Here is a 115343-nt window from a genome sequence, read left to right as displayed (position 1 = left end):
GGATCTGCGCCAGGGCCGGGGCGGTACTCCTCGCGGCGTGTACGGTCGTCAGCCTGACGGCCTGCGGATCCCCGGGTGACGATGCCGGGAGCGGCGGTACGCCGAGCGGTGCCGAGGCGGTCGGCGGCGACTTCAAGCGGCAGGACCTGCTCGTCTCCGCCGTCTGCTCGCCGGGCAGCGGAGGTGGCGGCCTGCTCCAGGTCGACGGATGGAATCCGCGGAACTGGAGGCACGAGGCGCACGCCGAGTTCAGCCTGCCGAACACCGTCAAGATCGACCGGGCCGAGGACTCGGGGTCGCAGACCGTGACCGGCCTGGCTGACCTCTGCGCCCCCGATCCCCTGGGGGACGCGCCGATCAGCCCCGACAACACCAGCGCGCTGGTCCGGATCAGGTCGGTCTTCGACCGGGACTTCACCAGGGTGGCGGTGGTCGTCCAGGATCGGGCGACCGGCGCCACCCATGTCGGCTACGTCGACCGATCGGGAAAGCTCACCGACCTGACCGGGCCCGACCAGGGCTTCGGCCTCACCCCACACGAGCGCAACGCGGTCTTCGCCCCCGATGGCGACAGCGTGTGGTTCACCTATTTCGAGGGAGAGGGCACGTCGTTCGGCACCGGGCACATCGCGAGCCGGGCCGTCGCGGGCGACCACAGGCTGACGAACCAGTGGTCCGGCGATTTCTATCCGGACCTGCCGCTCAATGTGCTGGGCTCGCCCGCCCGAGGCGTCCTCGCCGATTCCGTCCACGTCACCCCGGACGGGCGCCGGATGATCGCATGGGCGGAGGGGCTCGACAACAACGTCCTCGACACCCCGACCCAGTCTGGGATGCCCGCCGACGAGACGGCGAAGAACGCGCGGTTCATCCACTGCGACGAGGTCGTCGGGTGGACCGACAACCACACCCTGCTCTGCGGCAATTCGACGAGCAACTTCTACACGGTGGACACCACCGCGCGGGGCGAGGACCTGCCCGACAACCGGCCCGCCGGTGCCAGCGACCCGCTCCTGCCCGAGAACGACCACGAGAACCTGGGCGAGGTCATCTCGCCCGACGGCCAGCGGTTCGTCTTCGTCTCCAGCCAGGGCGAGGCGAAGGACCTCTACGTGGCGGCGACCAAGCCCGGTTCGACGCCGCAGAAGATCGAACGCACCGGTGACCTCGCGGTCCTGGGCCCGGGCGCCGTCATGATCGACTGGCGCTGACCGCCTCGGAAGCTGATCGACGGGACGTCCACACCTGACCGGACGCCACGCCGATGGTCTCGTGATCTTCCGGGTCGGGCGGTCCGTGGCCCGGCGTCAGTCGTCGGTGACTCTCCGCACGCCGGCGTCCCGGGGCGGCGGGGGGTCGATCGGTTCCGAGGTCGCGTCGAGCAGCCGCCGGGCGAAGCGGTGGCACGCCCGGGTGAGTTCGGGTGGCCCGCTGATCGTGAAGTCGGCGTCCAGGAAGGCGAGGTTGAGCACCAGCCATTGCCAGGAGTCGAGCGCGAGGGTGACGCGGACCTGCTGGTCGCCGACGGCATCGATCTCGGCATCCTGGTATCTCAGCGCGTCGAGGACGCGTGGTGCCGGAGCCTCGATGACCAGGGTGACACGCTGTCTGGCCTTGTCGAGGCCGCGACGTAGGTACTCCAGGGCCGACTCGGCCGGAAGCGGTCGCGGGGCGTAGCGGTTCCCGGTCCGGACCGGATCGCTGAGGCGGTCGAGGCGGAACACCCGCCAGTCCGCGCGATCGATGTCCCAGGCCAGGAGGTACCAGCGCAGGAGGTGGTGAACCTGCCGGTACGGCTCGACCCGCCGCCGGCTGGGCTCGCCGCGCGCGTCGGTGTAGCCGAACGTCACGATCTCGCGATCGGCGATCGCGTCGGCGACGAGGCCGAGTCGCTCGGCGGTCACGAGCGGGGTCTCGTGCGGGCTTGTCTCCAGGCTCGCCCGGATGGAGGCGACGCGGGGACGCAGCCTGGCGGGGAGGAACTGGTCGAGCTTGCCGTAGGTCCGGGTCGCGGCCTCGTCGAGTCCGCCGTACCGGGCCGGTCCGGTGGCCGCGAGGAGAGCCAGTCCGAGCAGGGTGGCCACCGCCTCGTCGTCGTCGAGGACGAGTGGGGGCATCGTGCGACCGGCGGCGAGCCGGTAGTAACCGCCGGGTCCCGGCTGGGTGTCGACCGGATATCCGTAGCCACGGAGCCGCTCGACGTCCCGACGCAGGGTCCGCGGGCTGACCGCGAGGCGTCGGGCCAGCTCGTCGCCGCGGAACGAGCGGCCGGTCTGCAGGGTCGACAGCAGGGCCAGCATCCGTTCGGTCACATCCGCCACGACGTCATTCTCACCCCGATTGCGGCCAGGATCCGGCCACATCTGCGCCTAGCGTCGGGATCATGGACAAGCGCAGCATCAGCATTCGAGGCGCCCGAGTGAACAACCTGGCCGGCTTGGACGTCGATGTCCCACGAAACCGACTGGTGGTGTTCGTGGGCGTGTCCGGATCGGGTAAGTCGTCCCTGGTGTTCGACACGATCGCCGCCGAGGCCGGAGCCCAGCTCAACGAAACCTTCCCGCCGTTCGCCAGGAACCGGCTGCCGAAGTGGACCCGGCCGGCCGTCGAGCAGATCGGCGGGCTGTCGCCGGTGATCGTGATCGACCAGCGCCGGATCGGCGGCAACGCCCGCTCGACGGTCGGCACGATCACCGACGCCTGGACCTACCTGCGGTTGATCTTTTCCCGGCTGAGCAGCCCACACGTGGGCGAGTCGAACCACTTCTCCTTCAACGACCCGGCCGGCATGTGCCCGACCTGCTCCGGCCTCGGCGAGGTGCTGGTGACGGCGGTCGACCGATTCCTCGACCTGGACAGGTCCCTGGACCAGGGGGCGATCCGGCTGCCCGGGTTCGGCGTCGGCGGCTACTGGCACTCCCAGTACGCCGACATCGGCGGCTTCGACCGCGACACCCCGCTGCGGGACTGGAGCCAGGTGGAACGGGAGGCCCTGCTGTACGGCGGCGAGGCGGCCCGGAAGATAGGACGCGAACTGCCGAAGGACTACGAGGGCGTCGTCCAGCGGTTCGAGCGGATCTATCTGCACACCTCCGACAACCTGTCCGAGCGCAAGCAGGAGACCATCCGCCAGTTCACCCGCTCGGACGTCTGCCCGGAGTGCCGCGGCGACCGGCTCAAGGAGGCGTCGCGAAGGGCCACCGTGCTCGGCCACACGATAGGCGAGCTGTCCCGCCTGGAGGTCGCGGAGCTGGCCGTACTCGTCCGGGCCATCACCGCCGCCCACGTCGCGCCGGTCGTCGCGGCGCTGAGCGCCCGACTCGACGCGATGACCAGGATCGGGCTCGGCTACCTCTCCCTGTCCCGCGCGACCACCACCCTGTCCGGCGGGGAGTCGCAACGGATCAAGATGGTCAAGCACCTCGGCTCCAGTCTGATCGAGATGACCTACATCGTCGACGAGCCGACCGTCGGGCTCCACCCGGCCGACGTCGAGCCCATGATCCGGCTGCTGGAGCAGCTGCGCGACCGCGGGAACACCCTCCTCGTCGTCGAGCACGACCCCGCTGTCATGGCCCGCGCGGACCAGGTCGTCGAGATCGGGCCCGGTGCCGGCGCCCACGGTGGCCGCCTCGTGTTCCAGGGCACGTTCGCCGCGCTGCGGCACGCCGACAGCCCGACGGGCCGGGCGCTGGCCCGGCACCGTACGGTGAAGCGGGACCCGCGCCCCGGGACGGGCAAGCTCCTCGTCGCCGACGCCACCCGCAACAACCTGCGGCACGTGAGCGTGAACGTCCCCACCGGTGTGATGACCGTCCTCACCGGGGTCGCCGGCTCCGGCAAGTCCAGCCTCGCCGCCGAACTGGTGGCCCAGCACCCCGCGACCGTCATCGACCAGAGCCCGGTCGGCACCAACCGGCGCTCCACCCCGATCACCTACACCGGCATCGCACCCGCGATACGCAGGGTGTTCGCCGAGCGGCACCGCGTTCCGGCCAGCCTGTTCAGCGCGAATTCCGCGGGCGCCTGCCCCGACTGCAAGGGGCTCGGCGTCATCTACACCGACCTGGCGTTCATGGACGGGCAGGAGGTGATCTGCGAAACCTGCCAGGGTAAGCGCTTCACGCCCGAGGTCCTCGGCTACACCGTCAACGGGCTGTCGATCGCCGACGTAGATGATCTTACCGTGGAGCAGGCCGTCGACCGGCTACCCGACCGGCAGATCGCCCGTGCGCTCCGGCACCTCGCCGACGTCGGTCTCGGCTATCTCCGGCTGGGTCAGTCCCTGAGCACGCTCTCCGGCGGGGAGTGCCAGCGGGTCAAGATCGCGAAAGAGCTCCGCGAGGCGGCACAACCCAGTACCTACGTGCTCGACGAGCCCACCACGGGGCTGCACCCGAGCGACATCGACACCCTGCTCCACGTGCTCGACGACCTTGTCGACCAGGGGCACACCGTCGTCGTCATCGAACACAACCTGGACGTCATCCGCCAGGCCGACTGGCTCATCGACCTCGGCCCCGGACCCGGTAGGCACGGGGGCACCGTCCTCTACGAGGGCCACGTCGCCGAGTACCGGAACCAGGACACACCCACCGGTAGGGCGCTCGTCGCCGCCGATCCGGCGGCCGGCCCCCCTCACCTCACCCGCCAGCGCGCCGTCGCGGACTGACGTCACCATCGGCTCGCGGACCGGGACCGGCCCCCCGGTTCGCGGCCTCTCGCATCACCTCGATCATCGTCTCCGCGGCCGGCGCGAGGTGCCCGGTGCGGTGTACGGCGACCACCCGTCGGTGGCGCCGGGGACGCAGCGGCCGGACCGCGACCTCGGAGCCGGGCGAAAGCAGGGCGAGTCGGGGCAGCACGCTGACCCCGAGGCCCGCGGCGGCCATCGCCCGTACCGCGCCGTAGTCGTCGGTGGTGAGGTCCACCGCCGGTCGGGGTTCGAACCCTGCCGCCCGGCAGGCCCGCAGCAGCAGGGCCGCGTCCGGGCAGCCCGGCCCACCGGGTACGAGCCAGGGCTCGTCGGCCAGGTCCGCCAGGTCGACGTGATCCCGTGTGGCGTGCGGGTGGTCGGCCGGCAGGACGGCGAGGAGCGGATCGTCGAACAGGTGCTGGGTCGACAGTCCGGGTCGGTCCCGGGAACGGCGGTCTCCGGGCTGCACGAGCAGGGCCAGGTCGACCTCGCCGGCCGTCACGGCGGCGGTCGCCTCGTCGGGCAACTCGATCAGCTCCAGTCGCAGCTCGACGCCGGGACACCGGGCTCGCAGACGCGCGGCGGCGTCGGGAACGAACGTGGCGGCGGCCGTCGCGAACATGGCCAGCCGCAGCACTCCGGCCTGGCCGGCGGCGAGCGCGCGGAGGTCCGCCTGCGCGGCCGCCAGTTCCGCGAGGATGTTCTCGGTGCGTACGACCAGAGCACGGCCCGCGTCGGTCAGCCCCACCTGGCCCCGTCGCCGGCGTACCAGCGTGGTGGCGGTCTCCCGTTCGAGGGCCGCGATCTGCTGGGAGACCGCGGACTGGCTGTAGCCGAGGGAACGGGCGGCCGCGGTGAAGGAGCCGCACCGCTCGATCTCCCGCAGCACCACCAGCCTACGCACGTCGAGCATCAGTGCTCCTTATCGACGTGGCGTCCAAGTCTGATGATTTTGATCGCGCCGCCGGGAAAGAGTCAACGCCGGTATCTGTTCGCGGAGAAGGGGGACTCGACATGCGAGACACGGACCGATTCCCGGTCGAGGTGGGAATTACCGGCCCGCTGAGCGGCCGCTCCGCCCACCTGGGGCGGGAGATGGTGCAGGCCGCCCGGCTCGCGGTGGACGAAGTCAACGCGCGTGGCCGGGTGCACGGGGCCCCGGTGGGCGCCGTCGTGCTGGACGACGCGGGCCGGCCGGAGACCGGGGTCGAGGTGGCGCGGGCGTTCGCCGGCCGCGGCGGCGTGGTCGCGGTCGTCGGACCGTACAACAGCGACGTGGCGCTGCGGACCGCACCGGTCTACCACGACGCCGGGCTGGCGCTGGTCAATCCCATCGTGTCCAACCCGGCGCTCACCGGGCGCGGCTGGGAAAACGTGTTCCGGCTGACCAACCGGGACGACCGTACCGCCCACGCGCTCGCCGTCGAGTTGCGCGAAGGGCTCGGCAAGAGCCGGGCCGTCGTGGTCCGGACGGCCACCACCTACGGCGAGAGCATGACCGAGCAGTTCGTCCGGGCGTTCGCCGCGACCGGCGGTCGGGTCGTCGCCCGGTACACGGTCACCGAGGGGGAACGCAACGTCGACGCTCTGGTCGAGCGGCTTCCCCGGGACGTCGATGTCGTCTTCTACGGCGGCACCTTCGAGGGCGCGCCGATCGTCACCGCACTGCGCCGCGCCGGCCGCGACCTGCTCTTCGCCACCGGGGACGGCTGCTGGGACCGCCACGCGTTCCTGCAACCCGCCGCCGAGGCGGCGGCGCGGGGCGAGGGCACCCTGGTGCTCGCGGCCTCGCCGGACGTCGGCCAGGTGCCCGGATCGGCCGCGTTCGCCCGCGACTACGAGCGGACGTACGGGCCGATCGGCAACTACGCGGTCAACGCGTACGACGCGACACGGCTGGTGCTCGCGGCGGTGGCCGCGTCGGGCCGTGCCGACCGGGCCGGCACGCTGGCGGCCATCCGCGACATCGAGTACCGAGGGATCGGGTACGCCGAGCCGACCCGGTGGGACACCAACGGTGACAACCTGGCCACCGGTACCTTCCTCAAGGTTGTCGAGGATGGGCGGTTCCGACAGGTGGCCGCGTTCGACCGGGCCGGCGCCCGCACGGCCGGGCGATGAGCACGCGCCACCGGGCGGGGGCGTTCCTGGCCCATCATCCCGCGACCAGCACAGCCGCCGGTGCCCTGTGCGTCTCCGCGTCCGGGGTCTTCATCGGGCTCGCGCACACCACACCGGGCACGGTTTCCTTCTACCGCAGCGTCCTCGCGCTGCCCTTCCTGGCCGCGCTCGCCCGGCTGGAGTCCGGAGAGCGTCGGGCGACCCGCGCCGGCAGCCGGGTGCTCGCCTGGGTGGCGGGCGCACTGCTCGCCGGCGACATGCTCTTCTGGACACCGGCGGTCGCCGAACTCGGCGCCGGACCGTCCACCGTCGTGGTCAACCTGCAGGTCGTGCTGGTCCCGCTGATCGCCTGGCTGGTCGACCGGGAACCGGTTCCCGGCCAGTTCCTGCTGCTGATCCCGCCGCTGCTGCTCGGCGTCGCGCTCACCGGCGGCGTCCTCGGCGGTGCTACCGGCGACGACCCGACGGCCGGTCTCTGGCACGCCGCCGTGGCCGCGCTCTGCTACGCCGGGTTCCTCTACCTGCTCCGCCGTGGCAGCGGCGGGGGCGGGGGCGCACACGCGATGCTGCACGTCACCCTCGCCTCGGCGCTGACCTCACTGCTCGCCGGCTCGGCCTGGCAGGGCATCCGGTTCGGTCCCGATCCGGCCACGCTCGGTTGGCTGCTCGCCCTGTCGGTGAGCGGGCAGGTCATCGGCTGGCTGCTGGTGGCGAGCGCCTCCGCCCGACTACCCAGCCGCACCTCCGCCGTACTCCTGCTGCTGACCCCGGTCGGCGCGCTGGCGCTGGGCGCGCTGGTGCTCGGCGAGAACCCCGACGTGCCGCAACTCGCGGGTTGCGCGCTGGTGCTCGCCACGGTCCCGCTCGCCGCCGCCGGCGCGCCGCGCCGTCGCGCGCCGCAGCCGGATCCGAGCCGACGGGCGACGACCCCGTCGGTGAGCCGCGGGTGACCGGCGACGCCGTCCGGCCGAGGGGGACGTATCACGGTCGCTCCACCTTCGGCCGGCCACGCCGACCGCTGCCGGGTGGTCCTCAGCGGTACGAGGAGCATCCGGCAGCCGATCCGTCAGCCGACCCTCCGCACGAGACGGATCAGGTCCCGGAGTTCTCCGCCGCACGCTGCGGATCATGAGCGCGGGCGCTGAGCTTGCTCTCGAAGCGCTTCCGATCGATGACCGCTCGCTGATGGCTGCCGCGGCACACGACGGCCACGTCGTCGGTCACCCGGGCGGTGAAGGTCAGCCGCCGGCCCTCGACCGCGGTGAGTTCCACCTCGATGGTGAGCACGTCGCCCGCCGGGGTGGGAGCCTCGTGGCTGAGGTCCACGTGGACGCCGAGGGTCTGCTCACCGGCGTCCAGATGGTCGTGTACCGCCCGTATACAGGCCCACTCCACCAGACCGACGAGGTACCCGGTCGCCAGGACCTCTGGTAGCGCGGCGAACTCCGCCGACTCCGGCAGCAGGTGCGGGACGGTGCGCCTGGTCGGCACCTGGTACCGCATTCGCGCGGTCAGCCCCGGCCGTAGTGTTGGTCGCACGTGAACTCCTCTCGATCGCTGCTGGGCCAGGTCGAAGCCCCGTGGCCGAATGGGTGCGGCCGCCACGGCTCTGGCGCGCGAGATGGCGGTGCGATCGCCGGTGACCACGGTACGGGCGCCGGCACTGTCGATCAGTGGTACAAGCGGCCAGCGTCCGGCGAGTCGAACCCGGCTGGCAGCTTCGCTCCGCGGGGCACGCCACGGGTCAGCGCCGTGTTGCGAGCCGGTCGACGGGCGCCTCTAACCGGCCCGGTGCGTGCCGCGCCTCGGCCGCGTCCAGCATCAGGCGGAGTGCGACCAGGCCCAGCCAACCGAGGCCGATGACGAGGCTGACCCGGTTCCACAGGCCGTGGTCGTGGCCGGTCTGGGTCTGGAAGTCGTACTGGGTGGCGCTGATCGAGAAGGTCCCCGGGGCGGCAACCGCGGTGACGAGGGAATACCACATCCAGCCGCGCCGGCTCGGTTCGGCGGCGAAGCGGCGGCCGAGTACGCAGGCGAGCGCCGCGAGCGCCAGGTAGAGAGCGAACGGCATGAAGCCGTGGATCGTGCCGTGCGGCGTCGGCTCGTCCGGGACCGGGCCGTCCGGGTGGTAGCTCGGCGTGGGATCCATGGTGAAGACGCCGGCTGTGATCAGTGCGAGGCCGCAGACGGCCGCCAGGACCGGCGCCGAGCGGGCGCCTCGCCCGCCGGCCAGGGCCCGCCGCAGGCCGACGGCGAAGGTCAGCAGCAGCAGCCCGGTCCCGACGAAGTTCGCCTGCTGGGTCCAGCCCCACGGCCCGAGGCTGAGTTCGCTGATGAAGTGGTCCACGGATCGGTAGTCGGGGCGCAGCGCGTCCTCGACGAAGACCACCGCGACGAACAGCGGCGCGGCCAGGCCGCAGGCGAGCAGGGCCCGGGTCGGGCGCGAGGCGGTTGTCATGCACGCTCCTTAGCAACGCTAAATGGTTGCCTTGAACCATGGCTTAGCGTTGCTAAGCTGTCAAGTGACTCCGGCTGGATGGAGGGGGTACGTGGACCGGGCGGCAATCATCGGCGCGGCGCTGGATCTGCTCGACGAGGTCGGACTCGACGGCCTGACCATGCGCCGGCTGGCCGAGCGCCTCAACGTGAAGAACCCCGCGCTCTACTGGCACTTCCCGAGCAAGGGGGCACTGCTCGAGGAGATGGCGCAACTGCTCCAGGCGCGGCAGGACTTCGGGCCGCCCCGTGCCGGTGAGTCCTGGCAGCGGTGGCTGACCCGGCGGGGCCGCGAACGCCGTCAGGTTCTGCTGTCCCACCGGGATGCCGCCCGGCTCGTGGCCGGCACCCGCACCGGTCCGGAGCTGGTCGAGAAGTTCGAGAGCGAGTTGAACGCGCTCGTGGCGGCCGGGTTCACGCCCGGACAGGCGCTGCTCGCCATCGGTACCCTGACCCGCTTCGTCACCGGTTTCGTGCTGGACGAGCAGGCCCTGGCCGAACACGTGGCCGAGGGGCGGCAGCCGTCGACCGACGCGGGTTTCCTCCGCGCCACCCCCACCCTGGCCGCGGCGGTTCGGGAGGTCGGCGACAACGACGCGGTCTTCGAGGAGGGTCTGCGAGTCCTGGTCGCCGGGATCGCGGCCCGGCGCGGCGCCTATGCCTGACGAAGCGCCGGGTGTTCTCCCGTCGGCACCGGACGCCAACCGCGACGGCCGCCGGTCCGGACTCGGTCCGGCGGCCGTCGCGGTCGGCTTCGCGGCCGCGTCGAGGCCGTCAACGGTGGGCCGTCCCCGGTGGACGGGAAGACCCTGGTTCCACTCTCTCCACCGGTTATCCGACCGCGCTCAGCTGATGCCCCCGCCGAGGTCCTGCCAGGTCCACTCGCCGTTGGCCCAGTAGTCCTGCCACAGCGCGCCGTCGGTGGCGCGGGCGAATACCGGAGCACCGTGCCGCGCATCACCGCGCCCGGCGCGCTGGTGATACCGCCACCCCTTACATGCGAGATTTGAGGACGTCGACCTCGCAGCCCGGGGCGAACGGGTCGAAGCCGTGTTCGGCGAGCCAGCGGACGTTGAGGAGGCTGCGGAGGGACCACCAGGCGCGGATGGCGGCCGGGTCGGCGGCGGGGCCGTAGCCGGCGAGGACGTCGGCGAGGCGGTCCTCGTGGCCCAGCGTCAGCGTGGCGAGGTCGAACATCGGGTCGCCACGGCCGGCCTCGGACCAGTCGAGCACGCCGGTGACCCGATCGCCGTCGGTGAAGACGTGGGTGATCTGGAGGTCGCCGTGGGTGAACGCCGGGGCGAACGGGCGGAAGGCGGCCTCGGCGACCGCACGGTTGCGGGCGACCAGGCCGGCGGGGAGGATGCCGTTCCCGACGAGCAGTTCGCACTCGGCTTCCAGCTCCGCCCGGACCAGCGCGTCGGCGCTGCGGCCGGGGCGCGCGGGCAGCGGCGCGTCGTGCAGGGTACGGGTGGCGGCACCCGCGGCGGCCCAGGCCGCGGGCGAGGCCGGCGACGGTTCGCCGAGGCGGCCGAGGGCCTCGCCGGGGAGGGCGCCGAGCGCTATCACCGACGGTTTGCGCCACAGGATCGGGGCCGTCGGGATCGGCGCCGCCGCCATCGCCTCGGCCTCGGCGTCCAGGCGCGCCGGGTCGGCGTCCACCTTGAGGAAGACGTCGCCGACGCGCAGCGTCACCCGCTCGGAGTGAGCGACCACGACCTGAATTTCGTCCACGCGGGCCAGTATCGCGGAGAGCCCGCGATACCGGCCCGCCCTTTATCGCCCGGACGCCCACCGCCGGCGTACGGGAAATCCGGTTCAGGGGTGGAAAGCTGGCAACGCGGGCTGCCAAACAGGTGGTGACCAGCGCGACGAAATGAAGATCGGTCTCGTTCGGCAGGTCGTGACCAAGGCGATCGGTACGGGGGTGGAACCGACCGGGTCGTCCGACTAGTTCGAACGACTGGTCGAGCGGGTTGGTCCTCCGCCGCGCCGTCTACGTGACCTTCGCCACGGCGCGGCCACCATGGCGGCGGCGTAGGGGCGGGCTCACCTCGGCTCACGCGGGGCCCATTCATCCGCGGAGGTGGCTGAGACAGGTTCGGAAGGGGAGCGGGAAGCAGCAGGCCAGCGCCGCATCCTGAGGGTGCGCCCGGCAGGATTCGAACCTGCGGCCTTGGATTAGAAGTGGCCTTCACGTTCCGACCCCTGGTTTCTCTGCTGTCTCTGCCTGCCGAAACGCCTTCTCGGGTTGCCTCGCCTTTCTTTGGCTCCCTGCGGCTTCGCACCACGCGTAGCACCACGGGCGCACGAAAAGGCGGGCCGGAGGAAGTTCTCCGGACCGCCTTTTGGTTACTCTGGGTAGTGGCTTTCGTCTCGGGTGGCGTCGAGGTAGATGCGCTGGAACAGAAGGGGGCGATCGGCGCCGCCGGCCTGTCTCGGCAGCCGTTCGCGCGGTCGGCCTGACCGGTTCGACTCCCGTTAGGACGGGTGGGCGTGCACTGGTTTGCGGCGTGCGAACCGCCGGTGTCGGCCCGGTGAGGTTGTCGCTTGTAGTACCGATCTATCGAGGGCTCTTTCTGAATGTCTGTTCACATACCTGAGCCAACGCGACCTGGGCGATCATGAGATCGGTACCTGGGCTACCGCTATTGCTTGCCGCAGCAGCAGATGCATCCGCAAGTTTTTGGCCTTTGGCGACGATGTCAGGATTCGTCGATTTCTGCGCAAGTTGACCGACTTCGAGATTTGTGGCCGGATCCGTATTTAGCGCGCGGCCTACCTCGAAGAGGCGGGAGCACGCAGCGCGCCCGTCCTTGTCGGTAGGTGTCGGCGCACCACTGGGCGCGGCCTGCGGGCTGGAACTGCACCCACCGAGCACGGTCAACGCCAGGATGACAGCCGGCAGTCGGCTGGAAGCGGTCGTCATGGGGACAGTCTCTAGGACAACTGCCCTCGCCCAAGAAGGCCCCCGATCATGGGCTGTGGTGGCTGTTGAGCTACATCTCGTGGGTGACTGATTCGATCCAGTTGCTCCAGATGTCACCGACGAGGAGCAGCATTGTTTCCGCTGGTTAGGTGGCGGTGGCGACCGTGGTCATAGATCTTTCTTTGAGTTGCAGGCGGTAGAACTCTTCGTGGGTTGCGGCCGGCTGAGCGGCGTCTTGGGCGCCTTCTGGTCGTTGCTGGTCACTTGTGGAGGAACGGGGGAGGCATTGCCGCAGAGCGGCTTAGAGCGGGCCGCTGGGAGCGGCGTAGAGTCAGCGGCGCTCGTCCACCTGAGCCAGGAATGCGGGTAAGTACCTTCTCGGCCTCACGCTCGGCGCCGCGACCGGCCAGGATCCCCCCGGTGAGGTAGTGCCGCTTGCCGCTGATCGGGTCGACACCGGCGTAGACCCTCACGCGGAGTGACCCGCTGGGGAGCGTCTCGATCTCGCCGCGTTGCCGCTTCCTGGCTGCCATGGATTCGACCCTGGCGCGCTCGCACCACGAATGGCCCCACGGCTGCGGCTCTCTCTGAAGTTTTGCCTGTGCGCCCGGCAGGATTCGAACCTGCGGCCTTGGGATTAGAAGTCCCCTGCTCTATCCGCTGAGCTACGGGCGCCTGGGTGTGGTGCGCCAGAAGGTTACCCGCTGGGGGGTGCCGGGATGATCCTCCGGCTGGACGGGGATGACTGTCCGGCCAGCACATACTAGGTTTCCGTAAGTGCAGGCGACGAGCATCCGGTTTCTCCCGTTGCTGGTGTCGGGCTCCGACGAGCAGCTCGGCGAGGAGCACGTGCTCGACGAGTTCGCCGACGACCTCTGGATCGCGTACTCCTACGGACCCCCGTACGGTGCGGACCTCGTCACCTGGGCGGACCTGGAGCGCGGCGGGCTCGGCCGGCGGACGCTGCGCCGGACCGCGATGGAGAACCTCGACGCGTCCCTGAGCCGCCTTCGGGTCACCGGCCAGCCCCCGGCCCTGCTGCTCTCCTTCGGCGGCCTGGAATCGAGCGTGCTGCTCGTCGACGACTTCTGGGACGCCCTGAGCGACTCCGTCCCGGGCGAGCTGGTGGTCGGGGTGCCCGCCCGCGATGTGGTGATCATCACAGGGTCGCAGTCCCGGCCCGGACGGGAGAAGGTCCGACGGACTGTCGACCGGGTCTTTCTCGCCGGTGATCCGCACCTGCTCAGCCGGGACCTCCTGGTCTGGCGCCAGGGGATGTGGCTCCCGTTCCATCCGGCCGCGCCGGGACGGGGCGCCGACCGCCCGGTCTCGTCCCAGCCGGCGCGCCCGGTCTCGGGTCTGCCGGGTCGTCCGGTGTCGGGCTCTCCGGCGCGTCCGGTCTCGGGGCAGCTGGCCCTGCCGAGCCGGCCGGCCTCGGGTCCGCCGGATCTGCCGGGCCGGCCGATCTCGGGTCCGCGGGATCTGCCGGGCCGGCCGGACCGGATGGATTGGGCGGCCTCCGAGCCGGTGCCGGGCCGGCCGGTGTCGGCTCGGCCGTACCGTTCGGTGTCCGGGCCGCCCGAGCCGGCGTGGGCGGAGCCGGAACCGTCGTACGAGCCGGATCCGGCGGGCGAGCCGCCGTACGAGCCGGAACCGCCGGAGGAGCCGTACCGGCCGTCCCGGGCGCGGCGGGAGGACGAGCCCCGCCCGAAGGTTCGCTGGTCGGAGTCGCCTCAGCCCGAGGAACTGGCACGGCTGAAGGGTGCGGCGCGACGAATGCGGCGACCCAACGGTCCAACTCGGTGAAGAGCTGCCGCCGCACCGCCGGGCCCGAGAGGGTGAGGTCGTGCAGACCGCCGTCGAAGCGGACCACGGTGACGTGCGGGCCGAGCCGGGGTGCCCAGCGGACGATGTGCTCCACGTCCAGCACGGTGTCGGCCAGCGCCGCCGACTCGTGCCAGCCCGACCCCCGGAAGGTACGGGTCGAGCAGGCCACCAGCACCGGCACCGGGATCGCGAGGCCCGCCCGCAGCCGCCGCTGGGCCCGCTGGACCGCGGCCAGCCAGCCCAGTCGTACCGGGAAGCCGGCGAGCGGCTTCCAGCCCAGGTCGTAGCTCCACTCGCCGTGGTGCTCGGCGTGCAGGCTTTGGCCGTACAGCGGTGAGGTGGTGCGGGGGATGGCCCGGTACGGCGCACGGCGGGCGAGCCGGCAGGCCGCGGCCACGATCGGACGACGTACCAGCCAGGGCGCGTTGATGTCGAAGAACGGGCTGTTCAGGAAGAGGCCGTCGACGATGCCGTCCGCGCGGCGCTCGTGCACCCAGAGCGCCGTGATCAGGCCGCCGGTGGAGTGGGCGTCGACCAGCAGGGTCCGGTTGCCGTCGGCGCGGATGATCTCCACCGCCGCGTCCAGCTCCGGGAAGTAGTCGGTCAGGTCCCGGCAGAAGTTCGGAGTCTGGTGCGGCAGCAGGCTCCGGCCGCATTTGCGCAGGTCAAGCGCGTAGAAGTGCCAACCCCGCTCGACGAAGAAGTCGGCCAGGTGGGTCTGGAAGAAGTAGTCGACATAGCCGTGCACGTAGAGCACCGCCCGGCCGGTCGGCCGGTCGGCGCGGCGGCGTACCAGGGTGGCGACCACCGGCCCCTCGTCGTCGTGGCCGAGGTCGATCGTCTGGCGCTCGTACGGCGCTCCGAGCAGATCGGGTTCCACGACGCGACGCTAACGCGCGCGGGTGCGCGGCGCCGCACTCCGGGTGGGAGATCGTGCCGCCGCCCGCCGCCCGCCGCCCGCCGCCCGCCGCCCGCCGCCCGCCGCCCGCCGCCCGCCGCCCGCCGCCCGCCGCCCGCCGCCCGCCGCCCGCCGCCCCGGGTGCCCCGCCAGGCGAGCCCGCCGCGGACGCGTGGCCAGGGCCGGCCGTCGACACCCATAGCAGCTCCCGGCTTGATCAGGTCGATTTCCACAGGAGGGTGGGCTGTCCACAGCGGGGACGGGCCGTGGTCGCGTTCGCCGGGGCCGCTCGGCCAGGCTGTGCCACGAGTCGACTCGGACCGAACGGCCTTCTTCTTCCCCTGGAGGGACGATGTTCGATACCTACGTCACGATCGTCGGTAACGTGCTGACCGCGCCGGAATGGCGGCGTACGACGCAGAGCGGCACCCTGGTCGCCAACTTCAAGGTCGCCTCGACCGCCCGCCGGCTCGACCGGGACAGCGGGCGCTGGGTCGACGGCAACAGCCTGCGGGTACGGGTCAACTGCTGGCGCAAGCTCGCCGAGGGGGTCGCCTCCTCGGTGATGGTGGGAGATCCGGTCGTGGTGGCCGGCCGGATGTACACGCGGGACTGGATCGACGACGCCGGTAACCACCGCACGCTCTACGAGCTGGAGGCGGCGGCCGTCGGGCACGACCTGTCCCGGGGCCGCGCCCGCTTCCTGCGCAACCGGCCGAACATGGCCACCAGCACCGTCGAGGACGCCGAGGCGGAGACGCGGGTACGCGGCGAGGCCACGGAGGCGGTACCGGCCGAGCAGGCGCCGCGCCGCGCCGACGACCGGGTCTTCGACGACGATCGTGATCTGCGGGAGCTGCCGGCTCCGGCGGCGCACCGGTTCCCGCCGTCGGACGAGTTCTCGCCCGCGAGCCAATACCCGCCGTCGGACGAGTTCCCGCCGCTCGGCCCGCCCGGCGTCCCGTCGCTCGAATCGCCCAGCGTCGCGTCGCCCTACTCGCCCGGCGGCTTCGACGAGGGCGCCGGGCCGGCGGGTGGGCCCGACGACGAGCCGGGCGAGCCCGACGACGCGGGTCGCGCCGGATCCGACCCGATGGACGTCCCGCCGTTGCCCACCGAGGCCAGGGAGACCGGTGGCGGGGTGAGGGCCGGCGCCGGTGCCTCCCCGGACCAGGGTCACCACGGCGGTCTCCTCGGCATCGACCCGGCGGAGGCCGGCATCGACCCGGCGGAGGTCGGCGGCGGCCCGGCCGGTCCCGGGTCCGCCGGTGCCGGTACCGCCGAGGCGGAGCCGGCACCGGAGGAGCCCGTACCGGCGGAGGGAGACGCCGCTCCCGGTGTGCGGCGCGCCCGCGGCCGGGGACGCCTGCCCGTGCCGGCGGCCTGATCGCGCGGCGGGGAGGACGGCCCGACAGGTCCCGGCCGCCTCCCCGCCGCGTCCCCGGCCGTCGTACCGGTCGAGAGGCGCCCCGGTGTCGGCGTACTAGGCTGCCGGATGACTTGGCCGAAAGGGGTTGCAACTGCTGGGTTGCTGGTCGTCATGAGCGTTCATTAGTGGAATAGAGTGTCAATGTGAACCTGAAGGAGTGGGCAGCGGCGACCGGTATCTCGTATGCGACCGCACGGCGGCGTTACGAGTCCGGGACGCTGCCCGTTCCCGCGTACCGGCTGGGCCGACTCATCATGGTCGGCGAGCCGTTGACCGGCGCGGCCCCGGATGCTGGGCAGGTCGTGGTGTACGCGCGGGTGTCGTCGGCCGACCAGATGCCGGATCTGGATCGGCAGGTCGCCCGGGTGACCGTGTGGGCAACCGGCCAGCGCCTCGCCGTGGACCGGGTGGTGACCGAGGTCGGATCCGCGTTCGACGGGCACCGCGAGAAGTTCCTCGCTTTGTTGCGCGACCCGTCCGTGTCGACCATTGTGGTTGAGCACCGCGACCGGTTCTCCCGGTTCGGTGCCGAGTACGTCGAGGCCGCGCTGTCCGCCCAGGGCCGCCGCCTGCTGGTGGTCGACCCGTCCGAGGTCGATGGCGATCTGGTGCGGGACGTGACCGAGATCCTGACGTCGCTGTGCGCCCGCCTGTACGGGCGGCGGGCGGCGGGCAACCGTGTTCGCCGCGCGGTCGAGGCTGTCACCGAGGGTGGCCCGGGGTGAAGACGGTCCAGGCGTATCGGTTCGCGCTCGACCTCACCCCGTCGCAGGAACGCGCGGTGCTCGCGCATGCCGGCGCGGCTCGGGTCGCGCACAACTGGGCGCTGGCCCGGGTCAAGGCGATCATGGGCCAGCGTGCCGCCGAACGTTCGTACGGTGTGCCGGAGGAGATGCTGACCCCGGCGATGTCGTGGTCGCTGCCCGCGATGCGCAGGGCGTGGAACGCCGCCAAGCAGGACGTGGCGCCGTGGTGGCGGGAGTGCTCGAAGGAGGCGTTCAACACCGGCCTCGACGCCCTGGCCCGCGGGTTGACCAACTGGGCCGACTCGCGTGCCGGTAAGCGCAAAGGCCGCCCGGTCGGGTTCCCTCGCTTCAAGTCACGGCGCCGGGCTGCGCCGTCGGTGCGGTTCACGACCGGTGCGATCCGGGTTGAGCCCGACCGTATGCATGTGGTCCTGCCTCGGCTCGGACGGCTGAAGCTGCACGAGTCGGCCCGCAAGCTGGCCCGGCGTCTCGACAACGGCACCGCGCGGATCATGTCCGCGACCGTGCGGCGCGACGGTGGCCGCTGGCACGTCGCGTTCTGCGCTGAGGTCGAACGCACCGAGCGGACTCCGGCCCGGCCGGGCAGCGCGGTCGGCGTTGATGTCGGGATCAAACACCTCGCGGTGCTGTCCACCGGCGAACTGGTGGACAGCCCGCGCTACCTGGTCGACGCACAAAACCGGCTGCGATTGCTCGCCCGGTCTGTGTCCCGCAAGGCCGGGCCGGACCGGCGCACCGGCCGGCGAGCGTCCAACCGGTGGCAGAGGGCCGCTGATCGGCTCGGCCGTGCGCACGCCCGGGTCGCTCATCTGCGTCGCGACGGCCTGCATAAGCTCACCACCCGGCTGACCCGCGAGCACGACACCATCGTGGTCGAAGACCTCAACGTCGCCGGCATGCTGGCCAACCGCAAGCTGGCCCGGCGCATCGCCGACGCCGGGTTCGCCGAGATCCGCCGGCAACTTGCGTACAAGACCCAGTGGAACGGCGGCCGGCTGCTCGTGGCCGACCGCTGGTATCCGTCCTCGAAATCCTGCTCAGGCTGTGGCGCGGTGAAAGCCAAGCTCGCCCTGTCCGAGCGTCAGTACAAATGCGAGGCGTGTGGCCTGGTCATGGACCGCGACCGCAACGCCGCGCGCAATCTGGCAGCCTTGGCGGCTGAGTACGACACCGCCGGGAGTGGCCCGGTGGCAGCACGTGGAGCCGACCGGAAGACCCGCGTACGCGGGCAGGTGGCTGTGAAGCGTGAACCCGGCACGGCATCCGCCGGTCAGACCGGGACCGTCCCACCGCAAGGCGGGGCTGCTGATCGTGCGCTCGCTAGAGCGCACTGAGAGGTAACGGTGATCAGGATGTGGCCGGAGGCCAGCGTCACCGGAACGGGGCGGCGTGGAACCGCCCGGCGACTCGTCGCGGCCGGGCTGGCCGACGCCGCCGGACTCGCCGCCGGCTACGCGCTCGACGCGCTGCTCGGCGACCCGCGCCGGCTGCACCCGGTCGCCGGCTTCGGCCGTACCGCGGCCGCCCTGGAACGCCGCCTCTACCGGCCCGAACGCGGCGCGGGCGCGGCCCACGCGGCGCTGGCGGTGGGCGTACCGGTCCTCGCCGGGGTCGCCGCGAACCTGCTGACCCGGCGGCGGCCACTGGCCCGCGCGGTGCTGGTCGCGGCCGGCACCTGGACCGTGCTCGGCGGCCGTACCCTGCGCCGGGAGGCCCGGACCCTGGACCAGGCGCTGCGCCGGGGAGACCTGCCGGCGGCCCGGCGGCGACTGGGCCACCTCTGCGGGCGGGACCCCTCGGCCCTGGACGAGTCCGAGCTGGCCCGCGCCACCGTCGAGTCCGTCGCCGAGAACACCTCGGACGCGGTCGTGGCGCCGCTGTTCTGGGGCGCGGTCGCCGGCCTGCCCGGCCTGCTCGGCTACCGCGCCGCCAACACCCTGGACGCCATGGTCGGGCACCGCTCACCGCGGTACGAGCGCTTCGGCACCCCGGCCGCCCGCCTCGACGACCTGCTGAACCTGGCGCCGTCCCGGCTCACCGCGCTGCTCACCATCGCGGCCGCGCCCGTCGTCGACGGCGACCGACGGCGCGCGTGGCGGATTTGGCGGCGGGACCGCAACGACCACCCGAGCCCCAACGCCGGGCAGTGCGAGTCGGCGATGGCCGGCGCGCTCGGGGTACGCCTGGGCGGGCGCAACCTCTACTTCGGCCGCGCCGAGGTGCGGCCGTTCCTGGGGGACGGTCCGCGACCGGAGGCGCGGCACATCCGGCGCGCGGCCCGGCTCTCCGGGGCCGTCGGGCTGGCCGCGCTCGGCATAGCCGTCGTGCAGACCCTCGTCGCGCGACCCCGGCGGGTCCTGCCCGGCCGGCTCGGACCGGGCGGCGCGCTTCCGGCACACCCGCGCCGTGCCGGCGACGCCGGCGCCCGGCGCGCCCCGTGGCGGCTCGTCCCGACCGGTCGGCGCCGGTGACCGGGGGCCTGCTCGTCGCCGGCACCACCTCGGACGCGGGCAAGAGCATCCTCACCGCCGGCATCTGCCGCTGGCTGCACCGTCGCGGCGTCAAGGTGGCCCCCTTCAAGGCGCAGAACATGTCGAACAACTCCGCCGTGGTCGTCGGCCCCGACGGGCGGGGCGGGGAGATCGGCCGGGCGCAGGCGCTCCAGGCGGCTGCCTGCGGGCTCGCCCCGGACCTGCGGTTCAACCCCGTACTGCTCAAGCCCGGCAGCGACCTCTCCAGCCAGGTGGTGCTCCTCGGTACCGCGGTCGACACCGTCGGCGCGACGAACTTCCGTACGCTGCGCCCACGCCTGGCGCGGGCCGCCTTCGACGCGTTCGCCGAGCTGCGCGAGTCGTACGACGTGGTGGTCTGTGAGGGGGCGGGCAGCCCTGCGGAGATCAATCTGCGGGACACCGACTACGTCAACATGGGGCTCGCCCGGCACGCCGGGCTTCCCACGATCGTGGTCGCCGACATCGACCGGGGCGGCGTCTTCGCCTCGCTCTTCGGCACCGTCGCCCTGCTGGACGCCGCCGACCAGGCGCTGATCGCCGGATTCGTGATCAACAAGTTCCGTGGCGACCTGGGCCTGTTGCGGCCGGGGCTGGAGATGCTCGAACGGGCGACCGGCCGGCCGACGTACGGGGTGCTGCCCTGGCAACTGGACCTCTGGCTGGACGCCGAGGACTCCCTCGCCTACGGCCGGGTGCTCGGCCGTCCGGCCGCGCCGCGCGGCGGCGAGTGGCTGGACGTGGCCGCCGTCCGGCTGCCCCGGATCTCCAACGCCACCGACCTGGAGGCGCTCGCGACCGAGCCCGGCGTGCGGGTGCGGTTGACCGTCGAGCCGAGCGAGATCGCCGCCGCCGACCTGGTCGTGCTCCCGGGCAGCAAGTCCACCGTGGACGACCTGGCCTGGCTGCGCCGTACCGGGCTCGCCGACGCGGTACGCGCACACGCCGCCCGGGGCCGGCCGCTGCTCGGCATCTGCGGCGGGTACCAGATGCTCGCCCGGGCGATCCACGACGAGGTGGAGAGCGGCCGGGGCAGCGTCGACGGGCTCGGGCTGCTACCCATCGAGATCACCTTCGCGGCCGACAAGACGGTGACCCGGTCGCGCGGTACCGCGTACGGCTCGGTCCCGGTGCACGGTTACGAGATCCACCACGGCTACGTCTCCGGTGCCGAGCCGGGGCTCGCGTCGCTGCTCACCTACGCCGACGGCCGGGGGGAGGGTGCGGTTCTCGGCAACGTCTTCGGCACCCACTGGCACGGGGCCTTCGAGTCGGACGAGTTCCGCCGGCGGTTCCTGGTCGAGGCCGCGCGGCTGGCCGGGCGGCGCGAGTTCCGGGTCGCGCCGGACACGTCGTTCGCCGCCGCCCGCGAGCGCACCCTCGACCTGCTCGGCGACCTGGTCGAGGAGCACCTGGACACCGACGCGCTGTGGCGGCTCGTCGAACAGGGGCCGCCCGAGGGGTTGCCGTTCGTGCCGCCGGGCGCCCCGACCGCGACGGCGACGGAGGCCGCGACGGCGACGGAGGCCGCGACGGCGACGGAGGCCCGCCGGGACGTCGCAGCCGGAACAGGGGCCGGGAGCGGCGCGACGGCGGCCGGCGGCCCGAGCGCCGGTACGGTGTGATCGAGGCGTACGACGATCTCGCCCGGCGCGTCCTGGCCGGGCCGGCGCGGCTCGGGCGTACCAGGCTGGTCGCCGTGGACGGCCCGAGCGGCGCCGGAAAGACGATCTTCGCCGAGCGGCTGGCGGCCGCGATCGGTTCCGCCGCCGCGATCGGCGGTTCAGGAAGCGCAGCCGGCTCTGACGGCGCGGTTGGACCGGAGGGCACGGCCGGTTCGGCCGCGGCGACCGGCCCCGGCGGCGCGGCCGGGGTGCCCGGCGCCGGCCGGCCGCCCGTGGTGCACACCGACGACCTGCTCGACGGCTGGGCCGACCAGGTCAGCTTCTGGCCCCGGCTGCGGGAATGGGTGCTCGATCCGCTGCGCGCGGGCGAGCCGGGCCGCTACCGCCGCTACGACTGGACCAAGGGAGAGTTCGGCGCGGACTGGAGCGTGGTCCCGCCCGCGCCGGTGGTGATTCTGGAGGGCGTCACCGCCGCCCGCGCCGAGATCCGCCCCGAGCTGACCTGCGCCATCTTCGTGACCGCCCCGTCCCGGCTGCGGCTGGAGCGGGCGCTCGCGCGCGACGGCGCGGACCTCCTGCCGTACCTGCGGCGGTGGCGGCGCGGCGAGCGGGTCCACTTCGCGGCCGACCGTACCGAGGCCCACGCCGACCTGGTGGTCGACGGCGCCGCGACACCGCCCGGCGCGGCCACGCACTACGTCCGGCGCCTCCGGAGGGTACGGCCCGATCCACCGACGTGACCAGCGGCGACCGACCGGGGCCGCATAGCATCGCGGTCATGACCACCACACCGATCTTGAGTGAACAGGACCTGCGGGCCGCGATCGAGCGCGAGCTGCCGGGCGTCCGCGCCGATCTCGAACGCCTGGTGCGGATCCCGGGCATCGCCTTCGACGGGTTCGACCACTCGCACCTCGAACGCTCCGCCGAGGCGGTCGCCGAGCTGTTGCGGGGTTGCTCGCTGGACGTACGGATCGTGCGCGCGGGTGGCCAGCCGGCGGTGATCGGACGGCGTCCCGCACCGCCCGGCGCGCCGACCGTACTGCTCTACGCCCACCACGACGTGCAGCCGGTGGGCGACCGGTCGCGGTGGGAGAGCGACCCGTTCGAGCCGGTGGAGCGCGACGGCCGGCTCTACGGTCGGGGCGCCGCAGACGACAAGGCCGGGATCATGGCGCACGTCGCCGCGCTGCGTGCGTTCGGCGACGCGCTGCCGGTCGGCGTGATCCTCTTCATCGAGGGCGAGGAGGAGTACGGCTCCGACTCGCTGGAACAGTTGCTCGCGGAGCACCGGGACGATCTCGCCGCCGACGTGATCGTGATCGCCGACTCGGGCAACTGGGACGTCGGCGTACCGGCGCTCACCACCTCGCTGCGCGGCATCGTCAACGGCTTCGTCGAGGTCCGTACGCTCTCGCACGCGGTGCACAGCGGCATGTTCGGCGGCGCCGTGCCGGACGCGCTCACCACGCTGGTACGGCTGCTCGCCACCCTGCACGACGACGCCGGTGACGTGGCGGTCGACGGGCTGATCAGCCGGCCGGCCGCGACGGTCGACTACCCCGAGGACCGGCTGCGCGCCGAGTCCGGCATGCTCGACGGCGTCTCCCTGGTCGGCACCGGCCGGTTGACCGACCGGATCTGGCGCAAGCCCTCGCTCTCGGTGCTCGGCATCGACGCGCCGCCCACCGCCGAGGCCCCGAACGCGCTGGTGCCGACCGCCAAGGCGAAGCTGAGCATCCGGCTCGCCCCGGGCGACGACCCCAAGGCGGCGTACGCGGCGCTGCGGGCACACCTGGAGAAGCACGCTCCCTGGGGTGCCCAGGTGACGGTCTCGCTCGAACACGACGGCGCGCCCTGCGTGATCGACGCGACGGGTCCGGTCTTCGACGCCGCCCGCGCCGCCTTCCGGGCCGCCTGGGACGGCGTGGACCCGATCGACATGGGGGTGGGTGGCTCGATCCCGTTCATCGCCACCTTCCAGGAGCTGTTCCCGAACGCCGCGATCTTGGTGACCGGCGTCGAGGACCCGGACTCGCGGGCGCATGGGCCGAACGAGAGCCTGCACCTGGGCGAGTTCGCTCGGGTCTGCCTCGCCGAGGCGCTGCTGCTCGCCAAGGTGGCCGAGACTGCCGGAGGTTAACCGAAACGGCAGGTACGGGCGGGTCTGGTGCGATAGGATTCGAACATGAGTACGAATGAGACCATCGCGCGGCTCGCCGCCGCAGTCAGTGCTCTGGGGGACGTCAACGTCTCCGCGTGGTCCGAGGACGCGCTTCAGGATCAGCTCGGTGAGCTCTCCGCCGCACTCTGCGCGCTCGACGCGCTCCTGTCCCGGGTCGCCGACGAGGTACGGGCGCGCGGCCTGCGGATCGAGGAGCCCGTCTCGGCGTAGGACGGGGCCATTCGTGTCGGAGGTGGCTGCCAGGATGGGTTGGTGCTCTTCACCGACCTGGCGGCCACCTCCGCCGCCGTCAGCGCCACCTCCGGCCGGCGGGCCAAGGTGGAGCTGCTCGCCGCCGCGCTCCGACGGCTGTCGCCCGACGAGATCCTCGTCGGCGCCGGCTACCTCGCGGGCGAGCTGCGCCAGCGGCAGACCGGGGTGGGCTACGCGAGCCTCCGCGACCTGCCCCCGCCGGCCGAGCGGCCGAGCCTGACGGTCTCCGCCGTCGACGCCGCGATCGGGGAGATCGCCGCCGTCCAGGGCGCCGGCTCCCAGGCCCGCCGCCGGGGCATGCTCGGCGCGCTCTTCGCCGCCGCCACCGCCGACGAGCAGCGGCTGCTGCTCGGGCTCTTCAGCGGCGAGCTGCGCCAGGGCGCCCAGGCCGGCCTGCTGGCCGAGGCGATCGCCCACGCCGCCGAGGTGCCGGCCCCGGCCGTACGCCGGGCGCTGCTGCTCGCCGGTGACCTGAAGGCGGTGGCCGTCGCCGCCCTGACCGGGGGCGCCCCGGCGCTGCGGGAGTTCGCCCTCGTGGTCGGTCGTCCGCTCGCCCCGATGCTCGCCCAGAGCGCCTCCTCGGTCGACGAGGCGCTGGCCGCGACCGGTATGCCCGCGGTGGTCGACGTCAAGCTCGACGGGATCCGCATCCAGGTGCACCGCTCCGGCGACGAGATCGCCGTCTTCACCCGCAGCCTCGACGAGATCACCACCCGGGTGCCCGAGGTGGTGGCGGCCGTGCGCGCCCTGCCCGCGCGCGAACTCGTCCTCGACGGGGAGGCGATCGCGCTGGACGAGACCGGCCGGCCGCTGCCCTTCCAGGAGACGTCCCGCCGGGCGGCGCTGCGGGGCGCCCGGCGGCGGGCCACACCCAGCTCCGTCGGTGCCGAACCGGCCGCACCCGCGGTACGCGCGGCGGCGGGCACGAGCGGCGAGACCGTGCTCACGCCGTACTTCTTCGACCTGCTCCACCTCGACGGCGCGGACCTGCTGGACGCGCCCGGCCGGGACCGCTGGGCCGCGCTCGCCGCCACCGTCGAGCCGTCGCTGCTGGTGGGGCGGATCGAGGCGGAGACGGCCGACCAGGCGTCGGCGGCCTTCGCCGCCGCGCTCGACGCCGGGCAGGAGGGGGTGGTGGTCAAGTCGCCGGAGGCGCCCTACGACGCCGGCCGGCGCGGTGCCGCCTGGATCAAGGTCAAGCCCCGGCACACGCTCGACCTCGTCGTGCTGGCCGTCGAGTGGGGCAGCGGGCGGCGCAAGGGCTGGCTCTCCAACCTGCACCTGGGCGCCCGCGACCCCGCCACCGGTGGTTTCGTGATGCTCGGCAAGACGTTCAAGGGCCTCACCGACGAACTGCTGCGCTGGCAGACCGAACGGTTCCTGCAACTCGCGGTCGAGCGCGGCGACTGGGTGGTGCGGGTCCGCCCCGAGCAGGTCGTCGAGATCGCCTTCGACGGGGTGCAGACCAGCCCGCGCTATCCGGGCGGGCTGGCGCTGCGCTTCGCCCGCGTGCTGCGTTACCGGGACGACAAGAGCGCGGCCGAGGCGGACACCATCGACACCGTACGGGCCATCCACTCCGGCCGTTGGGGGCCGCGCGCCGACTAGACCGGCTGGCTCGGCACAGGCCCCCGGCCCCCTTCCGGTCCGCTCAGATCGCGGCCAGCGAACGTACGTAGTTCACCTGGTTGTTGATCTGGTGCACCTGTCCCGCGTGCGTCACCGGGATGCGGGCGACGTACTGGCGCGGGCCGTTCGCGACGGTGACCTGCACCGTGCCGCGGTGCACGGTCTCCTTGGCCAGCAGGAAGAGCAGGCTGAACACGGTCAGGATGCAGAAGCCCACGATCGCGCAGACGATCGCCCAGGTGGGGATCTTCTGCTCGGTCTGCCAGTAGTCGGCGACGTGCCAGGTCGAGCCGGCCAGCGGGATCTCGCCGGACGGGGTCAGCACCACCGGCGGCGTCACGGTGATCTCGCCGATCTGCGCCACCACCGGGCCGCCCCCCGGCGCGGCCGGCGCGAACGGTCCGGGTGGGTACGACCCGGGCGACCCGGCCGGCGGGAACGGCCCCGGCGGGTACGACTGCGCCGCCGGCCCGGTGATCGCCGGCGGGTACGGCGGCCCCGGCGGGTACGCGGGCGCGGGCGGGGCGCTCGCCGGGCCCGACGGGTAACCGGGTGTCGGGGCGTAACCGGGGGCCGGGGCGTAACCGGGGGCCGGCGGGGCGCTCGCCGGGCCGGCCAACGCCGGCGGGTAGCCCGGCGTGGCGGGTGCCGGCGGGTACGCCGGTGCGGGCGGGGTGCTGACGGGATCCGGCGCGGCCACACCCGGGTAACCCGGCGCGGGTGGTCCGCTGGCCGGGCCGGGCTGCGCGGGCGGCGGGGCGCCGACCGGGCCGGGAGCCGCCGGCGGGTACGCGGGCACGGGCGCCGTCGCGCCGGTCGCGAAGGGATCCTGTGGCGGGGCCGTGGCGGGGTCCCCCGGGTAGCCGGGCGACTGCGGCGCGGGCGGAGACCAGGAGTCGGCCGCCGGGCGGAGCCGCTCGGTGCCGTCCTCCTCCGGTAGCGGCAGGGTCGGATCCACGGTCACCGGTACGGCCTCCTCGTCTCGGACACGACGGGCACTGTATCGGGCCGTTCAAGTCGATGGATAGCCGATGCCCGGTATCCGACCGGGAGTCCGTTCCCCGGGGTGGACGGGTGGGTGGGTCGCTACCGGCGGGCCGGGTCGGACGGGGCCGCCGGCACCGGTTCGGCGGCGAGGTCGTCCGGCAGATCCTGGCCGGGCACGCCGTGCGCCTCCCGGCGGGCCGCCCAGACGAACGCGCCGAGCGCCATCGCGGCGAAGAGCCACCACTGCACGACGTAGCCGGCGTTCTGCCAGTCGTTCTCGTGCGCCACCGGTACGGCCGAGAAGGCCGGGTCGGCGGCGGGAGTCTGCTCGTCGAGCAGCACGTACGCGCCGTAGACCGGGTACGGCAGCGCGGTCGCGAGCCGCGGCACCGTGATCCGCCGCGTCTCGTACCGGCCGTCGTTGCGGACGATCTGGTCGGGTCGGCTCTCCGAGAGGTGCACCCGGCCCACCACCGTGACCTGTCCGGTCGGCGCCGGCGGAATCTTCGGCCGGGCGGTCGCCGAACCCTCGGCCGGCGGGATCCAGCCGCGGTCGACCAGCACCGCCGTACCGTCGGCGAGCACCAGCGGGATGACCACCTCGAACCCGACCCGGCCGTCGACCGTACGGTTGCGGATCAGGAAGAGGTGCGTCTCGTCGTACCGTCCGGTGGCCGTGACCCGGGTCCACGCCGCGGCGGCCGGCGGGGCCTGGCCCGCCGTTCCGGCCGACGCGCCGGGCGCGGGCAGCACCTCGCCGAGCGTCGCGGGCGGCTGGCCGGCGGTGGAGTCGATCCGGTGGTTGATCGACGACCGCTCGTGGTACCGGCTGAGCTGCCAGTTGCCGAGCAGGACCATCGTCGCCGCCGCGGCCAGCGTCAATGCGAGGATGCCCAGCCAGCGCGGCGTGAGCAGGAACCGGTACACGACACGAGGTTACCCCTGTGACCGCAGCCACTATGGTGATGGCCGGATCGGTGTCTGATCGTCCGCCGGGGCTGCGCGGTATCGTCACGCGATGCGCCACGATGGCCGGTACGCACCACCCGCGCGCCGTATCCAGCGCCCGCCCCGGGGCGTCGTCCACCCGAGGAGCCGATCGTGATCGCCGTGCCGCGACTAGTGGTGAGCGCCCCGTCCTCCGGGCACGGCAAGACCGCCGTTGCCGTCGGGCTGTTGGCCGCCGTGGCGTCGCGGGGCCTCGCCGCCGCCGGCTTCAAGGTCGGCCCCGACCACACCGACGCGGCCTACCTGGGACTCGCCGCCGGCCGGCCCGGTCGCAACCTCGACCCGCGCCTGGTCGGCCCGGCCCGCGTCCCGCCGCTCTTCGCCCACGGCGCCGCCGGGGCCGAGATCGCCGTGGTCGAGGGGACGATGGGCCTCTTCGACAGCCTCGCCGACCGCCCGGAGACGGACTCGACCGCCGCCGTGGCGACCGCGCTGCGGGCGCCCGTGGTGCTCGTGGTCGACGTGGCCGCGATGGGCCAGTCGGTGGCGGCCCTGGTGCACGGCTTCCGCGCCTACGACGAGATGCTCTGGCTCGGCGGGGTGATCCTGAACCGGGTCGCCTCGGACCGGCACGAACAGCTGCTGCGCGGCGCGCTCGACGACATCGGCGTACCGGTCTTCGGCGTGTTGCGCCGCCGCGACCTGCCCAACGCGCTGCCCTCCCGGCAGCAGGGCGTGGTACCGGTGCTGCACGGCGCCGGGGAGGCGGTCCGGGGCGTACGCCGGCTCGGCGAGGCGATCGCCGGACGGGTCGACCTCGACCGGCTGCTCGCGCTGGCGCGCTCGGCCCCCCGACTGCCGGCCGAGCCCTGGTCGGCCGCGCCGGACCCGGCCGGGCCGGCGCTGCCCGCCGGCGCGCCACGGCCGGTGGTCGCCTTGGCCGGCGGCCCCGCCGGCGCGTACTCCTACCCGGAGACGGCGGAGCTGCTGGCCGCGGCCGGGGCCGAGGTGGTGACCGTCGACCCGCTGGGCGACGAGAGCCTGCCGGAGGGGACCCGCGCGCTGGTCGTCGGCGGCGGGCTGCCGGAGTCGTACGCCCAGGAGCTCTCCGCGAACCGCCGGCTCTGCATCGCGGTGGCCGAGCTGGCCCGCACCGGGCGGCCGGTCCTCGCCGAGGGGGCGGGCCTGCTCTGGCTGGCCCGGGAGTTCGACGGGCGGCCGATGTGCGGGGTCTTCGACGCCAGCGGCGTGACGATGGACCGGATCGTGGTCGGCTACCGCGAGGCGACGGCCCGCGCCGACACGCCGATCGCCCCGCTCGGCGCCCGCCTCGTCGGCTACAAGCAGCACGCCGGCGTGCTGCGGCCCCGCGCCGGCCAGAACCCGGCCTGGACCTGGAACGGGGGCTCCCCGGAGGGCTACGTCTGGCGCCGGGTGCACGCCTCGCAGCTGATCCTGCACTGGGCCGGTACGCCCGGCATCGCCCAGCGCCTGGTCGCCGGGTCCGCCACCGCCGCGTCCGCCACCACCGCCGGGTCCGCCGCCGCCGCCGGGTCCGCGGCGCCGGTCGTCGCGGCGGGGGTGCCGGCGACGGAGCCCGGTACCGCGGAGATCCGTACGGCCGAGATCCGTACCGCGGAGATCGGCCCGGCGGAGCCCGGTGCGGCGCCGGCCGCACCGACCAGCGGCGGGGTGGCATGAGCGGGCACGTCGCGGTGCGTCGGTTCCCGACCCTGACGGTGTCGACGCCCCGGGCGGAGGTCCGGCCCCTGGCACCGGCCGACGCGAAGGCGGTTGGCGAGATCTTCGCCGACAAGCTCACCCAGCGCTGGTTGCCGCTGCCGGAGGAGTCCGGCCGGATCGACGCCTTCGCCTGGTGCACCGAGATGGCCCAGGAGCGGCGGGACAGCGGCGCGGGCGACCACTACGGCGTGCTCCGGCGGGAGGACGAGCGCCTGGTCGGCTGCCTCTGGACCAAGCGCACCGACTGGGGCAGCCGGGTCACCGAGATCTGCTACGCCATCGCACCCGAGGCCCGGGGTTTCGGGCTCGCCGCCGAGGCGGTCGACGCGGTCGCCATCGCGCTGATCCTGGAGCACGGGTTCCAGCGGGTGGAGCTGCGGGTGGCGCCGGGCAACACCGCCTCGCGCCGGGTGGCGGAGAAGGCCGGCTTCACGTACGAGGGGCTGCTGCGCAACGCGGGATACGTGGACGGCGGACGGGTGGACCTGGAGGTCTGGTCCTTCGTCGCCGCCGACCTGCACTGACGCCGCCCGGCCCCGGTCCGTCGCCGGGCCCTGGCCCGCGCCGAGTCTCCGGTCCGTCACCGGGCCCCGGCCGGCGTCGAGCCTCTGCTCCGTGCCGGCCTCCGACCCGCGCGGGCCCGGTCAGCGGCTGATCGCCTCGGACGGCGGGGTGAACTGCCGTACCGGCTTGTCCTTGAGCGCCTCCTTCAGCGTGCCCGCCACCGCGCCGACCGGCTTGTTGGACTGCGCGTCGCCGACGGCGTTGAACGGGTTGTCCGGGTCCGCGAGGAAGCTCGCGGCGGCCAGTTCGGGCGTGAACCCGACGAACCAGGCCGACCGGGTGCTGTCCGTGGTACCCGTCTTGCCGGCGACCGGACGGCCGACGGTGCCGCGTACCGAGTCGGCGGTGGACCAGCCCCCGCAGGAGCCCCGGGCCGGGGTGTCACCGGTCGGGCAGCGGGCCGCGTCGGCGGCGGCCCGGGCCGCGTCGGCGCTGAACTCCTGGCGGCAGCGCGGGGCGGCCACCTCCACGGTCTGCCCGCTCTTCGAGCGGTACATGGTCGGGGTCCCGTCCGGGTTGTTGATCGAGATCACCGGGATCGCCTCGCAGTACCGCCCCTCGGCGGCGACCGTGGCGTACGCGTTCGCCATCTCCAACGGGGTCACGTCCGAGACGCCCAGCGTGAAGGCGCCCCAGTACTTCGACTTCTCCGGGGCGGCCTGCCGGCGGTCGACGTCGGTACGCCAGCGCAGCCCGAGCCGCTCCGCCATGCGTACCGCCTTGTCCGCCCCGACGTTCTGCTCCAGCTGCACGAAGTACGTGTTGACGGACTTGCCGAAGGCCGACCACATGGTCTGGCGGCCGCTCATCGCCCCGCTGGCGTTCGACGGGCACCAGAGCCCGCCGCAGTTGCTGGTCTCGCCACCGCCCGGATAGATCGAGACGATGCGGTGCGGCGAGTCGTACTCGGTGCCCAGCGGGAGCCCGGCGTCGAGCGCGGCGAGCATGGTGAACATCTTGAACGTCGATCCGGCCTGGTAGCCGGGCAGGTCACCGCCGCCGAGCAGGGGATTGACGGTGTTCGGGTAGTTGCCCTTCATCTTGCCCCGCAGGGCGGGGTTGGAGTTGGGGTAGTTCTCGCTGAGGTCCAGGGAGTAGACCCGGTTGACCGCCATCGACTTCACCCGGCCGGTGCCGGGTTCCACCACCACCAGGCCGTGCGCGAACGGGCTGCCGCTGCCCTCGTTGCCCATGACGTTCGACACCGAGATCTCCTGGATCTTCGGGTCGATGGTGGTGACGATCTTGTAGCCGCCCCGGCGCAGCTTGTCGATCCGCTCCAGCGGGTTGTCCCCGAACGCCGGCTGTGCGCTCCACCAGTTCTTGAGGTAGTCGCAGAAGAAGCCCCAGTTGTTGTACTTCTTCGGCAGCGAGACGCAGTCGTTCGGCGGGTCGGTGAGCTTGAGCTTGATCGGCTCCGACTGGGCCGCCTGGGCGTCGTCCGGCGAGATGTAGCCCATCTGCCGCATCCGGTCGATCACGTAGTTGCGCCGGTCGGTGGCGGCCTGCTGGTCCGAGCTGGCCGGGTCGTACTCGGACGGCGACTTGACCAGGCCGGCGAGGGTGGCCGCCTCGACGGGGGTGAGGTCCTTGGGGGTCTTGGAGAAGAAGATCTCGGAGGCGGCGTAGATCCCGTACGCCCGGTGCCCGAAGTAGGCCGAGTTCAGGTACCGCTCCAGGATGTCGGGCTTGCTCATCCGCTTCTCGAGGTCGATCGCCAGCCGCATCTCGCGGATCTTGCGAAGGCTGGTCTGCTCGGTGGCCTGCTGCACCTCGATCGGGGTCTGCGCGCTGTCCCGCAGCGACATCCGGACGTACTGCATGGTCAGCGTCGAGGCACCCTGGGAGACGCCGCCAGCCTGCTGGTTCGCCACGAACGCGCGGGCCACGCCCTTCGCGTCCACGCCGTGGTGCTTGTAGAAGCGGGTGTCCTCGGCGGCGACGATGGCCTGCTGGATGTTCGGGGACATGTCCGCGAGCTTCGTGTAGCGGCGATGCTCCTCGTAGAACATCGTCAACAGGGTGGTGCCGTCCGAGGCGTAGACGTACGTGGTCTGCGCCGGCATGGCGGCCTGTAGTCGCAGGCTGCGGCCGGAGACGGCGTCGGCCCCGGCCTTCGTGGTGAGGCCGACGATGGCGGCCAGCGGGTACGCCGCCGCGGCGACCACCACGCCGGCGATGAGTCCGGCACGAAGGAGGGGAGCGAGCCGACCGGCGGCGGAGAGGGGTTTGCGCGTCACGTCCTCAAGTTATGGGAAATCACTCTTTAACATGATAAAAATTCGCGATCCGAGTGGCCGGATCGAGTGACCCGGCGACCGCATGCCGATCCGCCGGACCCCTGCCGACGCCCGCCGGTCGGCCGCCCGGCAGGATCGCGTCCATGCAGGGGGAGGAAGGCGCGACGCGGCCGGTGCCGGAGCTGAGCGATCCGGCGCCGCACGGCCCCGGCGACGCGACACCAAACGGCTCGCGCGGCCCGGCACCGGACGGCTCGTTAGACCTGGCGCCCGGCGGCTCGCGCGGCCCGGCACCGGACGGCTCGTTCGACCCGCCGTCGCCCGACGGCTCGCGGGCGGCGTCGCCCGACGGTCCGTTCGACCTGGCCCACCACGGAGACGCCGAGGTCGGGCCCGGCCTGGTCGACCTCGCGGTCAACGTACGCCGCGCGCCGATGCCCGCGTGGCTGCGCGAGCCGGTCGCCGCGGCCCTCGACGACCTGACCGGCTACCCCGACCCGGAGCCCGCCCGGGCCGCCGTCGCCGCCCGGCACGGCCGCCCCGGCGAGGAGGTGCTGCTCACCGCGGGCGCGGCGGAGGGGTTCGTGCTGCTCGCGCAGGCGTTGCGCGGGGCGCGCCGGCCGGTGGTGGTGCACCCGCAGTTCACCGAGCCCGAGGCCGCGCTGCGGGCCGCCGGCCACCGGGTCGAGCGGGTGCTGCTGCCCGAGTCGACCGGCTTCCGGCTGGACCCGGCCCTGGTACCGGCCGACGCGGACCTCGTCCTGCTCGGCAATCCGACCAACCCGACCTCCGTGCTGCACCCGGCCGAGACCATCGCCCGCCTCGCCCGCCCGGGTCGGGTGCTCGTCGTGGACGAGGCGTTCGCCGACACGAGCAGCCGGCCGGGGGACCAGGAGCGGGCGGCGGCCGGCGGACCCGCGCGGTTCGCGGGCGAGCCGACCCGGGGCCCGGGGCCGGCGGACGGGGAGCCCGAGTCGCTGGCCGCCCGCCGGGACCTGCCGGGGCTGGTCGTGGTCCGCAGCCTCACCAAGACCTGGGGGCTGGCCGGGCTGCGCGTCGGCTACCTGCTCGGCCCGGCCGACCTGCTCCGCCGGCTGGCGGCGGTACAGCCGCTCTGGGCGGTCTCCACCCCGGCCCTGGCCGCGGCCACCGCCTGCGCCACCCCCACCGCGGTCGCGGCCGAGCGGGAGATCGCCGTCCGGCTCGCCGCGGAGCGCGCCCACCTGGTCGCGCGCCTGCGCGAGCTGCCCGGCGTACGGGTGGCGGGCGCCCCGGCCAGCGCGTTCGTGCTGGTACGGATCGCCGGTGCGGCACGGGTCCGGCTCGCGTTGCGCGACCGCGGGTACGCGGTGCGGCGCGGTGACACGTTCCCCGGGCTGGACGGCGACTGGCTGCGGATCGCGGTACGCGACACCGCCACCACCGACGCGTTCGTGACCGTCCTCGCGGAGATCCTGGAGGCATGATGCGGGGTTCGACAGGGGTCGCGGAGACCCCGACAGGAGCGACGGAGCAAGCGGCGGGGGTGACGCGGCGGTGAGCGCCACGGCGGGTGGGAACGCGGGCGAGAACCTCTACCCGGTGGCGCTGCGGCTGGCGGGCCGGCGGGTGCTGGTGGTCGGCGGCGGGGCGGTGGCGACCCGGCGGGTGCCGGCCCTGCTGGACGCCGGTGCCCGGGTCGACGTGGTCGCGCCGGAGCTGACCCCGGCGTTGCGGGCCCAGGCGGACGCGGGGCGGGTGCGCTGGCTGGCGCGTCGGTTCCGCCCCACCGACCTCGACGGTGCCTGGTTCGTGCAGGTGGCGGTCGACGACCCGGAGGCGGCCGAGGCGGTGAGCGCGGCGGCGCTGGAGCGGCGGATCTTCTGCGTCCGCGCCGACGACCGGCACGCCGCCACCGCCTGGACCCCGGCGGTCACCCGGCACGGACCGGTGACCGTGGCGGCGCTCGGCGGCGGCGACCCGCACCTGGCGGTGGCCGTACGGGACGCGATCCGCGACCTGCTCGCCGCCGGTGCCCTGCCCGTGGCCGCCCCGGAACCGGCCTCCCGGGCCGGGGACCCGGCGGCCGGCGCGGGCGCGGTCGGCCGGGTGGCGCTGGTCGGCTCCGGCCCCGGCGACCCGGAACTGATCACGGTGAAGGGCCGGCGGCTGCTCGCCGAGGCGGACGTGGTGGTCGCCGACCGGCTGGTGCCCGGACTGCTCCTGGACGAGCTGCGCCCGGACGTCGAACTGGTCGACGCCTCGAAGATCCCGTACGGGCCCTCGCGGGCCCAGGAGGAGATCAACGAGATCCTGGTGGACCGGGCCCGGGCCGGCGCCTTCGTGGTGCGGCTCAAGGGCGGCGACCCGTACGTCTTCGGCCGGGGCGGCGAGGAGCTGCTGGCCTGCGCGGCGGCCGGCGTACCGGTGACCGTGGTCCCCGGCGTCACCAGCTCGATCGCCGCCCCGGCGGTCGCGGGCATCCCGGTGACCCACCGGGGGGTGGCGCACGAGTTCACGGTCGTCTCCGGCCACCTGCCGCCCGAGCACGCCGCCTCGCTGGTCGACTGGCCGGCGCTGGCCCGGCTGCGGGGCACGCTGGTGGTGTTGATGGGCCTGAAGAACCTGCCCGCGATCGCGGCGGCGCTGCTGCGGCACGGCCGGGCGCCGGAGACGCCGGCCGCGGTGGTGCAGGAGGGGACCACGGGCGGCCAGCGGGTGGTGCGTGCGGCGCTGGCCGGGATCGCCGAGGCCGCCCGGGAGGCCGGGCTGCGCCCGCCGGCGGTGCTGGTGGTCGGCGACGTGGTCTCGGTGCTGACGGGCGGGGAGGACGCCGCCCCCGGGGCGCGGCACGCCGGCTGACCGCGCCGCCGGCCGCACGGGCACGCGGGCCGCGCCAGCGCGTCAGCGGACGCACCGGGTGAGCGCGCCGACGGAACAGGGGTGGGGACGCCGGGTTTCCGGCGTCCCCACCCCTGTTGCGCGGGTCAGCCCTTGACCATGTTGTCCAGCAGCAGCGCGCAGCGGATCAGGCCGAGGTGGCTGTAGGCCTGCGGGTGGTTGCCCAGGCCCCGCTCGGACAGCGGGTCGTACTGCTCGGGCAGCAGCCCGGTCGGCCCGGCCGTGTCCAGCATCTGCTGGAACAGCTCCTCCGCGTCGCCGCGCCGGCCGGTACGCAGGTACGCCTCGATGAGCCAGGCGGTGCAGATGTGGAACCCGCCCTCCCGGCCCGGCAGCCCGTCGTCCCAGTGGTACCGGTAGACGACCGGCCCGCTGCGCAGGTCCGCCTCGATCCGCAGCACGGTGGCGAGGAAGCGCGGGTCGTCGTCGGGGAGCAGGCCGGAGAGCCCGATCCAGAGCGAGGACGCGTCCATCTCCTCGTCCCCGTACGCCACGCTGTAGGCGTTGACGTCGGGGTGCCAGCCGTACTCCAGCACGTTCTGGCCGATCCGGTCGCGCAGCTCGACCCAGTCGGGCCGGTCCTCGCCGCCGTGCTGGCGTACGACGTGCAGGGCCCGGTCCACCGTCATCCAGCACATAACCTTGGAGTAGACGTGGTGCCGGGGTGGCAGCCGCGCCTCCCAGAGCCCGTGGTCGGGCTCGTGCCAGCGCCGTCGGACCGCCTCGACCATCGAGTCGAGCACCCGCCACTCGGTCTCCCGTACCGAGCCGCGTAGGTCGGCCACGGCCGCGAGCAGGTCCGCGATGGGCCCGAAGACGTCGAGCTGGAGCTGGTGGTTGGCGAGGTTGCCGACGCGTACCGGGCGGGAGCCGGCGTAGCCGGGCAGCGTGTCGATGACCGCCTCGGCGCCGAGCTCGTAGCCGTCCACCGTGTAGAGCGGGTGCAGCCGCTCCGGGTGGCCGCCGGTGCGCTCCACGCAGCCGTCGACCCAGCGCAGGAACGCCTCCGCCTCGTCGATCGAGCCGAGGTCGACCAGCGCCCGCGCGGTCATCGCGGCGTCGCGCAGCCAGCAGTACCGGTAGTCCCAGTTGCGTACGCCGCCCAGCTCCTCCGGCAGCGACGTGGTCGCGGCGGCGAGGATCGAGCCGGTCGCCTCGTGGCAGAGGCCGCGCAGCGTCAGCGCGCTGCGCGCGACGAGGTCCCGGGCGGTGCTGGGCAGCCGGAGCTGGTTCACCCAGTCCCGCCAGGGCTGCTCGGCCCGGGCCTGCCGCTCGTGCACCGGCACCCGGTGGTGCGCCAGGCTGTGCGTGCCGAAGCGCAGCTCCAGGGTGAGCGAGCCGCCGCTGGCGCTCAGGTCCACCAGCGCCCGCGCGGTCTCGAAGCCGCCGTCCTCGACGACCTCCCACTCCACGCCGGGGGAGTAGAGGCTGACCGGCTCATTCGAGCCGAGCACCAGCAGCCCGTCGGCGAGCGGCTGCAGCTGCACCGCCACCTGCCCGAACTCGGGCCGGGGGGCGAACTCCAACCGGGCCCGACCGGAGCCGCTGAGCACCCGGACGAGGGTCGAGTCGCCGGAGATCACGGCGGCGGCGCCGGGTACGCCGTCGACGGACGGGCGGTCCAGCCAGTCGGTGACCGTCAGCCCCGACCAGCGGGTCTCCACCGTCATCGTGTTGGCGCGGTAACGCTGGCCGAGCGGCAGGCCGCCGCGCTCCGGCGCCACGCTGAAGTGCCCGGCCGGGCTGCCGCCGACCAGGTCCGCGAAGATCGCCGAGGAGTCGGGCTTCGGGTGGCAGAGCCAGGTCACCTTGGCCTCGGGCGTCAGCAGCGCGACGGTACGGCCGTTGGCGAGCATCGAGTGCCGCTCGATCGGTACCGCCCGCTCGCCGAAGAGCCAGTTCCGGCGTACCTCCAGCAGCAGGCCGAGGACGCGGGCCGCCTCCAGCGGCTCGTCGACCCGGTAGTCGGCCCGGGTCTCGCCCGGTCCGATCTTGATCCCGACGTCGGGGCCGTGCAGGTGCGCGAACGCGTTCTCGTCGGTGACGTCGTCGCCGATGAAGAGCACCGCGCTGGCCGACATCTGGGTACGCAGCTGGTCGAGGGCGATCCCCTTGTTGGTGGTGATCACCGACAGCTCGATGACCTCCTTGCCCCGGGTGACCGTGAGGTCGGACCAGGTGGCGGGGCCGTTCTGGACCGCCTCGACGACCTCCGCCGCGACCTGCGGGTCCGCGCCGCGGGTGTGCACCGCGATGCTGGCCGGCTTGCTCTCCAGGCGTACCCGGGGCCGGTCGGCGACGATGCGCCGCAGCTCGTTGCGGAGCCGGGTCCGCAGCTCGACCTGCTCGGGCGAGAGCCGCTCGACGAAGCCGATGTCGAACTCGGACCCGTGGCTGCCGACCAGGTGGACCTCGCTGGGCAGCCGGGAGAGGGTGGCCAGGTCCCGCAGCGCGCGCCCGGAGACGACGGCGACGGTGGTCTGGGGCAGGGCGGCCAGGGCGCGTACCGCGGCGACCGACTCCGGCAGCGGTACCGCCTTCGTCGGGTCCTCCACGATCGGCGCCAGCGTGCCGTCGTAGTCGCAGGCCACCAGGAGCTGCGGCGAGCGGGCGATCCGGCCGATGGCCGCGCGTAGTTGGGGGTCGATGACGTCCGGGCGCGGGGCTCCGTCGATGACGGATGTCTTCACGCGGCCTCCGCCTCGGGGACGCCCAGCTCCTTGAGGAAGGAGCGGGCCCAGTGCTCCACGTCGTGGGTGCGCAGGTGGCGCTGCATGATTCGCATGCGGCGCCGGGCCTCGGCCCGGTCGACGTGTACCGCGCGCAGCAGCGCGTCCTTCACCCCGTCGGGGTCGTGCGGGTTACAGAGGAATGCCTGGCGCAGCTCGGTGGCGGCGCCGGCAAACTCACTGAGCACGAGCGCGCCGCCAGTGTCGGCGCGCGATGCAACGTACTCCTTGGCCACCAGATTCATTCCGTCTCGCAGCGGGGTCACCATCATGACGTCGGCCGCGCAGTAGAGCGCGGCGAGTTCACTGCGACTGTACGACTGGTGGAGATAATGCACCGCAGGCACGCCCACTCTGCCGAATTCGCCATTAATCCGACCAACTTCGCGTTCGACCTTGACTCGAAGTGCCTGGTAGTGCTCGACCCGTTCGCGGCTAGGTGTGGCGACTTGCACCATAACGGCGTCGGGAACTGTCAACTTTCCGTCAGCCAACAGTTCGCGGAACGCCTTGAGGCGCAGTTCGATGCCCTTGGTGTAGTCGAGCCGGTCGACGCCCAGGATGATCGTCTTCGGATCGCCCAGCTCAGCGCGGATCTGCTTGGCGCGGGCCTGCACCGCCGGGTCGGCGGCCATCCGCTCCATCTCCGCCACGTCGATCGAGATGGGGAAGGCGCCGGCCTTGACCTGACGGCCGTCGACCTGGATCATCTGGCCCTCGTACCGCAGCCCGAGCAGGTGACGGGCGAGCCGGACGAAGTTCTGCGCGGCCAGCCGCTGCTGGAAACCGACCAGGTCGGCGCCGAGCAGGCCGCGGAGCACCTCGGCCCGCAGCGGCATCTGCATGAACAGCTCGATCGGCGGGAACGGGATGTGCAGGAAGAAACCGATGCGCAGGTCGGGACGGAGTTCGCGCAGCATCGCCGGTACCAGCTGGAGCTGGTAGTCCTGCACCCAGACGGTGGCGCCCTCGGCGGCCACCTCGGCCGCCGCCTCCGCGAACCGGGCGTTGACCAACCGGTACGCCTCGCGCCAGCGGCGCTTGTACGCCGGCGTCTCGACCGCGTCGTGGTAGAGCGGCCAGATCGTGGCGTTGGACTGCCCCTCGTAGTAGCGCTCCAGCTCCTCGGCGCTCAGCGGTACCGGGTGCAGCCCGATCCCGTCGAGGTTGAACGGCTCCGGAGCGGCCCCCACCCCGCCGGCCCAGCCGACCCAGGTGCCCTCGTGCGCCACCAGTACCGGGTGCAGGGCGGTGACGAGACCACCGGGACTTCGCCGCCACTGGCGTCCCTCCGGCGTCGTCACCTCGTCCACCGGCAGGCGATTCGCCACGACCACGAACGAACTCCGTACCGTCACGTGCGTTACACCTCCGGTGGTCCGACTTCACCGCTGAGCGTACTGTGCGTAAGTGCGGTCTCCGCGCCCCAGTGCGCTCTGTCCCGAACGACCGACCGCGCCCGCCCGTACCGCGGCTCCGGCGACGACGCCGGACCCGGCCCGGCCACGGCCGGGACGAAGACCAGGTCAGGGCCGCGGGGGCGACCGACGGACGGCCGGTCACCGCCTCAATGCCCCTTTTCCCCGACCGGCCAAACCCCTTCGTGATCTTGCCAACATCGACCGCCGTGACCGGCCTGGGAACCCCGTCGCGGACGCCGGAAGCCCCGTCGAGGACGCCCCGGAACCCCGTCGCGGGCGCCCGGCAGCCCCCGTCGGCGGCGGCGGCGCGGATCCGTGGTACCGCGCCCGGCGGGGTGATGTGGGCGGACGGGTCGGTACCTGTCAGGATTGACGACGGCGTTCGCAGAACAAACCGCTTGCTCGCGACCGCGAGGCTCGCAGGCTCGCCCCCGGCGCTCGCGGCACTCCATCCGCCGCGATCCGGAAGGCCGGTCCGCCGTCCTCCTCGTGCTCGCCGGCTCCCACACATTCTGGAGGTAGGCCGCACCGTGGCCCAGTACATCTACGTCTTGGAGAAGGCGCGCAAGGCGCACGGCGACAAGGTCGTGCTCGACAACGTGACGCTGAGCTTCCTGCCGGGCGCCAAGATCGGTGTGGTCGGCCCGAACGGCGCCGGTAAGTCGAGCCTGCTCAAGATCATGGCGGGGCTGGACCGGCCCAGCAACGGCGAGGCCCGGCTGATGCCCGGCTTCACCGTCGGCCTGCTCGCCCAGGAGCCGCCGCTCAACGACGCGAAGACCGTCCTCGGCAACATCGAGGAGGCGGTCGCGGAGACCAAGGCCAAGCTGGAGCGGTTCAACAAGGTCGCCGAGCAGATGGCCACCGACTACTCCGACGAGCTGATGGAGGAGATGGGCCGGCTCCAGGAGGAGCTCGACCACGCCGACGCGTGGGACATCGACTCGAAGCTCGAACTGGCGATGGACGCCCTGCGCTGCCCGCCGCCGGACGCCGACGTCACCCAGCTCTCCGGCGGCGAGCGGCGCCGGGTGGCGCTCTGCAAGCTGCTGCTGGAGGCGCCCGACCTGCTGCTGCTGGACGAGCCGACCAACCACCTCGACGCCGAGAGCGTCCAGTGGCTGGAGCAGCACCTGGCCAAGTACGCGGGCACCGTCATCGCCATCACCCACGACCGCTACTTCCTGGACAACGTGGCCGGCTGGATCCTGGAACTGGACCGGGGCCGGGCCGTGGGCTACGAGGGCAACTACTCCACCTACCTGGAGAAGAAGGCGGCGCGGCTCGCGGTGGAGGGACGCCGCGACGCGAAGCTGAAGAAGCGTCTCACCGAGGAACTCGACTGGGTCCGCTCCAACGCCAAGGCCCGGCAGACCAAGTCCAAGGCCCGGCTGGACCGGTACGAGGAGATGGCCAGCGAGGCCGAGAAGACCCGCAAGCTGGACTTCGAGGAGATCCAGATCCCGCCGGGTCCGCGCCTGGGCAGCCAGGTGATCGAGGTGAACGGCCTGACCAAGGGGTTCGGCGACCGCATCCTCATCGACAACCTGAGCTTCTCGCTGCCGCGCAACGGCATCGTCGGCATCATCGGGCCGAACGGCGTCGGCAAGACCACCCTCTTCAAGACCATCGTGGGGCTGGAGCAGCCGACCGGCGGCGAGGTCCGCGTCGGTCCGACCGTCGAGCTGTCGTACGTCGACCAGAACCGGTCCGGGCTGGCCGGGGACAAGACGGTCTGGGAGGTCGTCTCCGACGGGCTCGACCACCTGATGGTGGGCAAGGTCGAGATGCCGTCGCGGGCGTACGTCGCCGCCTTCGGCTTCAAGGGGCCGGACCAGCAGAAGCCGACCAAGGTCCTCTCCGGTGGTGAGCGCAACCGGCTGAACCTCGCGCTGACCCTGAAGATCGGCGGCAACGTGATCCTGCTCGACGAGCCGACCAACGACCTGGACGTGGAGACGCTCTCGTCGCTGGAGAACGCGCTGCTGGACTTCCCCGGCTGCGCCGTGGTGATCTCCCACGACCGGATGTTCCTGGACCGGGTGGCGACGCACATCCTGGCCTGGGAGGGTACGGCCGAGAACCCGGCCCGGTGGTTCTGGTTCGAGGGCAACTTCGAGGCGTACGAGAAGAACAAGATCGACCGGCTCGGCGCCGAGGCCGCCCGCCCGCACCGGGTGACCTACCGCAAGCTGACCCGCGACTAGGCGCCCGTGACCAGCTCGGAGACCGCCGCCGCGCCGGCGGCGGTCCGCTACACCTACCACTGCACGCTGCGCTGGTCCGACCTCGACGCGTTCGGCCACGTGAACAACGCCCGCTTCCTCACCCTGTACGAGGAGGCGCGGGTGGCGCTGATGTTCACGGCGGCGCGGGCGCGGGGGCTGACCTCCTTCGCCGAGGGGGTGGTCATCGCCCGGCACGAGGTCGACTACCTGCGGCCGGTCGACTACGCCCTCGGCGGGGACGGCGGCGACGCGGCCCCCACGGTCCGGATCGAGATGTGGGTGGAGGAGCTCAGGGCGTCCCGCTTCACCCTCGGCTACGAGCTTTTCGACGCCGGCGCGCTGGCCAGCCGGGCCCGCTCGGTGCTGGTCCCGTTCGACCTGCGCCGGCAGGCGCCCCGCCGGCTGACCGAGCAGGAGCGCGAGTTCCTGCGGCCGTACGCCGCGCCGCAGGCCGGTGAGCGGGCGTGACCGCGCCGCGCCAGCCCGGCGGCCCGGTCGGGGCGGAGGCCGGTCACGGCCTGACCGGCGTACCGGACGCCGGAGCCTTCCTGGCCCGGTTGACCCGGCTCGACCCGGCGACGCTGGTGCGGCTGCGCTCCGTGGCGGGACCGGAGACCACCGGGCCGGAGGACTCCGGGCAGGAGCCCATTGCGCGGGAGGCCACCGGACCGGAGAGCGCTGGACCGGAGGATGCGGGGCGTACCGCCCTCTGGGCGCGGCTGCCCTGGGGGGTGCTCGTCTGCCGTACGGTCGCCGGGGCCGGGCCGGGTGACGCCACCGTCGCCGCCGCGGAACTCCTCGCCGAGCTGGGCCGCGCCGGGAAGCGGCTGCCCGGCCGGCGGGACGCGCAGTGGCGCTGGCCGCTGCCCTCCTCGACCGGGCGGCTGGTCGAGACGGTGGCCGGCGCGGACCTGCGCCGCATCGCCGCCGCGGCGGCCGGCACCCTGCGTACCGCCGCGACCGAGGGGGTGGCCGGCCGGGCGGTCGGGCAGCGGGTGCTCCGCGACGCCCTGCTCGACCACGTGGCGATGGTGGTGACCGATCAACCCGCCGGGGCCGCGCGGATCGAGGTGTCGCAGCGGCTGGTCCAGGCCGTGGTACGGATGGGCTTCCTCGGCCCGGCGGAGACCGCGACGGACGACCGGGTGCACGTACGGCTCGCCGGGCGCTGGGTGGGACTCTCCGCACCATTCGGAGCCGCCTGGTCGCTGAAGGTTAGCGAGATGCGGCTGACTCCCGTTGGAGATCGTCCGAACGTATGAGCTGGTATGGTCCGTCTGGGTCGGGGCGGGCGTTGGGGGGATGCTTCACGCCGGCTGTCCGGGTACCGTCCATCCTCGGATCCCACGCACCGTAGGCGTGTGGATCCGCTGGGGAGTGAGGTGCGCGAGCGATGCCGTGGTGGTCATGGCGTCCCGGTCCCGCCGGCGGCGGTGATTCGGAGACCCGAAGCAGGAGTTCGGCGGACGGTGCGGTCCGGGTCGGTCCGCCCGCGCCCCGGGAGCCGGACCACGACTCGATATCGGCGGATCTGACCACCATCAAGGAGATGCCGGTCGAGGTCGCGCCGGTCACCCTCCGGCGCGTCAGCAACGCGCTCGACCTGCTCGACGTCCGCTACCTCGCCGACGGTGACGGCAGCCTGCTGGCCATGTGGGAGCGGCACGCGGTGCTGTTCACCCTGGAGGGGCCGGAGGACGAGATTCTGGTGATGCGGGCCCGCCCGCACGCCACGGTGCCGCCGGACTGGGCCGACCGCGCCTACCGAGTGGTCAACGAGTGGAACCACACCCGGCGCTTCTGCAAGGCGTACGTGGGCGACCCGACCGAGCGCGGCCAGTTGCCGATCTACGCCGAACTCCAGGTGCCGCTCAGCGCCGGCGCGCACGACGCGCTGCTGGTCGAGATGCTCGACTGCGGCGCCGCGGTGGCCACCACGTTCGTCGACTGGCTGCACGACGAGGGCGCGCTGCTCTAGGGCCGTTCTGCTCCAGGACGGGTCACCCTGCGCCGCTGGGACGGCCCTGCCGGTGCCCGACCGGGTCCGGGGCGCGTACCGCGCGGCCCCGCTCGCGGGCTACCGCGTCGCCTCGTCCGCCGGGTCGAGAGTGTTGACCATGAAGTACGCCGCCCGCTCCAGGTAGTCCCAGAGCGTCTGGGCCTGCTCCTGCGGCAGGTCGAGGCTGTCGACGGCGCGGCGCATGTGCAGCAGCCACGCGTCCCGCTCGGCCGGCCCGACCCGGAACGGCGCGTGGCGCATCCGCAGCCGCGGGTGGCCCCGCTGGGCGGAGTAGGTGTTCGGGCCGCCCCAGTACTGCATCAGGAAGAGCGTGAGCCGCTCGGCGGCGGGTCCGAGGTCGGCCTCAGGATACATCGGCCGCAGCAGGGGATCGTTCGCCACACCCGCGTAGAACTCGTCGACGAGCTTGCGGAAGGCGGGCTCGCCCCCGATCGCCTCGAAGAAGGTCTCCGACGCCTGTCCGCGCTCGCCTGCAGGATTCACCGTTCCATCCTGCCAGGTGTGCCGGAAAGCCATCGGTACGCCACCGGCGCCCGCACTGCGTCCTGCCTCACACCGCCCGGACGGCGTCCTGCCCCACACCGCGCTGCCGTGCGGCCGACGGGGGCCGTCGGCGGCCGGTCGCCAGAGCGGATCGTCAGCGGTTGGCGGCGGCGGGACCGCCGGGCCGGCGGACCGGCGGTACCACCGGGCCGGGCGGCGCCTCGGCCGGGCGGCTCTGCTGGGCCTCGGCGATCGCCGCGTTGAAGCGCGCGGGGCTCGGCCAGTTGGCGGCGGCCACCAGCATCAGCAGCACCCCGGCCACGCTCCACAGGCCCACGACCGTGGGAATGTCGTACCGGTCCGCGAGCAGGCCGGTCAGCAGTACGGCCGCGCCCTGCGAGACCTGGGTGCCGGTGGCCATCACCCCGAACGCGCGGGCCCGGAAGCCGTGCGGCAACGCCTGCACGAAGAGCCCGTTGGCGACCGGCATCATGCCCGCCACCGCGAAACCCGAGACCGTCGCCAGCGCGGCCACCACCGCGGTCGGCGGATCCACCAGCGCCGGTATCAGGGCCAGCGGCGCCACCACCGCGAAGGGGCGGATGAGCCGCTGCCGCCCCTCGGGTGGGACGGCCCGGCTGATCAACAGGCTGCCCAGGATGAAGCCGATCGGGTTGGCGATCATGATCAACGCTTGGGCGAGCCGCTCGTTCTGCCCGCCCTGCTCGGCGGCCCAGGCGGCGGCGAGGCCCTCCGGGACGATGGCGAAGAGCATCGCGGAGAAGACCAGCACGGCGATGGCGCGCAGCACCGGGGTACCGAAGACGATCTGGAAGCCCTCGGCGGTCTCCCGGAGCAGGTAGCTGCGGTGGTGCTCGGTCATCGCCGAGGGGCGCAGCCGGACGCCGAACTGGATGATGAGGGCGGAGGCGAGGAAGGTCAGCGAGTCGATCAGCATCGCCACGTGCGGATCGATCGCCGCGATGCCGGCGCCGGCCAGGTAGCCGCCGATCTGCGCGGCCTGACCCGTGCTGAGGCTCAGCGAGAGTCCCAGGACGAGCCGGTCGCCACGGAGGATCAGCGGCATGGTGGCGGAGCGGGCGGCCTGGCTCGGCGAGTTGGCCAGCGTGGTGACGAAGAGCAGGACCAGGATCAGCGGCACCGGCAGGCCGGGGATCGCCACCACCCCGATGAGCACCATCCGTACCAGGTCGCAGGTCACCATGACCCGGCGGTACGGGTAGCGCTCGGCGAGCGTCGCCAGCAGCGGCCCGCCGATCAGCCACGGCAGGTAGCTGACCGCGAAGGCCGCCGCCGACAGCGCGACCGACCTGCTCTCCTGGTAGACCAGCACCGTCACGGCGGCCTTGGCCATGTAGTCGCCGATCCAGGAGAGGCAGCTCGCGACGAAGACCGCCCGGTACTCCGACTCGGCGAACACCTCACGGAATGTGGCGGGCCTGTCGGGGGCGTGTCGCTCGTCGGACACCGGATGAGCCTCCATCGTTCTCGGCGCCGACCACTCGGGATGGGGCAGCCGGGAACCGTCGTCAGATGTACGGGTCGGCGATGACTTCGTCACGCTCCGGGTTTAGCTTGTCCCGGATTCTGCCCGATCGTCTGACGTCTGGCTAGTGCGAACGGCTAGGCGGTCGTATCCCCGACTGAACGAACGGACGATACCTGAGCGTACGCAAGGTGCGCGACCCCTGACGGCCGGCGCTCCCGGCCGATGATCAGGTCGGTCCGCCCTGGCCGGTCTCCGACTCCGCCTCGGGCGGGGCGGCCGGTCGCGGGTAGAGCCGGGTGGCGGCCAGTCGGGCCGTGATGCCCGAGTTCTCCAGCGCCTCGGCCAGTCGCCGGCGCAGCTCCCGACCCACCGCGAACTGCCCGTCCGCGGTGGTCTTCGCGACGGTACGGATCACCGGTCCGTCCATCGTGATCTGCTCGACGCCGAGCACCTCCGGCGGTTCGACGATCTCGGGGGCCAGCTCCGGGTCCACCGCCACCGACTCGGCGGCGGTACGCAGCACCGCCGTCGCCTCCTCCGTACCGCCGAAGCCGATCGGCAGGTCGACCACGACCATGGCCCAGCCCTGGCTCTTGTTGCCGACCCGGATGATCTCGCCGTTGCGGATGTACCAGAGCACCCCGCGGCCGTCCCGGATCGTGGTGATCCGCAGGCCGACCGCCTCGACCACGCCGGTCGCCTCGCCGAGGTCGACCGTGTCGCCGACGCCGTACTGGTCCTCCAGCAGCATGAACAGGCCGGCGAGGAGGTCCTTGACCAGGGTCTGCGCGCCGAAGCCGAGGGCCAGACCGGCGATGCCCGCGCTGGCGAGCAGCGGCGCCAGGTCGAAGTTGAACTCGCGGAGGACCATCAGCGCGGCGATGGAGAAGACGAACGCGGTGACCAGGCTGCGCAGCACCGACCCGATCGCCTCGGCCCGCTGCCGCCGGCGCTCGGGGAAGACCGCGGCCGGATCCGGGGCGGCGGTCGGGACGCGCTCCCGCAGCGGCTTCAGGATCGTCGGTACGGTGCTCTCGGCCGTGGTGCGGACGAGCCGGTGGATCGCGCGGTGCACGGCCCACCGCACCAGTACCGCGACGAGCAGGATCATCAGGACCCGGAACGGCTTGACCAGGATCCAGTAGCTGCCCTCGGCGAACCACTCCGAGTTGGTCCACTTCAGGACCTGCTTGCAGAGGATGTCCGTGTCGCAGCTCGGGCCCGGGCCGGGGGTGACGGCCTCCGTCGGGCTCGGCGTGGGAAGGGCGGCCAGGCTGGCGAGATTCACGGCTGCTTTCGTACCGCATCGACGGCGACGCGCCCATACCGACCCGCCGGAGCGTGACAGACGCCGCCACGCAACGTCGCGGCGCCCGGGTCCGTCTCCCCGCCGTCCGGGCCGGCCGTGCCGTCGTCGGGGCCGACGACGGCCGCCGCCCAACCGGACGGAACCGGTCATCTTGCCACACGACACGAAAGCTTCATGAGGGACCCCGGATTAGTACGTGCAATCGCGGCACCTATCGGGGACTATTGGCGCACGGGCGCCGGTGATCTGCCGGCGTCGGCCGCGGTTCGGTTGACGCTGCGCGGCGGCCGGCACGAGGCAGATGACAGGGAGTGGCCGAGACCCGACAGAGAGGGTGAGTTCGATGCCTGACATACGACCCACGGTGGGCTCCGGCGCGTTGGTCCTCAATGCCACGTACGAGCCGCTGTGTGTCGTGTCGGTGCGTCGAGCCGCGATCCTCGTGCTCTCCGCCAAGGCGGTCTGTGTCGCGGACGGGGACGGGATCCTGCACAGCGCCCGCAATGCTCTCCCCGTCCCGTCTGTCGTGCGGTTAACCCGATTTGTCCGGGTACCGTACCGCACGCACGTCGGGCTCTCCCGGCGTGCGATCTTTGCCCGGGACGGCTGGCGCTGCGCCTACTGCCGGGGCCCGGCCGAGACCATCGACCACGTCTTCCCGCGCAGCCGGGGCGGCCGGCACGCCTGGGAGAACGTGGTCGCCGCCTGCGCGAAGTGCAACCACACCAAGGGCGACAAGACCCCGGCCGAGCTGGGGTGGCGGCTGCACGCGCTGCCCACCGCCCCGAAGGGAACGGCGTGGCGGGTGCTCGGGCACCGGGCCCCCGACCCGCGCTGGGCCGACTGGCTGGACCTGCGCGAGCCCGAGGCGGCGGCCTGACCGGTCACCGCGTCTTCACCAGCGACGCGAAGACCACCACGTTGTCGGCGTAGCCGGTGTGACCGCCGACCCAGCGACCGCCGCAGGTGATCAGGCGCAGGTTGGGGCGGCTGAAGTCGCCGTACACCTGGTCGACCGGGATCTGCTCCTTGTCGAACCGGCGCAGCGAGTCCACCTGGAAGACCGCGACCGATCCGTCCTCCCGGTTGACCTCGATCCGCTCGCCCCTGCGCAGCCGGCTCAGCTCGTGGAAGACGGCCGGTCCGGTCCGGGTGTCGACGTGCCCCACGATCACCGCCGGTCCGTCCTGCCCCGGGGTCGGGCTCTGGTCGTACCAGCCGGCCTCGTCGGGCCGCTCGGGCGGCGGTACGGCGATGGTGCCGTCCGGCGCGATGCCCACGTTGTTGACGGGCGCGTCCAGGCGGATCGCCGGAATCACGATCGAGGTGGGACGGCTGGCCGGCAGCGCCAACTCCTCGCGGGGCGGGGGCCGGAAGCCGACGGTCATCCCGGCGGGCAGCAGGCTCACGCCGGTGATCTGCTGGTACCCGAGGGCGGTCGCGATGACGAGCAGCAGCGCGAGGATCACCACGATCGGCGCCGGCAGGCGCTGACCCCGGTCGGGGACGCGCCGGTGGACCCGCCGCGGCGCGGGTACGACCGAACTCGCGGCGCGCGGGCGCGCCGCCGTCCGGTCCGCGCCGGTCGCCGGCCGGTTCGTGCCGTCCGCGCTGGCCGCTCCGGCCGCCGTCCGGTCCGCGTCGGTGACCGTCCGGGTCGCGCCGGCCGGTTCGCTCCGTCCGGTCGCCGGGTTCGGGCCGGCCGGGGCCGCGCCGGGCGCGACCGGACCGGCACCGGCACCGGCACCGGCACCGGGGCCGGGACCGGCACCAGGACCGGGTCCGGCACCAGGGCCGGCACCGGCGCCGGCACCGACAGGGCCGGGGACCGGGGCGGGCCGCTGGCCGCGCTGCTGCGGCCGCCCGGTGGTCACGCTGGCCGAGGCGGCCTGGGTGGCGATCCGGCCGACCGTACGCAGCGTCCGATTGCGCCGGGGGCGGCCGGACGCGAAGGCGGGGGCCATGGCGTACCCCGGGTCAGGAACCCATTCCGGCCCGGCGGCGACGGGCGGCCACCCCGAGGCCGACGGCGGCGGCGACGGCGGCCAGACCGGCGCCCAGGACCACGGGACCCATGCCGGTACCGGCCGTGCCGCCCGCGCCCGTGGCCGGGCCCTGGGACGGCTTGCTCATGTTCACCACGGTGATGGTGGTGCTGGCGGTGTTGCCGTTCGGGCAGTTCAGATTGACGCCGAAGGTGCCCGGGGAACGGCTGCCCGGAATCGTCACGGCGCCGGTGAGGAAGCCGTTGTCGGGCCGTACGATCACCCGCCCGAACGCGTCGGACTGCACGTTCGCCTGGCGGGTGTTGGTGTCACCGCAGCTGGCCCGGATGCTCACCCGCGAGCCCGCCTCCGCGGTGTTGGGGTTGACCTCGACGAAGGTGTTGCCGGACTGCGACGAGGCGGAGACCGGGTCCCCCAGCAGTGCGGCCGCCGCGATGGTGGCCGCGGTGGCCCGGGCGACAAACGTGAGACCCCGCATGATTCCCCCTTCCGGCCGGGTGCCGGCCGTGCGTGGGCGCGCTCATCCGCGGGCTGCATTCCCGTGTCCCCGGAGCACACACGTGGGCGGGGTCAGCGTCGGCGCGAGCCCGGCGGCTCGCCGTCCGGGGCCGCGAGCGGCGTCACCGGTCGCCAGTCGAGCGGGCTGGAGAGCACCATCGTGCTCGACGGCTGTCCGTACGGGGCGAGACGGTCGATGACCTGCTCGAACGCCTCGATCGAGCCGGCCGCGACCTTCAGTATCCCGCAGGCGTCACCGGTGATCCGGTGGATCTCCAGCACCTCGGGCCAGCGGGCCACCCGCGGGTCGCGCAGCACGCAGTGCGCGCCGTAGCAGGACATCCGGATCAGGGCGACCACGTTCCGCCCGGCCCGGGCCAGGTCGACGTGGGCGTGGTAGCCCGTGATCACGCCGGACTCCTCCAGCCGCCGGACCCGCTCGGCGACCGCGGGCGGTGAGAGGTGCACCCGGCGGGAGAGCTCGCTGAAGGAGAGCCGGGCGTCCGCCTGCAGTTCGCGCAGCAGCGCCCAGTCCATCTCGTCCACGCCACTTTCCTTCCGTAAAGCCTCACGTTGAATTTTGCCCGCGGCGAGGGGGTAGGAGAACCGAAGGGCCGTTGGTTCGGCATTCCGTCAGCCGGCCGGTCGAAGGGATCATGAGGGTATCCGGCCGAGGAGAGAGGGCGAGAGGTGAAGAGCGCAGAGCGGATCGGGGCACCGGTGGTCGTGCCGGTCACGGCGCAGGAGCGGGCCGCCCGGGCGGCGGCGAACGCCGGCCGACCGACCCTGGAGTTCGCCGGGCAGATCCCGTACGACGCGTACGTGCGCGCCAGCACGCTGCACCGGATGCAGCAGACGCTCAGCGACGACCCGGGCGAGATGTCCTTCCTCGTGATCAGCCAGATCATGGAGCTCTACTTCGGGCTGGTTCGGTTCGAGCTGCGCGAGGCACAGCGGCTGCTCCGCGCCGACGAGGTCTGGTCCGCGCTCGCCCCGCTGCGCCGCGCCGCACTGCACCTGGAGGGGCTGAACGCGGCCTGGCGCGGCCTGCGCTGGATGACGCCCGCGGACTTCAACCGCTTCCGCAACCTGCTCGGCGAGGGCTCCGGCTTCCAGTCGGCCATGTACCGCCACCTGGAGTTCCTGCTCGGCCTGAAGAACGCCGCGCTGGTCCGGCCGTTCCGCCGCCAGCCCGAAATCCACGCCGAACTGGTCGAGCAGCTGAACGCCCCCAGCCTCTGGGACGACGTGGTCGCGCTGCTGCACCGGCACGGGTTCCCGGTACCCCGGCAGTCACTCGACCGGGACTTCTCCGCCGAGTACGAGCCCAGCCCGCTGGTGGAGGCCGCCTGGGTGGAGATCTACGGCGAGGACGGTCCCGACAACCACCTGCGCCTGCTCGGCGAGGCGCTCAGCGACGTGGCCGACCAGTTCGGCGACTGGCGGCACCAGCACGTCAAGGCGGTGCAGCGGACCATGGGCGCCAAGGTCGGTACCGGCGGCTCGGCCGGACTGGCCTGGCTGCGACGCAGCGCGGCCCGTACCGTCTTCCCCGAGCTCTGGTCGGCCCGGACCGCGATGTAGGACGCGGCCCCGACCGCGACGTGAGCCGCGGCCCCCGGACCGCGACGTGAGGCGTACGTGAGGCAGGAACTGGCAGACATGGACACCCGTGAAGCGGAGGCGCTCCGCCGCGACGCCGCCGACCCCGGCCACCGGGAACTCTTCCACGTGCCGCCGGCCGAGGGCGGGCGCTACCCGGAGGTGGCGTACCTGGTCGGCAACTCCCTCGGGCTGCAGCCCCGGGCCACCCGGGCGGCGCTGACCGAGGAGCTGGAGACCTGGACGCGGCTGGGCGTGGAGGGCTGGTTCGACGGCGAACGGCCCTGGCTCGGCCACCACGAGCGGCTGGCCGGACCGCTGTCCCGGCTGGTCGGCGCGCTGCCCCAGGAGACCGTGGTGATGAACGCGCTCACGGTCAACCTGCACCTGCTGATGGTGTCGTTCTACCGCCCGGACGGGCGGCGCGACCGCATCGTCGTCGAGGAGAACGCCTTCCCGTCGGACAGCTACGCGGTCCGCAGCCAGGCCCGCTTCCACGGGCTCGACCCGGACACCACCGTGGTACGGCTGCGTCCCCGCCCCGGCGAGGAGACCCTGCGTACCGAGGACGTGCTCGACTATCTCGACCGGGAGGGGGAGTCGGTCGCGCTCCTCCTGCTCGGTGGGGTCAACTACCTGACCGGCGAGCTGATGGAGATCCCCGAGATCACCCGGGCCGGGCAGGCGGCCGGGGCGCTCGTCGGCTGGGATCTGGCCCACGCCGCCGGCAACGTACCGCTGGCGCTGCACGACTGGGGCGTCGACTTCGCCGCCTGGTGCCACTACAAGTACCTCAACTCCGGGCCCGGGGCGCCGGCCGGCGCCTTCGTGCACGAGCGGCACCTCGACGACCCCACGATCAACCGCTTCGAGGGCTGGTGGGGGAACGACCCGTCGGTGCGGTTCGAGATGGCCCCGGTCTCCCGACCGCTGCCCACCGCCGCGTCGTGGCAGCTCTCCACCCCGCCCGTGCTCGCCCTCGCGCCGGTACGGGCCGCCCTGGACATCTTCGACCGGATCGGGATGCCGGCCCTGCGGGCCCGCGGCGAGCGGCTGACCGGCTACCTCGAAGGGCTGCTCGACGAGGTGACCGCCGTCCGCCCGGCGACCCTGGTGACCCCGCGCGACCCGGCCCGGCGAGGTTGCCAGCTCTCCCTGCGGATCGGCCGCGGCAGCGCCGGCGACGTCGTCAAGCGGCTGCGCCACGAGCACGGCGTGCTCGCCGACTCGCGGGAACCCGACATCGTCCGGGTCGCGCCGGTGCCCCTGTACTCGACCTATCACGACTGCTGGCGGGTCGCCGACGCGCTCACCGCCGTGCTGTAGCTGCGCTATCGCCACCCCGCGATCTGGCGAGGACCGCCCTCCGCTACCGTGAATGCAGCTGAGTCGGGTGGGTAATCACCCCTGATCGCCCGCCCCGACCGGGTGCTCTGGTCCCTCTTCCGCCTGGGAGCGTACGAGGTTGTCTGTTTCCGACACGTTGCTGATCTTCGTCGGCATCCCGGCCGCCGTGGTGCTGGTGATTACCGCGTTGGCGCTCGCCGGTCGGGGCCGCGGCGGCGCCAAGCGGTACCGGCCTGGCCGGCCCTTCGACTTCACGCCGGTGTGGTTCCTCTCCTCGCCCGGGCAACTGGCCGAGACGACCGGGGTGGCGCTGCCTCCGGGCGGACAGGCCCCCGCCCTGACCAACGGCGCCATCGAGAAGGCCGAGGGCGCGCGAGTGCCGGCCGCGGCGACGGGAGGCGCAAGTGACCGCTGGTGACACCATGACCGAGGAACACACCGAGACGTCGAGCCGCCGGCCCGAGGTGCTGGACGGCCCCTTCTCGACCCGACAGTTGCTCCGCATCGACGAGGCGATGCGCCTCGCCGACCAGAGCACCGACCTGACCTTCACGATCTACGTCGGTCACCTGGAGGAGCCGGTCCGCGAGCACGTCCAGCGGCTGCATGCCCAGCTCGCCGACCCGAGCCACGCGGTGCTGATCGGCATCTCCCCGAACCAGCGCGTACTGGAGATCGTCACTGGCCCGGAGGCGCGCAAGCGCATCCCGGACCGGGACGCCAAGCTGGCGGCGCTCTCCATGGTGGCCGCCTTCACCGGCGGCGACCTCACGGGCGGCATCATCAGCGGGCTGGACCAGCTGGCCACCCGCGCCGGCCGCGCCGCCAAGCGCTGACCGACCCCACGACCGGCGCCCGGCGCCGATCCCACGACACCGGCGGAGCCCACCACGGCCCGCCGGTGTCGCGCTTTCCGGGCCTCGCCAGGGCGGGGCCCGTCGCCGTCCAAGCCGCGTACGCGCCGCCGGGCGATCGCGGCGGTGCGCGCGCCACTGCGTCCGCGTGTACGCGGCACGGCCGGGCCGACCCGGTGGCCACGGCCCCACCTCGACCAGGTCGGGTGGGGGCCGCCGTGCCACGGCGAAGACATCAAGCCTGACGGGATTCGCCGGGGTACGGCGGCCCCACCCCCACCGTTCGCGGCCAGGCCACCGGAACCGCCGCGGCCCCCGCCCCAGGTGTAGCGGGCGGGGGCCGGCGGCTCAGGCCGAGGCGTCCTTGGCCCGGGCGGCCACCGCGCGCACCACGCCGTCACGCCCCTCGGTCACCAGACGCCGCAGCGGCGCCGGATGCCCGGGCTGGGCGAGCCACGCGTCGGTCGCGGCGATCGTCTCCTCGCTCACCTGGTAGGACGGGTAGGCGAGGATCACGAACTCCTGTGCCGGCTCGCTGTCCCGGCTCGCCCAGATCCGCCCCACGGTGGCGAAGAACTTCTCCGCGTAGGGCGCGGTCAGCTCGACCTGGGCGGGGTGCTGGAAGCCCTGGAGCAGGGCGCGGTGCCGCCAGTTCGGCAGCGCCTCGTCCCCGGTGAGCCGCGCCCAGACCTCGGCCTTGTGCTCGGCGGTCGGCACCAGCGCCCGGGCGTACGCCGCCTCCCGCTCGCCGCTGGCGGTACGGTCGCCGGCCAGCTCCGCCTCGACCTCGGGGATGCCGGCCGCACCGTTGGCGACCAACGCGGCCAGCACCGACCAGCGCAGCTCGGTGTCGACGGTCAGCCCCTCCGGTACCGCGCCGCCGTCGAGCCAGGCGCGCAGCGCGGCCAGGTCCTCGTCGGAGCGGGCGGCGCCGGCGTAGGCCCGCGCCCAGGCGAGCTGGAGCCCGCTGCCCGGCTCGGCCGCGTGCAGGGCGGTACGGGCGGTCTCGGCCAGCTGCGCCCAGCCGGTGGGCGCCCAGTCCGGGTCGGCGTACATGGTCAGCGTGCTGGCGGCCTGCCGCAGCGTCTGGGTGACCAGGTTGATGTCGCGCTCGGCGGGGAGCCCGGCCAGCACCAGTGCGACGTAGTCGCGTGCGGCGAGTTCGGCGTCCCGGACCATGTCCCAGGCGGCGGCCCAGCAGAGCGCGCGGGCCAGGGAGGACTCGAAGGCATCGATGTGCTGCACCACGGTGGCCAGCGACCGCTCGTCGAGCCGCAGCTTCGCGTACGTCAGGTCGTCGTCGTTGAGCAGCAGCACGTCCGGGGCCGCCACACCCACCAGCTGGGGCAGCTCGGTCCGCTCGCCGGTCACGTCGACCTCCAGCCGCTCCCGCCGGACCAGCCGGCCGTCGCGCAGGTCGTAGAGGCCGACGCCGATCCGGTGGGTACGCAGGGTCGGGTAGTCCGCCGGCGCCTCCTGGCGGATCTCCACCCGCGCGTACGTGCCGTCGGCCGCGATCTCCAGCTCGGGGCGGAGCGTGTTGACCTGTGCGGTCTCCAGCCACTGCGCGGCGAACTTGCGCAGCTCCCGGCCGGAGGCCGCCTCCAGTTCGGAGAGCAGGTCGTCGAAGGTGGCGTTGCCCCAGGCATGCTTGGCGAAGTAGCTGCGCAGCCCGGCCCGGAACGGCTCCTCCCCGACGTACGCGACGAGCTGCTTGAGCACGCTGGCGCCCTTGGCGTAGGTGATGCCGTCGAAGTTGACCTCGACGGCCTCCAGGTCGGGCATCTCACAGTAGACCGGGTGGGTGGAGGAGAGCTGGTCCTGCCGGTAGCCCCAGTTCTTGCGTACCGAGAGAAAGGTGGTCCACGCGTCGGTGAAGCGGGTGGCGTTGCTGTTGCACCAGTGGCTGGCCCACTCCGCGAACGACTCGTTGAGCCACAGGTCGTTCCACCACCGCATGGTGACCAGGTCGCCGAACCACATGTGGGCCAGCTCGTGCAGGATCGTGTTCGCCCGCTGCTCGTACTCGAAGTCGGTCACCTGCGAGCGGAAGACGTAGTGCGCCTCGGCGTGGGTGACGCAGCCGAAGTTCTCCATCGCGCCGGCGTTGAAGTCCGGCACCCACACCTGGTCGTACTTCGGCAGCGGGTAGCGGACCCCGAACTGCTCGTGGAAGAAGTCGAAGCCCTGGCTGGTGACGAGGTTCAGGTCGTCCGGGTCGAGGTACTGGGCCATGCTGGCCCGGCAGAAGTAGCCGAGGTCGATGCCGTCGTGCACGTACCGGACCTCGTGGTACGGCCCGGCGCAGAGTGCGGTGATGTAGGTGCTCATCTTCACCGACTCGGCGAAGTGGACCGTCTTGTACCCGCCCTCGGCCGGTTCCTCGCGCTCGGCCGGCATGTTGGAGATCACTCGCCAGTGTGCCGGCACGGTCGCGTGCCAGGTGAAGACGCTCTTGAGGTCCGGCTGGTCGAAGGCGGCGAAGACGCGCTGCGCGTCGGCCGTCTCGAATTGGCTGTAGAGGTAGGTCTCGCCGTCGACCGGGTCGACGCTGCGGTGCAGGCCCTGCCCGCTGGCCGAGTAGAGGAAGTCGGCATCGACCACCAGGGTGTTCTCGGCGGCCAGCCCGGCGAGGGTGAGGCCGGTCTCCGCCGACCAGCCCGAGATGTCGACGGGGGCGCCGTTGAGCGTCGCCGAGCGGACCGAGTCGGCGGCGACCTCGATGAAGGTGCTGGCGCCGGGCTCGCTGCAACGGAACCTGACCTCGGTGACGGAGCGGAACGTCCGATTGCCGGTGGTCAGCCCGGCTGAGGAGAGATCGAGGTTGATATCGTAGCTGGTGACGTCGAGCAGGCGGGCCCGCTCGGTCGCCTCGACCTGGGTCAGGTTGCGCACTCCCGGCACGTGAATCTCCATCCAATCTTGGCCCGCTGTCCTCGTTGACAGCCATCGGATCCCCGTCTGACGGGCTCTCGGGCGAGTCTTCCACGTGGAGTCGTCGACCGGTGGCCGAGGTCACGGTCTGTTTCCGATATCCGCCTTCGGGGACGGGGTGATTATCAAAGGGTGGCTCCAGTCTGGCGCCCGTGTCTCGTGAAGGGATCCCCCGTGTCCGATCGCACGCCCGTGGACATGTTCTTCGACCCGCTCTGCCCCTGGGCCTGGCTGACGTCGCGCTGGCTGCTCGAGGTCGAGCAGGTCCGCCCGATCGACGTCCGGTTCCGGGTGATGAGCCTCGCCGTACTCAACGAGGGGCGGGACGAACTGCCCGAGGAGTACCGCACGTTCCTGGAGACGGCCTGGGCGCCGGTGCGGATCTGCATCGCCGCCGAGCAGCGGTACGGCCGGCAGGTGCTGCGTGACCTCTACACCGCGATCGGTACCCGGGTCCACCCGGGCAAGCAGGAGCGGGGACCCGAGCTGTACGCCGCCGCGCTGACCGACGCCGGCCTCGACCCGGAGCTGGCCGCCGCCGGCGACTCCACCGAGTACGACGAGGCGCTGCGGGCCAGCCACGACGAGGGGATGAAGCCGGTCGGCACCGACGTCGGGACGCCGGTGATCCACGTGCCCGGCCCGGACGGCTCGACGGTGGCCTTCTTCGGCCCGGTCGTGACGCCGGCCCCGAAGGGCGAGGCGGCGGCCCGGCTCTGGGACGGCGTGCTGCTGGTGGCCGGCACCCCGGGCTTCTACGAGCTCAAGCGCTCCCGCGAGCAGGGTCCGACCTTCGACTGAGCGGCGGTCGGGCCGGCCACGTGCCGTGGGCGGGTCCGCGGCGCGGCACGCCGCGGACCACGCCCAGCGGGTGGACACGCCACGGGGTACGCGTCGACCCCCGCGCCCGCGCCGGTAGCGTCAGCGGGCATGACGGTCGTACACCCGATCGCCCGGGCCTGGATCACCACCGGCGGCACCGGCGCGCAGAACTACGACGAGTTCGCCGACGACGCGGAGATCACCGCGATCATCGAGGCGAACCCGCACAGTGCCCTCGCCATCGAGATGCCGCACCGGGCGCCGGAGAGCCTCGGCGGGTCCTTCCTCGACTCCCTGCCGGCCGCGGCGGCGCGGCTCGCGGAGGCGAAGGCCGACGGCAGCTACACCCCGGCCGAGCGGGTCCTGGTGCTCTACCGGATCAGCTCGCCGGTGGACGACCCCGCCTACGGCGTCTTCGCCATGGTCGACACGGACCAGATCTCCACCCGGCGGGACGAGCCGGGCCTGGTCATCCGCAACGAGGACGTCTTCATCGCCAAGGTGCGGGAGCGGGTCGCGCTGGCGGAGGCGGTGGGGCACCTGCTCTCGCCCGTACTGCTGTTGCAGACCGGCCGGGGCGAGGAGCTGCACGCGGCGCTCGCGGCGAGCGTCGACGCCGCCGGAGCGCCGGCCGCGACCGACATCGACCCCAGCGGCCGTACCCACGCGATCTGGCTGCTCGGTCCCGGCCCGGAGCAGGACCGCATCCGCGAGCTGGCCGGCGGCGGGGAGCTGGTGGTCGCCGACGGCAACCACCGCAGCCTGGCGGCCCAGACCGGCGAACTGCCCCGCTTCCTCGCCGTCATCACCACGCCCGCCTCGGTGACGATCCAGCCCTACAACCGCCTGGTCACCGAGCTGACCGCGGCGCCGGATGAGCTGCTCGACCGGCTGCGCGCCGCCGGCGCCCGGGTCGAGCCGCTCGCGGACCGGGCCGCCGTACCGAGCGAGGGCGGCACGGTCCAGCTCTACCTGGGCGGCCGGGGCTACGCCGTGGCGCTGCCGGCCGGACCGGGCGGGGGACTGGAGAACCTCGACCACGCGCTGGTCGAGCGGATCGTGCTGCGCGACGCGCTCGGGCTGGACCCGGGGGACAAGCGGATCGTGTACGTGGGCGGCGACTACCCGGCCAGTTGGCTGACGGGCGAGGTGGACGCCGGCCGGGCGGAGCTGGCCGTGCTGATCGCCCCGGTGACCGTGGACGACTTCGTCGCGGTCAACCTGGCCCGGGAGAAGATGCCCCGCAAGAGCACCTGGTTCACCCCGAAGGCCCGGGCCGGGCTGGTCCTGGCCGAGCTGGGCCGGGACGCGTAACGCGGCGGGAAGAGAGCACGCCGCCGGTCCGGGTGTCCGGACCGGCGGTACGCCCCGGGTGTGACGTACGCCGGTGTGGGTGCCGCCCGGGGCCGCGTGGCCGGCGGCGGGCTGACAGACTGCCCGGTATGCGCGTCTACCTGGGTTCCGATCACGCCGGTTTCGAGCTGAAGATGCACCTGGCGAACCACCTGGCGAGGCAGGGTTACGAGCTGGTCGACGTCGGGCCGCGGGTCTTCGACCCGAACGACGACTACCCGGCGTTCTGCCTGCACGTGGGCGCCCGCGTGGTGGCGGATCCGGGGAGCCTGGCCGTGGTGATCGGCGGCTCGGGCAACGGCGAGCAGATCGCCGCGAACAAGGTCGCCGGGGTACGCGCGGCGCTCGCCTGGAACGTCGAGACGGCGCAGCTGGCCCGGGAGCACAACGACGCGAACGTGGTCGCGGTCGGCGCCCGCCAGCACACGTTGGACGAGGCGACCGGGATCGTCGAGGCGTTCCTGAGCACCCGCTTCTCCGGTAACGAACGGCACAGCCGGCGCATCGCGCAGGTTGCGGCGTACGAGAAGTCCGGCGAGCTGCCCGAGCTGCCCTGAGCCCGCCCGAGCTGCCCTGAGCCCGCCCGAGCTGCCCTGAGCCCGACGGTTCGCCCGGGCCTGGCCTCCCGTCCGGGGTCCGGCCTTCGCCCGGGCCCGACCCGCGACCGGCGTTGGGCGCGACCGTGGTCAGCGCCCGTTGCGGGGCAGCTCCTCCCGCGGCACCCAGTTGCGGCGGACCACGACCAGCCGCTCCTCGGCCTCGGCCAGGTCCGCCTCGCTCGGCCGGGACGCGTCCCGGGCCCGCAGCGCGGCACCGACGCTGACCTGGGACGATCCGGAGCCGACCAGCCCGCGCAGGCCGCGCTCGCCGTCGCGCTCCTCGGCGGTCGTACCGGGTCCGGCGCCGTGACCTCCGCCACGCCGCGATCCCGTCGGCTCCGGTACGGGATCGTGCACCTCCGCCGTCACCGCCGACCGCCCGGCGGCCGTCGAGCCGGACGGGCTGGCGCCGCCCGCCGGGGGCGCTTGTCGCTGCCGGCGTCGCCGGCGCTCGGAATCCGCCATGCGCCGACGGTACCTCCCGTCGAGGCCCCTTCCGCCGCGCTCGTCGATCGATGCCTCGCTCGGCGGGCCTTTGCCCGGCTGGCTACCCTCGTGGGTGAGACGGGTGAATCGGGTGGTTCCACCGGACTCCTCGGGGAGGAAGGACGAGAATGGCAGACCAGACGCAGCCGTGGGCCGAGCAGACGGTCGAGGTGCCGCCGCAGCGCGACGGGTACCGCCGGGGTGTCGCCTCGGTCGGCCAGCCCAGGATCCGCCAGGAGCCCGGTACCGAGGCGTTCGAGGTCGCGCCGCACGAGCCGACCGGTACCGGCTGGCCCGGTGAGCCGCAGCTGCGCCAGCCGCTCGGCTACCACCTCCGGCAGCTGCGCCGGGGCGGCGAGTGGAGCGCGATCGCCGGCATCTTCGCCTTCGTCTGCTGGGGGATCTGGGCGATCTCGTCACGCGGCGACCTGACCGGCCCGGTGGTCACCTTCGTCCTCACGCTTCTCGTCGCGGTCGGCCTCTTCGCCCTGGTCCGGCTCCTCGGCCGGGTGATCCTGGAGCGGCAGCTCGGGCGGGTACGCCACACCGCGCGCGGCGCGCACCTGGTGACCGCGCTCTTCCTCGCCGTCGTCGGGGTGGCCTACCTGCGCCAGACCGAGTGGGTCGTGAACGCCTGGAACTGGGTCACCGGTCACTGACCGGGGTCGGTGAGCCGGTCCCGCATCCGGCTGGTGATGGCCCGCAGCTGGGTGACCTCCGCCGGGCTGAGCAGGTCGAACATGTGGGCGCGTACGGCGGTGACGTGACCCGGCGCGGAGGCGGCGAGCTTCTCCGCGCCGGCGTCCGTCAGCTCCGCCTCGGTGCCGCGCCGGTCGTCCGGGCACTCGACCCGGCGGACCCAGCCGGCCTGTTCGAGTCGGGTCACGGCGCGGGTCGCGCCGCTGCGGGTGGAGAGGGTAGCGTCTGCGAGGTCGCGCATCCGCATCCGCCGCTCGGGCGCCTCGGAGAGGCGTACCAGCAGCTCGTAGTCGGTGAGGGAGAGCCCGGCGTCGGCCTGTAGCTGCTTGTCCAGGGCCTGGAGGAAGAGCCGCGTCCCGTCCAGGTACGCCCGCCAGGCCGCCTGTTCGTCGGGATCCAGCCATCGCACCTCGTCCATGGGACCAGTCTAGCGGAATAGTTGACAGTGCAACGACATTGGGTAGGGTACAAGTCGTTGACTCCGCAACGACATGACCCGAACCGAGGAGTGGTCCCCATGCCCGCCGTCACCGTCGCCAACCCGCTGGCGCTGCCGAGGGTCCCCGAGCCGAACCCGCTGACCGGCACCGAGCGCCCCGTGGTCTCGGTCACCACGGCGCCGAAGGGCTTCGAGGGCGAGGGCTTCCCCGTGCGCCGCGCCTTCGCCGGCGTCGACCTGCGCGCGCTCGACCCCTTCGTCCACATGGACCAGATGGGCGAGGTCGAGTACGCGCCGGGCGAGCCGAAGGGAACGCCCTGGCACCCGCACCGCGGCTTCGAGACCGTCACGTACATGATCGACGGCGAGATGGCCCACTCCGACTCGCACGGCGGGGGCGGCCTGATCGGCGGCGGGGACACGCAGTGGATGACGGCCGGCAGCGGCATCCTGCACATCGAGACCCCGCCGGAGCACCTGGTCGCCAGCGGCGGCCTCTTCCACGGCATCCAGCTCTGGGTCAACCTCCCCAGGGCGCGCAAGTTCGCGGTCCCGCGCTACCAGGACATCACCTCCGACCGGGTGGCCCTGCTCAGCTCGGCGGACGGGGGCGCGCTGGTCCGGGTGATCGCCGGTGAGGTCGGCGGGCACGCCGGGCCGGGCTCGACGTACACGCCGATCACGCTGGTGCACGCCACCCTGGCGCCGGGCGCCACGCTGACGCTGCCCTGGCGGCCGGACTTCAACGCGCTGGTCTACGCGCTCGGCGGTGCCGGTACCGCCGGCGCCGAGCGGCGTCCGCTGCGGGCCGGGCAGCTGGCCGTCTACGGGCCCGGCGGCGCCCTCACCGTCGCCGCCGACCCGAAGCAGGATTCCCGTACCACCGCCCTGGACGTCTTCATCCTCGGCGGCGAGCCGATCCGCGAGCCGGTCGCGATGTACGGGCCGTTCGTGATGAACAGCCGAACCGAGCTGGCCCAGGCGTTCGAGGACTACCAGGCCGGCCGGCTGGGCAGCATCCCCGCCGCCCACGCGGAGGTGCGCGCGGCCACGCCCGACGCCGACTGACCGGCGCGCGTCCCGCGCGACGCCACCGGTACACCGCCCCTCGGCACGCCGCCCCCGGGTCCGCACCGCCCGGGGGCGGCGTCGTGTCGGCCCGGGGGCGGCGTCGTACGGTCCGGCGTCGTGTCGGCCTCCCGCCAAAGTCCTGCCTCGAAATGTAGTACACCTGCTATCGTTCGCGGGAGATGTTGGACGGGGAGGGGGAGGAATATGACAGCCCTGCGCGAGCTGGGCACGGAGACGGCGGTCGCCGAACCGCCGGACGAGCAGACGGCGCTCGACGTACGCGATCTCCGCATGCGGTACGGCGCGGTGGACGTGCTCACGGGGGTGACCTTCACGGCGCGCCGGGGGGAGGTGCTGGCGCTGCTCGGTCCGAACGGTGCCGGCAAGACCACCACCATCGAGATCCTGGAGGGCTTCCGGATGCGCTCGGCCGGCCAGGTCAGCGTGCTCGGAGTCGACCCGGGCCGGGGCGACGAACGGTGGCGGGCCCGCCTCGGCGTGGTGCTCCAGTCCTGGCGCGACCACGGCAAGTGGCGGGTGCGTGAGCTGCTCCGGCACCTCGGGCTCTACTACCGGAGCTACTCGACCGACCGGATCACCCGCCCCTGGGACGTGGACGAACTGGTCGAGGCGGTCGGGCTCACCGAGCACGCCGACAAGCGGGTCGGGCAGCTCTCCGGCGGGCAGCGCCGCCGGCTCGACGTCGCGATCGGCATCGTCGGCCGCCCGGAACTGCTCTTCCTGGACGAGCCGACCGTCGGTTTCGACCCGTCGGCCCGGCGCGAGTTCCACGACCTGGTGCACCGGCTCGCCGACATCGACGAGACCACGATCCTGTTGACCACCCACGACCTGGACGAGGCCGAGAAGCTGGCGGACCGGATCCTGATCCTGGCCGGCGGGCGGATCATCGCCGACGGGTCGGCCGACGAACTGTCGCGCCGGATGTCGACCGAGGCGGAGGTGCGGTGGAGCCAGGGCGGCGGACGGTTCGTGCACTCGACCGGCGACGCGACCCGCTTCGTACGGGACCTGTTCCGCCAGCACGGGGACGCGATCGAGGACCTGGAGGTACGCCGGGCCAGCCTGGAGGACACGTACATGGCGATGGTGCGGGAGTTCGAGGCCGGCCGGCGGGACGCGGCGGCCCAGCGGTTCGCGGAGGTGGCCCGATGAACCCGAAACTGGTCGCCGCGCGGGCCGGCTGGGCGCGGGGCGGGATCGAGCTGCGCCAGACCCTCACCACCGCCCAGGACCTCTGGACCTACTTCTTCCCGACCGTGATCCTGCTGGCCGTCATGCTGTTCATGCGCGGCTCGACCGTGCCCGGCACCAGCTTCTCGCTCGGCTCGCGCACGCTGCCCGGCGCGCTGGGCATGGGTATCGCGTTCGGCGGCCTGCTCACGGTCGCCCAGCAGCTCATCGTGGAGCGGGAGGACGGCACCCTGCTACGCGCCAAGGCGACGCCGGACGGGATGCTGGGCTACCTGATCGGCAAGATCGTCGTGGTCTCCGGGATGACCCTGGTCAGCTTCTCCCTGCAACTGGTTCCCGGCCTCTTCGTCCTCGACGGACTGGAGCTGGGGCGGCCGGGTACGTGGCTGACGCTGGCCTGGGTGCTGGTGCTCGGCCTGGTGGCGACCATGCCGCTCGGCGCGATCGTCGGCTCGTTGATCTCGAACCCGCGCAACATGGGCCTGGTCATGCTGCCGATCATGGGGCTGGTCGCGATCTCGGGCCTGTTCTATCCGATCTCGAACTTCCCGGGGTGGCTCCAGGGGCTCGCGCAGGTCTTCCCGATGTACTGGCTAGGGTTGGGAATGCGGTCGGCGCTGCTGCCCGAGAGCCTGGCGGCGGTGGAGTTCGGTCACTCGTGGCGGCACCTGGAGACCTTCGGGGTACTCGCGGCCTGGGCCGTACTCGGTCTGCTCCTGGCGCCGGCGGTGCTGCGCCGGATGGCCCGCCGGGAGTCGGGGTCGAGCGTGGCGGCGCGCCGGGAGAAGGCCATGCAGCGGGTGACATGAGGGGCGAGACGGAATGAGTGAGGTGGTCTACAACCGCCTCGCGATGTTGCGCGCGGAGCGGGGGATCTCCCGGCGGCAGCTCGCCGAGGCGCTCGGCGTCCACTACCAGACGGTGGGCTATCTGGAGCGGGGCGAGTTCCGGCCGAGCCTCTACCTGGCGCTGCGGATCGCGGAGTACTTCGAGGTGCCGGTGGAGGTGGTCTTCTCCGTCGAACCGTTCCCACGGCTCGGCGGAGCCACCGCGTCGGACGGCGAACGCTCGGCGTAATCACCTGGAAATATTCGCTTCCGAGAATGCGATCTCCAGTCGTCTGCTCGGAGGTCGCCGTGCCCAACCTGCCACGATCCTGGATGTCGTCGATGCCGCGGCGGTTCGCCCCGCTGGCCGTACCGCTGCTCGGTGCGGCGCTGGGCGCCGCCGCGGTGCTCGCCGTGACGGCGGTACCCCGACCGGCGCCCGACGCCGCACCCCCGTCCGCCGTCCGCTCGGTGGTCGCCCCCGCGGAGATCCGCAGCGTCGCGTACACCGAGACCCTCGCCGCCGCGAAGACGCGCAAGCCCAAGGTGGCCGTCGTCGGTACCGGCGGGACGATCTCGGGAGTCGCCACCTCCCGGAGCGCCTACACCGACTACCAGTCCGGCCGGATCCCGATCGCCACCCTGGTCGGCCAACTGCAACCGGAGATCGGAACGGTGGCCGACGTGACCGCCGTCCAGTACGGCAACAAGGGCTCGGGCGGCTACACCATCCCCGAGTTCCACGGGCTCACCCTCGCGGTCGAGTCGGCGCTGCGCGGGGCGGACGCGGTGGTGGTCACCAGCGGCACGGACACCATGGAGGAGTTCGCCTACTGGCTCGACCTGACCGTGCAGAGCCGCAAGCCGGTGGTGCTGACCGGCGCGATGCGGCCCTGGGCGGCGGGCACCCCGGACGGTCCACAGGTGATCGGTACCGACGGCCCGGCGAACCTCTACAACGCCATCGTGCTCGCCGCCAGCCAGGTCACCTACTGCTTCGGCACGGTGCTGATGCTCGGTGACGAGTTCCACGCCGCGCGGGACGTCACGAAGACCAACTCGTACCGGGCGGACACCTTCCAGAGCCGCGAGTTCGGCGTGCTGGGCTGGATCGACGGGCCGAATATCAAGGTCGGCCGGGCACCGTCGCGGGTGGAGCGCTGCGACCGGGAGCGGAGCTGGCTCACCCCGTTCGCGCTCTCCCGGGTCGCGCCCGCCGCGCTGCCCCGGGTCGAGGTGGTCACCTCGTACCAGCAGGCCGGCGGCGAGGCGATCACCGCGTTCGCGGCGGCCGGGGTGAAGGGCATCGTCACCGCCGGCACCGGCTCCGGTGGCCTCTCGGCGGAGCAGTCGGCGGCGCGTACGGCCGCCGCCCGCGCCGGCGTGGTCTTCGTCAGCACGACCCGCACCGGCTCGGGCTCGGTCTACGGCGACAGCGACACCCTTCCGATCGTCGCGGGCGACGACCTGCTGCCGCAGAAGGCCCGGCTGCTGCTCCTGCTCAGCCTGGCGTTCGCGCCCCGCGACGTGGACCGGGTGAAGGAGTGGGTGACCACCCTCGGCAACCCGGAATGGGAGACCGCGCCCGGTAGGTAGCCGACGGTGACGATCGCCGCCGTGGGCATGGACGGCCCGTTTCGGGGAAGTCCCGTCGTCGCGCGGTGGCACCGGCCGGGGCCACGGCGGGCTCGACCGAGGGGAGGCGTCGAGATGACGGCCGTGCAGGAACAGGACGTGGTGGACCTGTTGGTTGACCAACATAACGAGATCAAGGCGCTGTTCGGGCAGGTGAGCCGGGCGCAGGGCGCCGAGAAACGGGAGTTGTTCGAGGGGTTGGTCCGGCTGCTGGCGGTGCACGAGAGCGCCGAGGAGATCGTGGTCCACCCGACCGCCCAACGCGAGATCGAGCGCGGCAGGGAGGTGGTGAAGCAGCGCCGGCAGGAGGAGGACGAGGCCAAGCACGTGCTCGCGGAGCTCTACGACCTGGGGGTCGACCATCCGGACTTCGACCAGCGACTCGCCGCGTTCGCGGACGCGGTCGTGCAACACGCGGGCAAGGAGGAGTCGGAGGAGTTCTCGGCCCTGCGCCGGAGCATGTCCGCCGAGCAACTGCGACAGATGAGCGGGGCGATCCGGGCGGCCGAGGCGATCGCGCCCACCCGACCGCATCCTCACAGCGGGGAGTCCATGGGCGCCAACGTGCTCGCCGGGCCCCCGCTGGCCGTCTTCGACCGGGTACGCGACGCCATCCGGGACTGGCGCGAGGCGCACGCCAGGTAGCGCCACCGCGGCCGGTGGGGCCGCCCGGGTGCCGCCGCGACGCCCCGGGCGGTCGCGGCGGCCGCCCGCGCGGGGAACGGGTGGCGCTCCGGCCCGACCGGCCGGTCGGCGCGTTCACCCCTGCGGGTAGGTCACCCCGGTCAACCGCTCCGAGACCGCCCAGAGCCGGGCGGCGTCCGCCTCGTCGCGCGCCCGGTCGGGCACCTTGGCCGGCGCCGGGCCGCCGGTCAGCTCGAAGAACCCGTCCGGGCCGTAGTAGGCCCCGCCCTCGGCGTCCGGGCTCGTGGCGGCGTACAGGGCGGGGAGGATGCCGGTGGGGATCTGCTGCCACATGCCGGGGACGCGGTACAGCACCCGGTAGAGGGTGCGGTTGAGCCGGGCCGACGCGCCGCCCCCGTGGGTCGGGCCGGTGACCTGAAGATTGGTGACGGTCGCGCCGGGATGTGCCGCGTTGCTGCGGATTCCCCAGCCGCCGGCCCGGCTGCGCCGGTCGAGTTCCCGGGCGAAGACCAGGTTGGCCAGCTTCGACGTGCCGTACGCGCGGCGCGGGTCGTAGCGGCGCTCGCTCTGCAGGTCGTCGAAGTCGAAGCGGCCCCACCGGTTGGTCAGGCTGCTCAGCGTGGTGACCCGCGCGCCGCCGTCCCGCAACAGCGGCAGGAGGTGACCGGTCAGCGCGAAGTGCCCGAGGTGGTTGCCGCCGAACTGCAGCTCGAAGCCGTCCCGCGTCTGGAGCCGCCGTGGCGGCGTCATGATGCCGGCGTTGTTGACGAGGTAGTCGATCGAGCGGCCCTCCTCACGCAGCCGCGCGCCGAGCGCGGCGATGCTCGCGAGGGAGGAGAGGTCCAGGTCGCGCAGGCTGAGCTTCGCCTCGGGGTGTTCGGCGCGGATCCGGTTCACCGCGTCGGTGCCGCGCTCGCGGCTGCGTACGGCGAGGATCACCTCCGCGCCGGCCCGGGCGAGCCGGCCGGTGAGCCCGAAGCCGATCCCGCTGTTCGCGCCGGTGACGACCGCCAACCTGCCGCTGAGGTCGGGCACCGGGATGTCTGGTGTCGTCCGTGCCATGGGTCCGGTTCCTCCGGCTCGTCGGGGATCGGCTGGCGCCGCGCCCGACGTTATCAGCCCAGTGGTCCGTTAACAAGAGTCCAGTGGGCTGATAGCATTCGACCATGGCCGACCGCGACCCCACGGGCTTCCAGCGGGCGCGGCGCCCGGAGCAGGTGGCCGCGCGGCGCCACGCCATCCTCGACGCGGCCCGGTCGATGCTGGCCGAGCGGCCCGTGGCCGAGATCAGCCTGCGGGAGCTGAGCGACCGGGTGGGGCTGGCGAAGTCGAACGTCCTGCGCTATTTCGACAGCCGCGAGGCGGTATTTCTGGAGTTGCTCGACGCCGGCTGCCGGGAGTGGCTGGACGAGGTCGAGAGCGCGCTGCGGACGTCCGGGGAATCGCGGACCGAAGGGGCGTACGCGCGCGAGATTCGTACCGCCTCCGTCATCGCCGACTCGCTCGTGCGGCGGCCATTGCTCTGCGAGTTGGTCAGCGCGATGGCGAGCATCCTCGAACGCAACATCTCCGTCGAATTCGCGCGTACCTTCAAACGCCGCGCCGCCGCGAACAGCGACCGGCTGGCCGGACTCGTACGCGCCGAACTGCCCCGGCTGAGCGCCGACGCGGCGGCGCACTTCGCCGGCGCGGTATTCGTCATCGTCGCCGGTCTCTGGCCGTACGCGACGCCGACCGAGGCGGTCGCGACGGTCACCGCGGAGATGGGCGCCCCGCCCGCCGAGGTCATGTTCCCGCGCGGCCTGCGCGACGGGCTGGTCAACCAGCTCGTCGGCCTGTCCGCCCGGGCCGGCTGAGGCGTCCGGCGGGGACCCGGGCGGTCGCGTCGGTCACCGGGCGGAGGTGCCGACCGGTGCGTCCGCCCGGCGCTCGCGCTCCGGGGCGCGCGGCGCCGGCGGCGGGCCGCCCGTCCGCGGCGCGCCCGTCCACGGTCCGGCTCCCGCGACCCCGGGGGCCGGGCGGCCGTCGTGCCCGCCGGCGGTCCCGCCGGGCCGGTGCGCCGCCATGATGGCCAGGTGCTCGCGGTCCCGCTCGCGGTTCAGGTGCGCCTTGTACCAGGAGACGACGTCGAGCCGGAGGAACCGGAAGCCCTGGATCAGGTCCGCGCCGTCGATCAGCTCGTCCACGTGCCAGCGTTCGGGGAACCAGCCGTCGAATATCTCGATCTGGCCCTCCCGCAGCACCACCCGCTGGACCGTCGAGTAGGGAGCGTCGGCGGGCGGTACCAGCCGGGTGGCGGCCGACCAGGCGGCCCCGCGCGCCACGATGTCGAGGTCGGACGGGTCGTCGATCCAGCCCCGCGCGTAGAGCGGGCCGCTGCCGGCGATGACGAAGTCGTCGCGGCAGAGGCCGATGCGTACGATTTCCCGGATCAACCGATCCTCTCGCAACATATACACGGACGTTTCCCCTTCCGCTGTTGCCGCCTCGGTGCTCATCGACCGAATGTCGAACAGGCGTACGGATGACCGCGGTTCGACGGGGGCCGAGATCCTGGGCGGGATCGGTCATCGTTTCAAAGGTAACGGATTTTGCCGGTTCGACCTATTGTGGAATCGTCGACCGGTGGAGAAACGCTAAGCGTTCCGGTGGAAATCTCCCTGCTTGCCCAATAGATCTAATCGCCGGCCGGGGATCCGGGCGGAAGTCGCGCGCCGTCAGCGGCGTACGCCGGACGGCCGGCGGGACTCGACCAACTCGGCCCGACCGTCGCTGACGGAGGCGGTGAGCCGGCGCAGCAGGGTGCGCAGGGTGTCGAAGTCGTCGGCGGGCAGTCCCATCAGGCGGCTCATCACCGGCGGGATCTCCTCGGCCCGGTCCCGCAGGGCCCGCCCGCTGTCGGTGAGGGTGACGTGCACGCTGCGCTCGTCGTCGCTGCGCCGCTCCCGGCGGATGTGTCCGGCCGCCTCCAGCCGCTTGAGCAGCGGCGTGAGGGTGCCGTAGTCGAGCTGGAGGGCGACGCCGAGGTCCTTGATCGCGCAGGCGCCGCGTTCCCAGAGCGCCAGCATGACCAGGTACTGCGGGTAGGTGAGCCCGAGGTCCTCCAGGATCGGCCGGTAGGCGTTGGTCACCGCGCGCGAGGCGGCGTAAAGCGCGAAGCACATCTGGTCGTCCAGCGACAGCGGGTCGGACGACCCCCCGGGCTGCTTCCCCTGGTCGGTGGTCATGTGGGTGCACCTCCATCGGTGATGGCGGGACGGCTGGCGCGCCGGCGGCGCGGGCCGGACGGCGGCCGTGCCGGCCAGGCCCCTCGGCACGGCCGGGCGCCCGCGGACGGGTCCGCGCCGGCCGAGGGCGCGGGCCGGACGGTCCGGTCCGCAGGCCACTCGTGCCATCCTAACTGTTACCCGAGCCACTTTTGCCAAGTTAACTTGTGCACGAGGTAATCGCCTACTAGGTTTCTGGGTGTCGCCGCGACGAACGTCCGGCGACCACCGACGAGCGACGGCCCACCAGGCCGGGAACCAAGAGGAGAGGGACATGAGCCAGTCGACGAGTCAGCCGGTGGTGCTCGAGCCGGCGGCGCAGGCGTTCGCCGAGGCGACCGCGAACCCGCCGTACCTGTTCGACCTCGGGCCGGTCGAGGGACGCAAGGCCGTGGATGAGGTGCAGAGCGGCGAGATCGCCAAGCCCGAGGTCGAGATCGAGGAGATCGACGTACCGGGCGGGCCGAACGGGCCGGTCTCGGTACGGATCGTGCGCCCGGTCGGCGCCGCCGGTCCGCTGCCGGTGATCATCTACATCCACGGCGCCGGCTGGGTCTTCGGCAACGCGCACACCCACGACCGGCTCGTCCGCGAACTGGCCGTCGGCACCGGCGCGGCGGTGGTCTTCCCGAACTACAGCCTCTCGCCCGAGGCGCGGTACCCGGTCGCGATCGAGGAGAACTACGCGGTCGCGACGTGGGTGGCGGCCCACGGGTCCGAGCACGGGCTGGACGCCGACCGGATCGCCGTGGCCGGGGACAGTGTCGGCGGGAACATGACCGCCGCCCTGACGCTCATGGCGAAGGAGCGCGGCGGGGTGCGGCTGCGGCAGCAGGTGCTCTTCTACCCGGTCACCGACGCGGCCTTCGACACCGGCTCGTACCAGCGGTTCGCCACCGGTTACTTCCTGCGCGAGGATGCCATGCGGTGGTTCTGGGACCAGTACACCACCGACCCGGCCCAGCGGGCGGAGATCACCGCCTCCCCGCTGCGCGCCACGGTGGAGCAGCTCACCGGCCTGCCGCCCGCGCTGGTCATCACCGCCGAGGCCGACGTGCTGCGCGACGAGGGCGAGGCGTACGCGAACAAGCTGCGCCAGGCCGGCGTCCCGGTCACCGCGGTGCGCTACCAGGGCGTCATCCACGACTTCGTGATGCTCAACGCCCTGCGCGAGACCCACGCCGCCGAGGCGGCCATCAACCAGGCCGTCGCCGTGCTCCGCGGCGCCCTCGGTACCGCCTGAGCGGGGCCGGAACGCCGGGGCGGACGCCCGCCGTCGCCTCGGCCCGTACCCGCTCGACTCGTACCCGCCGGTCGTCGTCCGACCGGAACCGAAGGGGCCCTCCCGCCGGAGTCATCGGGCGGGAGGGCCCCTTCGTCGAACTCGGCCCGGCGCCAGGGTCGGGCGGGCCGGGTCAGGCCGCCAGCAGCTCGCGTACCCGGGGGATGACCTTCGTGCCGTACAGCTCGATGTTGGTCATCAGCGCCGCGTGCGAGAGTCCGCCCATGGCGTACTTCAGGTCGAAGCGGGTCGCGCCGAGCGCGGTCAGGTTCGCCGCGATCTTCCGCGCGACCGTCTCCGGCGACCCGACGTAGAGCGCCCCGTGCGCCCCGATCTCGTGCCGGAACGACTCCCGGGTCGGTACGGCGAACCCGCGCGTACGGGCGGCGCGCCGCATGACCTCCAGGTAGCGCGGCCAGAACTCGTCCGCGGCCTGCTCGTCGGTGGCCGCGACGTGCCCGGGCGAGTGCACCCCGATCGGCAGGGCGGGCTGGCCGAGCTGCTCCAGCGCCCGCCGGAAGAGCTGGGAGAAGGGCACGAAGCGGGTCGGGGAGCCGCCGATGATGGCGAGCATCAGCGAGTACCCGTACCGGGCGGCGCGGACGACGGACTGCGGGCTGCCGCCGACGCCGATCCAGGCGGGGAACGGTCCGGCCTCGGTGTGCGGTACGACGTCCTGGTCCTTCAGCGGCGCGCGGGTCCCGCCCGTCCAGGTGACCGGCCCGCCCCTGCGCAGCTCGGCGAAGAGCTGCACCTTCTCCTCGAAGAGCCGCTCGTAGTCGGCGAGGTCGTAGCCGAAGAGCGGGAACGAGTCGATGCTCGACCCCCGCCCGAGGATCACCTCGGCCCGCCCGCCGGAGATCGCGTCCAGCGTGGAGTACCGCTGGAAGACCCGTACGGGGTCGTCGGAGCTCAGCACCGTGACCGCCGAGCCGAGGCGGATCCGGTCGGTACGGGCGGCGATCGCGCCGAGCACCACGTCCGCGGCCGAGAGCGGGAAGTCGTCGGTGTGGTGCTCGCCGATGCCGAAGAAGTCCACGCCGACCTGGTCGGCGAGGACGCCCTCCTCGACGACGTCGCGGATCGTCTGGGCGTGCGAGAGCGGGCGGCCCTGCGCGTCCTGGGTCACGTCGCCGAAGGTGTCGAGCCCGAGGACGAGCGGAAACTCCGTCGTCGCCGGGGCGGATGGTACGGGTGCGGTGCTCACGTCGATCTTCCTGTTCTGGTCGGGGCGGTGCCGTTGTCGCCGGTGATCTGGGCCGTGCCGTCGTCGTCGACGGGGTCGGGGCGGGAGGGGATCGGGGCGGTGCCGTTGCCGTCGTGGGATACGCGGTCGGCGGCGCGGACCGCCGGCGCGGACCGCGGGGATGGCGGGCCTGGTGGCGGGCGATCGGCCCGGGGTTAGGGGGTGGACGCCAGGGCCCGCTCGAACTCGGCGCGGCGCAGCGACGCCCCGAAGACCGGGCCACCGGGTTCGAGGAGCCGTCCGGCGGCCAGGCTCGCCAACCGGACGGCGTCGTAGCCGATGCGCTCGATGAACTCGGCCACGGTGCGTACCGCCTCGGGGTCGTCCCCGGCGACGCCGAGCGCGCGGCGGTCCGGCGCGCCCGCGGGGCGGCGCTCGGCCTCCAACTCGTGGTACCCGATGTGGTTGAGCGTCTTGACCACCGTCGAACGCGCCAGCCGGCGCTGGACGATCTCGCTGCTGCCGTACCCGCGGTCCTCGAAGAGCTCCTGGACGCCGTCGACGGGCGGCCAGTAGTTCATGGTGTCGACCACGAGCTTCCCGGCCAGCAGGTCGGGGTCGAGCGCGGCGAACCGGTGCAGCGGGATCGCGAGCACCACCACGTCGGCGTCGGCGACGGCCTCGGCCGCCCAGCGCGGCTCGGCGCCGGGTGCCAGCACCTGGGTGATCAGCGCGATCCGTTGCGGGTCGCCGGAGGCCGCGACGGAGACGGCGTAGCCGGCCGCGAGCGCGACCCGCGTGATCACCGGGCCGGTGTGCCCCGCACCGAGTACGGCGATCCGCGGCAGCCGCGGCGGAACGGCGTCGGTCATGGTTGTCCCTCTCGTTGCCCCAGGTCCTTGACGAGTCAAGAATACTCCGGGTATTTGACGCGTCAAATACGACGGAAGTGACCAATTCACGTCGGTCGAGGTGGGGCCCGAGGCGGCGCGATGGTGCCGGTTACCCTCTCGCCCGTACGGTCGAACGGCTCCGCGGGGGTGCGGCGTGGACGAGCGCGAGCGGCTGGCGGAGCGGTTCGAGGAGCACCGGAGCCGCCTGCGGGCGGTGGCGTACCGGATACTCGGCTCGGTGAGCGAGGCCGACGACGCCATCCAGGAGGCGTGGCTGCGGGCCAGCCGCGTCGACATCGGCGAGATCGAGAATCTCGGCGCGTGGCTGACCACCCTGGTGGGACGCGTCTGCCTGAACATGCTGCGCTCGCGGGAGCGGCGCCGCGAGGACCCGCTCGACGTAGGGATACCGGAACCGGTCGTCAGCCGCGAGTCGGGCACCGATCCCGAGTACGAGGCGCTGCTGGCCAACTCGGTCGGGCTGGCGCTGCTGGTGGTGCTCGACTCGCTGGCGCCCGCCGAGCGGCTCGCGTTCGTGCTGCACGACATGTTCGCCATACCGTTCGAGGAGATCGCCCCGCTGGTCGACCGCTCGCCGGCGGCGACCCGGCAACTGGCCAGCCGCGCCCGCCGGCGGGTACGGGACCAGGCACCGACGCCCGACCCGGACCGCGCCCGGCAGCGCGAGGTCGTCGACGCGTTCTTCGCCGCGACCCGCGACGGCGATCTCCAGGCGCTCGTCGCCGTGCTCGACCCCGACGTGGTACTGCGCTCCGACGGCGGCGCCACCCTCGCCCACCAGACCGTCACGATCAGGGGCGCGCGGACGGTGGCGGAGCGGGCGGCCACCTTCGGGCGGCTCGCCCCGTTCGCCCGTCCGGTGCTGGTCAACGGGCTCGCCGGAGTGGTCGTCGTGGCTCAGGGGCGGCCGATCTCCGTCATGGGCTTCACGGTCACCGCCGGGAGGATCGTCGCCATCGACGTGCTCGCCGACCCCGAGCGGCTGCGGAAGCTCGATCTGGCGGTTCTGGACGACTGAGCCGCCCGGTTGCGGGAAGACGGGGATCTCGGTGACTCGGGGTCTCGGTGACTCGGGGGTCTCGGTGGCTCGGGGGAGTGGTGACGATGGTTCGGAGATCTCAGACGCGCGGCATCAGTGAGCGACTCAGGCGGGTACGGAACCGTACGAAGCGGCGACGGGTGTCGTTCGCCCAGCGGGCCGAGGAGTTCGCCGCCCAGGTCGGGGTCCTGCTCGGGCGCAAGGCGAGGAAGGCGGGTCGCAAGCGACCGCTCAAGATCGAGCGGGGCGGTAGGCACGCCACGCGCAGCGTGGGCCGGGCGACCCGGGGCATCAAGGCCGTGAAGATCAACGTACGGAACGGCCGGAAGGTCGGGCGCGGCCGGAAGCGGCTCGGCTCGGGCTGATCCAGCCGCGAGGCGGTGCGATCTCCACGGCGAGGCGGTGCGATCTCCGGGGCGCGACGGTGCGATCTCCGCGGCGAAAGGGTGCGATCTCCGCCGCGCGACGGGGGTCACATCAGCGAACCGTGCCGATGCGTCGATCGTTCGAGGCTCGCATGCTGTGCTCCAATGCACACGGGGCGAGCCTCGGGAGGTTGGCGTGCCACGATCAGCCGCGGCCATCTTCGACAGCATCGGTGCTGCCGAGGACCGTACGAAACCGGCCGTCGTCCTCGACCGGGCCGTCGTGCTCGGCGGTAGCGTCGCCGGCCTGCTGGCGGCCAGGGTGCTGGCAGACCACGCCGAGAGCGTGGTGATCATCGATCGGGACGACCTGGGCGCGACCGCTGAGGCGCGTGCCGGTGTACCACAGGGGTCCCAGATACACGCGCTGCTGCCCGGCGGCCTGATCCAGCTCGACCGCTGGTATCCGGGCTTCTCCGAGCAGGCCATCGCCCGGGGCGTGTACGTCGTCTCGCCGGACGTACGCCGCTCGTACCTGGACGGGCGGCGCAAGGTCCGGGGCTCGGACGTGGACATTCTCTCCGCGAGCCGGCCGTTCCTGGAGAGCCTCATCCGCGAGCGCACGCTGGCGCTGCCCAACGTCAAGGTGGTCACGGGCCGGGTCACCGGCCTCGACTTCGGCGACGACGCCGTCACGTCGGTGCGGTACGAGTCCGCGGACGGTCCCGGCGCCGAGCCCGCCGACTTCGTGGCGGACGCGATGGGCCGGTCCAGCCGGCTCGGCGACTGGCTGGAGCAGGGCGGCTGGGAGCGACCGCCGATGACCCGGATGATCATCAACGTCAACTACGCGACGGCGATGTTCCGGCGCGCCGAGAGCCGCCCGGAGATCGCCACGGTGCTCGCCACCTCCACGGCGAAGGTCTCCGGGGACATCGGCGGTGCGATGTTCACCGCGGTCGAGGGCGACCGGTGGATGGCGATGATCGGCGCGTACGGCGAGGTCAGGCCCGGCCGCAGCAGCGAGGAATTCCTGCGCCGGTTGCGGGAGGACTTCACGCCGGAGTTCGAGCGGGTGGCCGGGAGCGAGTTGCTGGGCGAGGTCAAGACCTACCGGCAGGCCGACAGCCGGCGCCGGGACTTCACCGCGCTGACCCGGTTCCCGGCCCGGCTCGTCAGCGTCGGCGACGCGGTCTCGTCGTTCAACCCCATCTACGGCCAGGGGATGACCTCGGCCACCCTGCACGCCTCCTGCCTCGCCAGGTACCTGGGCTCCCGGCCCGACCTGGCCCGCCCGGCCCGCGAGTTCTTCGCCCTGCAGAAGGTCGTCGTGGACGCCGCCTGGGGCATGTCCACCTCCGCCGACCTGGCCCGGCCGTCGGTACCCGGTCCCTACCCGCGCGGCTACCGCCTCTCCTCCTGGATCGGCAATCAGATCCTGACCGCCTCCGTGGTCGACCCGGTGATCGCCCGGCGCTTCGACGGGGTTACCCACATGCGGCGGCATCCGAGCCACCTGGCGTCCCCGGGGACCATCCTGCGCGCGCTCCGCGTCAACCGGCGGGCCCGCCGGCGCGACGGCGTGACCGACGCGGCCTGACGTACCGGTACGGGAAGCCCGGGGCCGGGCGGCCGACCCGCGCCACGGCCGGCGTGGGCGCCGGAACCGAGCAGGTTCCGGCGCCCACGGGTTTCGGTGCCGTACGGGATCAGTGCGGTGTCGCCGACCCGGTCACCTCGTGGCCGTCCACCAGGCGGTGACGATGGCGGCGTAGTCGTCCGGTGCGGACTCCCAGGTGAAGTGCCCGGCCTCGACGATGTCGAGTTTGCTGTTCGGCAGCCGCTCGTGCAGGTACTCGGCGTTGACCAGCGGTACTGCCGTGTCGTGCCGTCCGGCGATGATCTGCACGGGCGTGCGGATCTCCGGCAGCAGGTCGCGGAGGACCGGTAGCTGCTCGGGATAGCTGCGTACGTAGGGCAGCGACGCGAAGAACCGGTCACCCTCGTACGAGGACAGGTAGTCCTCGCGGACGTGGTCGGGGATCGCATACCCCTCGATATGTGGAAGCACCGCCTCGACGACGTCCCGCCCCTCGGTGCGGAACGCCTCGACGTCGGGGGCCAGCACCCAGTCCCGCAGCACCCCGCCCAGTTGGATCGGCACGGCGGCACCTCCGCTCCCGACGACGAGGCTTCGCAACCGGCCCGGATGCGTCGCCGCGGCGAAGAGCGAGGCCGAGGTGCCGATGTCGGGCCCGACGACGTGCGGGCGGTCGAGCCCGAACTCGTCGGCGACGCGGACGACGAAGTCGCCCATCGCCCGCGGGGTCAACCACGCGTCGCGGCGTCCGGACCGGCCGAAACCCGGAAGGTCGATCGCGACCAGATGGGTACGTTCGGCGAGCCGGGACCAGGTCGGCTCGAAGGCGTACAGGCTCTCCGGCCACGGGCTCAGCAGGAGCGCGGAATCGCCCCGCTCCTCGCTCTCGGCGTAGCGGACCGGCACGCCGTCGACGAGCCGGGTTCGCGGCCGGATCGGTGTGCTCGACGAGGTCGTCAACGCCTTACCCCTTCTCGTGTGCGATGGCCATGGGCTCGGTCCGGCCCGGTTGGTCGCGGCGTCACGCAGCCTGCCCGGGGGTGAACAGGATCTTGCCCGAGCGCCGCTCGCGGCCCGCGTGGGCCAGGGCCTCGGCGAACCGCTCCAGCGGGTACGTCGCCTCCACCTTCGCCTTCAGCACGCCCTGCTCGACCAACTCGGCGAGCTCAGCGTAGATCCGGGTCAGCCGCTCACGCGGGGTATCGCGGATCCAGGAGAGGATGAAGAAACTGCGCAGCGAGATCGAGCGGTAGATGAAGTCACCGAGCGGGAGGACCGGGGCCTGCCCGGTGATCGCGCCGAACGTCACGACACTGCCGCCGTCCTCGACCAGACGCACCAACTCGCCGACGTGCTGGGGGCCGCCGGTACCGTCCAGGAGAAGCCGTAGCCGGCGATCGTCGAGCGCGGCGGCGGCCCGGTCGCCCAGGCCCTCGCCGTCGAGCACGACGACGTCGGCACCGTGCTCGCGCACCTGTTCGGCGGCGTCCTCCCGGCGCACCACGGCCAGGACGTGCAGCCCCGCCCGCTTGGCGAGGGTGATGACGTGCTGGCCGACGGCCGAGTTGGCCAGGGTCAGGCCGATCCAGTCGCCGGGCTTGAGCTCGGCGTAGTCGTGCAGCAGGCCGTACGCGGTCGCCGGATTGACCGGGAGCATGGCGAGCTGCAGCGCGTCGGCGTGCTCCGAGATCGGTACGACGTCGCGGGCGGCCACGACCGTCCGCTCCGCCCAGGTGCCCCGGACGAAGGTCGGCAGGATGAGTACCCGCCGCCCCACCAGGGACTGGTCCGCCTGCGGCCCGGCCCGCAGCACGCGGCCGACACCCTCGGCGCCGAGCTGCGCGGGGACCTGCGGCTGAACGCTGAACCAGCCGGCGGTGAAGAGCAGGTCGGCGGGGTTGACAGGGGCGGCCTCGATCGCGACGAGCAGGTCCCCGGCGCCGAGGGTGGGATCGGGATCGCGGGCGAGCGTGACGGTCTCGTTCAGGTCGCCACCGACCTTGGTGAGGATGAGCTGGCTCATGGGGAGCTCCTTCTGGCACAGGTCCCGTAATCGGCTATCAAGCTATGACCATTACGGTTGTAGCGCGCGATCGGGGATGTGTAAAGGTCTTTGTTAGTTAGGCCATGTCGCGGTACCGTGTGGTCCATGGCCACGTACGAGCGCCCGAGCGCGGCCGACCTGCGGATCCCCGCGTCGGCCGCGGCGATCGTGGACCTGCTCAACTCCCGGCCGCACGCGACGCCGACACTGCCGGACACCCTGGACGACACCGGGCAGGCGGGCGCAATCCTCGCCCCGTTCGACCCCGACGTGCGGGAGACGCTGACCCCGGCCCGGGTCGAGCGGGTCCGTGCCGTGCGCGACGACCTCATGGCGGTGCTGGCGGCCGGCAGCTCGGGGCAAACCGCCCAATCGTGGACGGCGCTGACGCAACACGCCAGCGACCTCACCTTCCAACAGACCTTCGCGCCGGACGGGCAACCGCGACTGCGGCAGGTCACCGGAGATCCCCTCGTCGGCCGGATCGTGCTCACCGTCGCCGAACTCGTCCGGGACAACACCTGGTCACGGGTGCGCATCTGCGCTAACGAGATGTGCTCGCACGTCTTCTACGACACGACCCGCAGCCGTACCCAGCGCTGGCACTCCTACGAGTCGTGCGGCAATCGAACGAACGTGGCCGCCTACCGGGCACGCGCCCGTGGAACTCGCGACAGCGGAGCATGACGGCCCTCTGGGTGCCGCCGCCTGGCGCCCGGGGACGGGCCCCGGAGAACGTGGGGCAAGCGGGCTATCGGCCGGGGTGGGCGGGCACGTCCGCGCCGGTCAGGTGCGGGGTGACGGCGAACTCGACCAGGTCGAGGCGGCCGTTGGCGTGGACGTAGCGGGTGAGCGAGGTGTTCGCGATCGGGGTGGCCGCGAGGATCGCGTCGAGGTCGGTGAACGGCAGCCCGTCGAGGATGTGCCGTACGGTGACCACGACCGCGTCGTGCGCCACGATCAGCACCCGCTCGCCGGGATGGTGGGCGTTCAGGTCGGCCAGCACGGCGCGTACCCGGGCGGCGACGTCGTCGAACGTCTCGCCGCCGGGCGGCAGGTAGGCGTAGGGGCCGTCGGCGGCGAGGCGAGCCGCCTCGGCGGGAAACCGTTGGGCGATCATGGCGGGGGTCATCAGCTCCAGGTCACCCATGAGCCGGTCGCAGAGCCGGTCGTCGACGCGGGCCTCCGGATAGCTGACGCCCTGCGCGGCGGCGGTCTCCGCGACCCGGGTCCAGGTCTGCCGGGCCCGCACGTAGGGGGAGCAGACGATGTGGTCGGGACGTTGACCCGCGGGCCGGGTGGCGAGCCACCGGCCGAGGTGAGTGGCCTGCTGCCAGCCCAGCGGTGACAGCTCGATGTCGGCGTCGCGCCCGGTGACGCCGTGGTCGGCGAGCCCACGGGCCTGTGCGTCGGCGAAGGCCGCGTTCGCCGTACTCTGCCCGTGACGGACGATGGTCAACTCCGCGACGGTGTCCATGCTTCCATTGTCCGACCGGCCCGTCGGCCCCGAACGCCCCTGCCTCCGGTCCGGTCCGGGCCGCGCCGCGTTTCCCGGCCGCGCTCGTGACCTGAACGCCGCACCGTCGAGTGCGGCGGCGCGCGTTGATATTGGCCGATGTTATCGCTAACGCAGCACAGTTCGGTGCGGATGCCGGTCTTCACTCATCGCCCCATGGGGATGGTCGCCACGCGAGAGCGCGGAGCCGAACCGGAACACCAGCCAGATCTCTCGCGGTGCCCCGCGCTGGGGGCGGCCGTCCCCCGAGACTGGACGGGCTGGACGGACTTGCCGGCAATCAATCGAGCATAGTCAATGTTATGGTGAACATTGACAGGCGCTGGCCGGACCCGCGTGGCCCGTGTCGGCCCACTGGGCGAGACAGAAAGGAGTCCGGGATGTCGAGATACAAACACCTCTTCGCCGCTATCACGACCGCGGCCCTGCTCGTCACGGCCACGGCTACGGCCGGGGTGCTGAGTGGCGGCCTCGATGGCACCGCGGTGGCCGGGACCAGCGGCACCCTCGCGACGACCGCTGGATGCGGCCGGGCGCCAACCCTGACCAGCGGCACGCGATCCATATCGAGCGGCGGCCAGAACCGGACCTACATCCTCAGGATCCCCGACAACTACGACCGGAATCACCCGTACCGACTGATCTTCGCCTTCCACTGGTTGAACGGCTCGGCCAGCAACGTCGCCTCGGCCGGCTACTACGGGCTCCTGCCGCTGTCGAGCAACAGCACGATCTTCATCGCGCCGCAGGGCATCGACGCGGGCTGGGCCAATCCCAACGGCCGGGACCTGACCCTCTTCGACGACATCCAGCGGCAGGTCGAGAACGATCTGTGCGTCGAGACCAGCCAGCGCTTCGCCCTGGGCTGGAGCTACGGCGGCGCGATGAGCTACGCGGTCGCCTGCGCCCGACCGACCGTGGTGCGCGCGGTCACCGTCCTCTCCGGTGCCAACCTCAGCGGCTGCAACGGCGGCACCCAACCCGTGGCGTACTTCGGAATCCACGGCACCCACGACAGCGTCCTGAACATCTCCCAGGGACGGACACTGCGCGACACGTTCGTCCGGAACAACGGCTGCACGGCGCAGAGCCCGCGCGAGCCGGGCCAGGGCAGCCTCACGCACATCACCACCCTCTACTCGGGTTGCCGCGCCGGATACCCGGTCCAGTGGGCCGCCTTCGACGGAGACCACACCCCGAGCCCGGTGGACGGGTCCGGTACCCCCAACGACTCCCGGACCTGGACCTCCGGCGAGATCTGGCGGTTCTTCAGCCAGTTCCAGCCGACCACCCCGCCGACGAGCGCGCCGCCGACCTCGGCACCACCCACCTCGGCGCCGCCGACCAGCGCGCCGCCGACCACGGCCCCGCCGACCGGCGCGCCCGGCGCCTGCACCGCCACCTACCGGGCGGTCAACACCTGGCCCGGCGGCTTCCAGGGTGAGGTGACCGTGGCCAACAACGGGCCCACCACCCTCACCGGCTGGACCGTGGGGCTGACCCTGGCCAGCGGCCAGGCCATCAGCAGCGTCTGGAACGGCACCAACACCGGTACCACCGGCAACGTCACCGTGAAGAACGCCCCCTACAACGGCACCCTCGGCGCGAACGCCTCGACCACCTTCGGCTTCACCGCCACCGGCAACGGCGCCACCCCGCCGAGCGGCATCACCTGTACCAGCCCGTGACCGTGCTCGGGGCCCACGGCCGCCCGGCGGTGGGCCCCGGCGAGCCGCCGGCCTCGGCCGTCGCGGGTTTCTGCCGTTGCGGGTTCCTGCCTCGCCGCCGGCCAGAGTGCGGCATCCCCGCCGCTTCGGTTACCGGTAGACGGTCGCCGCAGGGGATGGACAGTCAGCACCGGGCCAGATCGTACGCGCCGCAGGTCCGGACACGACGGCCGTCTACCGCGCCCTCGGCCATCAGGCGGTACCGTCACTCGTCGATCCGGTCATCTCGAAACTCTTTCGAGCACCTCCACCGCCACGTTCTTCCCCAGTCCGGTCGCGGTGGCCATGTCCTTGTTCTGCTCGTTGATCTCATCGCCCGCGCCCATGATGTCCTTGACGCTCGGAACCTGAAGCCCGATGTCGAGGGCGGAGCCGACCACGTCCTTTCCTTGTACCACGATCGCGCCGGTCTCCATGACTTCCCGCATCGCTCGCGCGCCCGGGAACAAACCAACGACGTCGCCAAGGACGTCGACCCACTTGTCCCCGTACTCACCGGTGGCGACCATGTCCGCGAGATGGAGGCCCAGGGCGGCACCCCCGCTCAGCAGCGCGATCGGTGCCGCGAACACCTGCAGTCCGGGGATGAGTGCCAACCTGCCCGCCACGGCGGAGACGGCGCCGGCCACGTCGCCCGCCTTCTCCAGCAAGCCCTCGTTCTTCGGCGGTGGCGGTGGCGGATTCGCGGCCGGCGGCGCTTGCGCATTCACCGCCTGCCCGGCGACCAGCGCCTGGAGCTTTGCCGCGACGTCCGCGGCGAACTGCTGCTGCCTGGCCGCGCCAGCCGCGCCGTACATCGGGTTGCCGAGTTGGAGATAGGTCGGCAGGTTGAGGTTGATGTTGTGCACGATGGCGTTCTTGACGTCCGTCAAGGCTTTCGCGTACTGGTCGGCCCTCCCGGCCTGCTGTTCCGCATTCCGCCGCTGGCTCTCCAGCGCCACGGCGCCGTTGCCGATCTTCTCGCCCATCAGCTGCCCGGCCTGGTCCTGCCACGCCTGCTGAGCGGCGCGCCGGGACTCGTTGAGCTCCGTACCGCCGAGCTGGGCCGTCTGAGCGGCTCTGCGCCAGTCGCCCGCGAGCTTCTTCACCTGGTCTTCGTTGTCCGGAGGCCACGGGTTCGAGATTGCCTTGACCGCGGTCCACAGCTCGTTGTTCGGTTCGGCGACGGCCATCCGCGATCACCCCCGGCGGAACGCTTCGCCGCCGCGGGCGTCCGCCGCCAGGTAGCCCCGCACGGCGAGATGGCCCGCCTCCGCCAGCTCCCGAACGCCGCGCGCGATCCTGGCGGCCTCCTCGTTCAGCCGTTGTTCGGCCGGCGCGAACTCGGCCAGGAACCTGGCCCCCATCGGGCCCTGTCCGATACCGGCGGTCCCGCTCGCGACCGCCGCCGACCACCCGGACTGGAACCGGCCGCCCGCGTCACCGACACCGGTCATCGCCGACGTGGTGGCACTGGTGTCCATGTGCACCCCATCCTGTTCGCCCGTCAACACCCTGCCCCTTCGGTCTCGGCCTGCGGCCTCCTACGGCATCGGCTGAGTCAACGGCCTGACGTGACGCTGGGCAGCTCCAGCTGCCGCGTGGTCAGCTCGAACGCTCGCTTGTCGGCCAGGGCCCGCGCCGCACGGTAGGTCTGGGTGACCACCCGGGCCAGGGCCATCGCGTCGGCGTCGCGGTAGATCCGCGGGTCGAGCCTCAGTTCCAGCAGGTCGCCGCGCGCGTCGACCTTTGCCTCGACCAGACCGTCCTCGGATACCGCCACCTCGACGATCTCGGCAAGCTCGCGCTGGATTCCGCGGATCTCGTCGGCCAGCTGCTCGAACCGCACTGGCTCGTAGGTCAGCACTACACGCCGCGTCTCCATCGCCGTCTGTCCTTCCGCCCAGCCGCATCCCGGACCGCCAGTCTGTCCGCGCATATCGGCTCCCGCGGCCGGTGTGGCAGTTTGTGGCCACGGCCCGGAGCGCCGGATCGGCGCCGGGATGCGCTCGACACGCGAACGGCATGGCCGCCCTCGCGATCGTCACGGCCTACCGGACGTCTGGACCATGAGGACGTCGTGACGTGGTGGGGGTGCGGTAATGCCTTGTTGCGGCTGGGTTACTTCGCGTCGCCGTCGAAGCTCGCCCGGTCCGGGTTCGGCTCGATCCAGTCCTGGGCCCGGCGTCGCCAGACCTCGACGGACGGCTTCAGCCCTGAGGGGTCATCGAGGGTGCCGGCCTTGACGATCATGAGATCGGGCCGCTCGTGAAGGAGCGTGAGGATCGGGGTACCGCACTCGCCACAGAAATACCTGTCTCGGAGGTTCCCGTTCTCGACTCCGACGGTGTTGTAGGACTTGGGCGTCCCCTTGATTTCCAGGGCATCGCGCTTCACCATGACGTTCACCGAGAATGCCGCACCGGTGTTCCGCTGGCAGTGTTCGCAGTGGCAAAGGACGACAACCTCGGGCGCTACGTCGAATCGGTAGCTGACCGATCCGCACAGGCAGCGTCCGGTTCGCACACGGGAGTCCGGTGCCGAGTCGATGGTACTCATTTGATGATCTCCCTTATTGGGTTCGCTGGGTTCTCCCGGCGATGGTCTTTTGCGTGCGGCACTGTGGTTGCGATGTGGCGCCGCATCATGCGTTCCGCGGGAAGGCGTGCTTCTTGCCGCCGATAACGGTCACCGCCGCGGCGATCAGGAGGATCAGCGCCGCCCAGGTGATCGACGCGGTGCTCAGGCCCGAGAGCAGGAGACCGCCGATGAGGCCGCCGGCCGCGATGGAGCCGGAGAAGACCGTGATGACGACGGACTGGGCGACGTCGGCGGCTTCACCCGTGGCGTTGATCGCCGCACCGATGAACAGGCTGGGGGAGCTGCCGAACGCGAAGCCCCACGCTGCGACGGCGACGTAGACCAGCACCGGCGCGTTCGCGAGAGCTGCCAGCACGAGCACGCAGGCCCCGAACACCGCGGTACTGCTCACCGTGAGTTTGCGCAGGTGATGGTCGATGTGCGTCCCGACCACGAGCACGCTGAGCACGGAGGTGACCCCGAACGCGAACAGCACCCAGCCCGTCTGGCCGGCCATTCCCGCGTAGGAGAGGAAGTCGGTGATGTACGTGTAGAGGATGTTGTGCGCGACCATGTACGCCGCCAGCGCGAACAGGATGGGGCGCAGTCCGGGGATGACCAGGACCTGCGAGATCTTGAAACGTGTCTCGACCGGCTGTCCCGGCAGGTTTGGAAGGGTCACCAGGACCCATGCCATGGTCGCGACGGTCACGGCAGCCGAGGCGTAGAAGGCGAGCTGCCAGCCGCCGAGGCTGCTGAGCCAGGTTCCCAGCGGGATACCCAGAGCAAGACCGATCGGGGTTCCGGCCAGGGCGATGGCGATGGCACGGCCCTGCCGCCCCGCCGGTGCGAGACGGGCGGCGTAGCCACCGAGGAGGGGCCAGATGAGTCCGGTCCCCAGGCCGGCGACGAAGCGGAGCGGCAGCGTCAGCGCGTAGTCGTCGGAGAGCGCGGTGAGCGCGTTGGTGACGACCACCACGGCCAGGGCGAGCTGCAGGACGCGCTTGCGCGGCCAGGTGGCCGTTGCCCGCGCCAGGGGGATGGCGCCGAGCGCGGTGGCCAGCGCGTAGATTGTTACGGTCTGACCGGTTAGCGAGACGCTTGCACCGAGCGTGCGGCTCATCTCCGGCAGCAGGCCCGCTGGGAGGCATTCGGTGAGGATGCTGATGAAGCCGGCCAGGAACAGGCCAAACAGGGCCTTGCCCGGGATTCGGTTCTGCCGGGCGGAAGCCGGGGTCCGGGATTCGGTGACGGTGACGGTGTTGGTCATGGTGATATTCCAGGAGCGATATGTGGCCCGTCACGGCATCGGGCGACCTGGCTGATGCGGCCAGGAGCCGTGAGGTGGAGGCCCGGGGCAGGGCCACGGCTGGCAAACCGTGGCTCAGGGACATACCGAAGAGTGCTTCGCGCGAACGGCGTCAACCAGACACCCACTTCGTCTACGTCTCATGTGGCTATCACTGGCAGGGACAGGCTGGGCTGCCGAATCCGAGCGATACTCGGAACATGGCATCCCGCCGCGCCGCCCGCAGCGGCCGCTCAGCCGATCCGGAATCGGCTCCGGAACTGCAGCAGGCGCTCGACCCGCGCGCGGAGCTGAGCGAGTTTCTGCGTACGCGCAGGGCCCGCCTCAAGCCGGCCGATGTAGGGCTCACCGATTACAGCCGGCGGCGCCGCGTACCGGGTCTGCGGCGGGAGGAACTGGCGCATCTCGCCGGAGTCTCCGCGGCGTACTACACGCGATTCGAACAGGGCAACGCCCGCAACGTCTCACGCGAAGTGCTGAACGCGATCTCCCGCGTGCTCAACCTCTCCGACGCCGAGCACGCCCACCTGCTGCGTTTGGCCCAGCCCAAGCGGGACCACCGGCAATCCGAACCTCCCCGCCAACAGGTGCGGCCCGAGGTACGAGAGCTGCTGACGGCGATGGAAGGTATACCGGCGTACGTATGGGGCCGCCGCACCGACGTCCTGGCGTGGAACCAGACCGCCTCCGCCCTCTTCGGCGACTGGGCAGCCCGCGCCCCACAGGAGCGGAACTGGGCCAGGATCACCTTCCTCGACCCCGCATCCCGGAAGCTGTTCGCGGACTGGGAGTCCAAGGCGTACGACGTGGTGGGACAACTACGGCTGGGTGCCAGCCTGAACGCCGACGATGCGCTGCTCGCATCGCTGATCGGTGAGCTCTCCATGAAGAGTGAGGACTTCCGTCTTCTGTGGGCCGCTCATGACGTCAAAGAGAAGACGCACGGTACCGTGCGCCTGTCGCATCCGCTGGTGGGCGAAGTGACGCTGCGCTACGAAACCCTCGCGCTCCCCGGCGATCAGGAACAGTCGCTGACGACCTATCACGCCGAGCCCGGCTCACCCTCGCAGGAGGCCCTGCGCCTGCTGGCCAGTTGGGGAGCGGACGCCTCGCAGGAGCGCCCGACGGACCTCGCCGGACTTCCTGCTCCTGAGCGAAGCACACACCGTTCCGCCTGACGGCGCATTCCTGGTCGCCGCCACGTCGCGCCGACCCCGTGCCGCCAGGTCAAACCTCCATGATCGTTGGCCCGCACGCTGGGGCGGTGGCCGCTGGTGCCGTTGGTCAACGTCATTCCGGGGGAGAAGGTCCCGGTTGCGCCGATGAATGTGCGGCTGCCGGGGTGGCGGGTGCCGGGCTCGGTCCTGTGCGCCGTCGTCCTCGCGGTCGCTGCCGGGTGCCTGGGCCGCTGGCGGTCGGCTGTGGGTGTGTCGGCCCCGGTGGGCGTCGACGATGGCGACGTGTGGACTGGCGACGGCGTTCGCCGAGGACCGGTACGTGCCGCAACTGCTGCCGGCGCGGTCAGACCGGTACGGGGGCGATCACGTCGCTGACCTGGGCCGGAGTTCGTGGAGCGGGCGACGGGAATCGAACCCGCACCGTCAGTTTGGAAGATCGTTATCCGCCGACCCGATCTACCCGTTGTGCCTGGTCGTCGGCGGTGTCGTGGTGACCGCTCGTGCCCGCTGGCGACCGTCTACGGCACCGGTTACTGGCCCGTGAATGGCCCGGCCCAGTGGCGCGGTTGGCCGGCGTCGTACGGCTTTCCGCCCTGGCTCTCGGGTCGGGGCGGCTTGCCGTGGCGCCGGCTCACCGTGCTCCTGGACCATGTACTCCGGTGGCAAGCCGCGGAGCGGCGCGGCAGCCGATCGCCCGGCACTCGACGGCGAGCGGCCACCCACGCGATCGTCACGGCGTCAAGGAACAACCCTGTAGGGATCCGCATCGCCGCGAAGCCGCCGCAACTCATTCCAGCCGTCTACGGAGGCGCTAACCCACCGGTCACGTCGAGCGCCGGTCTCGTCCTCAGCCCGGAGCACTGCGGCGGCTTCGATGCTGCCAGGCGACCGGCCGGAGGGCGCATCAAGCTCGCTCCGTATCGTGATCGCTTCCGGCAGTGTCCAGTCCGGGTCCAACTCCGGATGGTTGGTGGAGTCGAGTCCTTCGGCTTCGCCCGCGAGATCCGCCTCGTGAACCGAGACCAGGATCCCCGACACCGGCAGCGGGTCGACTCTGACCCACCGGATACGCCACTTTCCGTTCCGGCGCACTCGCCCCAAGTACTGCTCGATGGGGGTCATCCAGGATAGGGCCATCACGGGTGCGGCTGGATCGAGGTATCGCATGGAGCCAGCTTGAACGGCTCGGCTGGCTGTGCGCAATCGCCGTGAGCCAGGGTGGACCCCGTCTCGGCGATTCCAGTACTCCCTGAGGACCTGCGAGCTGTCGCCAGACGGACCGCGCGGCCGATGCCGGCCGGAGGCCGCCAGCAGGCCAGCGCGAGGCCGGCTGGCGCGCCGCGCTTGCGCGGCGCCTTGATCCAGAAGAGATCGTTTCGGCAGTAGTTGCAGCAACACTGCTGTCGTGTCCCGGTAGATGCTTTACATCTGCGTCCCACCTGATGCTTGACATGATCCTTAGTTGGTTCGTTGATCACGTGTTGTTTGCGGGCATCGCGTGGTCAGGGGGCCGGGATTGGCGCTGGTGGGGTTGTCCGTGGTGGAGCAGCGGTATCAGGCGGTTTTGGCCGTGCTGGCTGGGGATCGGGTGACGGAGGTCGCGGCGCGGTTTCGGGTGTCGCGGCAGAGCGTGCATGCCTGGTTGGGTCGGTATGCCGAGGAGGGGCTCGCGGGGTTGGAGGACCGGTCGCGGCGGCCGGAGTCGTGTCCGCATCAGGCGTCGCCGGAGGTGCAGGCGGCGGTGTGTGAGTTGCGGCGGGCGCATCCGCGGTGGGGTGCGCGGCGGATCGTGTTCGAGTTGGGGCGGGCTGGTTGCCCGGCCGTGCCGTCGCGGATGAGCGTGTACCGGATTCTGGCGCGGCATGGGTTGGTCGAGCCGGTGAAGCGGCGGCGGGGGCGTAAGGACTATCGGCGGTGGCAGCGGGCCGCGCCGATGGAGTTGTGGCAGATGGACATCGTCGGTGGGGCCATGCTGGCCGACGGGTCGGAGGCGAAGGTGGTGACCGGGGTGGACGACCATTCCCGGTATTGCGTGATCGCCAGGGTGGTGCGGCGGGCCACGGGCAGGGCGGTGTGTGAGGCGTTCGCCCGGGGGATGGCCGAGTTCGGGGTGCCGCAGGAGATGTTGACGGATAACGGGAAGCAGTTCACCGACCGGTTCGGCAAGGGCGGTGAGGTGTTGTTCGACCGGATCTGTCGGGAGAACGGGATCGTGCACCGGTTGACCCAGCCGGCGTCTCCGACCACGACGGGCAAGGTGGAGCGGTTCCATCAGACGCTGCGGCGGGAACTGCTCGACGAGGCGGGCCTGTTCACGGACTTGGAGGCGGCGCAGGCCGCGATCGACGTCTTCCGGGACGAGTACAACACCCGCCGACCGCACCAGTCCCTGGACATGGCGTTTCCCGCCGACCGGTTCACCCCGGCGATCGGTGGTGAGGGGCAGCGGCTGGTGCCGCTGAAACTACCCAACACCCTCGCGGCCACGGTCGCGGATCCGCACCTGCCGCCGCCGGTGGCGCCTGTCGGCCTCGCGCCGGCTGACCCCGCTCCGGTGGTACCACCACCCGTGCCGGTCGGGTCTGGGTGGGTTGGTGAGGCGGTCGAGTTCGACCGAGTCGTGCCGCCCAGCGGGAACATGCAGGTCAGCGGCAAACAGTTCTGGCTCGGTCCGGCCCGCTCCGGGGTCACGGTCACGTTCTGGGCCGACACCGACGTCGTCCACCTGATGATCGCCGGCACCAGGCTCAAGTCCTGCCGGTCGCACCTGTCCGTCACCGATTTGGCCGCTCTCCTGCGTGATGGTGGCCGGCGCGCAGGGCCGCCACCGCTGCCGCCGGCTCCGGCAGGTCAGACACCGGGTCCGGTCGAGGTCGACCGGACCGTCGGCAGCAGCGGCTGCGTGTCCTTGGGGCAGCACATGGTCCTGGCCGCGGAGATCCTCGCCGGCCGCCGTGTCGGTGTCCGCGTGGACGAACACACCCTGTCGTTCTTCGACCCAGAAACCCGCGAGCTGCTGCGCACCCGGCCCAACCCGTTCACCCCGGCCGAGGTCGCCCGACTGCGCAGCGCCCGCCCCGCCGGCCCGCCACCACAACCCCGCACCGACCCGGTCCGGGTCCAACGCCGCGCCTCCAACAGCGGCACCATCATGGTCGTCGGCCAGAAGATCGCCCTCGGCCGGATCCACGCCCGCAAGACCATCACGATCGACGTCACCGACACCGAACTAGCCATCCACTGCGACGACGGCACCCGGACCATCCGCCGCACCACCACCGACCCCGTCATCCAAACCAAAGCCCAACGACCCCGCATCCGCAATGGTGACCACGCAGGTAGCCAGGGAATATCGAGACGGCGGCACACGGGGATGATCAACTCATGAGCATCTGGAACGACCTGGGCCTCGAAGAGCGCGTGATCTTGCAGAACGCGCTCGAAGAGGCGTGGCTGAACAACGTGATCGGTGACTACCTCGGCCACGCTGAGCATGGCGGTGCGGTCTGGATGATCAGCAGCGACGAAGACGCCATCCGCCCACTCGTCCCCCGGTTCGCTGCCATCGTCAAGGACATGGTCCAGCAAGACCTCATCGCGCTCATTGACACGGCCCGCCATACCGACTGGGCCAACGCCCCGCACATGACTGACAGCGAGATCGACGCAGCCCTCGCCAACCCTGACACGTGGTTCCCAGCACGGGGAGCCGGTCCGGTCATGCTCATGACCACCGACCACACCGACCGCCTGCTCGGCAGGTGACAGCCGTGCAACTCAACGACCCCGCAAGGTCGACCCGAAGATCTAGATCACCTGTCAAGGATCAGGTGGGACGGATCCGTCAAGCATCAACTGGGACTAGACATTGCAGCAACACTGCGTCAGCCCGGAACCGAGACGGACCTTCTTATACCTTTTAAAAACTGCCTATCCGTTAATTGGACACTTCCGGGATCGACGTCGCTGCTGACTTGTTGCCGATGTTTTGCAGCGTCTTGTGTGTCTATGCCCGACATCCGTCCTTTCCAAGCGAAGGAAATGATCACTAGGTGTTCGTGGGTGGCCTAGCTCGGCAAGGGCTAACACGCCAGCCTGACGAGAGTTGAGAGTATCTGTCGCATCTTGGACACTCTCTGAGATCGCAGGAGTCTGTCTAGCTCCGTAGATTGTTCAGATTAGGAGATCTTCCTACTCCTGGATGGTGAATCTCTGTGACCAAGCAGCGCCGGGTAGTTTTTGCCAGGATCAATCGTCGTAACAACACGCTCGGCATGCGCCCCTTCGCGGTGGACATGCGGGCCCTTGCCGAGAGCCGGCAAACGACGTTCGTGGTGCCAGCGACGCCTGAGCGTCCGGCTCGCGCCTGGTATGCCGCTGACATGCGCCTCGCGATGGGTGACGACTTCATGACCGGCATCCTTGGCTACTCAGTCGTTGATCAAAAGCGGTACTTCGATCTTGGGAGTTGGTCATGGATCAAAGGTGCCACCGAAGACTCCGATGCAGCGTCGCAGGACACAGTCGTCCCTTTCGCAGTTGACTTAAGGGAGCACAACCGCTGGGTGGCCTTCGCTACGACCCAACGGATCCAGCCAGCCAGCTTCCGGCCGGCCCTCGGTGAGGTGCTGTCGGCAGCGGCCCAGAATCTCGGCCTCCTGCCTGCGGACTGGGAGTGTGACCCCGTGGTCTCCCAGCACACAGTTCAGGAATGGATCGAGCAACACCCGAACGTCAAGTTGCTACGCCGCATCGTCAAGTTCTCGAACCCCGGCCGTGACCTGGATGAAGTTCGGGCCAAGATGCGGGAAATGAAGGCAAGGCGGGCAACCGAGGAATATGCCGCCTATCACTCACAAATACTCGATGTCGAGGCTGACGCGTTCTGGGGCAAGCTCCAAGGGTTGGAGACCGGCGACGCGCGCGTTCAGATGGAGTCGCGCGAGGCGCAAGGCGTAGATGCCAAGTTCGACAGTGACACCAAGACTGACGAGACGAGAATCGACGACTATGGGAAAGATCTTGAACGAGGCATGGATCTGGTGCTTCAGGCGCTCGTGGTCTACGCCGGCACGCGGCCGCAGGGGCGCGCGACTTAGGTGATCAAGCTCTACTTCCTGTCACACCCGGAGCGTACATTTGTACTAACGCAGAGGAGGTGTGGCCGGCGTGGCAGACATCAATCGGCACCTGTGGGCGGCGCTCGACTTCAAACTTAGCGAGCTGCTACGCGTGGACCTCGGCGTTGGTGTTGTTTTCGGCGCGACTGCCCTTACCCTGTCGTTCATCTACCCAGATGCTGTTCTGCGGGCCGCACCTGGAGCAATTGGAGTGGTCGGCGTCATCGTCGGGGCCGTCATCGCTGGCATATCCTTCCAGGCAGCCTTTATGGATCAAGCGTTCTTGAGGAAGCTTCGAGCCATCGGCTCTGAGCCAGTTTACTACCTGGCTCCGTTTCTTTTTACTGCGGTGCTGGGTGTGCTTTCGATGCTCTCCCTAATCGTTATGTCGGCCGTTAGCGCGAAGGCCCCCGAAGCCTTGATTGCGCTCATCAGCACACCAACCGCTCTGGTTACGGCGTGGACGATCGCGAGCCTGGTGCCGGGGTTAGCCACGTTGGTGCAGTTTGTTGGCCTGAAGATGGACGCTCTTGACATTCCGGATGACATCGTCACGCCAGAGACGGACCGACGGTCTATGCCTCGGTGACGTGACCTGCAATCCTTATTCGGATCGAAGAACCACTTCGCAGCGGAAGGCGATTGCCTGGCGCGCACACCTGACTACAACCTTGCATGGTCCCGCCTACTTGCCTGCAACTTTGCGTAGCCGTTCCGTAGCAACATAGATGGCTTGTTTTGGACCTGGGCGGCTAGGTCGCCATTCGATGAGGATGGGGCGGATGGCGTCGACCAAGGCGGCAAGATCGTCAAGGGTGTCGACGTCGGGCAGGCTGTTGAGCGCGGAAACCGCGTCAGCGGTGCGGTGGTAGCGACGCAGGTTGATGGTGTCGCCGGGCCAGTTCGGGGAGTCGCGCCACTCCTGCAGGCGGGCGAGAACTTCGGCGGCGGCGGCACGGATGTTGGCGGCGCGCTGCTGTGGTGTCAGCGCGGCTGGCGGTTGTGCGTCGCGGTCGTCGTCCGGGGGCGTGGCTGCGTCGCGCATGTCCGAATGCTACAGACAGCGCGACGCTGCGTGATCTTGCCTCCGCTTAACCAGGCAGACGGCTACCGACCGGTTGGCGGCCATTCGTGGGCGAGGATGGAGTAGAGCTGGGAGTCCCGCCAGGCCCCGTTGGTGTAGACGTGGTCGCGGAGGCGGCCTTCGTACTGCATGCCGAGACGTTTGGCGACGGCGATGGAGGCGGCGTTGTCGGGGCCGATGGCTGCGGTGATGCGGTGGAGGCCGAGGTGGGTGAAGCCGTACTGGATGAGGGTGCGGGCGGCGTCGGTGGCGTAGCCGTGGCCCCAGTGGTCGGCGTTGATGGCGTAGCCGAGTTTGGCGGCCTTGACTCCGGTGAGCCCGAGTCGCGCGAAGCCGATCATGCGGTCCGACGCATCGGCCACGGCGAGGAAGTATTCGGTCCGCGGGTCGAGCTGGGCCCGACTGATCGCACCCTCGATGATGGCGGCGGTCTCGTCTCGGCTGCGGCTGTCGTAGGACAGCCACTGGGTGACCCGGCCGTCGCCGTTGATGGCGTGGGCGTCGGCCACGTCGCCGGGGCGGAGTTCGCGCAGGGTGACGACGTGGCCGGGGATAGTGATCGGGTACATGACGGTGATGGTGCCTTATCGGGGGAGGGCGTTGGCGGGGGTGTGGGTGAAGTGCTCGATGCCGTCGACCAGATCGCGGGCGTCGGTGGCGAGTCCGGCGCGGGTGATGGCCTGGTGGACGCGGCGGACGGAGTGCATGATGCCGTTGATCCGCTGCTCGCCGGGCAGATCCAGGACGGGGGAGAGGGCGTCGGCGGCGCCGTCGAGGTCCCGGGCGGCGACGCGGGAAATGGCGAGGTCGGCGTGTGAGCCGGCCTGGTCGCCGAATGCCCATGCGGGGTCGTGGGGGTCGGCGTAGGCGGTGACGGCCTGGGTGGAGTACCGCTCGGCGTCGCTGGCGTGGTCGGGGAGCCAGGCGAGGGCGTCGGCGGCGTAGTAGAGGGTGCGGGGCTGGTTGAAGGTGCAGATGCCGCCGATGGCGTCGAGTTCGTCGGGGCGTACCCGGGTCCAGGCTTGTTCGGCTTCGGTGATGGCGGCCTTGGCCTGTTCGGCGTTGCCGAGGGCGGCGTAGGCGCGGGCGGCGCTGACGGGGAGCCAGACGGCGGTGGTGCCGCCGGCCTGGGTGGCGTGTTCGCGGCCGGCCTCGGCGTAGCGGACGGCTTCGGCGTAGCGGCCGGCCCAGTAGGCGACGAGGGATTGCATGCCGCGCAGCCAGGCTTGCAGGCCGGGGTGTCCGGCCTGTTCGGCGCAGAGGACGGCGGTGCGGGCTTGCAGCATGGCCGAGTGCGGGTCGGCCAGGTCGTGGGAGACCTTGGCGAGTAGTCCGCTGGTGATGCCGGCGAGGAAGTGCAGGTCGCGGGACTGGTTCGGGGGCTGTCTGCGCTCCAGCAGGCTGAACAGGGTGTCCTGCGTTTCGGCCAGGTCGCCGATGAGGTGGCTGACGGGCTGCTGCGGGTAGGCCAGGGCGAGGCGCTGGACCTCTTCGGCGAGCTGCTGGATAGCGGCCGGGGTGGTGGCTTCCGCGGCGAGCATGGCGTACTGGCGGGCACGGTTGGCGGCCATGGCGAGGATCGTCCTTTCGTCGCCGGCACCGGGCAGCGCCAGGGCGGCGGCCGGCTCCAGCGAGGTGGAGGGGTTGGAAGGGGCCCAGGGCTGCTGCAACTCTTCGACGGGCTTGCCGAACATGGCTTGCAGAGCGCGGCGGGTCGCCGGTGTCGCTCCGGTGATGTCCCGCTCGCCCCGCGCCAGGCGGCCGAGGTGACGGGCGCTGATCGCCGCCCGGGAGTCCAGTCGGGAGAACTCCTCGGCCAACTCCTCGTAGGTGCGTTCGCTCTGCTGGATCAGGAACTCCAGCACCGTTCGGGGTTCGCGCCGTTCCCGGGCCATCGTGTCGCCTTCCTTGCTGGGCTTACATCCACGCTCGCCTACGGCAGGTCCTTACCTCAATGCAGGTCCTTCGGATGTCCGCACCGTGTCCGCCACTGGTCCTGTCTTGGGCCCTCGATAGGTCCGAATGCCTCGATGGACGATCTATCGCGTGAACCGCTCACACAACGTTCCGCTCGGTGACTTGAGGTTATCGCGCTCCCGGCGGCGCACCGGTCCGGCGAACCCGGCTGCGCCGGCGCCGCACGTGATGCGGGTCGTCTCGCCGGCATGCGGCATCCACAGTCGGCGCATACCGGCCGTCGAGCAGGCCAGCTCGGATGTCATCGAGCCTGCGGTCTGTCCGGGCTGCGAGGGACGGGGCTGGCGGCTGGCCAGTCCGCGGCGCGCCTTGCGGTCGCCGGGTGATCCGCAGCGGTTGCAGCGGCGGACCTGTCCGGACTGCGGCGGTACCGGGGTGAGCGGCCCCACGGTTCCCGACCGGGACGAGACACCGGCCGGGTGAAGGCAGCGCCGGGGCGGGTGCCGGGTAGGTGGCCGGTCACCCGACGAGGGGGCGGCAGGGCCGGGCCACTGAACCCCGCCCGCTCCGGCGCTCTCCAGGATCGGAGGCCACCACGTGCGTACGGACGAGATCGAGCAGCCGGGCTGGTATCGGCCTGGTGGCGGGCACACCGGTACGGATCACGGGTCGGAGGTGTCGCGTGGTGCCGAAGCCAGGTGACACCATCATCGTTGACGGGCGGGCGTCCGTGCAGTTCGCCGGTGACCGGGCACTGCTGTTCCGGGTCGTCTCCGTGCCGGACTGGGCGACGTATCACGGCTGGTGCTGGCTGGTGGGGTACGTCTTGGACCGGACCGGCCAGGCGGTCGAGCGACGCCAGATCTTCGTACAGACCGACGGGCTCCGCCTGCCTCCACCTCCGCGCAAGACACCCCCGCCGACGCAAGCTCCGACGGCCCGGCCGGCGGTGCGACGTGGCGTTTGACGTACGGGTGCAACTCGGCCAGGCGCTCCAGTTGACCGCGGATGACCGGCGCCACCCGACCGACGGACCGGTAACGCTGTGGGTGACCGGCGTGCGGCTCGTCGCCAACAGACCGGAACACGACGCGTGGATATGGTTGGAGGGCATGAAGATCATGCATGGCGGACAGCTCGGCGACCGGACACAGGTTCTGGTCCGGGCCTCACGGCTGCGGCCGTAGGAGGGTCGAGCGATGGGCGTTTACCTCTCCCGTATGCCGCCGCAGCGGATACGCGCCGCGCACATCCGCCGGGTCCGCTTCCGGCGGGCCGGATTCGGTCGGCGCGGTCTGGCCGAAGATCAGGTGTACGCGTTCGTTCGCTGGATGGTCGACGAGCTGACAGCCCGCGAGGCCACCGAAGCGGTGCTCCGCGACCAGAACGCCAGACTTAAGCAGGCCCTACGCCAGCGACAGGCCCGGCAGTCGACAAGGAGACACCGGAACGCGGGGCGTTGGACAGACCCTGAGCGGCACAGTTAGCCTCTCGACAAGCCGAGTTGTCGTCTAGGGAGGTGAGACGGGTGCCGATCGAGGTTGCGCCACCGAAGTACGTCACGATCGTCAACGCCGTGCAACAGCGCATCGAAAACGGAACCTACACGCCCGGGGCGATGCTCCCCAGCGAAACCGAACTGATCCGCGAGTTCCGCGCCTCCCGCCCAGTCGTCGTCCGGGCTCTGGACCTGCTTCGACAGGATGGCTGGATCGAAAGTCGGCAGGGCAAGGGCCGCTTCGTGCTCGGCCGACCGGCCCGCGCGGCCGAGCGTGCTCGCGAACGCAGCTACGCCGCCCTGGACACACCCGAACCAGCCGGGTCAACCGTGCTCGCCGCCGAAGTGGTCCCCGCCCCGCCCCGGGCAGCCGCAGCCCTCAACATCGAAGCCGGTACGCCGGTCGTCGCGCGCCGCCGCCTGGTCGTCGTCGACGAACTGGGCCCCGTGGAGCTTGCCACCGCCTACCTGCCGACACAGCTAGCCGAGGGCACCGAGGTCGGCAGCACGGAACCGCTGGCGGAAGGACTGCTGCGGCACCTAGTGGGACGCAAGTCCGTGAAGCTCGACCACGTCGCCGAACGCATCTCGGCCCGGCTCCCCACCAGCGACGAAGCGGACCTGCTCCAGATCGCAGAGACCGCACCGGTGCTGACCGTGCTCCTGTCGATCTGCGACCGCACGGCAACACCGCTGCTCGCTGCCGACGTCCTGATCCCCGCCAGCCGACACGAGCTAGAAGACGTGTACCCGCTCGATTGACCGCAACGATCATTGCCGACAGATGTCGACGTACCGGCTGGAATGCAGAGCCAGTGCCAAATGACATGAAAAGATCCATATGCCAACGAAGCGCGTCGGCCGCCTTGGTGAGCTGCGATCTTCACCGCCAAAGTTCGCTGGTCCGACGATGTCCGTTACCGCAAGATGAGGGGGCGCGCGGCTGTCCCGGTGGACGACGCGAGCAACGCTGGCGGTGTGACCACGACGCTCCAAGATACGGCAGATTTTGTTCGCATGCGCACCGCTACGATCTACAGTCGTGCGCGAAGGGATAGAACAACAGCCTCCGAACCACGCCCTCCTTGTCCGGCTAATCGGCTATGCCTTCAACGGCCTCGCCGGCACTGAGCCGGTCGTTGTGTCCGTCGATAACGACATGCGCGTGCGTCTCGAGCATGGCTGGCGAACGCAGTTCACCCGTTCGGCTGAGGATCTGGGATCTACGGCCACCAAGGCACTGCAGAGCTCGCCGGTGCTGCTGGTCCCGCCGTGGGAGCGTCTCACCAGTCCGCCTCCGGATGGGCTTCCGCTGCGCGCGGTCGAGCAAGTTGCGGTCGCTGCGGTACGACCAACTGGTCCTGATGCGCTTTTTGCTGCTGTGCTGCCCGTCGGAGATTTGGTCAATCAGCTCGATCAAGGGTTCCGAGAGCTGATAAGCAATATTTGGCAACCTCGATTAGTCATATACGCAGAGCACGTCTTTTCCGGGATAAGCCAGCAAGTTCAAGCAGCTGTGGTCTTCTGGCGGCAGAGGCGGCAGCAACCTTCGCCGCTGCTGCTTTTCCGAGTTCCGCGGCATCCGAGACCGGCTGAGGTGGAAGACGACTTCCGCAGCCTGATAGCGCGTGCAGATGGCAGGGGCAGGTTCGGCTACCAATTGCCACAATTACCGGATACTGGCAGTGGCTACTCGTTCGACCTAAATAATCCTGCATATGCAGCCAGGCTGTCCGATCTACGAGTGTGGGGCAAAGAGGTGAGCCTCGGTGCAGCCTTTACCTTTCCGGCCCCGGCGCTGGAACAGAGCCGCGACCGGAACCGGTTGCACGAACAAGCAGCTGATGGTTTGGTACGGGTCGTATCCGGGCGGGATCTACGCCGTGATGGCCGGATCGCGGGACCCGACGACCTCTCCCGATGGGCCGAGGTCGGCGCAACCCACCGGTTGCAGGCCGGCGACCTGCTCATGCGCCGCATGATAGCGCCGAACGCACGTGGTCCGCTCGTTGTCGTGGAGGTCACCGCTGAGGATCTACCCGTCGCGACCGACAATAGCGTGGTAACGCTGCGCCCTATTGCAGCTCTCGATGGCCCACAACGACTGATCGCGGGCCTTTTCTTGCGATCGCAGATTGCCCATGAGTACGTGGTAGCCCACCGTTTCGGCACTCTCTCTCCCACAATATTGAGTAAAATGCCCCTTCCTCAGCCAGACCTGGCTCTGTCTGCAACATTAGAGGGCCTCGAAGCTGCGCGAGAGCAACTGCAGAAGTGGCGGGATGAGGCGGAGGCGCTGCTTACTTCCGTGTTTGAAGACGAGAGCGCAGTCGCGGCAAGGCACAGGATTCTGGCATCCGGACGGCGTCTACGGATGCGCGTAGACGCCGCAGAGCTACTCGACGACTTCGGCTATCAGGTCCGTACCCGCTATCCACACCCAATTGCATACCGTTGGAGTGAGGTGCAGGCTCATCGGTCCCGCGGCGCCTATCGGGCGGCGTACGATGCGATTCTGGAGACGAGCGAGGTGCTTCTGTGCTACGTGGCTCTAGTAGCCATTTCTTTGGCATATGAGGCGGGCCGGACGGTTGGTGCCATGAGCAGCATCCGGAATCGATTGTCCCGCAGCGGCACCAATGGTCCCGGCTTCGGCGACTGGTCCGCTGTCTTGCAGGAGATCGCGGACAGCCGCGCGTTTCGGGGTCTGCCCGACGACAACCCGCTGAACGACGTGCGCCGCGCTTACGCCGACCCGCATGCGACTGCGGCCCGCAAGCGGCTGGCCAGCCGCCGCAATGACCGGTCGCACCTCCGCCGGGTCGACGACCGAGACCTCCCGGGCGCCGTCACTGATGCTTATGCCGACTTGGCGACTCTGCTGAAACAGGCATCATTCCTGACGGATCTGCCCCTAATCCATGTCACCGCGGTCCGGTGGGATGCACTGCACGGCATAGGTCGAGTGGGCTACCAAGAGCTGATCGGTGATAACGTTATCGTACCTGATCGGGGACGCTCGTACGGTAGCAGCGACCTGGAGATCGGCAGTCTGTATGTGGGAACCAGCGACGGTCGCCTTCACTTGATGCGGCCCTTTCTTGTCCGTCGACAGTGCCCGATATGCCGAGGTTGGGAGACTTTTCATCTCGACGCGGCGCCGGATTCCGAATCCGTGACTATCAAGAGTCTTGAACGCGGACATGTAGACAGTGATCCTGACCTGTTTGCAGTGCTGCAGCACGTCGGCTTGCTCGGCTGAGTAGATGCATTGATGGTGCGCGGAGCAACCTTGACTTGTATAGATCTTGCCGTTCCAGGAGATAGCCGTTGAGCACTTTTGGGTTTCGAGGATGTGTAGCTGGCGGCTGGTAGGGGTGCGAAAGCGTACGCATATCGACAAGACCGCGTGTTTTGTGATTTCCTAGACCGCGTCGTCGCTGCCCTGCTCCGTCGGCGGCAGGCGGGGATTCAGCCTGCCGTCTGGCTGTAGATGTCGAACGCGACCTTTGTCACCTGGGCCAGGTTGTGCAGGTTCGCCGGGGCGCCTTCAAGCAAGCCCTTTGCGCGGTCTAGGAGCGCCTTGACCCAACCCTTGTTGGGCTCGGTCTTGGTCGCCTCCCGCTCTAGCGCCTGGGCGACCTCTTCGTATTCGGGCTGCTGCTCCGACGGTAAGAGTTGCCCGAACTCACGGAGGGCATTCGCGTAAATCGCGAGCGCCTCGGCCTGGTTGGTGCTGGTCTGGTTCTGGGCAACATCCCGGTTCGCCACCGCGAGCTGGCCGCTGTTGTTGCCCATGATCGTCACGTTCACGCCAGCATTGTTCGCCCGGTTCAGGTACTCCACCACGCCTCCGTATTGCTCGATGCACTCCGTCCCGGCCGGCTCGATGGTCGGGGTCTCGTCAGTTCCGGCCAGCAGTCGCCGATTCCGGAGGAACTGGACAGCCTCCACCAAGTCAGCCGCGCTGAACAACATCCCGTTGAACCAGCCGTACGGACTGGTTGCGATCTCGGCGATGTCCGTCGACTCGCCGTTCGCGCCCCGCTCGTAGACCCACCGGAGGACCGCGTCTCGACACGCACTGCGACGGGTGAGATTGTCCTTGCGGCGCTCGATCCGCGACACCGCTTCGCGCTGACCGACGTCGGTAAGCCACACCGGAAGCCCCATGCCGTCGCTGCCGAAAGTCCTCGCCGAGCCGTTGAATAGCCCCGCCTCCTCAAGCGTGGCCACTGCAACCTCAACGTAGGGCTCGACTAACGGCACGAACTCCTCGGCGCCTACGTCGCTCATCATCTCGGCAACCGACGGGACGAGGCCCGGCTTTACCTTCGAGTAGGCGTATCCCCAGTCGAGCAGCCAGCCGGCCACCAACTCCAGCTCAGAGCCGGTGGTCGCCCTACCACCCACGCTGCCGCTGGCCGTCGGCTCTCCGTTGACCGGAAGCCGTACTGGAGTCTTCGCAAACTCACGCTCGATCTCCCGAACCATTTTTCGGATGCCCTGCTTGTCGATCTTAAACCCGCTCGCCATGCGGTCCCCCTGGATCGTCCATGGTCACATCGACATGACACGGTACTCCCAGGGTGGGACTCAGAACGACTGCCAACCCGAGCGATACTCCAAGTTGTGGAATTCCCTTGTGGTCCGTCATCACCCTGAACCCCGCGCTGCAGCTGGGTGGGTGGACCTGAAGCCTTTGCCGTCCTGTTACTCACGCCTCGCGCTATGTTGTGTCGCGCAGCGATCTGCGGGTCCTTTTCTCATCCCGCTCGGGGCGCGGAGTGGTGGCACTGGTAGCGGAGTTCCTGGCCAGTCCACAGGGGACGCCCAGCTTGACAAGTCGAGTTGGACGGAGCTACCTTCGAGCGACTTAACAAGTCGACTTGTCGTCTTGCTGGGCGGCGGGTTCATTGGGGAGGTACTTCTCGTGGTTCCTGGCTCGATCAAGATTCCGGTCCCGTTCGACTACGCCTTTCCTGCTGGGGCGCTGTTCCTGGGCGTCGGTCCGCAGGTCGACTTTGACCGGCGTGGTGAGGCGGATGACCAGGTGCGGGACAAGGAGACGGGGGAGCGGGTCTGGGTGGTGCGGGTGCTTGACCTGGACCCGGAGGCGGGCAAGTACGGCCGGTCGGAGGTCAAGGTCAAGGTGATTGCGCCGCAGCAGCCGGTTCCGCCGGCGCCGGGTGTGCCGGCGTACCCGCCTGCGGTGCAGTTCGAGGGCCTGACGTTGACGCCGTACGTGGATTCGCAGCGGTGCAAGTCGTCGGGGCAGTGCCGGGCGCGGATGGCGTACTCGCTGCGCGCGACGGCGATGGTGCCCGTTGAGGCGCTGGCCACCGCTGCCTGAGCGCGGATCGCACGCGGGGCGGGCCGTCACCCCGCCAAGAGTCTCGGCTCGCCCCGCGCCTACATCCCTTCAACCCCTCGGAAGGGGGCGGGCTGTGATGCCCATGCTAGTGAACCTTGTCCGCGTCTCGACGCGGCGTAACGAGGTGTGGCGCCACTGCGAGAGCTGTGACGAGCTGGCCGCGATGGCGCCGTACCAGGTCATCTGCTCCGCCTGCTCGTCGATCGATGTGCCGCCGTACCGGCCTGAGCTGACCGGCCGGGGGTGGTCGTGATGCGCCGTACCCGGTTGGGCTGGTGGCGGTACGCCGCCTGGGAGTTCCGCACGGTGCTGCGCCGGTTGCTGGGCCTGCCGTCGGCTCCGGCGCTGGTGTACGCGATCCGGTGCCCGCGTTGTGGTGAGTGGGTGAAGCCGGGTCGGTTCGATCTGCTGCACATGGCGTGTCGGACGTGTCTGGAGACCCTTGCTCGGCCTCGTCGTACCCGGGGGTTGCTGTGGTAGCGGCGACGCTCACCGGCTCGCCTGCGCGTTCGGGTGGTGGCCGCTGATGCCGTTGATCAACGTCATTCCGGGGGAGAAGGTCCCGGTTGCGCCGATGAACGTGCGGTTGCCGGTGTGGCGGGTGCCGGGCTGGTTGCTGCCGTTGTGGTGGCTGCTGCGGGGCCTGGTCCGCCTCACCGTCCTGGCGGTCCGCTACTGGTGGCTGTCCGCCCCGACCGCCGTCGGGCTGTGGGTGTGGGTGCGCCTCGGCGGGCTGGTCTTGGGCGCCGTCGTCCTCGCCATCGCCGCCGGGTGTTTGGGCTGGTGGCGGTGGCACCCGGCGTCGTGGTTGCGGTTCGGCTGGTATCCGCTGGTGGGCCGGTGGCGGCGGTTGTGGGTGTACCGGCCGCGGTGGGCGTCGACGATGGCGACGTGTGGGCTGGCGACGGCGTTCGCCGGGGACCGGTACGTGCCGCAACTGCTCGCCGTGCGGTCGGACCGGTACGGGGACCGGGTGACGGTGCGGCTGCTGCCGGGCCAGATTCCCGCTGACTGGGGTCGGGCCGCGGAGCGGTTGGCGTACGCGTTCCGCCTGCGGGAGGGCCGGGCCCGCGCGACTGCGCGGGCGGATCGGGTGGAGCTGCGGTTCCTGCGCCGCGACCCACTGGCTGGCACGGTCGCGCCGCTGCCGGTGCCCGTGGTGCCGGACTTCGACGCGCTACCCCTGGGTGTCCGTGAGGACGGGGAGGTGTATCGGCTGCGGTTGGCCGGGGCGCATGTGCTGATCGCGGGGGCGACGAACTCCGGGAAGGGCTCGGTGATCTGGTCGCTGATCCGGGCGCTGGCTGGTGGGGTGCGGTCGGGGTTGGTGGAGCTGTGGGTGTTCGACCCGAAGGGCGGCATGGAACTCGGCGCCGGGCTGCCGTTGTTTGCTCGGTTCGCCTACGAGGACCTGGACGGCATGGCCGGGGTGCTGGAAGAGGCCGTGAAGCGGATGCGGCGGCGGGCGGCCCGGCTGCGCGGGATCGCCCGCCAGCACACCCCGACCCCGGATGATCCGCTGCTGGTGCTGGTGGTCGATGAGTTGGCGGCGCTGACCGCGTACATCTCCGACCGCAAGGTCCGGGATCGGATCAAGGACGCCTTGGGCCTGTTGCTGTCGCAGGGTCGGGCGGTCGGGGTGCACGTGGTGGCGGCGTTGCAGGACCCGCGTAAGGACGTGCTGCCGTTCCGGGACTTGTTCCCGACCCGGGTCGGGTTGCGGATGACCGAGCCGGAGCAGGTGGACATGGTCCTAGGCGACGGGGCCCGCGACCGGGGCGCGGTCTGTGACCGCATGCCCGAAACGTCGCCCGGGGTGGGCTACGTCGCGTTGGACGGCGTCCGTGAACCGGTGCGGGTCCGCTTCTCCTACCTGACCGACGGCGACATCCGCGAGTTGGGTCGCCAGTACCGGCGGCTCTGCGACACCGACGAGCAGGAGGGGGCGGCGTGAAGACCGTCAAGACCCGGGGCGAACGAGCTGAGGGCGTGGTCCTGGTGCTCATCCTGGTCACCGTGGGCGGCCTGGCCGGCGCCGCGTCCTTCACTCACGTTCACGACTGGACGATGGACAACTCCCCGGCGCACACGGGGGACTGGTTCGGCTGGGCGAATGCCGCGATTTCGGAACTCATCCCTCTGGCGGCGCTGCTGACGATCCGGCGTCGGCGCCGCACGGGCGGGCCGATCGGGTACCCGATGACGTTGCTCGTGGCGGCGGTGGCGTTGTTGCTGTCGGCGCAGTTGGCGGTGGCCAAGCCGGGCCTGTCCGGCTGGCTGCTCTCCGCCGTCCCGTCCCTGGCCTTCCTCGGCCTGTCGAAACTCGTCCTCTCCGTCAAACCACCCGCACCGCCGTCCCCGACGGTCCCCGACCCGTCCCTGACCGGTCCCGCCGTCCCGACCGTCGAGGACGAGACGGAGCCAACGCCGTCCCCGGCCCGTGTCGAGCCGGTACGGCACCTGTCCCGGGACTCGACCCGCCCGGACGAGCCGGTACCGGCCACGCCGTCGAACGGCACCGGTCCGGCTGATGGGGACGGTGATCGTCCCGAGCCGGTACCGGCTCAGGCCACCACCGAGGACGAGCCGGACGAGGAAGTACATCGGCAGGACGAGGAAGACGGGCAGGACGAGGACGGGGACGGCCAGGTGCCGGGCGTGGACCTGGTCCAGTTGGCCCGGCAGCGTGCGGCCGAGCATCGGGCCGCGACGGGACGGCCGATCACCCGCGACGAACTACGGGCCGTCCTGCGGGTCGCCAACGGGACCGCCTCCGAACTTCTGCGCCAGGTGCGCGAGTCCGACCGTCCCGCGCTCGTCCCCGTACCCGCGACCGCCTTCACCCCACGCAACGGCACCACGTTCCACCCTTCGGCGCCTTCGGAGGTCAGCAAGTGACCGTGCACCAACTCGAACTCGCCCCACCCCCACGCCAACCGGAATCGCCCACCCCGGCACCCGAGCCGCGGCCGGGGTCGCGGGCGGCCCGGATGCGCAAGCCGCTTGCCAAGGACGCGCTCAAGCAGCTCGCCGAACAGCACGGCGTCTGTGTCCGGCCCCTGGCGCTGCGGCGTACCGACACCCACACGGGCAAGACCGAGGTCATCGAGGTCCCGTGCGGGGCGACCCTGGCCGTGAAGTGCAAGCCCTGCGCCGAACGCGGCCGGCGGTTGCGCATCCAGCAGATCCGGGAGGGCTGGCACCTGGCTGACGAACCGGCCGTACGCCCCGAACCACCGGACGCCGGTGTGCTCGACCTGGTACGGGTGCGGGCGCACCTGGAGTTCGAACGGACCGCCGTGCAGTACGAGCCGATGCACCCCGACGAGCGGGCCGCACAGATCGTCGAGATCGACCAGGCCATCGCCGAGCTGGACGAGGAACTGGGGGAAACCAGCCTGCGCGGGCACCTCACGCCGAAGGAGCGCGACGACCGGCCCCGGCGGAAGCGGTCAACCAGGCGGCGGCAGGACTCCCCGGACCTGCCCCGCCTGCCCGTGTCGCCAAAGACGATCGGCCGCGCCTACGCCGGAAAGGCGGGCAAGACGTACCGGCCGTCGATGCTGGTCACCCTCACCCTCGGCTCACACGGGCCGGTCCACTCCCACCTACGGCGGGGCGCCTACATCGCCCCGTGCGAGTGCGGCCAACGCCACGGCCCACACGACGACGTCCTCGGCACCCCGGTCGACCCAAGCAGCTACGACTACCGGCGGGCGGCCCTGGACGCGATCCACTTCGCCCGGGTCCTGGACCGGTGGTGGCAGAACCTGCGCCGGGCGGCCGGCTGGAACGTCCAGTACGCGGGCGCGGTCGAGCTGCAACGCCGCCTCGCCCCGCACGCGCACTTCGCGATCAGGGGCACCCTGCCCCGGCGGCTGCTCAAGCAGGTGGCGGTGGCCACGTACCACCAGGTGTGGTGGCCAGCCTTCGACGAACCGACCTACACGGTCGACAAGCCGCCGGTCTGGGACGTCGACCAGCAGTGTTACGTCAATCCTAGGACGCTCCAGGCGTTGCGTACCTGGTCACAGGCGCTCGACGAGTTGGAGGAACCCGACAGCCGGCCCGCGTACGTGGCGAGGCTGGGTCGGATCGACGCCCGGGGCATCGAGCAGGGCACCAAGGACGCGGAACGGTCCATCCGGTACGTCACCAAGTACGTCACGAAGGATCTGACCGAGCAAGCGAAACCGCGGTCGGATGCACAACGCGCACACTTCGACCGGCTCCACGCGGAGCTGGCCGTGCTGCCGTGCTCGCCGACGTGCGCGAACTGGCTGCTTTACGGCGTCCAGCCCGACGGCGCCAAGCCGGGGCTGACCCCGGGCCGGTGCACGGGCAAGGTCCACCAGCGCACCACGCTCGGCTTCACGGGCCGGCGGGTCCTGGTCTCCCGGCAGTGGTCCGGCAAGACCCTCGCCGATCACCGTGCCGACAACCGGGCCTGGATCCGCGCCGTCCTCGCCGGCGGCATGGCCGACGCCGACGAGCACGACCAGTGCGAGGCCGTCGACGACAACCGGTACCGGTTCGAACTCGCCCGGCCCGAAGACCCGGACGTGCTGCCGCTGGAACACCGACTCCTGCGCGCCATCTCGGCCCGAATCCGCTGGCGAACAGACCTCGACACGGCCCGCCGGAGAGCGGCCGGCGCTGTTTCGGCAACCGCTCCGACCCTTGCCTCTGCTGCCTGACCGATGAAGGAGGACATGAATGGATGACGAGCTGTTGACCCCCGACGAGGTCGCCGCTCGCCTCCGTGCAACACCGCGATTCGTGCGCCGACTGGTCGCCGAACGTCGGATCGCGTTCGTCAAGGTCGGTCGCCTGGTGCGCTTCGAGGCGTCCGCCGTCACCGCCTACATCGACAGAAACCGGGTCGTACCGATGACCCGCGCGCAGCTGCGCGGCTACCTGGGGGAGGTCGCCTGATGGCGAACAGCAAGGGCCGTCGCCGTTTCGGCAACGTACGGAAGCGGGCCTCCGGCCGCTTCCAAGCTCGCTACGTCGGGCCGGACGGGATCGAGCGGACCGCCCCGAAGACCTTCGCCACGGAACGCGAGGCCACCCGGTGGTTGACCCTGGTCGAGTCGGAGATCATCAGGGGCGATTGGACGGCACCGGAGGCCGGTGAGGTCCAACTCGGCGAGTACGGGCAGAAGTGGATCGCGGAACGCAAGCTCCAACCGCGCACGCGAGAGAACTACGAAGACCTGTTTCGGCTGCACATCCGTCCGCATCTCGGCAACCTGGCGCTCGGAGCGATCAAGCCGCAGACCATCCGGAGCTGGCGGAAGCGGCTGCTCGACGGCGGCACAACCGAACCGCAGGCCGTGAAGGCGTACTCCCTGCTCCGAGCAATCCTGAACACGGCCGTCAAAGAGGACGAGATCATTCGGCAGAACCCGTGTCGGATCGCCGGCTATGACCGCTATCACACCCCGGAACGACCGGTGGCGAGCGTCGCCCAGGTGCTCGCGCTCGCCGAGCGTATGCCGGCCCGCTTCTCGTCCCTCGTCATCGTCGCCGCGTTCTCCGGGCTGCGCTGGGGCGAACTGGCGGCGCTGCGGCGCTCCGATGTCGACCTGGAGGCGGGCACGGTCCGCGTCCCGCGCAAGCTGGCCGCGCTGCGTAACGGAATGGAGTTCGGCCCGCCCAAGTCGGAGGCGGGCAACCGGACCGTGGCGCTCCCGGGCGCGGCGCGGGCGGCGCTCGCGACGCACCTGCGGGACTACGTGGGGGAGGGGCCGGACGCGCTCGTCTTCACCGGGGAGAAGGGCGCAGTGCTGCGTACCGGCAACTTCCGGCGGGCGGTCGACTGGGCGGCGGCCGTGCGGGCGGCCGGCATGCCGGCGGGCTTCCACTTCCACGATCTGCGGCACACCGGGAACAACCTGGCGGCGGCGACCGGGGCCAGCACCCGGGACCTGATGCACCGGATGGGCCACGCCAGCATGCGAGCGGCCCTCATCTACCAGCACGCCAACAGCGAGCGGGATCGGGAGATCGCCGCCGCGATGGATCGCCGGATCGCCAAGCAACGGCCCAAGCCCACGACCAAGAAAGCGGGCGGCCGGACGCGGCGCAAGGACGCCGACTCGGACGACGAGGGAACGGCCGGCGTACCGGCCCGAACGCGCTAATGGCCCGCTAATGGCCCACAAGATCAAAGAGAGCTGAAACGAGAACGGCCCAGGTTCGGCGATCACGTCGCTGACCTGGGCCGGAAGCTTTGGAGCGGGCGACGGGAATCGAACCCGCACCGTCAGTTTGGAAGACTGAAGCTCTGCCATTGAGCTACGCCCGCGTGCGCCGTCGATGCCGGCGGCGCGCACCGTAGCCTACCGGGTCACCCTACGGGGCGCGTACCGGTATCCCGTCCGGCCGCGCGGCGCTCTCACTGCACGGCGGCGCGCCACGCCCAGCGCCGGAAGGCAACCGCGCGCAGGGGCCAGTCGTCCGTGCGGCGGGCGCGGCTCGACGCGTACCCGGAAGGAGGCCGGCGCAGGCGCGCGGACCCGGCCCCGCCATGGGGGCGGTTTCCGCCCCCGTGTCCGAACCACGCCCACCCGACGATGCGACGATCGGGCCTGGGGAGCGATGGGAAGAACCGGACGAAACGCGAGGTAGCGTCGGAGGTGGGGGCGGTGGTATGCGGCGCGCCGATACCAGGCGGCGCGGGCGGGCGGGGACGGCATACACTTCTCGTCGCCACGGGGTGTGGCGCAGCTTGGTAGCGCACTCGCTTTGGGAGCGAGGGGCCGTGGGTTCAAATCCCGCCACCCCGACTGTCGTCCGCAGCCGCGCTTCGCGGCGGCGTCACCCGTCCCGGTGTCGGCCGCCGCTCGGCGGCCACGCCGGCTCGCCTACACTCGATGGGCTGAATAGCGCCCATACATCACGCAGACACCAGACCAAGACTGAGATCCATCAAGGAGTACGCCTGTGAAGAGCACCGTCGAGACTCTGAGCCCGACGCGCGTGCGGCTCGCCATCGAGGTGCCGTTCGCCGAGCTCGAGCCGAGCCTCAAGAAGGCGTACCGGGAGATCGGCCAGCAGGTCACGGTGCCCGGCTTCCGTAAGGGCAAGGTGCCGGCGATGGTCATCGACCAGCGCGTCGGCCGTGGCACGGTCCTGAACGAGGCCGTGCAGGAGGCGATCCCCGAGAACATTCTCGCCGCGGTACGCGAGCACGAGGTGAAGACCCTCGGCCGCCCGGAGGTGGAGATCACCGAGTTCTCCGACGGCGCCCCGCTGAAGTTCACCGCGGAGGTCGACGTCCGGCCGGAGATCACGCTCCCCGACTTCTCCACGGTCGAGGTGACCGTCGACGAGCTGCAGGTCGACGAGAGCGAGATCGACCAGCAGGTGAACAGCCTGCGGGAGCGGTTCGCCACGCTGAAGACCGTCGAGCGCGCCGCCCAGGAGGGCGACTACGTGCAGATCGACCTCGCCGCGACCGTGGACGGCGAGGAGGTGCCGGGCGGGTCCGCGAGCAACATCTCGCACGAGGTCGGCAGCAAGCAGCTGCTGCCGGGCCTGGACGAGGCCCTGGTGGGGTTGGCCGCGGGCGACAGCACCACCTTCACCTCCCAGCTGGTGGGCGGCGAGTTCGCCGGCCGGGACGCGGACGTCTCGGTGACCGTGCGTACCGTCAAGGAGAAGGAGCTGCCGGCGCTGGACGACGAGTTCGCCCAGATGGCCAGCGAGTTCGACACGCTGGAGCAGCTCCGTGACGACCTGCGTCAGCGGGTCACCCGCGGCAAGCAGGTCGAGCAGATCTACGCGGCCCGCGACAAGGCGCTGGAGCAGCTGGTCGCCGCCGCCGACGTGCCGGCGCCCGAGGGCGTGATCCGCGACGAGGTCGAGTCCCGCAAGCAGGCCATGGTCGACCAGCTGGAGCGCATCGGCGCCTCGCTGGAGGAGTACCTCGCCGCCGAGGAGAAGACCGAGGAGCAGGTCGACGAGGAGCTCAAGGAGGCCGCCACCGAGGGTGTGCGGATCCAGCTGCTGCTCGACACCCTGGCCGACGCCGAGGACGTGCAGGTCACCGACGACGAGTTCGGCCACGAGATCATGCACCGCGCGCAGCGCGCCGGGATGGCCCCGCAGCAGTACTACGACCAGCTGGTCCGCTCGGGCACGGCCGGCGCGGTCTTCGGCGACGTCCGTCGCGGCAAGGCCCTGGCCGCGGTGATGGAGCGCATCAAGATCACCGACAGTGCCGGCAACCCGGTCAGCCTGGACGCCATCCGCGGCGAGGAGCACGACCACGACCACGACCACGAGCACTGATCCGGACGCGGTCGGCCACCGTCCGTCGCTGTTCGGCGCACGGTGGCCGAGCTCGTTCCGGGGTACGACGGCCGTGGGTGCGCTGAGAGCGAACAGTGCGCCGAGAGGGACGCTGCGGCCCCGGTGAGCGGTTAGTGTCGGGCGTAAGACGGTACGGAGAGCGAAGGGCTGCCATGACCGAAATGCACATCCCAGCGATGCCCCTCCGGGCTAGCGAGCTCCGGGGCGGGGACTCACTCAGTGGCAACCTCGACGATTCGGTTTACAACCGGCTGCTGAAGGAGCGGATCATCTTCCTCGGCAGCGAGGTGACCGACCAGGTAGCCAACCGTATCTGCGCGCAGCTGCTGCTGCTCGCCGCGGAGGACCCCGAGCGGGACATCAACCTCTGGATCAACTCGCCGGGTGGCTCGGTCTACTCCGGCATGGCGATTTACGACACGATGCAGTTCATCGACAACGACGTTTCCACCGTGGCGATGGGCATGGCCGCCTCCATGGGGCAGCTGCTGCTCTGCGCGGGCACCAAGGGCAAGCGCTACGCCCTGCCGCACGCCCGGATCATGATGCACCAGCCGTCCGGCGGCATGGGCGGTACCGCCTCCGACATCGCCATCCAGGCGGAGCAGATGCTCTACACGAAGCGGATGTTCCAGGAGCGGGTCGCCTTCCACACCGGCCAGGACCAGGCGCAGATCGAGGCCGACTCCGACCGCGACCGCTGGTTCACGGCGGCCGAGGCCAAGGACTACGGCTTCATCGACAAGGTGATCACCGGAGCCACCCAGGTTCCGGAAGGCGCCGGGACCCTGAGCTGAGCTGAGGAGCTGACATGACCGACCTGAGCCTGCCGCCGCACGTCAGCGGCGCGTCGTCGCAGTTCGCCCCGGTGCAGAACCGGTACATCCTTCCCTCGTTCGTCGAGCGCACCTCGTACGGCGTGAAGGAATCCAACCCCTACAACAAGATGTTCGAGGACCGGATCATCTTCCTCGGCGTGCAGGTGGACGACGCGTCGGCCAACGACGTGATGGCCCAGCTGCTCACCCTGGAGTCGACCGACCCGGACCGCGACATCACCATGTACATCAACTCCCCGGGTGGCTCGTTCACCGCCATGACGGCGATCTACGACACCATGCAGTACGTCCGGCCGGACATCCAGACGGTCTGCCTCGGCCAGGCGGCCAGCGCCGCCTCGATCCTGCTGGCGGCCGGTACCCCCGGTAAGCGCATGGCACTGCCGAACTCGCGGATCATCATCCACCAGCCGGCGACCGAGGGCGGCTACGGGCAGGGCTCGGACATCGAGATCCAGGCCCGGGAGATCCTCCGGATGCGCACCCAGCTGGAGGAGATGTACTCGCGGCACTGCGGCCAGCCGGTCGACAAGGTCCGCAAGGACATCGACCGCGACAAGATCATGACCGCGGAAGAGGCCAAGGAGTACGGGATCGTCGACACGGTCCTGACCTACCGTAAGAAGGGTCTGCTGGCGGCCAACGCGGCCAGCTGAGCGCACGGGTCAGAGGCCGGCGGCACCCCTGTAACACGCGCCGGCCTCTGACACACCCGTTTTGGGGGTCGGAGAAACCCTCTTCAGCGGGTAACGTCGGGTCTGCACCGCTTCGTTGGCGCGGACCGGCGAGCGAGCGAGCAATATTGATAGCAACGAGGCGTACCGTCCTCAGGTCGGGGGCCGGGGTTCCGGCCGATGAGCGCAGGGAGAACGTAGGTGGCACGGATCGGCGACGGCGGCGACCTACTGAAGTGCTCCTTCTGTGGCAAGTCGCAGAAGCAGGTCAAGAAGCTCATCGCGGGCCCCGGGGTCTACATCTGCGATGAGTGCATCGATCTCTGCAACGAGATCATCGAAGAGGAGCTGGCCGAGTCCGGCGAGGTGAAGTGGGAAGAACTTCCCAAGCCGATGGAGATCTGCCAGTTCCTCGATTCGTACGTGGTGGGGCAGGACCAGGCGAAGAAGGCACTCTCGGTCGCCGTCTACAACCACTACAAGCGGATCCAGGCAGAGGCGGCGGGCGCGCCGGGCTCCGGAAACGACACCGTAGAGCTGGCGAAGTCCAACATCCTGCTCATCGGCCCCACCGGGTGCGGCAAGACCCACCTGGCGCAGACCCTGGCGCGGATGCTCAACGTCCCCTTCGCCATCGCGGACGCCACGGCCCTCACCGAGGCCGGCTACGTCGGCGAGGACGTCGAGAACATCCTGCTGAAACTCATCCAGGCCGCCGACTACGACATCAAGCGGGCCGAGACCGGCATCATCTACATCGACGAGGTCGACAAGATCGCCCGCAAGTCCGAGAACCCGTCGATCACGCGCGACGTCTCGGGCGAGGGTGTCCAGCAGGCCCTGCTGAAGATCCTGGAAGGCACGGTGGCCAACGTGCCGCCGCAGGGCGGGCGCAAGCACCCGCACCAGGAGTTCATCCAGATCGACACGACCAACGTGCTCTTCATCTGCGGTGGTGCCTTCGCCGGCCTCGACCAGATCATCGAGTCCCGTACCGGCCAGGGCGGGCTGGGCTTCGGCGCGCACCTGCGCGCGGTCTCGGAACGCTCGACCGACGACATCTTCGCCCAGGTCATGCCGGAGGACATGCTCAAGTTCGGGCTGATCCCCGAGTTCATCGGCCGGCTTCCGGTGATCACCAACGTGCGCAGCCTCGACCGCGAGGCGCTGGTGCGGATCCTCACCCAGCCCCGCAACGCGCTGGTGCGGCAGTACCAACGGCTCTTCGAACTCGACGGCGTCGAGCTGGAGTTCGAACCGGCCGCGCTGGAGGCCATCGCGGACCAGGCGATGCTGCGCGGTACGGGCGCCCGCGGCCTGCGCGCCATCCTCGAAGAGGTGCTCCTCTCGGTGATGTACGAGGTGCCGAGCAACCCGGACGCGGCCCGGGTGCTGATCACCCGCGAGGTCGTACTGGAGAACGTCAACCCGACGATCGTGCCCCGGGAGTTCACCGGCCGGCGTCGACGGGACCGCGAGGAGAAGTCGGCCTGAGTCGGCCTCGGCGGCGGCCGGATCCGGCCGCCCGCCCACGGCACCTCGGCGCCGGCGGGCTCGCCCTCAGGCGGGCCGCTCCGGCCGGGCGGCGACCCTGCGGTCCCACTCGCCGGACGGCATGACGACGACCATGGTCAGCCGGACGTCCTCGTCACCGTCGTTGCGGTAGGTGTGACCCCGGTCGGCCCGGAACTCGATGGTCTCGCCGGTCGTCACCGCGTGGTCGACGCCGTCGACCGTGACGATCGCGGTACCGGTGAGGATGTGCAGCAGTTCCCGAGTCCCGGGGGCGTGGTCGGCCGAGCCGTGCCGCTCGCCCGGCTTGAGCCGCCACTCCCACAGCTCGACGAAGTTCGGGTCGTTGAGCCCGCCCAGGAGTCGGCCGACGCCGCCCCGCTCGCCCCGCCACAGCAGCGGCGCCTCCTCGGCCCGGGTGATCCGTACCGCCCGGTCCGCGGCCGGCTCCAGCAGCCGGGCGACGGTCACCCCGAAGGCGTCCGCGAGGCGGCAGAGCGTACCGACGCTCGGGTTGGTCCTGGCCCCCTCGATCTGTACCACCATGCCCTTGCTGACGCCCGAGCGTCCCGCCAACTCGTCCAGCGACCAGCCCCGCCCCGTGCGTAGCTCGCGTACGTGCTGGGCCACCGCGGCGGTGACGGCCTCGACCCTGGTCGATCCGGTGTCGGTCAACACACTGTCCTCTGCGGTCAATATTGTGATACGACTTGGTGGTGCTTCCCATTGTCCTCGCCACGATGTCCGCCCTGGCCACAGGGACAGCCGATTTTTCGGGCGGCAAGGCCTCCCGGCGCGGCAGTCCCCTGGCGGTAACCGTCGTCTCCCAGCTCCTGGGTCTGCCGCTCCTGCTGGTCTGCCTGGTCGTGGTCCCCGGCACACCGGGCGGCACGGACCTCGTCTGGGGAGCCGCCGCCGGCCTCGCCGGATTCGCCGGTGTGGTGCTGCTCTACCGCGCCCTCGCCAGCGGCGCGATGGCCGTCGTGGCGCCGATCACGGCGGTCACCGCGGCCCTCATCCCGATCGTCGCCGGGCTCCTCACCGCCAGCAACCCCGGCCGGCTGGCCCTCATCGGGGCGACCGTCGCGGTCCTCGCCATCGGCCTGGTCAGCCTCGGGCCGGGTACCGGACGCGGCAGCGTCTCCGCCCGGCTGGTCGCCACGGCCCTCGCCTCCGGCGCGTGCTTCGGCATCTTCATGACGCTCTTCGCCCAGCCGGGCGCGGACGCCGGGATGTGGCCGCTGCTCGCGGTACGGGTCGCGTCCGTCGGTACCGGACTCGTCCTCATGGCCCGGACCCGGACCCCGTACCGGCTGACCCGTCCCGGGCTCGCCTGGTCCGCCGCGGCCGGAACGCTCGACATCCTCGGCAACGCCCTCTACCTGGCCGCCGCGACCCGAGGTCATCTCAGCGTGGTCGCCGCGCTCGCCTCGCTCTACCCGGTGACCACCGTGCTGCTCGCGCTCGGGGTGGACCGCGAACGGCTCCGGCCGCTGCAGTTCGCCGGTCTCGGGCTGGCCGCCGCCGCGCTGGTGCTCGCCACCGGCTGACCGGACCGGGCGCTGTTCCGCGCGCGATGCTGGCCGTAGGCTCGGTCCCATGCGCGTCGCCGTCTGCCAGCTGAATTCCCGGGACGACCGAGCCGCCAATCTGGCCACCGCCAACGAGCTGCTCACCGCGGCGGCGCGGGCCGGCGCCGACCTCGCCGTCCTGCCCGAGTACGTGGACTACCTGGGCCGCTCGGCCGGGATGCCCAAACCCGAGCCGGTCGACGGGGAGTTCGCCGCCTTCTTCGCGGACGCCGCGCGGCGGCTCGGCATCTGGGTACTGGCCGGGTCGTTCCACGAGATCGGCCCCGACCCGGAGCACACCTACAACACCTCGCTGGTCTTCGACCGTACCGGCGCGCTCGCCGCGACGTACCGCAAGATCCATCTGTACGACGTCGAGATCCCGGGCCGCGTCTCGTACCTGGAGTCCCGCTCGGTAGCCGCCGGCACCGAGCCGGTGGTGGTGCCCGTCGACGGCGTGCCGGTCGGCCTGTCGATCTGTTACGACCTGCGCTTTCCCGAGCTGTACCGGCACCTCGCCGTGGCCGGGGGAGCGCGGGTACTGGTCGTGCCGGCCGCCTTCATGCTGCACACCGGGCGCGATCACTGGGAGGTGCTGCTGCGCGCCCGGGCGATCGAGAACCAGTGCTTCGTGGTGGCCGCGGGTCAGATCGGCGACCACGAGCCGGGCCGCACCTGCTTCGGCCGCAGCATGGTCGTCGACCCCTGGGGCACCGTCCTCGCCCAGGCGCCCGACACGGTCGGGATCACGGTGGCCGACCTCGATCTCGGCCGGCTAGAGACCATCCGTTCGGAGCTGCCGAGCCTGGCGAACCGCCGGCTCTAGCGGACTTTCCCACCCGCACCGGTCGTACGTCGACGCCGAGCGCCACGGTGGCTCGGGCGCGCGACCGTCGGGAACAAGACGACCGCCGCACCGGTCGACCTACCCCGTGGTACGCGGCGCCGAGTCGCGGCGCCACTCCGGGACGGCGCTCAGCGGCTCTGCAGCAGCAGGCTGAGCATCGCAAGTCCGACGATCGCCCCGGCCGTGACGAGCAACGCGGTGGTCATCCGGGACGGGCCCCGTCGGGCCAGCCGCCGGCCGGCGGCGACGACCACGAAGAGTACGAAGCCCCCGATCGCCAGCTGCCAGAACGGCAGGAGGAGTCCCAGCACGGCGTCTTGCGCCAGGACGGGTCCGCGCGTGCTCGACTCCACAGGCATGCCTGCCACTGTGGCACGTGTGCGCCGATCGCGGCGGGTGGAAGGTGCGTGCCCGGTACGAGGGCACGCGTGGCGGTAACCCGACAGCGAGGCCGCCGATCCGGTCTCCGCATCCACGATTGCGGCATCGACTAGCGCTGATTTGCATCGCGGCTCGGGGACGCGTAACTTTCTCTCTGCACGCGGGACACGGACAAAACATCCGAAACCGCAAGCACCAGGCTCGTGGCGAGCGATCGCCGAGCGAGGCTGGACCGGGCGGTGCGCTCAGTCGACAGGATCGATTTGAGATTGCGAGACCGACCGGGTAGAGTGTTCGGAGCCAGCAGGAGCCGGGCAGTCTCGCCGCTTGAGCGGCGGGTGGCCGGTCTGCGAGCTTCCCCCGACAGAAACGGACGCCGGGTTCGGTGTGCGTAGGTACGGGGACACTCGGGCGGGGCATTGAAAGTCGAGAGATCGATTTGACGATGCGAAACCGACCGGGTAGCTTTAAGAAGTTGCCCCGAGAATGATTCCTCGGAATGAGGATCTGGACCGGTGTGTGTTTGTTCTTTGAGAACTCAACAGGGTGCTTGATAAGCCAGTGCCAATTATGATTTATCCTCCGGCTGGCTGACTGCTTCTCTTGGGGAGTGGTTGGTTGGTTTGGATTCCTTTGGCAACTTTTTGTTGCTGGGGTTTTCTCTTCTGGTTTTTGTTGGAGAGTTTGATCCTGGCTCAGGACGAACGCTGGCGGCGTGCTTAACACATGCAAGTCGAGCGGAAAGGCCCTTCGGGGTACTCGAG

At 71.5% G+C, this 115343-nt stretch carries 103 protein-coding genes, 3 tRNA genes, 1 rRNA gene and 4 pseudogenes (1 of these 111 running past the window's edge); 68 read left to right on the top strand and 43 right to left on the bottom strand.

Translation table 11 applies throughout. The annotated features are described in order from the left end of the window. Window positions 1-1211, top strand: the 3' portion of a protein-coding gene (locus AB0J86_RS13440; protein ID WP_363856679.1) for a hypothetical protein. Its footprint begins 28 nt before the window's first position; only the last 1211 of its 1239 coding nucleotides appear in the window; its start codon lies off the left edge, out of view; it ends in the stop codon at window positions 1209-1211. A gap of 96 nt (window positions 1212-1307) precedes the next feature. Here the strand turns inward: AB0J86_RS13440 and AB0J86_RS13435 are convergent, their stop codons facing one another. Then, entirely contained in the window at window positions 1308-2321 is a 1014-nt protein-coding gene (locus AB0J86_RS13435) for a WYL domain-containing protein (RefSeq protein WP_363856677.1), read from the bottom strand. A 62-nt stretch (window positions 2322-2383) separates the two neighbouring features. Here AB0J86_RS13435 and AB0J86_RS13430 point away from each other — a divergent pair, with 62 nt between their 5' ends. Then, a complete protein-coding gene (locus AB0J86_RS13430) occupies window positions 2384-4672 on the top strand; it encodes an excinuclease ABC subunit UvrA (protein ID WP_363856676.1) in 2289 nt (762 codons plus the stop codon). Here AB0J86_RS13430 and AB0J86_RS13425 read toward each other — a convergent pair. Further along, entirely contained in the window at window positions 4644-5609 is a 966-nt protein-coding gene (locus tag AB0J86_RS13425; RefSeq protein ID WP_363856674.1) for a LysR family transcriptional regulator, read from the bottom strand. The two genes, AB0J86_RS13430 and AB0J86_RS13425, sit on opposite strands and share 29 nt — an antisense overlap. A 101-nt stretch (window positions 5610-5710) precedes the next feature. Here AB0J86_RS13425 and AB0J86_RS13420 point away from each other — a divergent pair, with 101 nt between their 5' ends. Together AB0J86_RS13420 and AB0J86_RS13415 are read left to right on the top strand one after the other, a co-directional pair. Continuing rightward, a complete protein-coding gene (locus tag AB0J86_RS13420; RefSeq protein ID WP_363856672.1) occupies window positions 5711-6817 on the top strand; it encodes a branched-chain amino acid ABC transporter substrate-binding protein in 1107 nt (368 codons plus the stop codon). Continuing rightward, a complete protein-coding gene (locus AB0J86_RS13415) occupies window positions 6814-7767 on the top strand; it encodes a DMT family transporter (RefSeq protein ID WP_363856671.1) in 954 nt (317 codons plus the stop codon). The genes AB0J86_RS13420 and AB0J86_RS13415 overlap by 4 nt, the downstream gene beginning before the upstream one ends. Before the next feature lie 142 nt (window positions 7768-7909). Here the strand turns inward: AB0J86_RS13415 and AB0J86_RS13410 are convergent, their stop codons facing one another. Together AB0J86_RS13410 and AB0J86_RS13405 are read right to left on the bottom strand one after the other, a co-directional pair. Then, entirely contained in the window at window positions 7910-8356 is a 447-nt protein-coding gene (locus AB0J86_RS13410) for a thioesterase family protein (RefSeq protein WP_363856669.1), read from the bottom strand. 205 nt (window positions 8357-8561) lie between these two features. Next, window positions 8562-9275: a DUF998 domain-containing protein gene (locus tag AB0J86_RS13405; protein WP_363856668.1), complete on the bottom strand. Its 714-nt coding sequence runs from the start codon at window positions 9273-9275 to the stop codon at window positions 8562-8564. 91 nt (window positions 9276-9366) lie between these two features. Between AB0J86_RS13405 and AB0J86_RS13400 the strand changes: the two genes are divergently transcribed. Next, window positions 9367-9978, top strand: a complete 612-nt coding sequence (locus tag AB0J86_RS13400) for a TetR/AcrR family transcriptional regulator C-terminal domain-containing protein (RefSeq protein WP_363856666.1) — start codon at window positions 9367-9369, stop codon at window positions 9976-9978. A gap of 328 nt (window positions 9979-10306) precedes the next feature. Here the strand turns inward: AB0J86_RS13400 and AB0J86_RS13395 are convergent, their stop codons facing one another. The 4 genes and pseudogenes from AB0J86_RS13395 to AB0J86_RS13380 all read right to left on the bottom strand — a co-directional run. Beyond that, window positions 10307-11047, bottom strand: coding sequence for a phosphotransferase (locus AB0J86_RS13395; protein WP_363856664.1), 741 nt, complete (start codon window positions 11045-11047; stop codon window positions 10307-10309). 829 nt (window positions 11048-11876) lie between these two features. Continuing rightward, window positions 11877-12242: a hypothetical protein gene (locus AB0J86_RS13390; protein ID WP_363856662.1), complete on the bottom strand. Its 366-nt coding sequence runs from the start codon at window positions 12240-12242 to the stop codon at window positions 11877-11879. 602 nt (window positions 12243-12844) lie between these two features. After that, a tRNA-Arg gene (locus AB0J86_RS13385) sits at window positions 12845-12917 on the bottom strand. 1096 nt (window positions 12918-14013) lie between these two features. Then, window positions 14014-14949 (bottom strand): annotated as a pseudogene (locus tag AB0J86_RS13380) (alpha/beta hydrolase); the annotation flags it as partial. Between the two features lie 370 nt (window positions 14950-15319). On the opposite strand from AB0J86_RS13380, the pseudogene ssb reads away from it, so the two are divergent. The 9 genes and pseudogenes from ssb to AB0J86_RS13335 all read left to right on the top strand — a co-directional run. Further along, a pseudogene (ssb, locus tag AB0J86_RS13375) lies at window positions 15320-15796 on the top strand (single-stranded DNA-binding protein); the annotation flags it as partial. A gap of 743 nt (window positions 15797-16539) precedes the next feature. Next, the gene (locus tag AB0J86_RS13370) at window positions 16540-17121 is read left to right on the top strand and encodes an IS607 family transposase (protein ID WP_363856661.1); all 582 of its coding nucleotides are present in this window, start codon (window positions 16540-16542) and stop codon (window positions 17119-17121) included. Further along, entirely contained in the window at window positions 17118-18497 is a 1380-nt protein-coding gene (gene tnpB / locus AB0J86_RS13365; RefSeq protein WP_363856659.1) for an IS607 family element RNA-guided endonuclease TnpB, read from the top strand. The genes AB0J86_RS13370 and tnpB overlap by 4 nt, the downstream gene beginning before the upstream one ends. A gap of 18 nt (window positions 18498-18515) precedes the next feature. Further along, the gene (locus AB0J86_RS13360; protein WP_363856821.1) at window positions 18516-19634 is read left to right on the top strand and encodes a cobalamin biosynthesis protein; all 1119 of its coding nucleotides are present in this window, start codon (window positions 18516-18518) and stop codon (window positions 19632-19634) included. Further along, window positions 19631-21298, top strand: coding sequence for a cobyric acid synthase (locus tag AB0J86_RS13355; protein WP_363856657.1), 1668 nt, complete (start codon window positions 19631-19633; stop codon window positions 21296-21298). Before AB0J86_RS13360 ends, AB0J86_RS13355 begins: the two co-directional genes overlap by 4 nt. Further along, complete coding sequence (locus AB0J86_RS13350; protein WP_363856655.1) at window positions 21295-22038, top strand: hypothetical protein; 744 nt, start codon at window positions 21295-21297, stop codon at window positions 22036-22038. Before AB0J86_RS13355 ends, AB0J86_RS13350 begins: the two co-directional genes overlap by 4 nt. Before the next feature lie 56 nt (window positions 22039-22094). Then, window positions 22095-23441 (top strand): dipeptidase, encoded by a 1347-nt coding sequence (locus tag AB0J86_RS13345; RefSeq protein WP_363856819.1) that lies wholly within the window; start codon window positions 22095-22097, stop codon window positions 23439-23441. Window positions 23442-23486: 45 nt separating this feature from the next. Then, window positions 23487-23693, top strand: coding sequence for a hypothetical protein (locus AB0J86_RS13340; RefSeq protein WP_363856654.1), 207 nt, complete (start codon window positions 23487-23489; stop codon window positions 23691-23693). A gap of 42 nt (window positions 23694-23735) precedes the next feature. Continuing rightward, complete coding sequence (locus tag AB0J86_RS13335) at window positions 23736-25343, top strand: ATP-dependent DNA ligase (protein WP_363856652.1); 1608 nt, start codon at window positions 23736-23738, stop codon at window positions 25341-25343. Window positions 25344-25386: 43 nt separating this feature from the next. On the opposite strand, the gene AB0J86_RS13330 is transcribed toward AB0J86_RS13335, so the two are convergent. Together AB0J86_RS13330 and AB0J86_RS13325 are read right to left on the bottom strand one after the other, a co-directional pair. Beyond that, window positions 25387-26328: a hypothetical protein gene (locus AB0J86_RS13330; protein ID WP_363856650.1), complete on the bottom strand. Its 942-nt coding sequence runs from the start codon at window positions 26326-26328 to the stop codon at window positions 25387-25389. Window positions 26329-26450: 122 nt separating this feature from the next. Next, window positions 26451-27278: an SURF1 family protein gene (locus AB0J86_RS13325; RefSeq protein WP_363856649.1), complete on the bottom strand. Its 828-nt coding sequence runs from the start codon at window positions 27276-27278 to the stop codon at window positions 26451-26453. A 174-nt stretch (window positions 27279-27452) separates the two neighbouring features. On the opposite strand from AB0J86_RS13325, the gene AB0J86_RS13320 reads away from it, so the two are divergent. After that, a complete protein-coding gene (locus AB0J86_RS13320; RefSeq protein WP_363856647.1) occupies window positions 27453-29000 on the top strand; it encodes a cobyrinate a,c-diamide synthase in 1548 nt (515 codons plus the stop codon). After that, a complete protein-coding gene (locus AB0J86_RS13315) occupies window positions 28997-29566 on the top strand; it encodes a GNAT family protein (protein WP_363856645.1) in 570 nt (189 codons plus the stop codon). The genes AB0J86_RS13320 and AB0J86_RS13315 overlap by 4 nt, the downstream gene beginning before the upstream one ends. 120 nt (window positions 29567-29686) lie before the next feature. Here the strand turns inward: AB0J86_RS13315 and AB0J86_RS13310 are convergent, their stop codons facing one another. Beyond that, on the bottom strand, window positions 29687-31846 hold the full coding sequence (locus AB0J86_RS13310) for a transglycosylase domain-containing protein (protein WP_363856643.1): 2160 nt from the start codon (window positions 31844-31846) through the stop codon (window positions 29687-29689). A 143-nt stretch (window positions 31847-31989) separates the two neighbouring features. On the opposite strand from AB0J86_RS13310, the gene cobC reads away from it, so the two are divergent. Beyond that, on the top strand, window positions 31990-33312 hold the full coding sequence (gene cobC / locus AB0J86_RS13305) for an Rv2231c family pyridoxal phosphate-dependent protein CobC (RefSeq protein ID WP_363856641.1): 1323 nt from the start codon (window positions 31990-31992) through the stop codon (window positions 33310-33312). A 70-nt stretch (window positions 33313-33382) separates the two neighbouring features. Beyond that, the gene (gene cobA / locus AB0J86_RS13300) at window positions 33383-34687 is read left to right on the top strand and encodes a uroporphyrinogen-III C-methyltransferase (RefSeq protein WP_363856639.1); all 1305 of its coding nucleotides are present in this window, start codon (window positions 33383-33385) and stop codon (window positions 34685-34687) included. Between the two features lie 125 nt (window positions 34688-34812). On the opposite strand, the gene otsB is transcribed toward cobA, so the two are convergent. Both otsB and AB0J86_RS13290 read right to left on the bottom strand, forming a co-directional pair. Then, the gene (gene otsB / locus AB0J86_RS13295) at window positions 34813-37416 is read right to left on the bottom strand and encodes a trehalose-phosphatase (protein WP_363856637.1); all 2604 of its coding nucleotides are present in this window, start codon (window positions 37414-37416) and stop codon (window positions 34813-34815) included. After that, complete coding sequence (locus AB0J86_RS13290) at window positions 37413-38813, bottom strand: trehalose-6-phosphate synthase (protein WP_363856635.1); 1401 nt, start codon at window positions 38811-38813, stop codon at window positions 37413-37415. The genes otsB and AB0J86_RS13290 overlap by 4 nt, the downstream gene beginning before the upstream one ends. 593 nt (window positions 38814-39406) lie before the next feature. Between AB0J86_RS13290 and ettA the strand changes: the two genes are divergently transcribed. From ettA to AB0J86_RS13270, 4 genes are all read left to right on the top strand, one after another. Then, entirely contained in the window at window positions 39407-41083 is a 1677-nt protein-coding gene (ettA, locus tag AB0J86_RS13285) for an energy-dependent translational throttle protein EttA (protein ID WP_363856633.1), read from the top strand. 6 nt (window positions 41084-41089) lie between these two features. Continuing rightward, the gene (locus AB0J86_RS13280; protein ID WP_363856631.1) at window positions 41090-41572 is read left to right on the top strand and encodes a thioesterase family protein; all 483 of its coding nucleotides are present in this window, start codon (window positions 41090-41092) and stop codon (window positions 41570-41572) included. Beyond that, window positions 41569-42366, top strand: coding sequence for a hypothetical protein (locus AB0J86_RS13275; protein ID WP_363856629.1), 798 nt, complete (start codon window positions 41569-41571; stop codon window positions 42364-42366). The genes AB0J86_RS13280 and AB0J86_RS13275 overlap by 4 nt, the downstream gene beginning before the upstream one ends. Window positions 42367-42497: 131 nt before the next feature. Then, entirely contained in the window at window positions 42498-43082 is a 585-nt protein-coding gene (locus AB0J86_RS13270) for a YbjN domain-containing protein (protein ID WP_363856627.1), read from the top strand. Between the two features lie 99 nt (window positions 43083-43181). Here the strand turns inward: AB0J86_RS13270 and AB0J86_RS13265 are convergent, their stop codons facing one another. From AB0J86_RS13265 to AB0J86_RS13255, 3 genes are all read right to left on the bottom strand, one after another. Next, window positions 43182-43640 (bottom strand): globin, encoded by a 459-nt coding sequence (locus tag AB0J86_RS13265; protein WP_363856625.1) that lies wholly within the window; start codon window positions 43638-43640, stop codon window positions 43182-43184. Window positions 43641-43761: 121 nt separating this feature from the next. Next, window positions 43762-45111, bottom strand: coding sequence for an MFS transporter (locus AB0J86_RS13260; RefSeq protein WP_363856623.1), 1350 nt, complete (start codon window positions 45109-45111; stop codon window positions 43762-43764). A 232-nt stretch (window positions 45112-45343) separates the two neighbouring features. Further along, window positions 45344-46405, bottom strand: coding sequence for a mechanosensitive ion channel family protein (locus AB0J86_RS13255; protein ID WP_363856621.1), 1062 nt, complete (start codon window positions 46403-46405; stop codon window positions 45344-45346). 364 nt (window positions 46406-46769) lie between these two features. On the opposite strand from AB0J86_RS13255, the gene AB0J86_RS13250 reads away from it, so the two are divergent. Further along, window positions 46770-47306 carry an HNH endonuclease gene (locus tag AB0J86_RS13250; protein WP_363856619.1) on the top strand — a complete coding sequence of 179 codons (537 nt, stop codon included), beginning with the start codon at window positions 46770-46772 and terminating at the stop codon, window positions 47304-47306. 4 nt (window positions 47307-47310) lie between these two features. Here AB0J86_RS13250 and AB0J86_RS13245 read toward each other — a convergent pair. From AB0J86_RS13245 to AB0J86_RS13235, 3 genes and pseudogenes are all read right to left on the bottom strand, one after another. Then, window positions 47311-47904: pseudogene (locus AB0J86_RS13245) on the bottom strand (class F sortase); the annotation flags it as partial. Window positions 47905-48403: 499 nt separating this feature from the next. Next, window positions 48404-48910, bottom strand: coding sequence for a hypothetical protein (locus AB0J86_RS13240; RefSeq protein ID WP_363856617.1), 507 nt, complete (start codon window positions 48908-48910; stop codon window positions 48404-48406). A 92-nt stretch (window positions 48911-49002) separates the two neighbouring features. Then, entirely contained in the window at window positions 49003-49476 is a 474-nt protein-coding gene (locus AB0J86_RS13235) for an Lrp/AsnC family transcriptional regulator (RefSeq protein WP_363856615.1), read from the bottom strand. A 144-nt stretch (window positions 49477-49620) separates the two neighbouring features. On the opposite strand from AB0J86_RS13235, the gene AB0J86_RS13230 reads away from it, so the two are divergent. The 4 genes from AB0J86_RS13230 (at window position 49621) to AB0J86_RS13215 (ending at window position 52715) form a co-directional block, all read left to right on the top strand. Next, window positions 49621-50514 carry a tryptophan 2,3-dioxygenase family protein gene (locus tag AB0J86_RS13230; protein ID WP_363856613.1) on the top strand — a complete coding sequence of 298 codons (894 nt, stop codon included), beginning with the start codon at window positions 49621-49623 and terminating at the stop codon, window positions 50512-50514. 78 nt (window positions 50515-50592) lie between these two features. Further along, window positions 50593-51858 carry a kynureninase gene (gene kynU, locus AB0J86_RS13225; RefSeq protein WP_363856611.1) on the top strand — a complete coding sequence of 422 codons (1266 nt, stop codon included), beginning with the start codon at window positions 50593-50595 and terminating at the stop codon, window positions 51856-51858. Between the two features lie 157 nt (window positions 51859-52015). Continuing rightward, window positions 52016-52297 (top strand): hypothetical protein, encoded by a 282-nt coding sequence (locus tag AB0J86_RS13220; protein WP_363856817.1) that lies wholly within the window; start codon window positions 52016-52018, stop codon window positions 52295-52297. 4 nt (window positions 52298-52301) lie between these two features. Beyond that, entirely contained in the window at window positions 52302-52715 is a 414-nt protein-coding gene (locus AB0J86_RS13215; protein ID WP_363856815.1) for a DUF5130 family protein, read from the top strand. A 366-nt stretch (window positions 52716-53081) separates the two neighbouring features. On the opposite strand, the gene pepN is transcribed toward AB0J86_RS13215, so the two are convergent. Further along, entirely contained in the window at window positions 53082-55628 is a 2547-nt protein-coding gene (gene pepN / locus AB0J86_RS13210; protein ID WP_363856813.1) for an aminopeptidase N, read from the bottom strand. Between the two features lie 213 nt (window positions 55629-55841). On the opposite strand from pepN, the gene AB0J86_RS13205 reads away from it, so the two are divergent. From AB0J86_RS13205 to AB0J86_RS13195, 3 genes are all read left to right on the top strand, one after another. Then, a complete protein-coding gene (locus AB0J86_RS13205) occupies window positions 55842-56468 on the top strand; it encodes a DsbA family protein (protein WP_363856609.1) in 627 nt (208 codons plus the stop codon). Between the two features lie 129 nt (window positions 56469-56597). Continuing rightward, entirely contained in the window at window positions 56598-57803 is a 1206-nt protein-coding gene (locus AB0J86_RS13200; protein WP_363856607.1) for a DUF1015 family protein, read from the top strand. A 128-nt stretch (window positions 57804-57931) separates the two neighbouring features. Further along, window positions 57932-58399 (top strand): ribose-5-phosphate isomerase, encoded by a 468-nt coding sequence (locus AB0J86_RS13195; RefSeq protein ID WP_363856605.1) that lies wholly within the window; start codon window positions 57932-57934, stop codon window positions 58397-58399. Between the two features lie 129 nt (window positions 58400-58528). On the opposite strand, the gene AB0J86_RS13190 is transcribed toward AB0J86_RS13195, so the two are convergent. Further along, entirely contained in the window at window positions 58529-58906 is a 378-nt protein-coding gene (locus AB0J86_RS13190; protein ID WP_363856603.1) for a hypothetical protein, read from the bottom strand. Between the two features lie 149 nt (window positions 58907-59055). Between AB0J86_RS13190 and AB0J86_RS13185 the strand changes: the two genes are divergently transcribed. After that, the gene (locus AB0J86_RS13185) at window positions 59056-59586 is read left to right on the top strand and encodes a hypothetical protein (RefSeq protein WP_363856601.1); all 531 of its coding nucleotides are present in this window, start codon (window positions 59056-59058) and stop codon (window positions 59584-59586) included. Here the strand turns inward: AB0J86_RS13185 and AB0J86_RS13180 are convergent. Then, complete coding sequence (locus tag AB0J86_RS13180) at window positions 59580-60044, bottom strand: MarR family transcriptional regulator (RefSeq protein WP_363856599.1); 465 nt, start codon at window positions 60042-60044, stop codon at window positions 59580-59582. The two genes, AB0J86_RS13185 and AB0J86_RS13180, sit on opposite strands and share 7 nt — an antisense overlap. Window positions 60045-60143: 99 nt before the next feature. Here AB0J86_RS13180 and AB0J86_RS13175 point away from each other — a divergent pair, with 99 nt between their 5' ends. The 6 genes from AB0J86_RS13175 (at window position 60144) to AB0J86_RS13150 (ending at window position 65458) form a co-directional block, all read left to right on the top strand. Further along, window positions 60144-61133, top strand: a complete 990-nt coding sequence (locus AB0J86_RS13175) for a pirin family protein (RefSeq protein ID WP_363856598.1) — start codon at window positions 60144-60146, stop codon at window positions 61131-61133. A gap of 294 nt (window positions 61134-61427) precedes the next feature. Beyond that, a complete protein-coding gene (locus AB0J86_RS13170) occupies window positions 61428-62312 on the top strand; it encodes an ABC transporter ATP-binding protein (protein ID WP_363856811.1) in 885 nt (294 codons plus the stop codon). Continuing rightward, window positions 62309-63160, top strand: coding sequence for an ABC transporter permease (locus AB0J86_RS13165; protein ID WP_363856596.1), 852 nt, complete (start codon window positions 62309-62311; stop codon window positions 63158-63160). The genes AB0J86_RS13170 and AB0J86_RS13165 overlap by 4 nt, the downstream gene beginning before the upstream one ends. A 13-nt stretch (window positions 63161-63173) precedes the next feature. Next, window positions 63174-63428 (top strand): helix-turn-helix transcriptional regulator, encoded by a 255-nt coding sequence (locus tag AB0J86_RS13160; protein WP_363856595.1) that lies wholly within the window; start codon window positions 63174-63176, stop codon window positions 63426-63428. Between the two features lie 26 nt (window positions 63429-63454). Then, window positions 63455-64774 (top strand): asparaginase, encoded by a 1320-nt coding sequence (locus tag AB0J86_RS13155; RefSeq protein WP_363856593.1) that lies wholly within the window; start codon window positions 63455-63457, stop codon window positions 64772-64774. A 114-nt stretch (window positions 64775-64888) separates the two neighbouring features. After that, window positions 64889-65458, top strand: a complete 570-nt coding sequence (locus AB0J86_RS13150; protein ID WP_363856591.1) for a hemerythrin domain-containing protein — start codon at window positions 64889-64891, stop codon at window positions 65456-65458. A gap of 114 nt (window positions 65459-65572) precedes the next feature. Here the strand turns inward: AB0J86_RS13150 and AB0J86_RS13145 are convergent, their stop codons facing one another. Beyond that, the gene (locus AB0J86_RS13145) at window positions 65573-66520 is read right to left on the bottom strand and encodes an SDR family oxidoreductase (protein ID WP_363856589.1); all 948 of its coding nucleotides are present in this window, start codon (window positions 66518-66520) and stop codon (window positions 65573-65575) included. 104 nt (window positions 66521-66624) lie between these two features. On the opposite strand from AB0J86_RS13145, the gene AB0J86_RS13140 reads away from it, so the two are divergent. Then, window positions 66625-67314, top strand: coding sequence for a TetR family transcriptional regulator (locus AB0J86_RS13140; RefSeq protein WP_363856587.1), 690 nt, complete (start codon window positions 66625-66627; stop codon window positions 67312-67314). 33 nt (window positions 67315-67347) lie between these two features. On the opposite strand, the gene AB0J86_RS13135 is transcribed toward AB0J86_RS13140, so the two are convergent. Next, entirely contained in the window at window positions 67348-67893 is a 546-nt protein-coding gene (locus AB0J86_RS13135; protein ID WP_363856585.1) for a hypothetical protein, read from the bottom strand. A gap of 282 nt (window positions 67894-68175) precedes the next feature. Further along, window positions 68176-68685, bottom strand: a complete 510-nt coding sequence (locus AB0J86_RS13130) for a MarR family transcriptional regulator (protein WP_363856583.1) — start codon at window positions 68683-68685, stop codon at window positions 68176-68178. A 313-nt stretch (window positions 68686-68998) separates the two neighbouring features. On the opposite strand from AB0J86_RS13130, the gene AB0J86_RS13125 reads away from it, so the two are divergent. Then, window positions 68999-69967, top strand: a complete 969-nt coding sequence (locus AB0J86_RS13125; RefSeq protein ID WP_363856581.1) for an alpha/beta hydrolase — start codon at window positions 68999-69001, stop codon at window positions 69965-69967. Window positions 69968-70139: 172 nt separating this feature from the next. Here AB0J86_RS13125 and AB0J86_RS13120 read toward each other — a convergent pair whose 3' ends face one another. Both AB0J86_RS13120 and AB0J86_RS13115 read right to left on the bottom strand, forming a co-directional pair. Beyond that, the gene (locus tag AB0J86_RS13120) at window positions 70140-71213 is read right to left on the bottom strand and encodes an LLM class flavin-dependent oxidoreductase (protein ID WP_363856579.1); all 1074 of its coding nucleotides are present in this window, start codon (window positions 71211-71213) and stop codon (window positions 70140-70142) included. Between the two features lie 194 nt (window positions 71214-71407). Next, complete coding sequence (locus AB0J86_RS13115; protein WP_363856577.1) at window positions 71408-72064, bottom strand: NAD(P)-binding domain-containing protein; 657 nt, start codon at window positions 72062-72064, stop codon at window positions 71408-71410. Window positions 72065-72239: 175 nt separating this feature from the next. On the opposite strand from AB0J86_RS13115, the gene sigJ reads away from it, so the two are divergent. The 3 genes from sigJ to AB0J86_RS13100 all read left to right on the top strand — a co-directional run bounded on the left by sigJ (window position 72240) and on the right by AB0J86_RS13100 (window position 75110). Next, window positions 72240-73124, top strand: a complete 885-nt coding sequence (sigJ, locus tag AB0J86_RS13110) for an RNA polymerase sigma factor SigJ (RefSeq protein ID WP_363856575.1) — start codon at window positions 72240-72242, stop codon at window positions 73122-73124. Window positions 73125-73285: 161 nt separating this feature from the next. Continuing rightward, window positions 73286-73510 carry a hypothetical protein gene (locus tag AB0J86_RS13105; protein ID WP_363856573.1) on the top strand — a complete coding sequence of 75 codons (225 nt, stop codon included), beginning with the start codon at window positions 73286-73288 and terminating at the stop codon, window positions 73508-73510. 196 nt (window positions 73511-73706) lie between these two features. After that, window positions 73707-75110 carry an FAD-dependent monooxygenase gene (locus AB0J86_RS13100; RefSeq protein WP_363856571.1) on the top strand — a complete coding sequence of 468 codons (1404 nt, stop codon included), beginning with the start codon at window positions 73707-73709 and terminating at the stop codon, window positions 75108-75110. A gap of 132 nt (window positions 75111-75242) precedes the next feature. Here the strand turns inward: AB0J86_RS13100 and AB0J86_RS13095 are convergent, their stop codons facing one another. After that, window positions 75243-76070 carry an alpha/beta hydrolase gene (locus AB0J86_RS13095; RefSeq protein ID WP_363856569.1) on the bottom strand — a complete coding sequence of 276 codons (828 nt, stop codon included), beginning with the start codon at window positions 76068-76070 and terminating at the stop codon, window positions 75243-75245. A gap of 61 nt (window positions 76071-76131) precedes the next feature. After that, on the bottom strand, window positions 76132-77133 hold the full coding sequence (locus tag AB0J86_RS13090; RefSeq protein WP_363856567.1) for a zinc-dependent alcohol dehydrogenase family protein: 1002 nt from the start codon (window positions 77131-77133) through the stop codon (window positions 76132-76134). 126 nt (window positions 77134-77259) lie between these two features. Between AB0J86_RS13090 and AB0J86_RS13085 the strand changes: the two genes are divergently transcribed. After that, entirely contained in the window at window positions 77260-77841 is a 582-nt protein-coding gene (locus tag AB0J86_RS13085) for a CGNR zinc finger domain-containing protein (RefSeq protein ID WP_363856565.1), read from the top strand. A gap of 64 nt (window positions 77842-77905) precedes the next feature. Here the strand turns inward: AB0J86_RS13085 and AB0J86_RS13080 are convergent, their stop codons facing one another. Continuing rightward, window positions 77906-78631 carry a histidine phosphatase family protein gene (locus AB0J86_RS13080; RefSeq protein ID WP_363856563.1) on the bottom strand — a complete coding sequence of 242 codons (726 nt, stop codon included), beginning with the start codon at window positions 78629-78631 and terminating at the stop codon, window positions 77906-77908. A gap of 419 nt (window positions 78632-79050) precedes the next feature. On the opposite strand from AB0J86_RS13080, the gene AB0J86_RS13075 reads away from it, so the two are divergent. After that, the gene (locus AB0J86_RS13075) at window positions 79051-80358 is read left to right on the top strand and encodes a cellulose binding domain-containing protein (RefSeq protein ID WP_363856561.1); all 1308 of its coding nucleotides are present in this window, start codon (window positions 79051-79053) and stop codon (window positions 80356-80358) included. A gap of 260 nt (window positions 80359-80618) precedes the next feature. Here AB0J86_RS13075 and AB0J86_RS13070 read toward each other — a convergent pair whose 3' ends face one another. The 5 genes from AB0J86_RS13070 to AB0J86_RS13050 form a co-directional block, all read right to left on the bottom strand. After that, window positions 80619-81569: a hypothetical protein gene (locus AB0J86_RS13070; RefSeq protein WP_363856559.1), complete on the bottom strand. Its 951-nt coding sequence runs from the start codon at window positions 81567-81569 to the stop codon at window positions 80619-80621. Between the two features lie 6 nt (window positions 81570-81575). Next, on the bottom strand, window positions 81576-81887 hold the full coding sequence (locus AB0J86_RS13065; RefSeq protein WP_363856557.1) for a hypothetical protein: 312 nt from the start codon (window positions 81885-81887) through the stop codon (window positions 81576-81578). Between the two features lie 50 nt (window positions 81888-81937). After that, window positions 81938-82243: a YbaB/EbfC family nucleoid-associated protein gene (locus AB0J86_RS13060; protein ID WP_363856555.1), complete on the bottom strand. Its 306-nt coding sequence runs from the start codon at window positions 82241-82243 to the stop codon at window positions 81938-81940. Between the two features lie 254 nt (window positions 82244-82497). Beyond that, window positions 82498-82935, bottom strand: coding sequence for a GFA family protein (locus AB0J86_RS13055; protein WP_363856554.1), 438 nt, complete (start codon window positions 82933-82935; stop codon window positions 82498-82500). A gap of 85 nt (window positions 82936-83020) precedes the next feature. Continuing rightward, window positions 83021-84226 (bottom strand): MFS transporter, encoded by a 1206-nt coding sequence (locus AB0J86_RS13050; protein WP_363856552.1) that lies wholly within the window; start codon window positions 84224-84226, stop codon window positions 83021-83023. 239 nt (window positions 84227-84465) lie between these two features. Here AB0J86_RS13050 and AB0J86_RS13045 point away from each other — a divergent pair, with 239 nt between their 5' ends. Further along, the gene (locus AB0J86_RS13045; protein ID WP_363856551.1) at window positions 84466-85443 is read left to right on the top strand and encodes a helix-turn-helix transcriptional regulator; all 978 of its coding nucleotides are present in this window, start codon (window positions 84466-84468) and stop codon (window positions 85441-85443) included. A gap of 738 nt (window positions 85444-86181) precedes the next feature. Here AB0J86_RS13045 and AB0J86_RS13040 read toward each other — a convergent pair. Continuing rightward, window positions 86182-86610: a hypothetical protein gene (locus AB0J86_RS13040; protein WP_363856549.1), complete on the bottom strand. Its 429-nt coding sequence runs from the start codon at window positions 86608-86610 to the stop codon at window positions 86182-86184. Between the two features lie 355 nt (window positions 86611-86965). Between AB0J86_RS13040 and AB0J86_RS13035 the strand changes: the two genes are divergently transcribed. The 4 genes from AB0J86_RS13035 to AB0J86_RS13020 all read left to right on the top strand — a co-directional run bounded on the left by AB0J86_RS13035 (window position 86966) and on the right by AB0J86_RS13020 (window position 91152). Then, the gene (locus AB0J86_RS13035; RefSeq protein ID WP_363856809.1) at window positions 86966-88831 is read left to right on the top strand and encodes an IS481 family transposase; all 1866 of its coding nucleotides are present in this window, start codon (window positions 86966-86968) and stop codon (window positions 88829-88831) included. Next, on the top strand, window positions 88828-89208 hold the full coding sequence (locus AB0J86_RS13030; protein ID WP_363856547.1) for a hypothetical protein: 381 nt from the start codon (window positions 88828-88830) through the stop codon (window positions 89206-89208). The genes AB0J86_RS13035 and AB0J86_RS13030 overlap by 4 nt, the downstream gene beginning before the upstream one ends. A gap of 449 nt (window positions 89209-89657) precedes the next feature. Then, window positions 89658-90542, top strand: a complete 885-nt coding sequence (locus AB0J86_RS13025) for a hypothetical protein (protein ID WP_363856545.1) — start codon at window positions 89658-89660, stop codon at window positions 90540-90542. Window positions 90543-90612: 70 nt separating this feature from the next. Beyond that, window positions 90613-91152 carry a hypothetical protein gene (locus tag AB0J86_RS13020; protein ID WP_363856544.1) on the top strand — a complete coding sequence of 180 codons (540 nt, stop codon included), beginning with the start codon at window positions 90613-90615 and terminating at the stop codon, window positions 91150-91152. 96 nt (window positions 91153-91248) lie between these two features. Here AB0J86_RS13020 and AB0J86_RS13015 read toward each other — a convergent pair whose 3' ends face one another. From AB0J86_RS13015 to AB0J86_RS13005, 3 genes are all read right to left on the bottom strand, one after another. Next, a complete protein-coding gene (locus tag AB0J86_RS13015) occupies window positions 91249-91608 on the bottom strand; it encodes a hypothetical protein (RefSeq protein ID WP_363856542.1) in 360 nt (119 codons plus the stop codon). A gap of 62 nt (window positions 91609-91670) precedes the next feature. Then, window positions 91671-92216, bottom strand: coding sequence for a GNAT family N-acetyltransferase (locus AB0J86_RS13010; protein ID WP_363856540.1), 546 nt, complete (start codon window positions 92214-92216; stop codon window positions 91671-91673). Window positions 92217-92231: 15 nt separating this feature from the next. Next, window positions 92232-93542 (bottom strand): hypothetical protein, encoded by a 1311-nt coding sequence (locus AB0J86_RS13005; protein ID WP_363856539.1) that lies wholly within the window; start codon window positions 93540-93542, stop codon window positions 92232-92234. 707 nt (window positions 93543-94249) lie between these two features. Between AB0J86_RS13005 and AB0J86_RS13000 the strand changes: the two genes are divergently transcribed. From AB0J86_RS13000 to AB0J86_RS12985, 4 genes are all read left to right on the top strand, one after another. After that, window positions 94250-94531: a hypothetical protein gene (locus tag AB0J86_RS13000; protein WP_363856537.1), complete on the top strand. Its 282-nt coding sequence runs from the start codon at window positions 94250-94252 to the stop codon at window positions 94529-94531. Beyond that, window positions 94521-94751: a hypothetical protein gene (locus AB0J86_RS12995; protein WP_363856535.1), complete on the top strand. Its 231-nt coding sequence runs from the start codon at window positions 94521-94523 to the stop codon at window positions 94749-94751. Before AB0J86_RS13000 ends, AB0J86_RS12995 begins: the two co-directional genes overlap by 11 nt. A 341-nt stretch (window positions 94752-95092) precedes the next feature. Next, window positions 95093-95824 carry a GntR family transcriptional regulator gene (locus AB0J86_RS12990; RefSeq protein WP_363856533.1) on the top strand — a complete coding sequence of 244 codons (732 nt, stop codon included), beginning with the start codon at window positions 95093-95095 and terminating at the stop codon, window positions 95822-95824. A 280-nt stretch (window positions 95825-96104) separates the two neighbouring features. After that, on the top strand, window positions 96105-98324 hold the full coding sequence (locus AB0J86_RS12985; protein ID WP_363856531.1) for a hypothetical protein: 2220 nt from the start codon (window positions 96105-96107) through the stop codon (window positions 98322-98324). Window positions 98325-98533: 209 nt separating this feature from the next. Here the strand turns inward: AB0J86_RS12985 and AB0J86_RS12980 are convergent, their stop codons facing one another. Further along, window positions 98534-99598, bottom strand: coding sequence for a hypothetical protein (locus AB0J86_RS12980; RefSeq protein WP_363856529.1), 1065 nt, complete (start codon window positions 99596-99598; stop codon window positions 98534-98536). Between the two features lie 397 nt (window positions 99599-99995). Here AB0J86_RS12980 and AB0J86_RS12975 point away from each other — a divergent pair, with 397 nt between their 5' ends. From AB0J86_RS12975 to AB0J86_RS12945, 7 genes and pseudogenes are all read left to right on the top strand, one after another. Further along, window positions 99996-100415, top strand: a complete 420-nt coding sequence (locus AB0J86_RS12975; RefSeq protein ID WP_363856527.1) for a hypothetical protein — start codon at window positions 99996-99998, stop codon at window positions 100413-100415. A gap of 97 nt (window positions 100416-100512) precedes the next feature. Then, window positions 100513-100689, top strand: coding sequence for a hypothetical protein (locus AB0J86_RS12970; RefSeq protein ID WP_363856525.1), 177 nt, complete (start codon window positions 100513-100515; stop codon window positions 100687-100689). 273 nt (window positions 100690-100962) lie between these two features. Beyond that, a complete protein-coding gene (locus tag AB0J86_RS12965) occupies window positions 100963-102390 on the top strand; it encodes an FtsK/SpoIIIE domain-containing protein (protein WP_363856523.1) in 1428 nt (475 codons plus the stop codon). After that, a pseudogene (locus AB0J86_RS12960) lies at window positions 102387-102764 on the top strand (DUF2637 domain-containing protein); the annotation flags it as partial. The gene AB0J86_RS12965 and the pseudogene AB0J86_RS12960, both read left to right, overlap by 4 nt. Window positions 102765-103426: 662 nt before the next feature. Then, window positions 103427-105133, top strand: a complete 1707-nt coding sequence (locus AB0J86_RS12955; RefSeq protein WP_363856521.1) for a replication initiator — start codon at window positions 103427-103429, stop codon at window positions 105131-105133. A 19-nt stretch (window positions 105134-105152) separates the two neighbouring features. Beyond that, window positions 105153-105371: a helix-turn-helix domain-containing protein gene (locus AB0J86_RS12950; RefSeq protein WP_363856519.1), complete on the top strand. Its 219-nt coding sequence runs from the start codon at window positions 105153-105155 to the stop codon at window positions 105369-105371. Continuing rightward, a complete protein-coding gene (locus tag AB0J86_RS12945) occupies window positions 105371-106582 on the top strand; it encodes a site-specific integrase (protein WP_363856518.1) in 1212 nt (403 codons plus the stop codon). The genes AB0J86_RS12950 and AB0J86_RS12945 overlap by 1 nt, the downstream gene beginning before the upstream one ends. 90 nt (window positions 106583-106672) lie before the next feature. Here AB0J86_RS12945 and AB0J86_RS12940 read toward each other — a convergent pair. Continuing rightward, window positions 106673-106746 (bottom strand) — tRNA-Gly (locus AB0J86_RS12940). Window positions 106747-107153: 407 nt separating this feature from the next. Here AB0J86_RS12940 and AB0J86_RS12935 point away from each other — a divergent pair. From AB0J86_RS12935 to clpX, 5 genes are all read left to right on the top strand, one after another. Then, window positions 107154-107227, top strand: a tRNA-Pro gene (locus AB0J86_RS12935). A gap of 157 nt (window positions 107228-107384) precedes the next feature. Then, the gene (gene tig / locus AB0J86_RS12930; RefSeq protein WP_363856517.1) at window positions 107385-108734 is read left to right on the top strand and encodes a trigger factor; all 1350 of its coding nucleotides are present in this window, start codon (window positions 107385-107387) and stop codon (window positions 108732-108734) included. Window positions 108735-108907: 173 nt separating this feature from the next. Further along, window positions 108908-109552, top strand: coding sequence for an ATP-dependent Clp protease proteolytic subunit (locus tag AB0J86_RS12925; RefSeq protein ID WP_363856516.1), 645 nt, complete (start codon window positions 108908-108910; stop codon window positions 109550-109552). Between the two features lie 14 nt (window positions 109553-109566). Beyond that, window positions 109567-110250: an ATP-dependent Clp protease proteolytic subunit gene (locus tag AB0J86_RS12920; protein ID WP_363856514.1), complete on the top strand. Its 684-nt coding sequence runs from the start codon at window positions 109567-109569 to the stop codon at window positions 110248-110250. A 219-nt stretch (window positions 110251-110469) separates the two neighbouring features. Further along, entirely contained in the window at window positions 110470-111762 is a 1293-nt protein-coding gene (clpX, locus tag AB0J86_RS12915; protein ID WP_363856513.1) for an ATP-dependent Clp protease ATP-binding subunit ClpX, read from the top strand. 66 nt (window positions 111763-111828) lie between these two features. Here clpX and AB0J86_RS12910 read toward each other — a convergent pair whose 3' ends face one another. After that, the gene (locus tag AB0J86_RS12910) at window positions 111829-112458 is read right to left on the bottom strand and encodes an XRE family transcriptional regulator (RefSeq protein ID WP_363856807.1); all 630 of its coding nucleotides are present in this window, start codon (window positions 112456-112458) and stop codon (window positions 111829-111831) included. A gap of 38 nt (window positions 112459-112496) precedes the next feature. Between AB0J86_RS12910 and AB0J86_RS12905 the strand changes: the two genes are divergently transcribed. Both AB0J86_RS12905 and AB0J86_RS12900 read left to right on the top strand, forming a co-directional pair. Continuing rightward, window positions 112497-113330 (top strand): EamA family transporter, encoded by an 834-nt coding sequence (locus AB0J86_RS12905; protein ID WP_363856512.1) that lies wholly within the window; start codon window positions 112497-112499, stop codon window positions 113328-113330. A gap of 49 nt (window positions 113331-113379) precedes the next feature. Next, window positions 113380-114177 (top strand): carbon-nitrogen hydrolase family protein, encoded by a 798-nt coding sequence (locus tag AB0J86_RS12900; RefSeq protein WP_363856510.1) that lies wholly within the window; start codon window positions 113380-113382, stop codon window positions 114175-114177. A gap of 149 nt (window positions 114178-114326) precedes the next feature. Here AB0J86_RS12900 and AB0J86_RS12895 read toward each other — a convergent pair whose 3' ends face one another. Then, window positions 114327-114557 (bottom strand): hypothetical protein, encoded by a 231-nt coding sequence (locus AB0J86_RS12895; protein ID WP_363856508.1) that lies wholly within the window; start codon window positions 114555-114557, stop codon window positions 114327-114329. 694 nt (window positions 114558-115251) lie between these two features. Here AB0J86_RS12895 and AB0J86_RS12890 point away from each other — a divergent pair. Further along, window positions 115252-115343: ribosomal RNA gene (locus AB0J86_RS12890) — 16S ribosomal RNA — on the top strand; the annotation flags it as partial.

The organism is Micromonospora sp. NPDC049559 (assembly GCF_040676675.1).
Taxonomy (GTDB): domain Bacteria; phylum Actinomycetota; class Actinomycetes; order Mycobacteriales; family Micromonosporaceae; genus JBFAPK01.
This window is presented reverse-complemented; position numbering and strand designations above follow the sequence as displayed.

Bases quoted from the DNA above. Each gene is read 5' to 3' on its own strand.
- AB0J86_RS13430 (WP_363856676.1), top strand. From the start codon at position 2,384: ATGGACAAGCGCAGCATCAGCATTCGAGGCGCCCGAGTGAACAACCTG.
- AB0J86_RS13425 (WP_363856674.1), bottom strand. From the start codon at position 5,609: ATGCTCGACGTGCGTAGGCTGGTGGTGCTGCGGGAGATCGAGCGGTGC.
- AB0J86_RS13420 (WP_363856672.1), top strand. From the start codon at position 5,711: ATGCGAGACACGGACCGATTCCCGGTCGAGGTGGGAATTACCGGCCCG.
- AB0J86_RS13415 (WP_363856671.1), top strand. From the start codon at position 6,814: ATGAGCACGCGCCACCGGGCGGGGGCGTTCCTGGCCCATCATCCCGCG.
- AB0J86_RS13405 (WP_363856668.1), bottom strand. From the start codon at position 9,275: ATGACAACCGCCTCGCGCCCGACCCGGGCCCTGCTCGCCTGCGGCCTG.
- AB0J86_RS13390 (WP_363856662.1), bottom strand. From the start codon at position 12,242: ATGACGACCGCTTCCAGCCGACTGCCGGCTGTCATCCTGGCGTTGACC.
- AB0J86_RS13360 (WP_363856821.1), top strand. From the start codon at position 18,516: ATGTGGCCGGAGGCCAGCGTCACCGGAACGGGGCGGCGTGGAACCGCC.
- AB0J86_RS13340 (WP_363856654.1), top strand. From the start codon at position 23,487: ATGAGTACGAATGAGACCATCGCGCGGCTCGCCGCCGCAGTCAGTGCT.
- AB0J86_RS13315 (WP_363856645.1), top strand. From the start codon at position 28,997: ATGAGCGGGCACGTCGCGGTGCGTCGGTTCCCGACCCTGACGGTGTCG.
- cobC (WP_363856641.1), top strand. From the start codon at position 31,990: ATGCAGGGGGAGGAAGGCGCGACGCGGCCGGTGCCGGAGCTGAGCGAT.
- AB0J86_RS13270 (WP_363856627.1), top strand. From the start codon at position 42,498: ATGCCGTGGTGGTCATGGCGTCCCGGTCCCGCCGGCGGCGGTGATTCG.
- AB0J86_RS13265 (WP_363856625.1), bottom strand. From the start codon at position 43,640: ATGGCTTTCCGGCACACCTGGCAGGATGGAACGGTGAATCCTGCAGGC.
- AB0J86_RS13260 (WP_363856623.1), bottom strand. From the start codon at position 45,111: ATGGAGGCTCATCCGGTGTCCGACGAGCGACACGCCCCCGACAGGCCC.
- AB0J86_RS13250 (WP_363856619.1), top strand. From the start codon at position 46,770: ATGCCTGACATACGACCCACGGTGGGCTCCGGCGCGTTGGTCCTCAAT.
- AB0J86_RS13240 (WP_363856617.1), bottom strand. From the start codon at position 48,910: ATGCGGGGTCTCACGTTTGTCGCCCGGGCCACCGCGGCCACCATCGCG.
- kynU (WP_363856611.1), top strand. From the start codon at position 50,593: ATGGACACCCGTGAAGCGGAGGCGCTCCGCCGCGACGCCGCCGACCCC.
- AB0J86_RS13215 (WP_363856815.1), top strand. From the start codon at position 52,302: ATGACCGAGGAACACACCGAGACGTCGAGCCGCCGGCCCGAGGTGCTG.
- AB0J86_RS13200 (WP_363856607.1), top strand. From the start codon at position 56,598: ATGACGGTCGTACACCCGATCGCCCGGGCCTGGATCACCACCGGCGGC.
- AB0J86_RS13195 (WP_363856605.1), top strand. From the start codon at position 57,932: ATGCGCGTCTACCTGGGTTCCGATCACGCCGGTTTCGAGCTGAAGATG.
- AB0J86_RS13190 (WP_363856603.1), bottom strand. From the start codon at position 58,906: ATGGCGGATTCCGAGCGCCGGCGACGCCGGCAGCGACAAGCGCCCCCG.
- AB0J86_RS13185 (WP_363856601.1), top strand. From the start codon at position 59,056: ATGGCAGACCAGACGCAGCCGTGGGCCGAGCAGACGGTCGAGGTGCCG.
- AB0J86_RS13180 (WP_363856599.1), bottom strand. From the start codon at position 60,044: ATGGACGAGGTGCGATGGCTGGATCCCGACGAACAGGCGGCCTGGCGG.
- AB0J86_RS13175 (WP_363856598.1), top strand. From the start codon at position 60,144: ATGCCCGCCGTCACCGTCGCCAACCCGCTGGCGCTGCCGAGGGTCCCC.
- AB0J86_RS13170 (WP_363856811.1), top strand. From the start codon at position 61,428: ATGCGGTACGGCGCGGTGGACGTGCTCACGGGGGTGACCTTCACGGCG.
- AB0J86_RS13165 (WP_363856596.1), top strand. From the start codon at position 62,309: ATGAACCCGAAACTGGTCGCCGCGCGGGCCGGCTGGGCGCGGGGCGGG.
- AB0J86_RS13160 (WP_363856595.1), top strand. From the start codon at position 63,174: ATGAGTGAGGTGGTCTACAACCGCCTCGCGATGTTGCGCGCGGAGCGG.
- AB0J86_RS13155 (WP_363856593.1), top strand. From the start codon at position 63,455: ATGCGATCTCCAGTCGTCTGCTCGGAGGTCGCCGTGCCCAACCTGCCA.
- AB0J86_RS13150 (WP_363856591.1), top strand. From the start codon at position 64,889: ATGACGGCCGTGCAGGAACAGGACGTGGTGGACCTGTTGGTTGACCAA.
- AB0J86_RS13145 (WP_363856589.1), bottom strand. From the start codon at position 66,520: ATGGCACGGACGACACCAGACATCCCGGTGCCCGACCTCAGCGGCAGG.
- AB0J86_RS13140 (WP_363856587.1), top strand. From the start codon at position 66,625: ATGGCCGACCGCGACCCCACGGGCTTCCAGCGGGCGCGGCGCCCGGAG.
- AB0J86_RS13130 (WP_363856583.1), bottom strand. From the start codon at position 68,685: ATGACCACCGACCAGGGGAAGCAGCCCGGGGGGTCGTCCGACCCGCTG.
- AB0J86_RS13125 (WP_363856581.1), top strand. From the start codon at position 68,999: ATGAGCCAGTCGACGAGTCAGCCGGTGGTGCTCGAGCCGGCGGCGCAG.
- AB0J86_RS13115 (WP_363856577.1), bottom strand. From the start codon at position 72,064: ATGACCGACGCCGTTCCGCCGCGGCTGCCGCGGATCGCCGTACTCGGT.
- AB0J86_RS13090 (WP_363856567.1), bottom strand. From the start codon at position 77,133: ATGAGCCAGCTCATCCTCACCAAGGTCGGTGGCGACCTGAACGAGACC.
- AB0J86_RS13085 (WP_363856565.1), top strand. From the start codon at position 77,260: ATGGCCACGTACGAGCGCCCGAGCGCGGCCGACCTGCGGATCCCCGCG.
- AB0J86_RS13080 (WP_363856563.1), bottom strand. From the start codon at position 78,631: ATGGACACCGTCGCGGAGTTGACCATCGTCCGTCACGGGCAGAGTACG.
- AB0J86_RS13075 (WP_363856561.1), top strand. From the start codon at position 79,051: ATGTCGAGATACAAACACCTCTTCGCCGCTATCACGACCGCGGCCCTG.
- AB0J86_RS13070 (WP_363856559.1), bottom strand. From the start codon at position 81,569: ATGGCCGTCGCCGAACCGAACAACGAGCTGTGGACCGCGGTCAAGGCA.
- AB0J86_RS13055 (WP_363856554.1), bottom strand. From the start codon at position 82,935: ATGAGTACCATCGACTCGGCACCGGACTCCCGTGTGCGAACCGGACGC.
- AB0J86_RS13050 (WP_363856552.1), bottom strand. From the start codon at position 84,226: ATGACCAACACCGTCACCGTCACCGAATCCCGGACCCCGGCTTCCGCC.
- AB0J86_RS13045 (WP_363856551.1), top strand. From the start codon at position 84,466: ATGGCATCCCGCCGCGCCGCCCGCAGCGGCCGCTCAGCCGATCCGGAA.
- AB0J86_RS13040 (WP_363856549.1), bottom strand. From the start codon at position 86,610: ATGCGATACCTCGATCCAGCCGCACCCGTGATGGCCCTATCCTGGATG.
- AB0J86_RS13030 (WP_363856547.1), top strand. From the start codon at position 88,828: ATGAGCATCTGGAACGACCTGGGCCTCGAAGAGCGCGTGATCTTGCAG.
- AB0J86_RS13015 (WP_363856542.1), bottom strand. From the start codon at position 91,608: ATGCGCGACGCAGCCACGCCCCCGGACGACGACCGCGACGCACAACCG.
- AB0J86_RS13010 (WP_363856540.1), bottom strand. From the start codon at position 92,216: ATGTACCCGATCACTATCCCCGGCCACGTCGTCACCCTGCGCGAACTC.
- AB0J86_RS13005 (WP_363856539.1), bottom strand. From the start codon at position 93,542: ATGGCCCGGGAACGGCGCGAACCCCGAACGGTGCTGGAGTTCCTGATC.
- AB0J86_RS12980 (WP_363856529.1), bottom strand. From the start codon at position 99,598: ATGGCGAGCGGGTTTAAGATCGACAAGCAGGGCATCCGAAAAATGGTT.
- AB0J86_RS12970 (WP_363856525.1), top strand. From the start codon at position 100,513: ATGCCCATGCTAGTGAACCTTGTCCGCGTCTCGACGCGGCGTAACGAG.
- AB0J86_RS12965 (WP_363856523.1), top strand. From the start codon at position 100,963: ATGCCGTTGATCAACGTCATTCCGGGGGAGAAGGTCCCGGTTGCGCCG.
- AB0J86_RS12955 (WP_363856521.1), top strand. From the start codon at position 103,427: ATGCGCAAGCCGCTTGCCAAGGACGCGCTCAAGCAGCTCGCCGAACAG.
- AB0J86_RS12950 (WP_363856519.1), top strand. From the start codon at position 105,153: ATGGATGACGAGCTGTTGACCCCCGACGAGGTCGCCGCTCGCCTCCGT.
- AB0J86_RS12945 (WP_363856518.1), top strand. From the start codon at position 105,371: ATGGCGAACAGCAAGGGCCGTCGCCGTTTCGGCAACGTACGGAAGCGG.
- AB0J86_RS12925 (WP_363856516.1), top strand. From the start codon at position 108,908: ATGACCGAAATGCACATCCCAGCGATGCCCCTCCGGGCTAGCGAGCTC.
- AB0J86_RS12920 (WP_363856514.1), top strand. From the start codon at position 109,567: ATGACCGACCTGAGCCTGCCGCCGCACGTCAGCGGCGCGTCGTCGCAG.
- AB0J86_RS12900 (WP_363856510.1), top strand. From the start codon at position 113,380: ATGCGCGTCGCCGTCTGCCAGCTGAATTCCCGGGACGACCGAGCCGCC.
- AB0J86_RS12895 (WP_363856508.1), bottom strand. From the start codon at position 114,557: ATGCCTGTGGAGTCGAGCACGCGCGGACCCGTCCTGGCGCAAGACGCC.